105 protein-coding genes and 1 riboswitch (2 of these 106 cut by a window edge) are annotated in these 112,201 nt (G+C 71.9%); of the genes, 47 read left to right on the forward strand and 58 right to left on the reverse strand.

The features are described from left to right. Positions 1–1,443, forward strand: the 3' portion of a protein-coding gene (locus ACWCQS_RS18850; RefSeq protein WP_451005441.1) for a class I adenylate-forming enzyme family protein. Its footprint begins 63 nt before the window's first position; 1,443 of the gene's 1,506 nt are visible here — the last part of the coding sequence; its start codon lies off the left edge, out of view; it ends in the stop codon at positions 1,441–1,443. A gap of 14 nt (positions 1,444–1,457) precedes the next feature. On the opposite strand, the gene ACWCQS_RS18855 is transcribed toward ACWCQS_RS18850, so the two are convergent. The 3 genes from ACWCQS_RS18855 to ACWCQS_RS18865 all read right to left on the reverse strand — a co-directional run bounded on the left by ACWCQS_RS18855 (position 1,458) and on the right by ACWCQS_RS18865 (position 3,048). After that, entirely contained in the window at positions 1,458–1,934 is a 477-nt protein-coding gene (locus ACWCQS_RS18855; RefSeq protein ID WP_451005442.1) for a hypothetical protein, read from the reverse strand. Between the two features lie 40 nt (positions 1,935–1,974). Continuing rightward, positions 1,975–2,487, reverse strand: a complete 513-nt coding sequence (locus ACWCQS_RS18860) for an EF-hand domain-containing protein (RefSeq protein WP_451005443.1) — start codon at positions 2,485–2,487, stop codon at positions 1,975–1,977. A 186-nt stretch (positions 2,488–2,673) separates the two neighbouring features. After that, on the reverse strand, positions 2,674–3,048 hold the full coding sequence (locus tag ACWCQS_RS18865) for an STAS domain-containing protein (protein WP_388630460.1): 375 nt from the start codon (positions 3,046–3,048) through the stop codon (positions 2,674–2,676). Positions 3,049–3,390: 342 nt separating this feature from the next. On the opposite strand from ACWCQS_RS18865, the gene ACWCQS_RS18870 reads away from it, so the two are divergent. Together ACWCQS_RS18870 and ACWCQS_RS18875 are read left to right on the forward strand one after the other, a co-directional pair. Continuing rightward, positions 3,391–3,963, forward strand: a complete 573-nt coding sequence (locus tag ACWCQS_RS18870; RefSeq protein ID WP_451005444.1) for a sigma-70 family RNA polymerase sigma factor — start codon at positions 3,391–3,393, stop codon at positions 3,961–3,963. Further along, entirely contained in the window at positions 3,960–5,372 is a 1,413-nt protein-coding gene (locus ACWCQS_RS18875) for an MDMPI N domain containing protein (RefSeq protein ID WP_451005445.1), read from the forward strand. The genes ACWCQS_RS18870 and ACWCQS_RS18875 overlap by 4 nt, the downstream gene beginning before the upstream one ends. A gap of 45 nt (positions 5,373–5,417) precedes the next feature. On the opposite strand, the gene purU is transcribed toward ACWCQS_RS18875, so the two are convergent. Both purU and ACWCQS_RS18885 read right to left on the reverse strand, forming a co-directional pair. Then, positions 5,418–6,299, reverse strand: coding sequence for a formyltetrahydrofolate deformylase (purU, locus tag ACWCQS_RS18880; protein ID WP_451005446.1), 882 nt, complete (start codon positions 6,297–6,299; stop codon positions 5,418–5,420). A gap of 60 nt (positions 6,300–6,359) precedes the next feature. Continuing rightward, complete coding sequence (locus ACWCQS_RS18885) at positions 6,360–6,860, reverse strand: SCO4402 family protein (RefSeq protein ID WP_451005447.1); 501 nt, start codon at positions 6,858–6,860, stop codon at positions 6,360–6,362. Between the two features lie 117 nt (positions 6,861–6,977). Between ACWCQS_RS18885 and ACWCQS_RS18890 the strand changes: the two genes are divergently transcribed. Beyond that, on the forward strand, positions 6,978–8,303 hold the full coding sequence (locus ACWCQS_RS18890) for an ABC transporter substrate-binding protein (protein WP_451005448.1): 1,326 nt from the start codon (positions 6,978–6,980) through the stop codon (positions 8,301–8,303). A 29-nt stretch (positions 8,304–8,332) separates the two neighbouring features. Here the strand turns inward: ACWCQS_RS18890 and ACWCQS_RS18895 are convergent, their stop codons facing one another. Then, complete coding sequence (locus tag ACWCQS_RS18895; protein ID WP_451005449.1) at positions 8,333–9,973, reverse strand: hypothetical protein; 1,641 nt, start codon at positions 9,971–9,973, stop codon at positions 8,333–8,335. Positions 9,974–10,170: 197 nt separating this feature from the next. Next, entirely contained in the window at positions 10,171–11,556 is a 1,386-nt protein-coding gene (locus ACWCQS_RS18900; protein ID WP_451005450.1) for a transcriptional regulator, read from the reverse strand. Between the two features lie 289 nt (positions 11,557–11,845). On the opposite strand from ACWCQS_RS18900, the gene ACWCQS_RS18905 reads away from it, so the two are divergent. The 3 genes from ACWCQS_RS18905 (at position 11,846) to ACWCQS_RS18915 (ending at position 14,933) form a co-directional block, all read left to right on the forward strand. Then, entirely contained in the window at positions 11,846–12,511 is a 666-nt protein-coding gene (locus ACWCQS_RS18905) for a bifunctional DNA primase/polymerase (RefSeq protein WP_451005451.1), read from the forward strand. 62 nt (positions 12,512–12,573) lie between these two features. Further along, the gene (locus tag ACWCQS_RS18910) at positions 12,574–13,350 is read left to right on the forward strand and encodes an ABC transporter ATP-binding protein (protein WP_451005452.1); all 777 of its coding nucleotides are present in this window, start codon (positions 12,574–12,576) and stop codon (positions 13,348–13,350) included. After that, the gene (locus ACWCQS_RS18915) at positions 13,347–14,933 is read left to right on the forward strand and encodes a transporter (RefSeq protein WP_451005453.1); all 1,587 of its coding nucleotides are present in this window, start codon (positions 13,347–13,349) and stop codon (positions 14,931–14,933) included. The genes ACWCQS_RS18910 and ACWCQS_RS18915 overlap by 4 nt, the downstream gene beginning before the upstream one ends. A gap of 6 nt (positions 14,934–14,939) precedes the next feature. Here the strand turns inward: ACWCQS_RS18915 and ACWCQS_RS18920 are convergent, their stop codons facing one another. Both ACWCQS_RS18920 and ACWCQS_RS18925 read right to left on the reverse strand, forming a co-directional pair. After that, positions 14,940–15,839: an alpha/beta fold hydrolase gene (locus ACWCQS_RS18920; protein ID WP_451005454.1), complete on the reverse strand. Its 900-nt coding sequence runs from the start codon at positions 15,837–15,839 to the stop codon at positions 14,940–14,942. 367 nt (positions 15,840–16,206) lie between these two features. Then, on the reverse strand, positions 16,207–16,899 hold the full coding sequence (locus tag ACWCQS_RS18925; protein WP_383025050.1) for a metal-dependent transcriptional regulator: 693 nt from the start codon (positions 16,897–16,899) through the stop codon (positions 16,207–16,209). 258 nt (positions 16,900–17,157) lie between these two features. Between ACWCQS_RS18925 and ACWCQS_RS18930 the strand changes: the two genes are divergently transcribed. Next, positions 17,158–18,597, forward strand: a complete 1,440-nt coding sequence (locus ACWCQS_RS18930; protein WP_451005455.1) for a PAS domain-containing protein — start codon at positions 17,158–17,160, stop codon at positions 18,595–18,597. A 12-nt stretch (positions 18,598–18,609) separates the two neighbouring features. Here ACWCQS_RS18930 and ACWCQS_RS18935 read toward each other — a convergent pair whose 3' ends face one another. After that, the gene (locus tag ACWCQS_RS18935) at positions 18,610–19,365 is read right to left on the reverse strand and encodes an SIS domain-containing protein (protein WP_451005456.1); all 756 of its coding nucleotides are present in this window, start codon (positions 19,363–19,365) and stop codon (positions 18,610–18,612) included. A gap of 384 nt (positions 19,366–19,749) precedes the next feature. Further along, complete coding sequence (gene pdxH, locus ACWCQS_RS18940; RefSeq protein ID WP_451005457.1) at positions 19,750–20,436, reverse strand: pyridoxamine 5'-phosphate oxidase; 687 nt, start codon at positions 20,434–20,436, stop codon at positions 19,750–19,752. Between the two features lie 165 nt (positions 20,437–20,601). Here pdxH and ACWCQS_RS18945 point away from each other — a divergent pair, with 165 nt between their 5' ends. Further along, entirely contained in the window at positions 20,602–21,702 is a 1,101-nt protein-coding gene (locus tag ACWCQS_RS18945) for a citrate synthase 2 (protein WP_451005458.1), read from the forward strand. Between the two features lie 52 nt (positions 21,703–21,754). Here the strand turns inward: ACWCQS_RS18945 and ACWCQS_RS18950 are convergent, their stop codons facing one another. The 9 genes from ACWCQS_RS18950 to ACWCQS_RS18990 form a co-directional block, all read right to left on the reverse strand. Continuing rightward, complete coding sequence (locus ACWCQS_RS18950; protein WP_451005459.1) at positions 21,755–22,801, reverse strand: isopenicillin N synthase family dioxygenase; 1,047 nt, start codon at positions 22,799–22,801, stop codon at positions 21,755–21,757. Between the two features lie 695 nt (positions 22,802–23,496). Beyond that, positions 23,497–24,117 (reverse strand): TetR/AcrR family transcriptional regulator, encoded by a 621-nt coding sequence (locus ACWCQS_RS18955; RefSeq protein WP_451005460.1) that lies wholly within the window; start codon positions 24,115–24,117, stop codon positions 23,497–23,499. Between the two features lie 4 nt (positions 24,118–24,121). Continuing rightward, positions 24,122–24,856 (reverse strand): enoyl-CoA hydratase family protein, encoded by a 735-nt coding sequence (locus ACWCQS_RS18960; protein WP_451005461.1) that lies wholly within the window; start codon positions 24,854–24,856, stop codon positions 24,122–24,124. After that, positions 24,853–26,424, reverse strand: coding sequence for a 4-coumarate--CoA ligase family protein (locus tag ACWCQS_RS18965; protein WP_451005462.1), 1,572 nt, complete (start codon positions 26,422–26,424; stop codon positions 24,853–24,855). The genes ACWCQS_RS18960 and ACWCQS_RS18965 overlap by 4 nt, the downstream gene beginning before the upstream one ends. Before the next feature lie 29 nt (positions 26,425–26,453). Continuing rightward, on the reverse strand, positions 26,454–27,614 hold the full coding sequence (locus ACWCQS_RS18970) for an acyl-CoA dehydrogenase family protein (protein WP_451005463.1): 1,161 nt from the start codon (positions 27,612–27,614) through the stop codon (positions 26,454–26,456). 7 nt (positions 27,615–27,621) lie between these two features. Further along, on the reverse strand, positions 27,622–29,475 hold the full coding sequence (locus ACWCQS_RS18975) for an acetyl/propionyl/methylcrotonyl-CoA carboxylase subunit alpha (RefSeq protein WP_451005464.1): 1,854 nt from the start codon (positions 29,473–29,475) through the stop codon (positions 27,622–27,624). Between the two features lie 8 nt (positions 29,476–29,483). Next, a complete protein-coding gene (locus ACWCQS_RS18980; RefSeq protein WP_451005465.1) occupies positions 29,484–31,082 on the reverse strand; it encodes an acyl-CoA carboxylase subunit beta in 1,599 nt (532 codons plus the stop codon). Further along, a complete protein-coding gene (locus ACWCQS_RS18985) occupies positions 31,079–32,755 on the reverse strand; it encodes an acyclic terpene utilization AtuA family protein (RefSeq protein WP_451005466.1) in 1,677 nt (558 codons plus the stop codon). The genes ACWCQS_RS18980 and ACWCQS_RS18985 overlap by 4 nt, the downstream gene beginning before the upstream one ends. Then, positions 32,752–33,546, reverse strand: a complete 795-nt coding sequence (locus ACWCQS_RS18990; protein WP_451005467.1) for a TIGR03084 family metal-binding protein — start codon at positions 33,544–33,546, stop codon at positions 32,752–32,754. Before ACWCQS_RS18990 ends, ACWCQS_RS18985 begins: the two co-directional genes overlap by 4 nt. Positions 33,547–33,664: 118 nt before the next feature. Between ACWCQS_RS18990 and ACWCQS_RS18995 the strand changes: the two genes are divergently transcribed. Together ACWCQS_RS18995 and ACWCQS_RS19000 are read left to right on the forward strand one after the other, a co-directional pair. Then, positions 33,665–34,540, forward strand: coding sequence for a helix-turn-helix domain-containing protein (locus ACWCQS_RS18995; RefSeq protein ID WP_451005468.1), 876 nt, complete (start codon positions 33,665–33,667; stop codon positions 34,538–34,540). After that, a complete protein-coding gene (locus ACWCQS_RS19000; protein WP_451005469.1) occupies positions 34,470–34,664 on the forward strand; it encodes a DUF397 domain-containing protein in 195 nt (64 codons plus the stop codon). Before ACWCQS_RS18995 ends, ACWCQS_RS19000 begins: the two co-directional genes overlap by 71 nt. Positions 34,665–34,972: 308 nt before the next feature. Here ACWCQS_RS19000 and ACWCQS_RS19005 read toward each other — a convergent pair whose 3' ends face one another. The 4 genes from ACWCQS_RS19005 to ACWCQS_RS19020 all read right to left on the reverse strand — a co-directional run bounded on the left by ACWCQS_RS19005 (position 34,973) and on the right by ACWCQS_RS19020 (position 40,965). Further along, positions 34,973–35,902, reverse strand: a complete 930-nt coding sequence (locus ACWCQS_RS19005; protein WP_451005470.1) for an EamA family transporter — start codon at positions 35,900–35,902, stop codon at positions 34,973–34,975. 183 nt (positions 35,903–36,085) lie between these two features. After that, on the reverse strand, positions 36,086–37,207 hold the full coding sequence (locus ACWCQS_RS19010; protein ID WP_451005471.1) for a lipid II:glycine glycyltransferase FemX: 1,122 nt from the start codon (positions 37,205–37,207) through the stop codon (positions 36,086–36,088). A 33-nt stretch (positions 37,208–37,240) separates the two neighbouring features. Continuing rightward, positions 37,241–38,008, reverse strand: a complete 768-nt coding sequence (locus ACWCQS_RS19015) for a metallophosphoesterase family protein (RefSeq protein ID WP_451005472.1) — start codon at positions 38,006–38,008, stop codon at positions 37,241–37,243. A 32-nt stretch (positions 38,009–38,040) separates the two neighbouring features. Beyond that, positions 38,041–40,965, reverse strand: a complete 2,925-nt coding sequence (locus tag ACWCQS_RS19020; protein ID WP_451005473.1) for an FAD-binding and (Fe-S)-binding domain-containing protein — start codon at positions 40,963–40,965, stop codon at positions 38,041–38,043. Positions 40,966–41,121: 156 nt separating this feature from the next. On the opposite strand from ACWCQS_RS19020, the gene serC reads away from it, so the two are divergent. Next, complete coding sequence (gene serC, locus ACWCQS_RS19025) at positions 41,122–42,240, forward strand: phosphoserine transaminase (protein ID WP_451005474.1); 1,119 nt, start codon at positions 41,122–41,124, stop codon at positions 42,238–42,240. A 101-nt stretch (positions 42,241–42,341) separates the two neighbouring features. Here the strand turns inward: serC and ACWCQS_RS19030 are convergent, their stop codons facing one another. Beyond that, a complete protein-coding gene (locus ACWCQS_RS19030; RefSeq protein WP_451005475.1) occupies positions 42,342–43,319 on the reverse strand; it encodes a WD40 repeat domain-containing protein in 978 nt (325 codons plus the stop codon). A gap of 112 nt (positions 43,320–43,431) precedes the next feature. On the opposite strand from ACWCQS_RS19030, the gene ACWCQS_RS19035 reads away from it, so the two are divergent. The 3 genes from ACWCQS_RS19035 (at position 43,432) to ACWCQS_RS19045 (ending at position 45,841) form a co-directional block, all read left to right on the forward strand. After that, positions 43,432–44,115 carry a GDSL-type esterase/lipase family protein gene (locus ACWCQS_RS19035; protein ID WP_451005476.1) on the forward strand — a complete coding sequence of 228 codons (684 nt, stop codon included), beginning with the start codon at positions 43,432–43,434 and terminating at the stop codon, positions 44,113–44,115. 88 nt (positions 44,116–44,203) lie between these two features. Further along, a complete protein-coding gene (locus tag ACWCQS_RS19040; protein WP_451005477.1) occupies positions 44,204–44,788 on the forward strand; it encodes a Uma2 family endonuclease in 585 nt (194 codons plus the stop codon). A 57-nt stretch (positions 44,789–44,845) separates the two neighbouring features. Next, on the forward strand, positions 44,846–45,841 hold the full coding sequence (locus tag ACWCQS_RS19045; protein WP_451005478.1) for an aldo/keto reductase: 996 nt from the start codon (positions 44,846–44,848) through the stop codon (positions 45,839–45,841). A 234-nt stretch (positions 45,842–46,075) separates the two neighbouring features. Here the strand turns inward: ACWCQS_RS19045 and thpR are convergent, their stop codons facing one another. Further along, positions 46,076–46,648: an RNA 2',3'-cyclic phosphodiesterase gene (gene thpR / locus ACWCQS_RS19050; protein ID WP_451005479.1), complete on the reverse strand. Its 573-nt coding sequence runs from the start codon at positions 46,646–46,648 to the stop codon at positions 46,076–46,078. 39 nt (positions 46,649–46,687) lie between these two features. Here thpR and ACWCQS_RS19055 point away from each other — a divergent pair, with 39 nt between their 5' ends. Further along, positions 46,688–47,209: a GNAT family N-acetyltransferase gene (locus tag ACWCQS_RS19055; protein WP_451005480.1), complete on the forward strand. Its 522-nt coding sequence runs from the start codon at positions 46,688–46,690 to the stop codon at positions 47,207–47,209. 32 nt (positions 47,210–47,241) lie between these two features. Here the strand turns inward: ACWCQS_RS19055 and ACWCQS_RS19060 are convergent, their stop codons facing one another. The 3 genes from ACWCQS_RS19060 to ACWCQS_RS19070 all read right to left on the reverse strand — a co-directional run bounded on the left by ACWCQS_RS19060 (position 47,242) and on the right by ACWCQS_RS19070 (position 50,358). Next, on the reverse strand, positions 47,242–48,420 hold the full coding sequence (locus tag ACWCQS_RS19060; protein WP_451005481.1) for a TIGR03118 family protein: 1,179 nt from the start codon (positions 48,418–48,420) through the stop codon (positions 47,242–47,244). Positions 48,421–48,549: 129 nt separating this feature from the next. Further along, on the reverse strand, positions 48,550–49,896 hold the full coding sequence (locus tag ACWCQS_RS19065; RefSeq protein ID WP_451005482.1) for an MFS transporter: 1,347 nt from the start codon (positions 49,894–49,896) through the stop codon (positions 48,550–48,552). 24 nt (positions 49,897–49,920) lie between these two features. Beyond that, the gene (locus ACWCQS_RS19070) at positions 49,921–50,358 is read right to left on the reverse strand and encodes a MarR family winged helix-turn-helix transcriptional regulator (RefSeq protein WP_451005483.1); all 438 of its coding nucleotides are present in this window, start codon (positions 50,356–50,358) and stop codon (positions 49,921–49,923) included. Positions 50,359–50,512: 154 nt separating this feature from the next. Here ACWCQS_RS19070 and ACWCQS_RS19075 point away from each other — a divergent pair, with 154 nt between their 5' ends. Then, positions 50,513–50,695 (forward strand): ribbon-helix-helix protein, CopG family, encoded by a 183-nt coding sequence (locus ACWCQS_RS19075; protein ID WP_451005484.1) that lies wholly within the window; start codon positions 50,513–50,515, stop codon positions 50,693–50,695. A gap of 37 nt (positions 50,696–50,732) precedes the next feature. Here the strand turns inward: ACWCQS_RS19075 and ACWCQS_RS19080 are convergent, their stop codons facing one another. Then, a complete protein-coding gene (locus tag ACWCQS_RS19080; protein WP_451005485.1) occupies positions 50,733–52,184 on the reverse strand; it encodes an NCS2 family permease in 1,452 nt (483 codons plus the stop codon). 150 nt (positions 52,185–52,334) lie between these two features. Between ACWCQS_RS19080 and ACWCQS_RS19085 the strand changes: the two genes are divergently transcribed. Next, positions 52,335–52,601 carry a DUF2530 domain-containing protein gene (locus ACWCQS_RS19085; RefSeq protein WP_451005486.1) on the forward strand — a complete coding sequence of 89 codons (267 nt, stop codon included), beginning with the start codon at positions 52,335–52,337 and terminating at the stop codon, positions 52,599–52,601. A gap of 46 nt (positions 52,602–52,647) precedes the next feature. Then, positions 52,648–55,044, forward strand: a complete 2,397-nt coding sequence (locus ACWCQS_RS19090) for an HAD-IC family P-type ATPase (RefSeq protein WP_451005487.1) — start codon at positions 52,648–52,650, stop codon at positions 55,042–55,044. Between the two features lie 7 nt (positions 55,045–55,051). On the opposite strand, the gene ACWCQS_RS19095 is transcribed toward ACWCQS_RS19090, so the two are convergent. The 5 genes from ACWCQS_RS19095 to ACWCQS_RS19115 form a co-directional block, all read right to left on the reverse strand. Then, positions 55,052–55,882 carry a hypothetical protein gene (locus ACWCQS_RS19095; protein WP_451005488.1) on the reverse strand — a complete coding sequence of 277 codons (831 nt, stop codon included), beginning with the start codon at positions 55,880–55,882 and terminating at the stop codon, positions 55,052–55,054. Positions 55,883–56,012: 130 nt separating this feature from the next. Further along, positions 56,013–56,879, reverse strand: coding sequence for a hypothetical protein (locus ACWCQS_RS19100; protein WP_451005489.1), 867 nt, complete (start codon positions 56,877–56,879; stop codon positions 56,013–56,015). Positions 56,880–57,013: 134 nt separating this feature from the next. Beyond that, positions 57,014–57,634, reverse strand: coding sequence for a calcium-binding protein (locus tag ACWCQS_RS19105; protein WP_451005490.1), 621 nt, complete (start codon positions 57,632–57,634; stop codon positions 57,014–57,016). Between the two features lie 132 nt (positions 57,635–57,766). Then, a complete protein-coding gene (locus ACWCQS_RS19110; protein ID WP_451005491.1) occupies positions 57,767–60,907 on the reverse strand; it encodes a sacsin N-terminal ATP-binding-like domain-containing protein in 3,141 nt (1,046 codons plus the stop codon). A gap of 265 nt (positions 60,908–61,172) precedes the next feature. Then, positions 61,173–62,099 (reverse strand): DUF3027 domain-containing protein, encoded by a 927-nt coding sequence (locus ACWCQS_RS19115; protein WP_451005492.1) that lies wholly within the window; start codon positions 62,097–62,099, stop codon positions 61,173–61,175. A 288-nt stretch (positions 62,100–62,387) separates the two neighbouring features. Here ACWCQS_RS19115 and ACWCQS_RS19120 point away from each other — a divergent pair, with 288 nt between their 5' ends. From ACWCQS_RS19120 to ACWCQS_RS19135, 4 genes are all read left to right on the forward strand, one after another. Continuing rightward, positions 62,388–63,794: an MFS transporter gene (locus ACWCQS_RS19120; protein ID WP_451005493.1), complete on the forward strand. Its 1,407-nt coding sequence runs from the start codon at positions 62,388–62,390 to the stop codon at positions 63,792–63,794. Between the two features lie 557 nt (positions 63,795–64,351). Further along, a complete protein-coding gene (locus tag ACWCQS_RS19125) occupies positions 64,352–64,825 on the forward strand; it encodes a DUF2771 domain-containing protein (RefSeq protein WP_451005494.1) in 474 nt (157 codons plus the stop codon). 11 nt (positions 64,826–64,836) lie between these two features. Continuing rightward, positions 64,837–65,544 carry a futalosine hydrolase gene (locus tag ACWCQS_RS19130; protein WP_451005495.1) on the forward strand — a complete coding sequence of 236 codons (708 nt, stop codon included), beginning with the start codon at positions 64,837–64,839 and terminating at the stop codon, positions 65,542–65,544. Beyond that, the gene (locus tag ACWCQS_RS19135) at positions 65,534–66,382 is read left to right on the forward strand and encodes a 1,4-dihydroxy-6-naphthoate synthase (RefSeq protein ID WP_451005496.1); all 849 of its coding nucleotides are present in this window, start codon (positions 65,534–65,536) and stop codon (positions 66,380–66,382) included. The genes ACWCQS_RS19130 and ACWCQS_RS19135 overlap by 11 nt, the downstream gene beginning before the upstream one ends. Before the next feature lie 7 nt (positions 66,383–66,389). On the opposite strand, the gene ACWCQS_RS19140 is transcribed toward ACWCQS_RS19135, so the two are convergent. Then, positions 66,390–66,773, reverse strand: a complete 384-nt coding sequence (locus tag ACWCQS_RS19140) for a cold-shock protein (protein WP_451005497.1) — start codon at positions 66,771–66,773, stop codon at positions 66,390–66,392. 154 nt (positions 66,774–66,927) lie between these two features. Between ACWCQS_RS19140 and ACWCQS_RS19145 the strand changes: the two genes are divergently transcribed. Next, a complete protein-coding gene (locus ACWCQS_RS19145) occupies positions 66,928–67,179 on the forward strand; it encodes a hypothetical protein (protein WP_356303861.1) in 252 nt (83 codons plus the stop codon). Here the strand turns inward: ACWCQS_RS19145 and ACWCQS_RS19150 are convergent. After that, complete coding sequence (locus ACWCQS_RS19150; RefSeq protein ID WP_451005498.1) at positions 67,155–67,781, reverse strand: HAD family hydrolase; 627 nt, start codon at positions 67,779–67,781, stop codon at positions 67,155–67,157. The genes ACWCQS_RS19145 and ACWCQS_RS19150 overlap by 25 nt on opposite strands. Positions 67,782–67,906: 125 nt before the next feature. Then, the gene (locus ACWCQS_RS19155; protein WP_451005499.1) at positions 67,907–68,950 is read right to left on the reverse strand and encodes a hypothetical protein; all 1,044 of its coding nucleotides are present in this window, start codon (positions 68,948–68,950) and stop codon (positions 67,907–67,909) included. Between the two features lie 133 nt (positions 68,951–69,083). Between ACWCQS_RS19155 and ACWCQS_RS19160 the strand changes: the two genes are divergently transcribed. Then, positions 69,084–71,738: a helicase-associated domain-containing protein gene (locus ACWCQS_RS19160; RefSeq protein WP_451005500.1), complete on the forward strand. Its 2,655-nt coding sequence runs from the start codon at positions 69,084–69,086 to the stop codon at positions 71,736–71,738. A 65-nt stretch (positions 71,739–71,803) separates the two neighbouring features. Then, positions 71,804–73,456: a DNA repair helicase XPB gene (locus tag ACWCQS_RS19165; protein ID WP_451005501.1), complete on the forward strand. Its 1,653-nt coding sequence runs from the start codon at positions 71,804–71,806 to the stop codon at positions 73,454–73,456. A 224-nt stretch (positions 73,457–73,680) separates the two neighbouring features. Here the strand turns inward: ACWCQS_RS19165 and ACWCQS_RS19170 are convergent, their stop codons facing one another. Further along, positions 73,681–73,863 carry a hypothetical protein gene (locus ACWCQS_RS19170; RefSeq protein WP_451005502.1) on the reverse strand — a complete coding sequence of 61 codons (183 nt, stop codon included), beginning with the start codon at positions 73,861–73,863 and terminating at the stop codon, positions 73,681–73,683. Between the two features lie 379 nt (positions 73,864–74,242). Between ACWCQS_RS19170 and ACWCQS_RS19175 the strand changes: the two genes are divergently transcribed. Both ACWCQS_RS19175 and ACWCQS_RS19180 read left to right on the forward strand, forming a co-directional pair. Then, positions 74,243–76,207: a HelD family protein gene (locus ACWCQS_RS19175; protein WP_451005650.1), complete on the forward strand. Its 1,965-nt coding sequence runs from the start codon at positions 74,243–74,245 to the stop codon at positions 76,205–76,207. A gap of 56 nt (positions 76,208–76,263) precedes the next feature. After that, positions 76,264–76,926: an LppU/SCO3897 family protein gene (locus tag ACWCQS_RS19180; RefSeq protein ID WP_451005503.1), complete on the forward strand. Its 663-nt coding sequence runs from the start codon at positions 76,264–76,266 to the stop codon at positions 76,924–76,926. Between the two features lie 93 nt (positions 76,927–77,019). On the opposite strand, the gene ACWCQS_RS19185 is transcribed toward ACWCQS_RS19180, so the two are convergent. Next, a complete protein-coding gene (locus tag ACWCQS_RS19185) occupies positions 77,020–77,712 on the reverse strand; it encodes a copper homeostasis protein CutC (RefSeq protein ID WP_451005504.1) in 693 nt (230 codons plus the stop codon). 142 nt (positions 77,713–77,854) lie between these two features. On the opposite strand from ACWCQS_RS19185, the gene ACWCQS_RS19190 reads away from it, so the two are divergent. Further along, positions 77,855–78,499 (forward strand): HD domain-containing protein, encoded by a 645-nt coding sequence (locus ACWCQS_RS19190; RefSeq protein ID WP_451005505.1) that lies wholly within the window; start codon positions 77,855–77,857, stop codon positions 78,497–78,499. 27 nt (positions 78,500–78,526) lie between these two features. Further along, positions 78,527–79,594 carry a GNAT family N-acetyltransferase gene (locus tag ACWCQS_RS19195; protein WP_451005506.1) on the forward strand — a complete coding sequence of 356 codons (1,068 nt, stop codon included), beginning with the start codon at positions 78,527–78,529 and terminating at the stop codon, positions 79,592–79,594. Here the strand turns inward: ACWCQS_RS19195 and ACWCQS_RS19200 are convergent. Together ACWCQS_RS19200 and ACWCQS_RS19205 are read right to left on the reverse strand one after the other, a co-directional pair. Next, a complete protein-coding gene (locus ACWCQS_RS19200; RefSeq protein WP_451005507.1) occupies positions 79,576–79,854 on the reverse strand; it encodes a DUF4031 domain-containing protein in 279 nt (92 codons plus the stop codon). The two genes, ACWCQS_RS19195 and ACWCQS_RS19200, sit on opposite strands and share 19 nt — an antisense overlap. Beyond that, positions 79,851–80,234, reverse strand: coding sequence for a hypothetical protein (locus ACWCQS_RS19205; RefSeq protein ID WP_388630637.1), 384 nt, complete (start codon positions 80,232–80,234; stop codon positions 79,851–79,853). Before ACWCQS_RS19205 ends, ACWCQS_RS19200 begins: the two co-directional genes overlap by 4 nt. Before the next feature lie 56 nt (positions 80,235–80,290). Here ACWCQS_RS19205 and ACWCQS_RS19210 point away from each other — a divergent pair, with 56 nt between their 5' ends. From ACWCQS_RS19210 to ACWCQS_RS19220, 3 genes are all read left to right on the forward strand, one after another. Beyond that, positions 80,291–81,196, forward strand: coding sequence for a MurR/RpiR family transcriptional regulator (locus ACWCQS_RS19210; RefSeq protein ID WP_451005508.1), 906 nt, complete (start codon positions 80,291–80,293; stop codon positions 81,194–81,196). An 87-nt stretch (positions 81,197–81,283) separates the two neighbouring features. Further along, a complete protein-coding gene (gene murQ, locus ACWCQS_RS19215) occupies positions 81,284–82,207 on the forward strand; it encodes an N-acetylmuramic acid 6-phosphate etherase (protein ID WP_451005509.1) in 924 nt (307 codons plus the stop codon). A gap of 16 nt (positions 82,208–82,223) precedes the next feature. Then, positions 82,224–82,436: a PTS glucose/sucrose transporter subunit IIB gene (locus tag ACWCQS_RS19220; RefSeq protein ID WP_451005510.1), complete on the forward strand. Its 213-nt coding sequence runs from the start codon at positions 82,224–82,226 to the stop codon at positions 82,434–82,436. Positions 82,437–82,529: 93 nt separating this feature from the next. Here ACWCQS_RS19220 and ACWCQS_RS19225 read toward each other — a convergent pair whose 3' ends face one another. Next, the gene (locus ACWCQS_RS19225; protein ID WP_451005511.1) at positions 82,530–83,189 is read right to left on the reverse strand and encodes a class I SAM-dependent methyltransferase; all 660 of its coding nucleotides are present in this window, start codon (positions 83,187–83,189) and stop codon (positions 82,530–82,532) included. A 71-nt stretch (positions 83,190–83,260) separates the two neighbouring features. Here ACWCQS_RS19225 and ACWCQS_RS19230 point away from each other — a divergent pair, with 71 nt between their 5' ends. Continuing rightward, positions 83,261–83,830 (forward strand): hypothetical protein, encoded by a 570-nt coding sequence (locus ACWCQS_RS19230; protein WP_451005512.1) that lies wholly within the window; start codon positions 83,261–83,263, stop codon positions 83,828–83,830. A gap of 12 nt (positions 83,831–83,842) precedes the next feature. Here the strand turns inward: ACWCQS_RS19230 and ACWCQS_RS19235 are convergent, their stop codons facing one another. From ACWCQS_RS19235 to ACWCQS_RS19245, 3 genes are all read right to left on the reverse strand, one after another. Next, positions 83,843–84,967: an NADH:flavin oxidoreductase gene (locus ACWCQS_RS19235; RefSeq protein WP_388630652.1), complete on the reverse strand. Its 1,125-nt coding sequence runs from the start codon at positions 84,965–84,967 to the stop codon at positions 83,843–83,845. A 190-nt stretch (positions 84,968–85,157) separates the two neighbouring features. Beyond that, positions 85,158–86,819, reverse strand: a complete 1,662-nt coding sequence (locus tag ACWCQS_RS19240; protein WP_451005513.1) for a transglycosylase domain-containing protein — start codon at positions 86,817–86,819, stop codon at positions 85,158–85,160. Next, a complete protein-coding gene (locus tag ACWCQS_RS19245) occupies positions 86,816–87,943 on the reverse strand; it encodes a sigma factor-like helix-turn-helix DNA-binding protein (RefSeq protein ID WP_451005514.1) in 1,128 nt (375 codons plus the stop codon). The genes ACWCQS_RS19240 and ACWCQS_RS19245 overlap by 4 nt, the downstream gene beginning before the upstream one ends. A 157-nt stretch (positions 87,944–88,100) precedes the next feature. On the opposite strand from ACWCQS_RS19245, the gene ACWCQS_RS19250 reads away from it, so the two are divergent. Beyond that, a complete protein-coding gene (locus ACWCQS_RS19250; protein ID WP_451005515.1) occupies positions 88,101–88,616 on the forward strand; it encodes a SigE family RNA polymerase sigma factor in 516 nt (171 codons plus the stop codon). Next, on the forward strand, positions 88,606–89,250 hold the full coding sequence (locus ACWCQS_RS19255; protein ID WP_451005516.1) for a hypothetical protein: 645 nt from the start codon (positions 88,606–88,608) through the stop codon (positions 89,248–89,250). The genes ACWCQS_RS19250 and ACWCQS_RS19255 overlap by 11 nt, the downstream gene beginning before the upstream one ends. Positions 89,251–89,332: 82 nt before the next feature. Here ACWCQS_RS19255 and groL read toward each other — a convergent pair whose 3' ends face one another. From groL to thrC, 4 genes are all read right to left on the reverse strand, one after another. Next, entirely contained in the window at positions 89,333–90,955 is a 1,623-nt protein-coding gene (groL, locus tag ACWCQS_RS19260) for a chaperonin GroEL (RefSeq protein WP_451005517.1), read from the reverse strand. A gap of 382 nt (positions 90,956–91,337) precedes the next feature. Continuing rightward, positions 91,338–91,544 carry a cold-shock protein gene (locus ACWCQS_RS19265; RefSeq protein WP_019057200.1) on the reverse strand — a complete coding sequence of 69 codons (207 nt, stop codon included), beginning with the start codon at positions 91,542–91,544 and terminating at the stop codon, positions 91,338–91,340. A 432-nt stretch (positions 91,545–91,976) separates the two neighbouring features. After that, on the reverse strand, positions 91,977–92,252 hold the full coding sequence (locus tag ACWCQS_RS19270) for a MoaD/ThiS family protein (RefSeq protein ID WP_076087077.1): 276 nt from the start codon (positions 92,250–92,252) through the stop codon (positions 91,977–91,979). Beyond that, positions 92,249–93,532, reverse strand: a complete 1,284-nt coding sequence (thrC, locus tag ACWCQS_RS19275) for a threonine synthase (RefSeq protein ID WP_451005518.1) — start codon at positions 93,530–93,532, stop codon at positions 92,249–92,251. The genes ACWCQS_RS19270 and thrC overlap by 4 nt, the downstream gene beginning before the upstream one ends. 17 nt (positions 93,533–93,549) lie before the next feature. Further along, a riboswitch (SAM riboswitch) is annotated at positions 93,550–93,690 on the reverse strand. A 132-nt stretch (positions 93,691–93,822) separates the two neighbouring features. On the opposite strand from thrC, the gene ACWCQS_RS19280 reads away from it, so the two are divergent. Together ACWCQS_RS19280 and ACWCQS_RS19285 are read left to right on the forward strand one after the other, a co-directional pair. Beyond that, positions 93,823–94,767, forward strand: coding sequence for a glucosyl-3-phosphoglycerate synthase (locus tag ACWCQS_RS19280; protein WP_451005519.1), 945 nt, complete (start codon positions 93,823–93,825; stop codon positions 94,765–94,767). Positions 94,768–94,839: 72 nt separating this feature from the next. Next, positions 94,840–96,279, forward strand: coding sequence for an alpha,alpha-trehalose-phosphate synthase (UDP-forming) (locus tag ACWCQS_RS19285; RefSeq protein ID WP_451005520.1), 1,440 nt, complete (start codon positions 94,840–94,842; stop codon positions 96,277–96,279). On the opposite strand, the gene otsB is transcribed toward ACWCQS_RS19285, so the two are convergent. The 3 genes from otsB to ACWCQS_RS19300 all read right to left on the reverse strand — a co-directional run bounded on the left by otsB (position 96,267) and on the right by ACWCQS_RS19300 (position 98,742). Then, positions 96,267–97,100, reverse strand: coding sequence for a trehalose-phosphatase (otsB, locus tag ACWCQS_RS19290; RefSeq protein WP_451005521.1), 834 nt, complete (start codon positions 97,098–97,100; stop codon positions 96,267–96,269). The genes ACWCQS_RS19285 and otsB overlap by 13 nt on opposite strands. Positions 97,101–97,179: 79 nt before the next feature. Further along, positions 97,180–97,404: a DUF3263 domain-containing protein gene (locus ACWCQS_RS19295; RefSeq protein ID WP_450983069.1), complete on the reverse strand. Its 225-nt coding sequence runs from the start codon at positions 97,402–97,404 to the stop codon at positions 97,180–97,182. A 36-nt stretch (positions 97,405–97,440) separates the two neighbouring features. Beyond that, positions 97,441–98,742 carry an ABC transporter substrate-binding protein gene (locus ACWCQS_RS19300; RefSeq protein WP_451005651.1) on the reverse strand — a complete coding sequence of 434 codons (1,302 nt, stop codon included), beginning with the start codon at positions 98,740–98,742 and terminating at the stop codon, positions 97,441–97,443. 112 nt (positions 98,743–98,854) lie between these two features. Between ACWCQS_RS19300 and ACWCQS_RS19305 the strand changes: the two genes are divergently transcribed. The 3 genes from ACWCQS_RS19305 (at position 98,855) to ACWCQS_RS19315 (ending at position 102,001) form a co-directional block, all read left to right on the forward strand. After that, on the forward strand, positions 98,855–99,805 hold the full coding sequence (locus ACWCQS_RS19305) for an ROK family protein (RefSeq protein ID WP_451005652.1): 951 nt from the start codon (positions 98,855–98,857) through the stop codon (positions 99,803–99,805). Continuing rightward, positions 99,805–100,950: an N-acetylglucosamine-6-phosphate deacetylase gene (nagA, locus tag ACWCQS_RS19310; RefSeq protein ID WP_451005522.1), complete on the forward strand. Its 1,146-nt coding sequence runs from the start codon at positions 99,805–99,807 to the stop codon at positions 100,948–100,950. The genes ACWCQS_RS19305 and nagA overlap by 1 nt, the downstream gene beginning before the upstream one ends. Positions 100,951–101,071: 121 nt before the next feature. After that, positions 101,072–102,001 (forward strand): 1-phosphofructokinase family hexose kinase, encoded by a 930-nt coding sequence (locus tag ACWCQS_RS19315; protein ID WP_451005523.1) that lies wholly within the window; start codon positions 101,072–101,074, stop codon positions 101,999–102,001. A 213-nt stretch (positions 102,002–102,214) separates the two neighbouring features. On the opposite strand, the gene ACWCQS_RS19320 is transcribed toward ACWCQS_RS19315, so the two are convergent. Next, positions 102,215–103,147 carry a carbohydrate-binding protein gene (locus ACWCQS_RS19320; protein ID WP_451005524.1) on the reverse strand — a complete coding sequence of 311 codons (933 nt, stop codon included), beginning with the start codon at positions 103,145–103,147 and terminating at the stop codon, positions 102,215–102,217. A 116-nt stretch (positions 103,148–103,263) separates the two neighbouring features. Then, positions 103,264–104,919, reverse strand: a complete 1,656-nt coding sequence (gene cdgB / locus ACWCQS_RS19325; protein ID WP_451005525.1) for a diguanylate cyclase CdgB — start codon at positions 104,917–104,919, stop codon at positions 103,264–103,266. 336 nt (positions 104,920–105,255) lie between these two features. Between cdgB and ACWCQS_RS19330 the strand changes: the two genes are divergently transcribed. Continuing rightward, entirely contained in the window at positions 105,256–105,828 is a 573-nt protein-coding gene (locus tag ACWCQS_RS19330) for a flavin reductase family protein (protein WP_451005526.1), read from the forward strand. 49 nt (positions 105,829–105,877) lie between these two features. Then, positions 105,878–106,336, forward strand: coding sequence for a GNAT family N-acetyltransferase (locus ACWCQS_RS19335; protein ID WP_451005527.1), 459 nt, complete (start codon positions 105,878–105,880; stop codon positions 106,334–106,336). A 17-nt stretch (positions 106,337–106,353) separates the two neighbouring features. Here the strand turns inward: ACWCQS_RS19335 and ACWCQS_RS19340 are convergent, their stop codons facing one another. Together ACWCQS_RS19340 and arfB are read right to left on the reverse strand one after the other, a co-directional pair. Continuing rightward, entirely contained in the window at positions 106,354–107,214 is an 861-nt protein-coding gene (locus ACWCQS_RS19340) for a sigma-70 family RNA polymerase sigma factor (protein ID WP_451005528.1), read from the reverse strand. A 137-nt stretch (positions 107,215–107,351) separates the two neighbouring features. Further along, the gene (arfB, locus tag ACWCQS_RS19345) at positions 107,352–107,789 is read right to left on the reverse strand and encodes an alternative ribosome rescue aminoacyl-tRNA hydrolase ArfB (protein ID WP_451005529.1); all 438 of its coding nucleotides are present in this window, start codon (positions 107,787–107,789) and stop codon (positions 107,352–107,354) included. Between the two features lie 163 nt (positions 107,790–107,952). Here arfB and ACWCQS_RS19350 point away from each other — a divergent pair, with 163 nt between their 5' ends. The 3 genes from ACWCQS_RS19350 (at position 107,953) to ACWCQS_RS19360 (ending at position 110,228) form a co-directional block, all read left to right on the forward strand. Then, a complete protein-coding gene (locus ACWCQS_RS19350) occupies positions 107,953–108,528 on the forward strand; it encodes a TerD family protein (RefSeq protein WP_451005530.1) in 576 nt (191 codons plus the stop codon). Positions 108,529–108,787: 259 nt separating this feature from the next. Next, a complete protein-coding gene (locus ACWCQS_RS19355; RefSeq protein ID WP_451005531.1) occupies positions 108,788–109,744 on the forward strand; it encodes a GNAT family N-acetyltransferase in 957 nt (318 codons plus the stop codon). A gap of 7 nt (positions 109,745–109,751) precedes the next feature. Continuing rightward, positions 109,752–110,228 (forward strand): hypothetical protein, encoded by a 477-nt coding sequence (locus ACWCQS_RS19360; RefSeq protein WP_451005532.1) that lies wholly within the window; start codon positions 109,752–109,754, stop codon positions 110,226–110,228. 41 nt (positions 110,229–110,269) lie between these two features. Here the strand turns inward: ACWCQS_RS19360 and ACWCQS_RS19365 are convergent, their stop codons facing one another. Continuing rightward, positions 110,270–111,661: a M1 family metallopeptidase gene (locus tag ACWCQS_RS19365; protein WP_451005533.1), complete on the reverse strand. Its 1,392-nt coding sequence runs from the start codon at positions 111,659–111,661 to the stop codon at positions 110,270–110,272. A 77-nt stretch (positions 111,662–111,738) separates the two neighbouring features. Between ACWCQS_RS19365 and ACWCQS_RS19370 the strand changes: the two genes are divergently transcribed. Beyond that, positions 111,739–112,201 carry the 5' portion of a hypothetical protein gene (locus ACWCQS_RS19370; protein ID WP_450983080.1) on the forward strand. The gene runs 38 nt beyond the window's last position, so only the first 463 of its 501 coding nucleotides appear in the window; its start codon is at positions 111,739–111,741; its stop codon lies off the right edge, out of view.

Genomic DNA, 112,201 nt, shown 5'->3' on the forward strand with positions numbered 1-112,201 from the left:
GCGGCCCTCACCCCCGACCGCCCGGTCCTCCTTCAGCAGGACCGCACGCTCACCTTCGGCGCACTGCGAGCGCGTGCCGAGCGGGTGGCGGCGGGCCTGTACGGCATGGGCGTACGGCCCGGCACGGTGGTGGCCTGGCAGCTGCCCACCCGCATCGAGACCGTCGTGCTGTCCTTCGCGCTGGCCCGCCTGGGCGCCGTACAGTCCCCGGTGATCCCCTTCTACCGGGACCGGGAGGTCGGCTTCGCCCTGCGCGAGTCGAAGGCGGAGTTCTTCGCGGTCCCGGGGGTGTGGCGGGGTCACGACCACCTGGAGATGGCCCGCCGCCTCGGTGCGAAGGGCATCTTCGAGGCGTACGACACCCTCCCCGACGGCGATCCGTCCGCGCTCCCCGCCCCGCCCGCCGAGGGCACCTCGGTCCGCTGGATCTACTGGACCTCCGGCACCACCTCCGACCCCAAGGGCGTGCTGCACACCGACCGCTCCCTGCTCGCCGGCGGCTCCTGCCTCGCCCACGCCCTGCGCCTGACCCCGGACGACGTCGGCTCGATCGCCTTCCCGTACGCCCACATAGGCGGCCCCGACTACCTGGTGATGCTGCTCCTCTACGGCTTCCCGGCCGTGCTGTTCGAGCACTTCGCGCTGCCGGACGCGCTGGCGGAGTACCGGCGGCACGGGGTGACGGTGGCCGGCGGCTCCACGGCCTTCTACTCGATGTTCCTGGCCGAACAGCGCAAACAGCCGGGTGACAGGCTGATCCCGACCCTGCGCCTGCTGGCGGGCGGCGGCGCGCCGAAACCCCCCGAGGTCCACCACTGCGTGGTCCGCGAACTGGGCGTCCAGCTCGCCCATGGCTACGGCATGACCGAGGTCCCGATGATCACCATGGGCGACCCCCGGGACACCCCGGAGAACCTGGCGACGACCGAGGGCCGCCCGCCGGCCGGCATGGAGATCCGCATCGTCGACGGCGAGATACGGCTGCGCGGCGAGGCCGTCTGCCAGGGCTATCTGGACCCCGTCCAGACCGCCGCCGCCTTCGACCCCGACGGCTTCCTGCGCACCGGAGACCTGGGCCATGTCACCGGCTCCGGCCATCTCGTCCTCACCGGCCGGCTGAAGGACGTGATCATCCGCAAGGGCGAGAACATCTCGGCCAAGGAGATCGAGGACCTCCTCGCCGCGCACCCGTCGGTCGCGGACGCGGCGGTGATCGGCCTGCCGGACGCGGAACGGGGGGAACTGGTCTGCGCGGTCGTCGAACAGCCTCCGGGCGCCGCCGAGTTGACCTTGCCGGAACTCGTCTCGTACCTGCGCGCCTCGGGCCTGTCCGTGCACAAGCTGCCGGAGCGGCTGGAGGTGGTGGAGGCGCTGCCCCGGAACGACACGCTGCGGAAGGTGCTGAAGTACAGGCTCCGGGAGCGGTTCGCCGGTCGGCCGTGACACCCCGAGCAGCCTCAGCCGACCGTCTGCCAGGCGTCCTTGCCGATGCCCAGGTCCTCTCGGGCCCGCTCGTGGTACCTGTTCAGGAGGTCGGAGAGCCGGCGCACTGTCGCCGACGGTTCATGCGCGCGCGCCTTTGCCAGGATCTCCCACAGGGCCACGTTGACGTCATGGGCCGCCTCGACAGCTTTCGGATCCGCCAGCAGCACCAGCGATTCGAAGAGGGCCGAGCGTCTGCGCTCGCCTTCTTCCATCGTGGCCATGAACTCCCTGTGGAGTTCTGAGCCCTCCTCCGCCAGCCAGGAGCGTTTCGCGACGTCGGCCACCTCCTTCACACACACGGCGTACTCGATGTACGTGTCAAGCTTTCGCTGGTCCCAGCGCGTTGCCATGGTGCGCCGGTGCTTGGCGCGTTCCGCCAGGGTGACGGACAGATACGAGGTCAGGGCTCCCACGAGGACGCCGACCAGCGTCACTATCTGACTGATCATGACTGTGACGGTAATGGCCGGGCACCGCCCGGTACGCGCGTTACTCCGCGACCGTGAAGTACTGGGCGAACGCCGGGACGACGTCCGGTTCGGTGATGGTGCCGTCGGAGTCGGTGTCGAGGGCGCGGGCGACGGTGTCGGCGAGGTCGGCCGGGACATGGAGGACGCGCAGGACGCGGGCGGTGTCGGCGACCGTGAGGCGGCCGTCGGCGTCCGTGTCGGCCACCGCGAGCGCCGCGTGCAGGAAGGGGCGGGCGATCTCGGCGAAGCGTTCGGGGTTGTCGCGCAGGCGCTTGACCGCGCCGGTGACGAACTCCTCACGGGTGATGCGCTGGTCGCCGTCCCGGTCGGCGATCCCGGCCATGCCCTGCCAGAACGCCTCCGCGCCGGCGTACAGCGCCTGGCCCTTGTCGGAGCGTGCGGTCACGTCGAACTCGGCGAGGAGCGCCTTGGCCGCCGCGCTGAAGTCCTCGCGGTCGATCCAGCCGTTGCCGTCCTGGTCGAAGGTGGCGAACCGGGCTGCGATCCTGCGCTCGTACTCGGTGCTGACCATGTCTTTCCGTCCGCCTTACGTGTGCGTCGTCCGGTCGTCCCACGGGTGCGTGGGTGACCTGGCAGCGAGCGTATGACGTGGGTGGCCGCCGGATGGCGGAAATCCACCGCCTGTGCCAAGACCGGGGGAATTCTGCGACAACAGTGTGGCCGTGTCGCGACGGAGCCGGGCCGCGCGGGCGGCGCGTCAGGCCGAGAGCGGGCCCGCCTCGTCCGTCGTCGCGGACTCGATGTCGGGCCGGACGTCGAAGAGCCGGCGCACGCCGAGCGCGCCGAGGACCCGGTTGACGTGCGAGCCGTCGTCGGCGCCCCGGTCGGGCAGGATGAGCCGGAGCCTGCCCTGGCAGGAGCGGATCAGCCTGCGGGCGGCGACGAGGACACCGACCCCGCTGGAGTCGCAGAAGAAGACGTCCGAGAGGTCCACGACAAGACTGTGGTGACCCTCTGCGACGACGTCGTGCACACGTTGGCGCAGAACCGGTGAGGTGATCAGGTCCAGTTCCCCGGACACCCGGAGCACGGCCCACTCACCCTGTTCGACGCTGGTCACCTTGAATGCCACGCCCCTGCCCCTCCGCTCGCCGGAACTCCCGGAACCGCCCGGAAACGGAAGCAGTTCCTACGCTTGCTTCCGCGCGGCTGCCCAGCGGCCGTTCCCTGAAACGTCGGGCCACAAACCAGACGTGATCGACAAGGGGCTTGTTTCAGTCACTATCGATCCTGTTCGATCAGAGATGCGCGCGACTTGTGTGAAGTTTGTGTGAAGAGGGCACTATCACCTGCAGCCCTTCCAGGGGCGCGCATTGACACAAAGGGGCGTGCGCCGTCAGGCGTGCCGACTACATTCGAGACGACGGTGCAGACAGGCTGGACGGGCCGGACACGGGCGAGGGGAGGGGACCGCATGGCCATGAAGGACGTACCGCCCCGCTGGGACCGCAAGATGCAGCAGCGGCTCGCCCGCGGTGAGGCGGCCGCCCTGGGCGAGCTGTACGACCGCTTCGCCTCGCTGGTGCACGGCCTCGCCCACCGCGTCCTCGGCGACGAGAAGGCCGCCGACACCCTCACCCGCGAGGTCTTCGCCCACCTCTGGCAGCACCCCGAGACCTACGACCCCAAGAAGGGCCCGTTGCGCACCTGGGTCGCCGGAGTCACCCACCGGCTCGCCGTGCAGCGGCTGCGCGACAGCGAGGCCGCCGCACTGCCGCGGGACGGCGGCGGCTCCCTGGCGGAACTGGAGCGCAGGGTGCGCCGTGCCTCGGTCGCCGCCCGCGCCGACTACATCGTCCACTCCATGCCCGCCCCGCTGCGCGCCGCCCTCGACCTGGCCTACTTCCAGCGCCGCGACTACCGCCAGACCGCCGTCGACCTCGGCGTCACCGAGGACGAGGCCCGCCGCCGGCTCCGCCTCGGCCTGCAGCTGCTGTCCACCGCCCATGACGCCGGGACACCACCGGAACACGGGGGTGCGGTGTGAACGGAGCGGAAGGGTTCGGGGCACACGACGAGCACGAGGGCCCGGGAGACGAGGAGCGGCGCGAAGGACAGCGCGAGGGGCAGTCGTACGAGCGGGACGGCGGCCGGGGTGAGAACGGCCACACCTGTCAGGGCGCGGGCGGCGGCTCGGGGCAGGACCCCCGTGACACCGGTGCGCCCGAGGCGGACCGGCCGACCCGCATACCGACGCCCCGCGCCTCCGTCGAGGACGGCGAGCGCCCGCTGCCCGACCTCATCGATCCGGGAGACCTCGCGCCCGTGCCGCTCGACCTGCCGCACGACGTCCTGAAGTCGCTTCTCGGCGCCTGGGCGCTGGCCGCCTGCTCGGCGGCGGAGACGGCCGCCGTCGAGGACCACCTGGGCTTCTGCGGAGGCTGCGCCGACGAGGCCCGCCGGCTGCGCGAGGCGGTCGGCCTGCTGCACCAGCCGGAGAGCCTCGACCTGGACCCCGGACTGCGCACCCGCGTCCTGCAGAGCTGCCTGGAACGCCGGCCGCCACGCATCCCGGTCCCCGGGTGGGCCGCGCCCTACGACGCCGAGACCGCGCGCCTGGACGCCCTGCTGCAGGACTTCGGGGACGCGGAGTGGCATGCGCCGGTGCGGCTGCGGTGGTTCGAGGCCGACTCGGCGAAGAGCCGCCGTACGACCGTGGCGGGGGTGATCGCGCACCTGCTGTCCGTGGACGGGCTCGTCGCGCTCGCGCTCGGCCTGGCGGACCCGCTGGCCGACGTCGTCGGCGCGGCCGCGCAGGACGCGGTGGGCCCGGCCGAGCGCACCGAGGCGTTCTGGCGGACCTCCCACTTCCCGCCGACCCGCTCGGTGCGGGGGCCCTGGCGGGAGCAGAGCCACGGCCTGGTGCGGACGGTGTCCTTCACCGGTGGGAACGCGGGCGGACTGGCGGTGTCGTACGGCGACTTCGAGCTGCCGCTGCACGACGCGATGCTGGACCGGGCCTTCGAGTGCTGGGTGCACGCCGAGGACATCGCGGAGGCGGTGGACTACCCGTACCAGCCGCCCGCGCCGCGCCACCTGAACAAGGTGATCGACCTCGCGGTCCGGATGCTGCCCGCCGCGCTGGCCCGGCGCCGGCAGACCGGGCTGGCGTCCCCGGCCCGCGGCCGCCACCTCGGCCTCGCCGGTGAGCCCGGCCGCAGCCTGCGGCTGGAGATCGAGGGCGCGGCGGGCGGCGAGTGGCTGATCCCGCTGGACTCACCGGCGGCGCTGGCCTCCGCGGACCTGGAGGTGGCCCATGTGGCGCTGGACGGCGTGGAGTTCTGCCGCCTGGCCGCCGGCCGGGTGTCGCCGGAGGAGGCCGCGGTGGGGCAGGTCGGCGACCGGGAGGCAATCAGGGATGTGCTGTTCGCGACGGCGGGGCTGAGCCGGCTGTAGGGGCGGGTCGCGGTCTCGCGGGCGGCCGAACCCCCCCCCGGACTGCTAGGCGAACACCACCGTACGGCGCCCGTTGAGCAGAATCCTCCGCTCCGCATGCCACTTCACCGCCCGCGCCAGCGCCTGGCACTCCACGTCCCGGCCGATCGCGACCAGCTGATCCGGGGTCACGTCATGCCCCACCCGCTCGACCTCCTGCTCGATGATCGGCCCCTCGTCAAGGTCGGCGGTCACATAGTGCGCGGTCGCCCCGATGAGCTTGACCCCCCTGGCGTGCGCCTGGTGATACGGCTTCGCGCCCTTGAAGCTCGGCAGGAAGGAGTGGTGGATGTTGATGATCCGGCCGCTGAGCTGCTTGCACAGGTCGTCCGAGAGGACCTGCATATAGCGGGCGAGGACGACCAGCTCGACGTCCTGCTCGCGCACGATGTCCAGCAGCTTCGCCTCGGCCTGCGACTTCGTGTCCTTGGTGACCTGGATGTGGTGGAAGGGAATGTTGTAGGAGCCCACCAGCTCCTCGAACTCGGTGTGGTTCGAAACCACGCCCACGATCTCCACCGGCAGCGCACCGATCCGGGCCCGGAACAGCAGGTCGTTCAGGCAGTGCCCGAACTTGCTGACCATGAGCAGGATCCGCATCTTCTCGTCGGCCCGGTTGATCTGCCAGTCCATGTGGAAGGAGTCACCGATCGCCGCGAAGCTCGCCCGCAGCTTGTCCACCGTCACCGGCGCCTCGGCCGAGAAGTGGACACGCATGAAGAACAGACCCGTGTCGTGGTCGCCGAACTGCTGGCTGTCCTCGATGTTGCAGCCGGTCATGAAGAGGTAGCTCGACACGGCGTGCACGATCCCCTGCTTGTCCGGGCAGGAGAGCGTGAGGACGTACTGGTCGGCCGGTGCGGCGGAGGGCGCGGGCTGCTCGTTCATGCACTACAGGTTCTCACGACGACCGCCCGCCGTGGGTGATCGTCCCGCAGGGCGGACGGGCTACGCGGTCCTCGTCATGATGCGCAGCACTTCCAGGGTCCGCGGGGGCGTGTCGGGATCGTCGCCGTCGCTCACCGCGAGGCGTACGTGCGCGTCCCGCGCCGCCCGCACCGCCTCCGGCCACCCCTCGTGGTCGAGATACGCGGCGACCGGCGCGTCCGGGCCGACCTGGTGCATGATCCGCAGCACCCGCAGCACGGCGGTGTCCACGAGCGCCGCTTCCTGCGAGTCCCGGAATATCGTGCCGACGTATTTCTCCGCGGACCAGTTGTCCAGCCAGGTGTCCTCCACCAGCCGGTAGACGGCGTCCGTGACGTCGCCGTACCCGTCCACGCCGGCCAGCCAGACGTCCCGCTGGAACACCGGGTCGGAGAGCATGTGCAGCGCCGAGCGCACATTGCTGCGCCAGCGCCACCACGGCATGTCGCTTAGGGGCATGCCGCCCATGGTGGAGGAGCGACGGCCACGACGGGAAGAGTTCTCCGAACCTTGCACGGTCATCGATCGTACGTTCCTCGTCACACCAGCCTCACCGGCCCCTCTAATTCACCTCGATGTCACTCTTCGTTGACTCGGGGTCACTCGACGGTTAGTCGTGTGAGGGAATCGTGCGTGCACATGACCGGCAGGCGACGCGCTATTAGTACATTCCTCCATTCGACCCTCCGCCCCGGCAGAGCCTCCGCCCTGACCGCGGGCGCCGTGGCCCTCTGCGCGTCGCTCACCGCCGGATGCGGGGTCATCCCCGGTGCCACGGGGGGCTCCGGGGATGACCCGATCAAGGTGATGACCTGGGCGCCGCAGGACACCAGTGGCACCAACAAGCCCGGCATGCCCGCGATGGCCCTCGCCTACGCCAAGTGGATCAACGCCAACGGCGGCATCAACGGCCGCAAGCTGAAGGTCCTGACCTGCAACGACCACAACGACAGCGTGGGCGCCGCCAAGTGCGCCCGGTACGCGGCCGACGAGAACGTGGTCGCGGTCGTCGGCTCCTACAGCCAGTTCACGGACTCCTACTCCGCCCCGCTGGAAGGCGCCGGCATCCCCTACATAGGCGGCTACGGCGTCACCAACGACGAGTTCACCGGCCAGATGTCCTACCCGGTCAACGGCGGACAGCCCGCCCTGCTCGCCGGTCTCGGCAGGGCCCTCGGGGCCTCCTGCGGCAATGTCTCCCTGGTCCGCCCCGACAGCATCGCCGGGGACGAGCTGCCGGTGCTGCTCGACTCCGGGCTGAAGGCGGGCGGGCACGCGAAGGCGGGCGACCAGCTCGCCGCGGAGGACGCCACCGAGTACGGCGACCAGGCCGACCGGGCGCTGCAGTACGCCAGCAGCGACCCCGTGAGGAAGGGCTGCGTGGTCCCGGCGCTCGGGGACCGCACCGACACCTTCATGGACTCCTTCCGGCGGGACCGCGGGGGCTTCCCCCCGGTACGGCTCGCGACCGTGCTCGGCAGCGTCGACCAGACCGTGATCAACGCCACCGGCGGCGCGTCCGGGCCGTACGAGGGGGCGTACATCACCGGCTGGTACCCGCCGGCCTCGGACTCGCGCTGGGACCCGATGAAGAAGGTGATCAACGAGGAGGCCTTCGGCGACACCCGCATCGACCCCGCGGACGCCGGAGTGCAGACCACCTGGATCGCCTACACCGTGCTGAAGGCCGTGCTCGACAAGATCGGCGACGGCGAGGTCACCGCCGACTCCGTCCGGCGCACCCTCGACGACGGCCTGCAGGTCCCCACCGGCGGTCTCACCCCGACCCTGCACTGGACCTACTCCAGCGAGCTCGCCGCGGTCGGCTTCCCGCGGATGGTCAACGCCGACGTCACCCTGCAGGTGGTCCAGGACGGCAAGCTGGTGGCCGCCCGCAAGGGCGTCGGCGGATTCGACGGCACCACCGACATGACGCGGACGCTGGAGGCCGCCGACGTGCAGTGACGCCCGCCGGCGCGCCCCTCAGGCCTGCCTCACAGCTGGGTGGGCCGGCGCTGGGTCAGGCCGTACTTCTGCGCGATCGCGTTCCACAGCGCCGCCGCCTTCACCTTCTGCGCGCTGGCGGTGCCGCTCGCCCGGTTGCCGGCCTGGGTCTCGCCCGTGACACGGGCGTGGCCCTTGCGGCAGACCTTGCGGTCCTTGGCCTGGTCGGCCCAGGCCGCGTAGTGGTTGTCGGCCGCGGCGGACGCCTGCCAGGCCTGGGTCAGCGCGGCGGTGAGCTCGCCGTTGTTCGGCAGCTTGTCCACGGACAGCTGGCCGAGCCGGGTGACCAGGTCGCCCCGCTGCTTGGCGGCGTCGCGCAGATCGGAACCGGCCGTGTCGAGGTTGTCGCAGTTCTTGACGTCGGCCACCGACTTGATCACCGTGGCGCGGCTGCTGCCGCTGTCGGCGAGCAGCTTGTCCAGCGCGACCGCCTGCTGCCGGGCCGGATCGGCGGCCCCCGAGGAACCCTGGCCGGGGGCCGCGGAGGTGGCCGCGACCGTCTTGCCGTCGGCGCCCTGGTCCGTGCCGCCCCCGCCGCTCAGCAGAGCGCCGGCGCCCACACCGATGACGACGATGCCGACGCCGATCGCGGCGATCAGCGGCACCCGCGACCGGCCGCGCGGCCGGTCGTCGTCGTGCGCGGGGGCGTACGACGGCTGCTGCGCGCCGTACGAGGGCTGCTGAGCGCCGTACGGCGCCGGGCCGCCGGGGTAGCCGCCCGGCTGCTGGACGCGCGGCATCTGCTGGGTGGCCCCGGCCGGGCCGTCATCGCCCGCCGGGCCGCCGCGGAAGAGGTGGTCGAAACCGTCCGACGGCTGCCGGTCCACGCCCTGTGACTGGTTCTGCGCCTGCGTCTGCGCGGCGTACGGCGGGATGTACTGGGTGGCCTCCGCGTCGGGCGACGCAGGCGCAGGCGCCTGCTGCTGGACGCGGCCGAGGTAGCGCGTCTCCTCGCCGCCCGCCTCGGGCGGCAGCGCGCCGGCCGCGACCGGCGGTATGTACTGGGTCGCGCCCTCGTCGGCGGGTGCGGCCGGCACCGGGGGCAGATACTGCGTGGCGCCCTCGGCGGCCGCCGCCTGCACCGGCGGTATGTACTGCGTCGCGCCCTCGTCCGCGGCGGGCAGCGGGGCACCGGCGGCCGGGTAGGCGTCCGGCAGCGGCGGGGCACCGGCCGACGGCTGCTGGTAGGGCTGCGGCAGGGACTGCTGGTGCATCTGGTGCTGCGGCTGCTGCTGGTACGGATCGGGTGCCGCGCCGTACCCGGGCTGCTGACCGGCGCCGTAGCCACCGCCCTGCGCGCCGGGGTGGTCGTACGACGACGGGCCGTACGACGGCGCCGGGGCGCCCTCCGGGGGCAGCGGGCCGGGGTCCGCGGCGGGCGGCTGCCCGGGGGCGTCCGGGGTGTGCCACTGCTGGGCCGGCGCGGGGGGCCAGCCCTGGCCCGGCTGGGGCGGCTGCTGCTCGGGCCCCCAGGAGCCACCCCAGGCCTGCCCGCCCGTCGGGGCGGCGGGGGCGGGGGCGGGCGCGCCCGCCATGCCCGGCAGCAAGGGCTCGCCTCCGTCGGAGGGCAGCACGATGCCTTCGTGCGCGGGCCGCGCCGAGGGCTCCTCGCCCCGTCCACTCTGCGTCACCGGGACTCCTACTAATGGGGGACCTTGTGAATCGGGCTCACGCTACCGGGTCCCCCGAGCCGGGTGCCATGCAGCTCAGGGCGCGATCTTCTTACCTGTGACGGCGGTAACAGGACCGCCCCGCGGTGCGCCGTTCGCGGCACCTCGCCCGTCCGGGTGCCGTTGGCCGTGCGTTCACGCAGCCGCGGGGCCGGTGTTCACGCGGCCTGCTGGAGTTCGAGGCGCGCCCCGAACTCCCGTACCACCGCCTCCTCCCGGAAGGGTTCCAGGCGCTGCTGGAGATCTTCCAGGTACTCGGCGCCCCGGTTGGAGCGGAGCGTCTCCAGCAGTTCCACCGCCTTCAGGCCGGTGCTGCAGGCCTGTTCGACCTCCCGCTGCTGCACCTGGGCCGTGGCGAGCAGCACATAGCCGATGGCGCGCCGCCGGGCCCGGGACTCCGGGTGCCCGGCCAGTGACTGCTCGGCGTACCGGGCCGCCTGCTCGCTCTGACCGAGATCGCGGTGGCAGTGCGCCAGTTCGTCGGCCAGATACGCCTCGTCGAAGTGGCGGATCCACACCGGGTCGGCGTCGGAAGAACCGTCCGCCCGCTCCATCGCGGTCACCGCGCGCCCGATGGACGCCTGCGCCGCGCGCGTGTCGCCGAGCAGGGCGTGCCCGCGCGCCTCGGCCGCGTGGAACATCGCCTCCACGCGCGGGGTCACATGGCCGCGCGCCCCCTCCTGCGCCGCCCGCGCCAACTGGGCGATCTCCCGCGGGTTTCCGAGCTGGGCGGCGAGGTGGCTCATGGACGCGGCGAGGACGTAACCGCCGTACCCGCGGTCCCCGGCGGCCTGCGCGAGCCGCAGCGACTGGATGTAGTACCGCTGGGCCAGCCCCGGTTGCCCGGTGTCGACGGCCATGTACCCGGCGAGCTCGGTCAACCGGGCGACCGCCGCGAACAGCTCCCGCCCGACCGTCTCCCGGTACGAGCCGGCGAGCAGCCCGGAGACGACGCTGTTGAGGTAGTGCACGACGACCGGGCGCACATGCCCGCTGCCGAACTGGTGGTCCAGGTCGGTCAGCGCCTGCGTCATGGACCGCACGGCCGCCACGTCGGCCTGCCCCACCCGCGGGCCCGCCTGCCGGGCCACCTGGGCGTCCGGCGCCGAGATCAGCCAGTCCCGGCTGGGCTCGACCAGCGCGGAGGCGGCGACGGAGGAGCCGGACAGGAAGTCCCGGCGCCCCACGTCGCTGCGCCACAGCTCGCAGACCTGCTCGATGGCCCCCAGTACCGTCGGCGAGAACTGGAGACCGACCCCCGAGGCGAGGTTCTTGCCGTTGGCCATGCCGATCTCGTCGATCGTGACCGTACGGCCGAGCTTGCGGCCGAGCGCCTCCGCGATGATCGCCGGGGCGCGGCCCCGGGGCTGCTGCCCGCGCAGCCAGCGGGCCACGGACGTCTTGTCGTAGCGCAGGTCGAGGCCGTGCTCGGCGCCGCACATGTTGACCCGCCGGGCCAGCCCGGCGTTCGAGCACCCCGCTTCCTGGATGAGTGCCTGCAGCCGTTCGTTCGGCTGCCTCGCCACGAGAGGCCTTGCGGCCATGGACTACCCCCTGCGTTGCCAGCCCCCGGAGCGTGAAGTTCCGGCCGAGTGATCGGTGACGATCCGTACGGGAAGATCACTGCCCAGTTGACATACCGTCAATGCGCGACATGTGCGGTTTGCCGGGGTAAAGGTGCTTGCCACCCCACCCCTGGCTACCCAGGTCACGCCCCGCTTCCTCCTGCGCGCCCCCGCCCGTGCACCCATGCGCCCCGGCTGCCGAATCGATGCTCCACCCCCGCGCGCGCTACGGCCGTAACTCCAGGTGGGTGCGGGAGTTGAGAGGGGCGTGGAAGAGACGATCGCGGGCGCCGAAAACATTCAGATTGCCGGTCAGATTCCGCAGCAGCGCGGAGAATCGCTGCTGGAGACCGCCGTACGCTACGCCGAGGAACGCCACTGGGACGTGTTCCCGGGCACCTGGCTGGAAGCGGTCGACGGAATCCAGCGCTGCTCGTGCGGCGACGCCTCCTGCCCTGCGCCGGGTGCGCACCCCGCGCGCCCCGACTGGGCGACGCAGGCGACCGGCAGCGCGACCGTCGCCCGCCGGACGTGGCAGAAGCAGCCGACGGCTTCGATTCTGCTGCCGACGGGGCGGACGTTCGACGCGTTGTCCGTCCCGGAGAGTGCGGGGTTTCTGGCGCTCGCCCGCATGGAGCGGATGGAGTTGACGCTCGGGCCGGTCACTCTGGCTCCTGACCGGCGAATGCACTTCTTCGTGCTGCCGGGCGGGTCGGTGAAGGTGCCGGAACTGGTGCGGAAGCTGGGCTGGACGCTTTCGTCGCTGGACCTGGTGGCGCTGGGCGAGGGGGCGTATGTGGCCGCTCCTCCCACGCGGTTCGGGTCCCGGGGGGCCGTGCAGTGGGCTCGTCGGCCCACGCCGGCGAATCGGTGGCTGCCGGATGCGGAGGAGCTGATCTCGCCGCTCGCCTACGCGTGCGGGCGGGATCGGTAGCCGTCTCGTCCGCGTGGCCTCCCCGCCCCCTCAGGCCGGCGTCCGCGCCGTAGCCTTCATCCATGACCGATGTGGCAGTGCGGGTGCGAGGGCTCTGGAAGCAGTTCGGGCAGCAGGTCGCCGTCGGGGGGATCGATCTGGATCTGCCCGCCGGGAAGTTCATCGGGCTGGTCGGGCCCAACGGGGCCGGGAAGACCACCACCCTGTCCATGGTGACCGGGCTGCTGCGGCCGGACGGCGGGTCCGTCGAGGTCGTCGGTCATGACGTGTGGCGGGATCCCGTGGCCGTCAAAGCGAGCATCGGCGTCCTTCCCGAAGGGCTGCGGCTGTTCGAGCGGCTCTCGGGGCGGGAGCTGCTCGGCTACTCGGGGCGGCTGCGCGGACTGCCGGGGGCCGAGGTCGACAAACGGGCCACCCAACTGCTGGACGTCCTCGACCTGGCCGGCGCCCAGCACAAACTCGTCGTCGACTACTCGACCGGCATGCGGAAGAAGATCGGGCTCGCGGCCGCGCTCCTGCACAATCCCGAGGTGCTCTTCCTGGACGAGCCGTTCGAGGGCGTCGACCCCGTGTCCGCGCAGATCATCCGCGGCGTCCTGGAGCGGTACACCGCCTCCGGTGCCACGGTCGTCTTCTCCTCCCACGTCATGGAGCTGGTCGAGTCGCTGTGCGACTGGGTCGCGGTGATGGCGGCCGGCCGGATCCGCGCGACCGGGCCACTGGCGGAGGTGCGCGGCACGCATCCCACGCTCCAGGGGGCGTTCCTGGAGCTGGTCGGGGCGAGCGGCCGGGACGCCGGGTCCGATCTGGACTGGCTGGGCGGAGGGGCGGCCCGATGACGAACCTCACCTCCACCGTCGTACGCCTGAAACTGTCACTGCTGCGGAACGGGCTGCGGCAGTCCGGGGGCCGGCGGGCCGCGTTCGTCGTCTCGGCGGTCATCGCGGTCCTGTTCGCCCTGCTGCAACTGCTGGGGCTGCTCGCGCTGCACGGGCACGCGCACGCCGACGCCGTCGCCGTGCCGGGTACGGCCGTGCTGGCGCTGGGCTGGGCGGTGCTGCCGCTGTTCTTCCCGACCGGCGACGAGACGCTGGACCCGACCCGGCTCGTCATGCTCCCGCTGCGCCCCCGCCCGCTGGTCCGGGCGCTGCTCGCGGCCTCCCTGGTCGGCATCGGCCCGCTGTTCACCCTGCTGGTGCTGGTGGGCTGCGCGCTGTCGCTGGCTCAGGGCGCGGCCGCGTACGTCGTCTCCGCCGTCGCCGTGGCCCTCGCGCTGCTGGTCTGCGTGGCGCTGGCGCGGGCCGTCGCCACGGCCAACGTACGGCTGCTGACCAGCCGGAAGGGCCGCGATCTGGCCGTGCTGAGCGGACTGGTGATCGCCATCGGGGCCCAGCTGGTCAACTTCGGGGCGCGGCAGCTGGGTTCGGCGGGGATCGGCCAGTTGCAGCCGGTCGCGGACGTACTGTCCTGGGTGCCGCCGGCGTCGGCGGTGGCGGCGGTGCACGCGGCGGGCCAGGGCTCGTACGGCATCGCGATCGCCCAACTCGCCGTGACGGCCGCCGGGTTGGCGGGGCTGATCGCGGTCTGGGCGCGGAGCCTGACCCGGCTGATGACCGCGCCCGACGCCTCCACGCTGCAGCCGGTCGATGCCGCGGTCCGCAGCCGCTCGGCCACCGGACTCGGCCGGCTGCTGCCGCAGGACCGCACGGGTACGGTCATGGAACGCAGCCTGCGCTACATCTGGCGGGACCCGAAGACCAAGGCCGCCTGGGTGACCTCGCTGGCGATCGGGCTGATCGTGCCGGTGTTCAACGCGGCACAGGGCACCGGATCGGTCTACTTCGCGTGCTTCGCCGCCGGGATGCTCGGCATCCAGATGTACAACCAGTTCGGGCAGGACACCTCCGCCTTCTGGATGGTGGCCATGACCATCTCCTCACCCCGGGACGCCTACGCCGAGCTGCGCGGCCGCGCCCTGGCGCTGCTGCTGATCACCCTGCCGTACGCGGCACTCGTGACGGTGGTGACGACGGCCCTGCTGGGCGCCTGGACCCGGCTGCCGGAGGTGCTCGGGCTGTCCTTCGCCCTGCTCGGGGCGATGCTCGCGACCGGCGCCTGGACCTCGGCCCGCTTCCCCTACTCCATCCCCCAGGAAGGCCACAAGAACGTCGTTCCCGGCCAGGCGGGCCTCGCCTGGATCTCCATCTTCGGCGGCATGATCTCGGCGGCCCTGCTCTGCTCCCCGGTCATCGCCCTCACCATCTGGCTGCACGTGAGCGCGGGCGGGGCGGACTGGCGGTGGCTGCTGCTGCCCGTGGGGGCGGCGTACGGCGCGGGGCTGACCCTGGGCGGCCTGCGCCTGGCGGCGCCGCGGACGGCAGCGCGGTTGCCGGAGATCCTGACGGCTGTGAGCAAGGGGTAGGTCGGTTCAGTCCCCGAGCACCCGATCGAGAAACGGCGAGACAGCCCCCCGCCAAGCCGACGGCAGCTCATAGTGCGCAAGATGCCCGGCATCGGAAACCTCCGCGTACTCCCCAGCTGGAAGCACCCGCACCATCTCCTGCGCCTCCGCCCGTCCCAGCTCCCCGTCCACCCCGCGCACCACCAGCGTCGGGCACCGCACCTGGGCCAGCTCCTCCCAGTGCGCGTCGTACACCCAGGTCTCACGGGAGCGGAGCATCTGCTCCGGCTCGAACACCGGCCGCCAGCCGTCGGCGGCCTCGTGCATCACCTCGGCGTAGAACTCCCCGCGCGCGGCATTCGGCCGCTCCACCCAGGGATCGTCCTCACCGAACCACTTGCGTACGTCGGCCAGCGTGGCGAAGGGAACGGGCCAGGCCCTGAACCAGTCGGCCCACTCCCGCTGCGAGGCGGCGCCCAGCGCGGAGGCCCGCATGTCGCAGATGATCAGGCCCCGGACCAGTTCGGGACGCTTCGCGGCGAGCTGCCAGGCGGTCAGCGCGCCCATGGCGTGGCCGATGAGGAGCGCCGGGCCGAGGCCGAGCTGTTCGAGGGCGGCCTCGGCGTCCTCGACGTACGCCTCGCGGGTGTAGGCGGCCTGTGAGGGCTTCTCGCTCTGGCCGTGTCCGCGCTGGTCGAGGGCGACGGCGCGGTGGCGTGCGGCGAGCCAGCGGGCGGTGGAGGCCCAGTGGGAGGCGCGGCCCATCAGGCCGTGAAGTAACAGCACGCCCGGCGCACCGGGCGGCGCATCCGCCCCGCGCTCGCCCTGGTCGTCCACCGGATCGAGTGCCGGCTTGGGAGGGTCGGCGAACTCCCAGGCGGCGAGGCGCACCCCACCCGCTCCCGTCACGTCGATACGCCGTGCCATCGGCCTGGCACCCCCCAGCTCCGCCTGCCTCGTACCGGTGTACTTCCGTACTCGCTCGTACTCGCTGCTGTCGCTGTCGTGCTCGTCGTCGCGCCTGTCGTGCTGTCTCGCGCTGTCGTCGCGCTCGTCCTGCCGCCGCAGACTATCGAATACCTATTCGAAAAATGCGCTTCTGCGGGACAACACCCCTCCTTCGAGTGACACCCCTGAAGGCATGATCGCCGCCACCGAGGGGATCTTTTCTGGCGAGAGGCGGACCGCTCGGGGAAAAACGGTCCGCGGGGGATGACCCTGAGAGCTCGGGGCTCCGGGTCAGCACAGGGGAGGACAGGCCCCGGCGCCACCAGGCGCCGGGGCCCTCTCCCGCTCAGCGCTTGGCGACGAACACATGGGAGGCGACATCCGCCTCCAGCTCGGCCGCCTCGCCGCCGCTGCCCACCAGGACACCGCCGGCCGACTCTGTCACACTCACCACGGAACCGGGCTGCACACCCGCGCGCCGCAGCGTGTACATCAGCTGCGCGTCCGTCTGGATCGGCTCGCCGATACGGCGGACGACGACCGTCTTGCCGTCCGTGCCCGCGTCCAGGTCCGCCAGCGAGACCATGCCCTCGTCCAGGAACGGGTCGGCGCCGTCCTTCTCGCCCAGCTCCTCCAGCCCCGGGATCGGATTGCCGTACGGCGACTCGGTCGGATGCCGCAGCAGCTCCAGCACGCGCCGCTCGACGGCCTCGCTCATCACGTGCTCCCAGCGGCAGGCCTCCGCGTGCACCTGCTCCCACTCCAGGCCGATCACATCGACGAGGAGACACTCGGCCAGCCGGTGCTTGCGCATCACGCGCGTGGCCAGCCTGCGGCCCTCTTCGGTCAGCTCCAGGTGACGGTCGCTGGCGACGGACACGAGCCCGTCGCGCTCCATGCGCGCCACCGTCTGGCTCACCGTCGGCCCGCTCTGGTCGAGCCGCTCCGCGATGCGGGCGCGCATGGGGACGACGCCTTCCTCTTCGAGTTCGAGGATGGTGCGGAGATACATCTCCGTGGTGTCGATCAGTCCGGACATACGTGCCCCTCGATTACCTCTGCCGGCAGCCCGGCGCGTGCGCTGGCCCTAGCACCAATTCTGCCGGATCCGACTGACAAGCGGGGGCCTCCGGCGGAACGGGCCGATACGGGAGACCGCCGCGGGGACCCGTGTCTCAATCTTGCGGGGCCAATCTTGAGGGAACAGGATGTGGGCTGGGTCACGTTCCAGTTGAATGATGGGCACTGAGCGAACCGTGCGCCGCATGTGCGCCGACGCAGTCTCCAGGGGGTCCAGGTGAGTGCTTCCCGGCGGAGTGGGACCACCGACGAGCTGGGGCCCGACGAGCCCGGTGAGTCAGGGGGATCCGATCTGCTCGCCGCGCTGCTCGACGGCATGGACGCGGCACTGTGCGCCTTCGACGCCGACGGGGTCGTCACGCACTGGAACCGGGAGGCCGAGCGCATCCTCGGCTGGACGGCCGCCGAGGCGGTGGGACGGCACGGGTTCGCCGGATGGGCGGTGCGCAGCGCCGACGCCGAGGAGGTGCAGGCCCGGCTGATGTCGGCGATGCACGCGCCCGGGCGGCAGGTGCACGAGTTCGCGCTGGTCACCAAGGACGGCGGGCGGGTCCTCGTACGGACCCAGTCCGCCGCCGTACGCGGACCCGACGGAGAACCCGCCGGGCTGTACTGCGCGTTCAGCGAGGTCCACGCCCAGATCGACCTGGAGCGGTCGATCGCGCTGAGCGAGGCGCTGTTCGAGGACGCGGCCTGGGGAGTCGTCCTCATCGACGCCGATCTGCGGCCCGCCGTCGTCAACGCGCACGCGGCCCGCGCGCTCGGCATCGGCCGTACCTCCGCACTCGGCCGGCCGCTCGGCGAACTGCTCGCACAGGGCGTGGAGGAACTGGAGGCCGCGCTCACCCATGTGCTGGCCGAGGGCGCGCCGCCCGCGCCCGCCGAGATGTGGGTGACCGTGCGCACCCGGGAGAGCGAGAAGCGGCGCTGCTGGCGCAGCGGCTTCGTACGGCTGGCCTCGCCGCTCGCGGAGGAACCCGTACCGCTCGGCGTCGGCTGGCTGTTCCAGGACGTCACCGAGGCCAAGCAGGGCGAACAGGAGGCGGCCCTGCTGCGGTTCCGCAGCAACCAGCTGCACCGGGCCGCGCGCGCCGCCGCCGAGTGCGAGGACCCGGCCGAGGCGGCCACCGTCCACCTGGACTTCGCCCTCGCCGGCTTCGCCGACCACGCGCTGATCGACCGGGCGGTGCCTGCACCGCGCTCGGAGGGTTCGCGGGGTTCGGAGGCTGCGCAGGGTTCGCAGGGCGAGGAGGCGGCGGCCGTACGACTGGTGCGGCTCGCCGCGACGCCCGCCGGAGCGCCGGGACCGAGCCTGCTCACCGGCGCGGCCGGGCTGCCCGTGCGCTACGAGCCGGGCCATCCGGCGCTGCAGTGCGTCGAGCGGGCCGGGGTCGTGCGCGCGGACGCCGGGTCCGTCCCGGAACAGCGGGCGCGGGAGTGGGCGCTGGCCCGGCAGTGGCCCGGCGACGCGGTGCACGCCCTGTGCGCGGTGCTGCGCAGCCGGGGGCGGACGCTGGGCGTGGTGACCTTCCTGCGCGGCTCCGGCCGCAGCCGCTTCGAACGGTCCGACACGGCCTACGCCGAGGACGTGGCGGTCCGCATCGCGGCGGCGCTGGACCTGGCGGACGCGGTACGGGAGAAGCGGGCCCCCCGGTAGCTCGCCGGGGGTTCAGCGCCGGTAGAAGATCCGGTCGCCGTACTCCCGCATCACCCGGCCGTTCCACTCGTGGCCGCCGTCGACGTTGCCGGAGCGCAGGAGCGGGGGTTCGATGCCCCGGTCGGCGAGGGCGGCGGCGGTGGTCGCCATGACGGCCTGCATCAGGGCGGTGGTGACGACCGTGGAGGCGGGGGCGAAGGGCGCCGGGATGGTGTCCAGGGTGAGCTCCGCGTCACCGACGGCGATCTTCGAGTCCAGGACGATGTCGCAGTGGTCCTTCAGGAAGGTGCCGGAGGAGTGCCGCGACTTGGTCTGCGCGGCGTACGCGACCGAGGTGACGCCGATGACCTTCAGGCCGAGGGCGCGGGCGTTCAGGGCCATCTCCACGGGCAGGGCGTTGCGGCCGGACAGGGAGATGATCACCAGGGCGTCGCCGGCGCGGACCGGTGAGGTGTCGAGGACGGCGCTCGCGAGGCCGTCGACGCGTTCGAGGGCGGAGCCGAGGGTGGCCGGGGTGACGTCGACACCGACGACACCGGGCACGGCGAGCAGGTTCATCAGCGCGAGTCCGCCGGCCCGGTAGACGACGTCCTGGGCGGCCAGCGAGGAGTGCCCGGCGCCGAAGGCGAACAGTCGGCCGCCGGCGGCGACGGTGTCCGCGAGCAGGGTGCCGGCCGCGGCGATCGACTCGGCCTCCTCCTCACGGACCCGTTGCAGCAGGCCGATCGCGGCGTCGAAGAACAGGTCGGCAGGCGTGCCGTCGCTCATGCGGTGCCCCTTCGCAACGTCTGTGTCGCGGATCACCGTGCGGTCTGGACCAGCGCGGTGTCAATACGGGCGCGGGCCTGTCGGACGCATCCGGCAGGGACTCAGAAAAAAATCACTTGAGCGCCTTCACCCACCTTCCTAAGGTGTGGGGTACACGAGAAGGGAGGTGGTTCGGCAGATGTATGAAAACCGGACGCGTGAGGTGGCTGCGGGCTAGCGGTCCGCCACCACATCCAGTGCGGTGCCGGACCAGCACGTGACAGACGCGTGCAGCCGGCCCAATTCCCAAGCAGTCACCCGACCCGCGGGCTGCCGGTACGTCCGGCCGGCTCCTCCTCGAGGAACCCAGCCCGCGGGTCGTCTGCGTTTTCGGGCCCCGTTCTTTCAGGGGGCGAGGCGCTCGACCTTCCAGGTGCCGCCCGGCTGGGCGACGTAGCGCAGGCGGTCGTGGAGGCGGTTCACGCGGCCCTGCCAGAACTCGACGGTCTCCGGGGTGATGCGGAAGCCGCCCCAGTGCGGTGGGACCGGGACCTGCTCGTCCTCGGGGTAGCGGGCCTGCAGGTCGGCGTAGGCGGTGTCCAGTTCGGTGCGGGAGGCGATCACCGTGGACTGGGCGCTGGCCCAGGCGCCGAGCTGGGAGCCGTGGGGGCGGGTGCGGAAGTAGGCGGCGGTCTCGTCGCGGCCGGTGCGGTGGGCGGTGCCGGTGACGATGACCTGGCGGGCCAGCGGGTGCCACGGGAAGAGCAGCGCGATGTGCGGGTTCTCCGCGAGGTCGCGGGCCTTGCGGGAGTCGTAGTTCGTGTAGAAGACGAAGCCCTCGGTGTCGAACTGCTTCATCAGGACCGTGCGCGAGCTGGGGCGGCCTGCTGCGTCCGCCGTCGAGACGACCATCGCGTTGGGCTCGTAGACGGTGCCGTGCAGCGCTGCCCGGGCGGCGTCCTCGAACCAGCGGGCGAACTGGTCCATGGGGTGCGCGGCGAGGTCCTGTTCGGCGAGGCCTTCCGCCCGGTACTGCTTGCGCATGGCGGCGGGGTCGAGGGCGGGGTCCAGGAGCGGGTCGCGGTCGGTCACGCGGTCATCTTGCCGTATCGAACGCCACTGGCACTCAGTGTCGTACGGACTCCCCAAGTCTGGCACCGGGGGTTATGGTGCTGGTTCCCTTGCGGTTGGGTGACCACCGGTCGAACGGGGCATCACCGGGGTGACCGCCGCCGAACCATCTCAAGGAGCCGCCTGATGTCCGATTTCGTACCCGGGCTCGAGGGAGTCGTCGCGTTCGAGACGGAGATCGCCGAGCCGGACAAGGAGGGTGGCGCCCTGCGGTACCGGGGCGTCGACATCGAGGATCTGGTCGGTCATGTCTCGTTCGGGAACGTGTGGGGGCTGCTGGTCGACGGGGCGTTCAATCCCGGTCTGCCGCCCGCCGAGCCGTTCCCGATCCCGGTGCACTCCGGTGACATCCGGGTGGACGTGCAGTCGGCGCTCGCCATGCTGGCGCCGGTGTGGGGGCTGAAGCCGCTGCTCGACATCGACGAGGGACAGGCGCGGGAGGATCTGGCGCGGGCCGCCGTGATGGCGCTGTCGTACGTCGCCCAGTCGGCGCGCGGGCAGACGCTGCCGATGGTGCCGCAGCGGGAGATCGACAAGGCCAGGTCGGTGGTGGAGCGGTTCATGATCCGGTGGCGGGGTGAGCCGGATCCGAAACATGTCGCCGCGGTGGATGCCTATTGGACGTCCGCGGCCGAGCACGGGATGAACGCCTCGACCTTCACCGCGCGGGTCATCGCCTCCACCGGGGCGGATGTCGCCGCCGCGCTGTCGGGGGCGGTCGGGGCGATGTCCGGGCCGCTGCACGGGGGTGCGCCCTCGCGGGTGCTCGGGATGATCGAGGAGATCGAGCGGACGGGGGATGCGGAGGCGTACGTCAGGCAGGCCCTGGACCGGGGTGAGCGGCTGATGGGGTTCGGGCACCGGGTGTACCGGGCGGAGGATCCGCGGGCGCGGGTGCTGCGGCGTACGGCGCGGGAGCTGGGCGCGCCGCGGTTCGAGGTCGCCGAGGCGTTGGAGAAGGCCGCGCTGGAGGAGTTGCACAACCGCCGGCCGGATCGGGTGCTCGCCACCAACGTGGAGTTCTGGGCCGCGATCGTGCTGGACTTCGCCGAGGTGCCGGCGCACATGTTCACGTCGATGTTCACGTGCGCGCGGACTGCCGGGTGGTCGGCGCACATTCTCGAGCAGAAGCGGACGGGACGGCTGGTGCGGCCCTCGGCCCGGTATGTGGGGCCGGGGCCGCGCCGGCCGGAGGACGTCGAGGGGTACGGGCAGATCGCCCACTGAGAGGGACTGAGCCCCCCGCGCCCCTGAAAATCGGGCCCTTCGGGCCCGATTTTCATGCTGCCGCAAGCAGACCCGCATGGTGCCTGTCCGCGACCAGCGGATGTGCCCTCAGCTTGCCCTTGAGTTCGTTGTAGCCGTACTCGGCGTACAGGGGGTTCGCCGGGTCGGTGGTGATGCCGGGGGCCTCGGAGGCGTGCGGGAAGGGCAGGGGCTCGACCCTGGCGTCCAGGCGCGGGTTGTAGAAGAACGGGACGGAGAAGCGTTCCGTGGCGCCGGGCGGGCTGACCACGCGGTGGTTGGTGGCGACGAGGTAGCCGTTGGTGGCGACTTCCAGGAGTTCGCCGAGGTTGACGACGAAGGCGCCCTCGATGGGCGGGACGTCGTGGAAGAGGCCGTCCTCGCGCTGGACCTGGAGGCCGCCGACGGTGTCCTGGAGGAGCAGGGTCAGGAAGCCGTAGTCCTTGTGGGCGCCGACGCCCTGGTCGGTGCCGTCGCCGGCGCTGCCGGGGTAGCGGACGAGCTTGAGGTGCGGGTGGGCGTGGGCGCCGAAGACCGGGTCGTAGAAGTCGGCGGGGGCGCCGATGGCGGCGAGGAGCTCGTGCAGGAGGCGGTCGGCCACTGTGCTGAGCCTGTCGATCCAGGCGAGGGCGGCGGTGCGGAGTTCGGGGAGGGCGGTGGGCCACTGGTTGGGGCCCTGGAGCCACCAGTACGGGGGTTCGCCGGGGGCCGGGACGCGGGCGGGGCGTTCGGCGCCTATGTCGAGCTGGTCGCGCCAGTCGCGGGCGCCGGCGGTGCGTTCGTCGCCGGTGCGGGTGTAGCCGCGGAAGTGCGGGGAGTTCACGTTGTCGAGGGCGAGCCGGTCGGCTTCGGGGAGGGCGAAGAAGGCGCGCATGGCGGTGAGCAGCGCGTCCGTCTCGGCCTGGGTCACGCCGTGTCCGACGAGCTGGAAGAAGCCGACGTCGTGGGCGGCGCTGTGCAGCTGGGCGTGGAGCAGGGCGCGGGCCTGGGTGCCGCGGTCGGCGGCCGACAGGTCGATGATGGGGAGCTGGTCGTACGACGGGGTCGTCGTGGGGTGCGTCGAGGCGGTGTGCGTCGTCATGGTGCGTCCACGGGGTGTGTGGGCCACGGGCAAGCCACCGAGGGTGTGGGCGGCGTCGCCCCGGGTGCCGTAAGAAGATGCCGTAAGAAGGCGGGAGAAAAGAGGCTGAATCAGGCCGAAAGCCGACAGCCCATGCTCGTGACGCGCACGTAGTCCACGTGGCGGCGGCGAACGAGCATCGGAAGCATGCGGCAAGGGTACTGCTCGGTGCCGGATACCGGTGTGGCCTGCTTCACTGGGTCAGAACTTGCCCAAGCCCAGGTGGGCGAATGCGAAGTGGTCGTGGGCCCAGGTCCGGTCCGGGAGCGGGACCGGCGTGGCGCAGGCAGGGGCAGGTGACGTCGGCCGCTCCGGTCGTGTGCCAGCGGTCCATGGCCGTGCCGTACGGCTCCCAGGCCGCGTCATCCGGTCGTACTCGTCGGTGTAGAGGCGGGTGGTGATCGTGCAGCGGGGGCGGCGGACCCACTCGGGCTCGCCGTGGCCGCCGTAAAAGATCGTGCGCCCGGTGTGGACGGTCGGGCCGTCGGACGGTTTCGAGTCGAAGTTGCCGGGTCGACGGCCCGGTCCCAGTACGGGCGGGGCAGGTGGTGGCCGAAGGATCGGTCGGTGCGCTCGACGAGCCGCGGCGCACCGGCGGTGGCTCCACGTCGACGATCGTCCGAACGTGGTCCCCCGCCGCCGCCACTGACAGCGGCTCAGTCCAGGGCCTGTTCCAGCAGGTCGGCCCATTGGGCGACGACTCGGGCGCGGCGGGCGGTGTCGTCGGTGAGGAGGTTGGCGAGGCCGAGGCCGCGGGCCATGTCGAGGAGGCCCTGGACGGTTTCGCGGACGCCGGGGCGGGTCTCGTCGGCGCCGAGGAGGTCGACGGCGATGCGGTGGGTCTCGCGGCCGACGCGGGCCTCCAGTTCGGTCACGCGGGTGCGCAGCTGGTCCTCGTTGGAGGCGGCGACCCACAGGTGGAGGGCGGCGCGGAAGAGGGGTCCGGTGTAGAGGTCGACGAGGGCGGCGACGACGGCATGGCGGTTGGCGGGGCCGGACGGGAAGAGTTCCCGGAGGGCGGTGGAGCGTTCTTCGGCGACGTATTCGACGGCGGCCGTGAAGAGGTCCTCGCGGGTCGGGAAGTGGTGCTGGGCGGCGCCGCGGGAGACTCCGGCGCGTTCGGCGACGACGGCGACGGTGGAGCCCGCCCAGCCGTGTTCGGCCAGGCAGGCCACGGCGGCCTCCAGGAGCCGCTGCCGGGTGGCCCGGCTGCGGTCCTGCTTGGGCGCCCGGTCGCGTTCCCTGGACAGGCGGTCGTGTTCCGCTGTCGTGCTCATGTGGTCACACCACCCATGCCGCGTCCCGTCTTTCCAGGAAGGCCGTCATCCCCTCCTTGGCCTGGTCGGAGGCGAACAGCCGGGCCGAGAGGGCGGTCAGGTCCGCCGCGTCCCGGTCGAATGTTTCCAGCACCCTAGCCGTGAGCAGCCGTTTCGTCTCGGCCAGGGCCTGGGGTGAGGACTGGCGCAGTCCGTCGAGGATCGGGGCGAGGGCGTCGTCGACGTCGTCGCCGGTGACGGTGACGAGTCCGGCGCGTACGGCCTCGCGCGGGTCGAAGCGTTCCCCGGTGAGGTAGTAGCGGGCCAGGGTGCGCTGGTCGGCGCGGGGGATCACCGGTAGGGAGATCACCGCGGGTGCGACGCCGATGCGGACTTCGGTGAAGGCGAAGGTGGCCGTGGTGGAGGCGGCGGCGATGTCGCAGGCGGCGAGCAGGCCGAGGCCGCCCGCGCGGACGTGTCCGGTGATGCGGGCGACGACCGGTTTGGGCAGTTCGACGATCTGCCGGAGCAGGGCCACCAGGGCCTCGGGGTCGGGCGGGTCGCGCAGGTCGGCGCCGGCGCAGAAGGTGTTGCCGGTGTGGGTGAGGACGACGGCGCGTACGTCGGGGTCCTTGCCGCACTCGGTGAGGGCCTCGGCGAGGCCGGAGACCAGGGCCGCGGAGAGGGCGTTGCGGGTGTCGGTGGAGTCGAGGCTGAGGGTTTCGACGGCACGCGCGCGTGTACGGCTGATCGGCGTCACGGCAGCTCCCTCAGTTCCCGGCGCAGGATCTTGCCGGAGGCGGCGCGGGGGACGGTGTCGATGAAGGTGACCTGGCGGACCCGTTTGTAGGGTGCCACCCGTTCGGCGACGTACAGCATGATCTCGTTCTCCGTCAGTTCCTCGGCGGCGTCCGCCCGGCGGACGACGAAGGCGTGCGGGACCTCGTTGCCGTCGTCGTTGTAGCTGCCGATGACGGCGGCGTCGGCGATGCCGGGATGGGTGAGCAGCAGGGCCTCCAGTTCAGCGGGGGCCACCTGGAAGCCCTTGTACTTGATGAGTTCCTTGACCCGGTCCACGACGAAGAGCCAGCCGTCCTCGTCGACGTGTCCCACGTCCCCGGTGTGCAGCCAGCCGTCGGCGTCGATCAGCGCGGCGGTGGCGTCGGGGCGGCCGAGGTAGCCCTTCATCACCTGGGGGCCGCGGATCAGGATCTCGCCGCGCTCGCCGGTGCCGAGGTCCTTGTCGGGGTCGTCCAGGGAGACGATCCGCATCTCGGTGCCGGCGATGAGCCTGCCGACGGTGCCGGCGGGGGCGTCGTGCAGCCGGTCGAGGGGGACGACGTGGGTGCCGGGGGACAGTTCGGTCATGCCGTAGGCCTGGCCTATCGGGGGCAGGCCGAGCCGCTGTGCGCAGGCGCGGGCGAGGTGGGCGTCCAGCGGGGCGGCGGCACTGAGGACGTACTTCAGGGAGGAGAGGTCGTAGCGGGCGACCGCCGGGTGCTTGGCGAGGGCGAGGACGATCGGCGGGGCGACGTACAGGCCGGTGATGCGGTGGGTCTCGATGGCCGCGAGGAAGGTCTCCAGGTCGAAGCGGGGCAGGACGACGACCGTGGCGCCCTTGCGCAGGGGGGCGTTCATGAGGGCGGTGAGGCCGTAGATGTGGAAGAAGGGCAGGACGGCGAGGATGCGGTCGCCGGGGGTGGCCGGGACGGCGGGTTCCAGTTGGGCGAGGTTGGTGGCGATCTGCCGGTGGGTGAGCATCACGCCCTTGGGGATGCCGGTGGTGCCGGAGGAGTACGGCAGCGCGGCGATGTCCTCGGCGGGGTCGAAGGCGTGCTGCGGCTCGGGTGCGGTCGTGGCGAGCATGTCGATGAGCGACCGGTGCCCGGGCGCGCTGTCGCACACGAAGATCTCCCGTACGCCGCCGGAGAGTTCGGCGGCGCGGCGGGCCGTCTCCAGCAGGGGTGAGACGGTGACGATCCAGTGGGCGCCGCTGTCGCCGAGCTGCCCCGCGAACTCCTCGGGCGTGGCGAGCGGGTGCACCGTGGTGACGGAGGCGCCCGCGCGTGTGGCCGCGTAGAAGGCGGTCGGGAAGGCGATGGTGTTGGGGCTGTGCAGGGCGAGGACGTCGCCCTTGCGGACGCCCGCGTCGGCGAGACCGGCGGCGACGCGCCGGTGGAACCGGTCCAGCTGCTCGTACGTGAGCGTGGTGCCGTCCGTGCCGTCGATGAGGGCGGGGCGTTCGCCGAACTCGGCGGCGCGGCCCAGGACGGCCTCGTGGATGGGGAGTGCTACGGGCGGGACGTCTGCGTACTCGCTGCGGAACACGGTTCCTCCAGGGCGGTCGGCGCGGTCGCCTAGTACGACTTGGGCAGGCCCAGCGTCTGATGGGAGACGTAGTTGAGAATCATCTCGCGGCTCACCGGGGCAATACGAGCCACGCGTGCGGCCGTTATCAGCGAGGCGAGCCCGAACTCGCGCGTGAGCCCGTTGCCGCCGAGGGTGTGCACGGCCTGGTCGACGGCCTTCACGCAGGCCTCCCCGGCCGCGTACTTGGCCATGTTGGCGGCCTCGCCCGCGCCGATGTCGTCACCGGAGTCGTAGAGGTGGGCCGCCTTCTGCATCATCAGCCGGGCCAGCTCCAGGTCGATGTGGGCCTGCGCCAGGGGGTGGGCGATGGCCTGGTGGGCGCCGATCGGGGACTTCCAGACGGTACGGTCACGGGCGTACTCGATCGCCTTGGCGAGCGCGTACCGGCCCATCCCGATGGCGAACGCGGCGGTCATGATCCGCTCGGGGTTGAGTCCGGCGAACAGTTGCAGCAGACCGGCGTCCTCGTCGCCGACGAGCGCGTCGGCGGGCAGCCGCACGTCGTCCAGGACCAGCTCGAACTGCTTCTCGGCGGCGGCCAGTTCCATGTCGATCGGCCGTTTCTGGAAGCCCTCGGCGTCGGTCGGGACGATGAACAGGCAGGGCTTGAGGCGTCCGGTGCGGGCGTCCTCGGTACGGCCGACGATCAGGACGGCGTCGGCCATGTCGACACCGGAGATGAAGACCTTGCGGCCGGTGAGCAGCCAGTCGGTGCCGTCGCGGCGGGCGGTGGTGGTGATGCGGTGGCTGTTGGAGCCGGCGTCGGGTTCGGTGATGCCGAAGGCCATGAGACGGGTGCCGTCGGCGATTCCGGGGAGCCAGGTCTGTTTCTGGGCCTCTGTGCCGAAGCGGGAGATGACCGTTCCGCAGATGGCCGGGGACACGACGAGCATGAGCAGGGGTGCGCCCGCGGCACCCAACTCTTCCAGGACTACCGAGAGTTCGGCGATGCCACCGCCTCCGCCGCCGTAGGCCTCCGGCAGGTTGACGCCGAGGTAGCCGAGCTTTCCGGCCTCGGACCAGAGTTCGGTCGGGGCTTTGCCTGCGGCGACCGTCTGGACGAGGTATTCGCGTCCGTAGCGCTTGCCGAGGGCGGCTACCGCTGAGCGGAGGGCTTTGTGCTCTTCGGTTTCGATGACGGGAGACATGAGGCTCCTAAGAAGAGGTTTCCTGCACTACGGCGAGCAGCGTTCCGGGTTCCACCTGCTGGCCGGTCCTGGCATGCAGCGCGGTCAGGGTTCCGGTGACCGGCGCCGAGATCTGGTGCTGCATCTTCATCGCCTCCAGCCAGATGAGGCCCTGACCGGCCTGAACCGCTGCCCCCTCCGCCAGGCCATCGGCGACGCGGACGACCGTGCCCGGCATCGGCGCGAGCAGGGAACCGGGGGCGAGCTGGGCGGTGGGGTCGGGGAAGCGGGGCAGGGCGGTGAGGCGGGTGGTGCCCACGTAGACCTCGTCGCCATAGCGGCTGATCACGAACTTCCGTTCCACACCGTCCACTTCGAGGACGACCACGCGCTCGTCGGCGTGCACGACCCGTACCCCGTCCGCCGCCAGGCCCTCTCTCGTGTGCCGGTAGCGGACCTCCTGCTCCTCCCCCGCCACCGCGTACCGCTTCACCTGCGGCTGTGAGGGCAGGTTGCGCCAGCCGCCGAAGCGGGAGCGGCCGTGGGCGTCGGCGAGGGCGGCGGCGAGAGGGGCGTACGGGTCGGGGACGGGCTCGGTCAGTGCGGAGAGGTGGCGGTCGTAGAAGCCGGTGTCCATGCCGCCGCCGGTGAACTCCTCGTGGCGCAGGGAGCGGACCAGAAGGTCGCGGTTGGTGACCGGGCCGTGGATCTCCGCGCGCTCCAGTGCGCCGGCGAGCCTGCGGATCGCCTCCGCGCGGGTGGCTGCGTGGGCGACGACCTTGGCGAGCATCGGGTCGTAGTGGACGCCGATGGTGTCGCCGTCGGTGTAGCCGGTGTCCAGGCGGACGCCGGACGGTACGGCGAGGTGGTGCAGGGTGCCGGTCTGCGGGGACCAGTCGTGGGCGGGGTCCTCGGCGTACAGGCGGGCCTCGATCGCGTGACCACGCGCGCGTGGCGGGTCCTTTTCCAGGGCCCCGCCCTCCGCGATCCGGATCTGTTCGGCGACCAGGTCGATGCCGAACGCCTCCTCCGTCACGGGGTGTTCGACCTGGAGGCGGGTGTTCATCTCCAGGAAGTGCGCGCGGCCGTCGGAGACCAGGAACTCGACGGTGCCGGCGCCGACGTAGGCGACGGCGCACGCGGCCTGCACGGCCAGCGCGTACAGATCCTCTGTGACCCCCTCGGAGAGGCCGGGCGCCGGGGCCTCCTCGATGACCTTCTGGTGGCGGCGCTGGAGGGAGCAGTCGCGGGTGCCGAGGGGCCAGATCGTGCCGTGGGTGTCGGCGAGGATCTGCACCTCGACATGGCGGCCGTGCTCCAGGTAGGGCTCGATGAACACCTCGCCGTCACCGAAGGCGCTTGCGGCCTCGGCGCGCGCGCTCTCCAGTGCGGCGCTCAACTCCTCCAGACGGCGCACGATCCGCATCCCGCGCCCCCCACCGCCGGCGGCCGCCTTCACCAGCACCGGCAGATCGGCCTCCGTGACCTCCGCCGCGTCGAGGGGCGTGAGACCCATCAGGTCCTTCGCGCGGGTCTTGGACGCCATCGCCTCGATGGCCTCCGGCGGCGGGCCGATCCAGGTCAGGCCGGCATCGAGCACGGCGCGGGCGAAGTCGGGGTTCTCGGAGAGGAAGCCGTAGCCGGGGTGCACGGCGTCCGCGCCGGCGGCGAGGGCCGCCTTCACGATCAGATCGCCGCGCAGATACGTCTCGGCGGGCGCCGCGCCCGGCAGCCGTACCGCCGTGTCGGCCACGCGCGCGTGGAGCGCGTTCTCGTCCGCGTCCGAGTGCACGGCGACCGTCCGGATTCCCAACTCACGGCAGGTGCGGAAGATCCGGCAGGCGATCTCGCCCCGGTTGGCGACGAGCAGAGTCGAAATCACGTGATCCCTCACATCCGGAAGACGCCGAAGCCGCCGCGCGCGCCCTCGTAGGGCGCGGTGTGGAGGGCGGACAGGCACAGGCCGAGGACGGTGCGGGTGTCGCGCGGGTCGATGACCCCGTCGTCGTACAGCCGCCCGGACAGGAACATCGGCAGCGACTCGGACTCGATCTGCTGCTCCACCATGGCGCGCAGGGCGGCGTCCGCGTCCTCGTCGTACGGCTGCCCCTTCGCCGCCGCCGACTGGCGGGCGACGATCGACAGCACGCCCGCGAGCTGCTGCGGCCCCATCACGGCGGACTTGGCGCTCGGCCAGGCGAACAGGAACCGGGGGTCGTACGCGCGCCCGCACATGCCGTAGTGCCCGGCGCCGTACGACGCCCCCATCAGCACGGACAGGTGCGGGACCCTGCTGTTGCTGACCGCGTTGATCATCATCGAGCCGTGCTTGATGATCCCGCCCTGCTCGTACTCCTTGCCCACCATGTAGCCGGTGGTGTTGTGCAGGAAGAGCAGCGGTATGTCGCGCTGGTTGGCGAGCTGGATGAACTGGGCGGCCTTCTGCGACTCCGCGCTGAAGAGCACGCCCTGCGCGTTGGCCAGGATGCCGACCGGATATCCGTGCAGGGCGGCCCAACCGGTGACCAGACTGGTCCCGTACAGCGGCTTGAACTCGTCGAAGTCGGAGGCGTCGACGATCCGGGCGATGACCTCGCGTGGGTCGAAGGGGATCTTCAGATCGCCGGGGACGATGCCCAGCAGTTCCTCCGGGTCGTACTTGGGCGGCTCGGCGGGGCCGGGATCCGGGTACGCCTTGCGGTGGCCCAGCCGGGCCACCACCCGGCGGGCCTGGCGCAGGGCATCCGGCTCGTCGACGGCGAAGTAGTCGGCGAGGCCCGACACACGCGCGTGCATCTCGGCGCCGCCCAGGGACTCGTCGTCGCTCTCCTCGCCGGTGGCCATCTTCACCAGCGGGGGCCCGCCGAGGAAGACCTTCGCCCGCTCCTTGACCATGATCACGTGGTCGGACATGCCGGGGATGTAGGCGCCGCCGGCGGTCGAGTTGCCGAAGACGACGGCGACGGTCGGGATACCGGCGGCGGAGAGGCGGGTGAGGTCACGGAAGATGGCGCCGCCCGGGATGAAGATCTCCTTCTGGGACGGCAGGTCGGCCCCTCCCGACTCCACCAGGCTGATGCAGGGCAGCCGGTTGGCGAGCGCGATGTCGTTCGCCCGCAGGGCCTTCTTCAGGCTCCACGGGTTGCTCGCGCCGCCGCGCACGGTCGGGTCGTTGGCGGTGATCAGGCACTCCACGCCCTCGACCACGCCGATGCCGGTGACGATCGAGGCGCCGACCGTGTAGTCACTCCCCCAGGCGGCCAGCGGGGACAGCTCCAGGAAGGGCGTGTCCGGGTCGAGGAGCAGCTCGATCCGCTCCCGTGCGAGCAACTTGCCGCGCTTCCGGTGCCGTTGGACGTACTTCTCGCCGCCGCCCGCGAGCGCCTTGGCGTGCTCGGCGTCCAGTTCGGCGAGCCTGGCGAGCATGGCCTCGCGATTGGCCCGGTAGTCGGGGCCGGCCGGGTCCAGGGCCGAGGTCAGGGTGGTCACAGGAGGGCCTCCGGGATGTCCAGGTGGCGGGAGCGCAGCCATTCGCCGAGGGCCTTGGCCTGCGGGTCGAAGCGGGCCTGCGCGGCGACGCCCGCGCCGAGGATGCCCTCGACGACGAAGTTGACCGCGCGGAGGTTCGGCAGCAGATGCCGGACGACGGGCAGGTCCCGGCTCTCGGGGATCAGTTGCCGGAACCTTTCGGCGGTCAGCTCGTGCGCGAGCCACCGCCAGGCTTCGTCACTGCGCGCCCAGACGCCGACATTGGCGTTCCCGCCCTTGTCCCCGCTGCGGGCCCCGGCGACCAGGCCGAGGGGTGCGCGGCGGGTCGGCCCGGGCGGAAGGGGATCGGGGAGGGCGGGTTCCGGTACGGCGTCCAGGGACCGGGTCTCCTGGGGCGGTGCCACGGGGACACGCCGTCCGTCGTGGAGGACGGCTATATGGTCGACGGCGCCATGGGGGACGTACACATCCTCGAAGACCCCATAAGGCGAGCCCTTCCCTGGTGGGGAGAGCACATGGAAGCCCGGGTAGCTGGCCAGCGCCAGTTCCACGGCGGCGCCGCTCAGCGCCCGCCCGACGACCCGCTCGTCCGCGTCCCGTACGACGAGCCGCAGCAGGGCGCTCGCCGTCTCCTCGGTGTCGGCGTCGGCCCGGTCGGTGCGCACGAGTTCCCAGCGGACCTCGGCGGGCGGCGACTTGGCGAGCGCGTCGGAGAGCTGCGCCCGCACCAGCCCGGCCTTCGCCTCGATGTCGAGTCCGGTGAGGACGAAGGCGACCTCGTTGCGGAAGCCGGCGAGCCGGTTGAGGCCGACTTTCAGGGCCGGCGGCGGTGCCTCGCCGCGCACGCCCTCGATCCGCACCCGGTCCGGCCCGTCCTGGCTCAGCCGTACGGTGTCCAGCCGGGCGGTGACATCGGGGCCGGCGTACCGGCCGCCACCGGTCTCGTACAGCAGCTGCGCGGTGACCGTGCCGACGTCGACCAGGCCGCCGGTACCGGGGTGCTTGGTGATGACACTGCTGCCGTCGGCGTGGATCTCGGCGAGCGGGAAGCCGGGCCGGCGTACGTCCCCCTCCCGGAAGAACGCGTAGTTCCCGCCGGTGGCCTGCGTCCCGCACTCCAGCACATGCCCGGCGACGACAGCCCCCGCGAGCCGGTCGTGGTCCGCTCGCGCCCACCCGAAGTGGGCGGCGGCGGGCCCGGTGACCAGGGCCGCGTCGGTCACGCGCCCGGTGACGACGATGTCCGCACCGGCCCGCAGACACTCGGCGATACCGAAGCCGCCGAGGTAGGCGTGGGCGGCGAGGGCGCCGGGGTGGGAGGCGGTGAGGTCGTCGCCCTCGACGTGCGCGACACGGGCCGGGATGCCGAGACGGCCGGCCAACTCCCGTACGGCGTCGGCGAGTCCGGCCGGATTGAGCCCGCCCGCGTTGGTGACGATCTTCACCCCGCGCTCGTGGGCGAGGCCGAGGCAGCCCTCCAGCTGGCGCGGGAAGGTGCGGGCGTAACCGGCGCCGGGGTCCTTCAGCCGGTCGCGGGCGAGGATCAGCATGGTGAGTTCGGCGAGGTAGTCGCCGGTGAGGACGTCGACCTCGCCGCCGGTCAGCATCTCGCGCAGGGCGCTCGTGCGGTCGCCGTAGAAGCCGGAGAAGTTGCCGATGCGCAGGCCGGTCACGCCGGGTCCTCCTTCGGCGGGCGGCCGCCGCCGGGCGGGCCCGCGAAGGCCTGGGCGATGTCCAGCCAGCGGTCGGCGTCCGGGCCGACGGCGGTCAGGGCGAGGTCGGCGCGGTGGGCGCGCTGGGTGACGAGGAGGCAGAAGTCGAGAGCGGGGCCGGTGACGCGTTGCGGGGCGTTCTCGGGGCCGTATGCCCACGTCTCCCCCGTCGGTGCGGTGAGTTCGACGCGGAACTCTTCGGCGGGAGGGGTGAGCTGGTGGACGGTGTAGGCGAAGTCGCGTGTCCGCACCCCGAGTCGGGCCACATGCCTGAGCCGGTCGGTGGGTGGGCGCACCACATCCAGGGCGTCGGCGATGTCCAGGCCGTGGGCCCAGGTCTCCATGAGGCGGGCGGTGGCCATGGAGGCGGCCGACATCGGCGGGCCGTACCAGGGGAAACGGGCGCCGGGCGGTGCGGCGCGCAGGGCCTGGTCGAGGGCGGTGCGCCCCTCACGCCAGGCCGACAGCAGCTCGCCGGGCACGAGCCGGGCGCCCTCCTCCGCGCCCTCGTCCACGAAGGAGTCGGGGGCGGCGAGCGCCTTCTCCACCAGCGCCTGGAAGGCGTCCGCGTCGGTGACGGCGAGCAGGGCCGAGCGGTCGGTCCAGGCGAGATGGGCGATCTGGTGGGCGAGGGTCCAGCCGGGGGCGGGGGTGGGCAGTGCCCACTGCTCGGGGCTCAACTCGGCCACAAGCAGGTCGAGTTCCTCGCTCTCGGCACGCAGGTCGTCGATGACGGGCGTCGGGTCGGCCATGGGGGGAGCATGGCAGTGAGGGCAGAAACAATCAAGCACGCTTGCATGAATTTGTTTTCCACAGGCCGACTCCTGTGCGCGCGCAACTCGCTACGCTCGGTGACGGGAGGTGGTGACGGTGAACATCCGCAAACTCGACCCCAGTGCATCACCGTTGGACTACTACGGCTATGAGCTGCGTAGGGCACGGGAAGCGGCCGGCCTGACGTTGGCCCAACTGGGGTCGATCGTGTTCTGCACGGGGTCGTTCATCGGCATGATCGAGACGGCCGCGCGAGTGCCGCAGCGGGAGTTCTCCGAGCGGGTGGATGCGGCGCTGGGGACGGACGGGTTGTTCTCGCGGCTGGTCGGGCTGGTGTTACGGAGCCAGTTGCCCAGTTGGTTTCAGCCGTATGCGGAGATGGAGGCGAAGGCGGCTTACATCTCCGCATACCAGTGCCAGCTGGTATACGGGCTTCTCCAGACGGAGTCCTACGCACGCGCAGTACTCGGCGTCGAACAGACCGAGCGGCTTGACGAGATGGTGGCCGCGCGGATGGAGCGCCAGCGGATTCTTGCGCGGGAGCAGCCGCCGGTGCTGTGGGGGGTTCTGGACGAGTCGGTGCTGTACCGGCAAGTCGGAAGCCGGGAGGTCATGCGTGGACAACTGGGTCACCTTCTGGGGCTCTTCGGCAAACCCTGGATGGAGCTACAGGTGCTGCCGTTCTCTGCGGGCCAGCACACAGGACTGATGGGCTCTTTCAACCTCTTGCGCTTCGACGGCCACCCCGACCTGTACTACAGCGAGAACTACGACTCGGGCCACTTGACGGCCAACCCGCAGGTCATCAAGGAGCGTTCGGTCGGATACGCTCGCCTGCAGGCCGACGCCCTCTCCCCGAGAGAGTCGGCGGCCGTGATCGCTCGGGTGATGGAGGAACGCTATGGAGACGAGCCGGAACCTGACAGGAACGATATGGCGGAAGTCGTCCTACAGCGGCAGCAACGGCGGTGACTGCGTCGAGGTCGCCGATCTCACCCCCGCCATAGCCGTCCGTGACTCCAAGCACCAGCAGGGGCCCGCCCTCCTCTTCCCCACCCGCGCCTGGTCGGCCTTCGTGCAGTCGGTCAAGGGCTGAAGCGACTGATCAGCCCGCGGGCGGGGCTGGGATGCGCTGCGTGGACGATCGCCGCCGTCGGCGAATTCACTCTGCGCCGACCACCACCGGCGGACATCTCCCAGCACACGGGAGGGGTCGTCGGCGACGCGTCCCACCGCCAGTTCCCCTTCCGACTCCGTGATCAGCCAGTTCGCGCCGGCGCGGGTCAGAAAGGCGTCGTACCACCCGAACCGCTGGGCGAACCCGGGAATGTCCTCCTCGGCCAGGAGCTCAGCGGCGAGGCGAGTGGGCATATCTGCGTACCTCTGTTTCTCGTTGCCGGGACGTCAGGCCTCCGGCGCCGCCACCTGAGCCGTACCCCGCCCCACCTGAGTCCGGACCGCGCCGATGCTCGCCGCGATGACCAGGGCGATGGCGGCGGCCTCCGCGGCGGACAGGGACTGGCCGAGGATCAGGAAGCCGGCCGTGGCCGCTATCGCCGGCTCCAGGCTCATCAGGATTGCGAACGTGGACGCGGGAAGGCGGCGCAGGGCCAGGAGTTCGAGGGTGTAGGGCAGGACGGAGGAGAGCAGGGCCACCGCCGAGCCGAGGGCGACGGTGGTGGGGTTCAGGAGGCGGGTGCCCGCCGCGGTGATGCCAATGGGGAGGAAGAGGAGGGCCGCCACCGCCATGGCCAGGGCCAGGCCGTCCGCCTGAGGGAAGCGGCGGCCCGTACGGGCGCTGAAGAGGATATAGATCGCCCACATGGCGCCGGCGCCCAGGGCGAATCCGACACCTGTGGGGTCCAGACTGCTGAAGCCTCCGCCGCTCAGCAGGAAGACGCCGAGCAGGGCGAGGCCCGCCCACAGCGCGTTGATCGCGCGGCGGGAGGTCAGGACGGACAGGGACAGCGGGCCGAGGACCTCCAGGGTGACCGCCGGGCCGAGCGGGATACGGGCGACGGCCTCGTAGAACAGGCCGTTCATCGCGCCCATCGCGATGCCGAACGCGATCACCGTGCCCCAGTCGGCGCGCGAGTGGCCGCGCAGACGGGGGCGGCAGACCAGGAGGAGGACCACCGCGGCCGCGAGGAGGCGCAGGGTGACGACGCCCGGTGCGCCCGCGCGCGGCATCAGGGTCACCGCGAGGGCGCCGCCGAACTGGACCGAGATGCCGCCGGCCAGCACCAGGCCGACCGGGCCGAGCGAGCCGAAGCGGCGCGGTCCTCGGGCAGGGGTGACCGGGGTCGGCGTGGCGGTGCTGGAGGTGGCGGTCACGGGCGGTCCTGTGCTTGATCGGGTTCGTTCATCTCGATGTACTACCAGGTCCAGGGTAATGGACCCTGACAGGTGCGTGAACCCTTTAAGCAGCTGTCCCGGATGCTGGAATCAGATACCCGGCCACGCCTCCTCGCCACGGAAGGCGTAGGGGGCGTAACCGTACTGCTGCTGAGAACGGCCTCAGCGCAGGGTCAGATAGACGTCAAGTGCCTTGTGCAGCAGGCGGTTCAGCGGGAAGCCCCACTCGCCCAGGTACTCCACGGCCTCGCCACCCGCGCCCACCTTGAAGCGGAGCAGGCCGAGCAGCTGGTCGGACTCCTCCAGGGTGTCGGTGATGCCCCGGAAGTCGTAGACATCCGCCCCGAGTTCGTGGGCGTCGCACATCATGCGCCACTGCATCGCGTTGCTGGGCTGCACCTCGCGTCTGCGGGCGGTGGAGGCGCCGTAGGAGTACCAGACGTGCCCGCCGACGATCAGCATCGTGGCCGCGGCGAGCACGTCGCCGTCGTGGTGCGCGAGATACAGCCGCATCCGGTCGGGGTCCTCGGCGGTGAGCGCGGTCCACATGCGTTGGAAGTACGGCAGCGGGCGCGGGATGAACCGGTCGCGCCGGGCCGTCTCGGCGTACAGACCGTAGAAGGCCGGCAGGTCCTCGTAGCCGCCCCGGACGACCTTCACGCCCGCCTTCTCGGCCTTCTTGATGTTGCGCCGCCACTGCTGGTTGAGGCCCCGGTGGATGTCGTCCAGCGACCGTCCGGCGAACGGCACCTGGCACACATACCGGGGCTGGCCGGCGGCGAATCCCTCCTCGCCGCCGGGCTCGGCCTGCCGCCAGCCCATCCGGCGCAGCCGGCCGGCCAGGTCCGCGGCGCCCTGTTCGGACGAGGTCGGCGGCACGTCCCGCAACCGGTGCGCGTCCGGGTCGGCGATCGCGGCCTTGACCGCCTCGGTACTCCAGCGCCGGGCCACCACGGGCGGGCCCATCTTCACCGAGAACGCGCCCAGCTCCTTGAGATGGGCGAGCATCGGCTCCAGCCAGCGCTCCAGGTCGGGCGAGTCCCAGTCGATGACCGGGCCCTCGGGCAGATAGGCCAGATACCGTCTGATCTTCGGCAGTGGCCTGAGCAGGACCAGCCCGGCCCCGGCGAGCCGCCCGTCCGGCTGGAACCAGCCGAGGCTCTCCGCCTTCCAGTCCGCCTTCACATCCCCCCATGACGGCACCTGCATATGGCTGACGGAGGGGCGGCCCGCCACGAAGGCGAGGTGCTCGGCACGGGTGATGGTCCGGAGGGTGAGGGTCATGCGCGCTCCTTGGAGATCGCCGGTCAGGTCGTCCTATGAACCATCCCTCCCGTCCTTCGGTCCCCATGCCGCCAGCACCTGAGTGTCCGTCGCCCGGGCGTACAGGTAGTGGTCGGCCCACTCGGCGATCTCCGGGTAGGCGCACTCCGCGGTGAGCCGGGCGACGGCCGCCGGGATGTCGTACGGCGTCACGCGCAGGTCGGTGCCGGGGCCCAGGAGGCACCAGTGGGCGCCGGGGCGGCCGTAGGGCATGCCGACGCTGCCGGGATTGACCACCAGACGGCCGTGCGCCAGACGGGCGTAGGGCATGTGGGTGTGGCCGCAGACGACCGTGCCGATGCCGGGGTCGAGGCCGGTGAAGACCTCCGCCCAGCGGTCGGGGCGGGAGTCCACCAGTACCAGCTCCTCGTCGTCGCGCGGGGTGGCATGGCAGAACAGGACCGTGCCGAGGCCGCGGACGCGCAGGGTGAGCGTCCGGGGCAGGCCCGCGAGGAAGTCGATCTGCTCCTCGCTGAGGGCCCGGGCCGCGTGCGGGCCGATGGGGTCGGGAATGTCGGTGCGCTCGCCGCGCCGGTACTCCACCAGCTCCCGGTCGGCGTTTCCCGCGAGCCACAGCACGCGCTCGCCCTGCTCCCGCAGCAGGTCCAGCACCTCGGCCGGCTGCGGACCCGCCGCGATGTCGCCGGTCAGGACGATACGGTCGGCTGCCGCCACCTCGGGTTCCGCCAGCACCGCCGCCAGGGCGGGCAGCACACCGTGGATGTCGGACAGCACGGCCAACCTGCTGTATTCCTCGGTCACTTCAAGCCCCTCGTCACTTCGCTCCCCCTCGGTCACTTCACGTCTCCCGCCGGCTGGTCCAGCGCCTCCGCCAGCACCTCCGCCAGGTGCCGCCCCCGCACCCCGGCCAGCTGTGCCAGCTGGGTGCGGCAGGAGAAGCCGTCGGCCAGGATCACGGTCTGCTCGGGTGCTTCGCGGACCGCGGGCAGGAGCTGTTCCTCCGCGCAGGCCCTGGACACCTCGAAGTGGCCTTTCTCGAAGCCGAAGTTGCCGGCGAGGCCGCAGCAGCCGCCGCTCAGCTCACCGGTGAGGCCCACGGCCGCGCGCAGTCGGCGGTCGGGGGCGTCGCCGAGCACCGCGTGCTGGTGGCAGTGGGTCTGACCGGCGACCGGGCGGTCCACGGCGGGTGGGGTCCAGTGCGGGGCGTGCCACTGAAGGGCCTCGGCGAAGGTGACGACGGCCGCGGAGAGGTGGGCGGCGCGCGGGTCGTCGTGCAGGAGTTCCGGCAGGTCGGTGCGGAGGGCCGCGGCGCAGCTCGGTTCCAGGACGACGACCGGGACCTCGGCCCGCAGCACCGGCTCCATCAGGTCCAGCGTGCGCCGCAGGACGGCACGGGCGCGGTCGAGCTGGCCGGTGGAGACATAGGTGAGGCCGCAGCAGACCCGGGCCCGGCGGGCGGTGAGCAGCGCGGTGGCCGACCTGCTCCGGCCGTCACCGGTTCCGCCGATCCTTCCCCCGCGCAGCAGCAGCGTCGGCGGCAGGGCCACCCGTAGCCCGGCGGCCTCCAGCACCCGGACGGCGGCCCGGCCGACGGACGGTGACAGATGCTCGGTGAAGGTGTCCGGCCAGAGCACGACCAGGTCCCCCGGGCCCGAGCCGCCCGGCACCGGCCCTCCGGTGCCGCTGGGGGCGGGCTTCCTGGCACGCCACCAGCCGGTGAACGTCCGTGTCGCCAGCCGGGGAATCTCCCGCTCGGGCGCGATCCCGCCCAGGCGTTTGCCGACACCGGCCAACGGCCGCACCGCGGCGAGGGCGTTGAGCAGCGGTGCCGTGCGGGTGACGGCGACCCAGCGCAGCCACTGCGGCAGCCGGCCCATGGAGATGTGCGCGGCGGGACGGCGCCGGCCGGCGTAGTGGTGGTGCAGGAACTCCGCCTTGTAGGTGGCCATGTCGACGCCGACCGGGCAGTCGGAGCGGCAGCCCTTGCAGGACAGGCACAGGTCGAGGGCGTCCCGCACCTCGGTCGAACGCCAGCCGTCGGTGATCAGTTCGCCGGCCAGCATCTCGTGCAGCAGCCGGGCCCGGCCGCGCGTGGAGTGCTCCTCCTCGCCGGTCGCCCGGAAGGACGGGCACATCACGGCCGGGCCGGAGACGGTCGTCGTACGGCACTTGGCGACGCCGACGCAGCGGCGGACGGCGGCGCGGAAGTCGCCGTCGTCGGCCGGATAGCCGAAGGCCACGCCGACCGGGTCGCGGGGCAGGACCGAGAAGCGGAGGTTCTCGTCCAGCCGGGCCGGGCGGACCAGCATGCCCGGGTTCAGCAGGTCGTCCGGGTCCCAGACCGCCTTGGCCCGCTCGAAGAGCCGGACGGTCTCCGCGCCGTACATGCGCGGCAGCAGCTCCGCGCGGGCCTGTCCGTCGCCGTGCTCCCCGGACAGGGAGCCGCCGTGCTCCACCACCAGGTCGGCCAGTTCCTCGGAGAAGCGGCGGAAACGGCCGATGCCGGCCCCGGTGAGCAGGTCGAAGTCGATGCGGACGTGGATGCAGCCGTCGCCGAAGTGGCCGTAGGGCGTGCCGCGCAGGCCGTGCGCCGACAGCAGGGCGCGGAAGTCGCGCAGATAGGCGCCGAGCCGGGCGGGCGGCACCGCGCAGTCCTCCCAGCCGGGCCAGGCCTCGCTGCCGTCCGGCATACGCGTCGCCGTACCGCTCGCGTCCTCGCGGATGCGCCACAGGGTCCGCTGGGCGGCCGGGTCGGTCACCACCAGTGCGTCGAGCACGTCGGCCGCGCGGACGATCGCCTCCGCATGTGCGCGTGCCGCGGCCGCCGACTCCCCGCCGGTCTCCACGAACAGCCAGGCACCCCCCTTCGGCAGCCCGGCCGGCGCGCGCACCAGGTCGGCCGCCATGCCCTCCACCGTCAGCGGGCCGTACGGCAGCAGACTGGCGGCGGCCTCGGCGGCGGCGCTCTCGTCGCCGTACGCCAGGACGGCCAGGGCACGCGCGTGGGGGGCCTGGACGAGCTGGACGACGGCCTCGGTGAGGATGCCGAGGGTGCCCTCGGAACCGCAGAAGGACCGGGCGACATCGGCGCCCTTCTCGGGCAGCAGCGCGTCCAGCGCGTACCCGGAGATGCGGCGGGGCAGCTCGGGGAAGCCGGTGCGCAGCCGCGCCAGTTCCCCCTCGGCCAGCTCGCGCAGGCCGTCCGGCGCGCCCGCCCAGCCCTGCCCGAGCCGCAGCCGACGGCCGCGCGCGGTGACGACGGACAGCTCCCGCACGCTGTCCGCGGTCGTGCCCCAGGCGACCGAGTGCGAGCCGCAGGAGTTGTTGCCGATCATCCCGCCGAGCGTGCACCGGCTGTGGGTGGACGGGTCCGGGCCGAAGCGCAGGGCGTGCGGGGCCGCGGCCTCCTGGAGCCGGTCGAGGACGAGGCCCGGTTGGACGACGGCCGTTCGGGTGCCGGGGTCCAGCTCCAGCAGGCCGTTCATATGCCGGGTAAAGTCCAGCACCACGCCGGTGCCGGTCGCCTGTCCGGCGATCGACGTGCCCCCGCCACGCGCCACCACCGGCACCCCGCGCGCCCGGCAGACCTCCAGGACGGCGGCCACGTCGTCGGCGTCTCTCGGGGCGACGACACCCGCCGGAACGCGCCGGTAGTTGGACGCGTCCATGGTGACCAGCGCCCGGGAGGCGGTGTCGAAACCGACCTCGCCCCGGACGGCGCCGCGCAGCTCCGCTTCGAGACCCGAGTGATCCGTCATGCGTCCAGGATGCATCCGCTCACGGACAGTCACCGAAAGTTTTCCACAGCCCCGCACATATCGTCGTATGAATTTACGAGTCCAGGGTCCGGCGATCTCGTCTCATCGGACGGACACGGTTCCGCCCGGTTTCGCCCACCGGATACCCTCCGACTCGTGGCCGACATCCAGATTCCCGCTGACATCAAGCCCGCCGACGGACGTTTCGGCGCGGGCCCCTCCAAGGTGCGTACCGAGGCGCTCGACGCCCTCGCCGCGACCGGAAGCTCCCTGCTCGGCACCTCCCACCGCCAGGCGCCCGTCAAGAACCTGGTCGGCAAGGTCCGCGAGGGCATCTCCGAGCTGTTCTCCCTGCCCGAGGGCTACGAGGTGGTCCTCGGCAACGGCGGCTCGACCGCCTTCTGGGACATCGCCACCCATGGCCTGATCGAGAGCAAGTCCCAGCACCTGAGCTTCGGCGAGTTCTCCTCCAAGTTCGCCAAGGCCGCCAAGCTCGCCCCGTGGCTGGCCGAGCCCACCGTCATCTCCACCGACCCCGGCACCCACCCCGAGGCGCGGGCCGAGGCCGGCGTCGACGTGTACGCCTTCACCCACAACGAGACCTCGACGGGTGTTGCGATGCCCATCAAGCGTGTCGAAGGCGCGGACTCCGGTTCCCTGGTCCTCGTGGACGCCACCTCCGGCGCCGGCGGCCTCCCGGTCGACGTGTCCGAGACGGACGTCTACTACTTCGCCCCGCAGAAGTCCTTCGCATCCGACGGCGGCCTGTGGATCGGCGTCTTCTCCCCGGCCGCGATCGAGCGCGCCGAGCGCGTCCACGCCTCCGGCCGCCACGTCCCGGAGTTCTTCTCGCTGCCCACGGCGATCGACAACTCCCGCAAGAACCAGACGTACAACACCCCGGCCCTCGCCACCCTGTTCCTGCTGAACCAGCAGCTGGAGTGGCTGAACGGCCAGGGCGGTCTCGCCTGGTCCACGGCCCGCACCAAGGACTCCTCGACCCGCCTGTACTCCTGGGCGGAGGAGTCCAAGTACGCCACCCCGTTCGTCACCGACCCGGCCAAGCGCTCGCAGGTCATCGGCACGATCGACTTCTCCGACGAGATCGACGCGGCCGCCGTCGCCAAGGCCCTGCGCGCCAACGGCATCGTCGACACCGAGCCCTACCGCAAGCTCGGCCGCAACCAGCTCCGCGTCGCCATGTTCCCGGCGATCGACCCGGCGGACGTCGAGGCGCTGACGCACTGCATCGACTACGTGATCGAGAAGCTCTGACCTCTCGGGTACGGCGATCTCAGGCACGATCCCAGGCACGACGACGAAGGGCGCCCGGCGAACACCGGGCGCCCTTCGTCATGTCGCCGTACGACGCGGCCTCATCGGCGCCGCCGCAGCCCGAACAGGGCCGCCAGCCCGACGGCGACGACGACGGCGGCACCCGCCTTCAGACCGTCCCCGCTCACGGGCGCACCCCCGGCTGCGCTCGAACTCGCGCTCGCCGAGGGGGACTTGGCGTCCGGCCGACCGGGCACCGGCTTCGCCACGACCTCGCTGCCCGCGCCCTCGCTGCTGTAGAGCAGCTCGGTCCCGTCGGGGGAGTACGAGACGCCCTCGCCCTGTCCCTGAAGGGGCACGTCGAGCTGGCCCTCCCGCTTGATCCGGCCGCCGTTCCAGTCGTAGTAGATCCCGCCCAGGTAGCCGCGCACGGCGAGCTGTCGCCCGTCCGGTGAGAAGGCCGCGTCCGTGGCCCAGAGGTCAATGGGGGCAATCGGCTTGAAGATGTTCGCGCCGGAGGTGGAGAGGGTCGCCGGGCCCTCGTACAGGTGCCCGCCGTCCTCCTTCTTGTCGATGATGTAGACCCGCCCGGTCTTCGGGTGGACGATCAGCGACTCGGCGTCGCGCGGCCCGTTCGCGTACTTCACGACGTACTGCGTGGCGGTGACCGTCTGGTCCTTCAGTTCCTCGGGCTCGGGCAGCCGGTAGATCCACACGTACGGCCACCTGCCGCCGTAGTTGTCGCCGATGTCGCCCAGGTAGATCTCGTTGTGCGGCCCGATGGAGATGGCCTCGTCGTCACGCGGGGTGCCGATGCCGCGCAGGGTGATCCGGGCGACGGTCTTCCCGGTGCGGCTGTCCACGGCGTAGATGTACGGCCCGTCGCCGCTGTCGTTGTGCGTCCAGTAGATGCCAGGGTGGAGGTGGGAGGCGGCGAGCCCGCTGGACTCGGTGATCCGTGGGTCCTTGAGGGTGAACCCCTGGTCGCCGGCCCCGTCGGCGCTCTCGGCGGCGGAGGCGGGCAGCGTACAGGCGCCGGCGAGCAGCAACCCGGCGAGGAGGGCGGACGATGGACGCATGGGCCAAGACTGCCATTCCCGCCCAGGGGTGACCGGGCATGCTGCCGCCGGTCCCGTCGGACGTGGTGGGCCTCACATCCCATCGGCGCGCGTGATCGTCCATCATGAGCGGATGCTTAGGTTCATGCCCGTAGGTGACTCGATGACGATCGGGAGCGCGGGCGAACACACATGGCGTTACCGGCTGTGGCGGCATCTGTCCGACACGTACGGCGACCCGTTCACCTTCGTCGGCCCGCGCGAGGAGCTGTACGACAAGGCGACCGATGCCCCGACCTCCCACGCCTACGCCGAGCCCGGCTTCCCCCGCCGCCACCTGGCCGGCTGGGGCGAAGGCTGGCTGCACATGGCTCCGCTGATCGGCGAGGCGGTACGGGAGCACCGGGCGGACGTGCTGCTGGTCTCCCTCGGACTGATCGACCTGGGCTTCTACACCAACGCCGAGCAGACGGCTCAGAACGTGCGTGCCTTCGTCGCCGGGGCACGGGCGGCCGATCCGCGCATCCGCATGGTGCTGCTGCCGGTGATCCCGAACATCCGGGCCGCGGCGGACGGTTCCTTCGCCGAGCAGGTCGACCGCTTCAACGTCCTGCTCGCCAAGGCGGTCGCCGACCTGGACGAACCCCGGTCGCCGATCCTGCTGGCCTCGCCGCCGGAGTCGTACGACATCCACGTCGACACCTACGACGGCACCCATCCCAACGCGAGCGGGGAGCACCGGATCGCGGCGGCGTTCGCGGGGGCGATGTGGGAGGCGTGGGGGGTCGGACAGGCGTACGCGGCCGGAACGGATTGACCGATTTCCGGCGTCTCCTCGTCACCGTGCGTATCGTTGAACCGCGCGGCTGCACCGGTGCGTGGGGCAGCCGGGGAGGAGCGCCACGATGACCGTCCTTGAAGACAGGATCGAGATGGCCGAGGAGAGCGGCGAGCTGACCCTGGACGACCTGTTCGAGTCGCTCGAGCGGACCACCCCCGAGGGATACAAGGTCGAGATCGTCGCGGGGGCCATCTTCATGTCGCCGCAGCGGGACACCCATTGGGAGATCATTCTCGACATCGTTGAGCAACTGCGCACCAAGTACCCGCGCAAGCGCGTGAAGTCGGACGTCCGCGTCGACTACCCCGGCCACCTCAACGGCTTCGCATCCGACGTCACCCTCGTGGCCGAAGGCGCCGAGAAGACACCCAAGGGCCTCTGGCGCTGCGACGACGTCGAGTTCGTCGCAGAGGTCATCTCGAAGGGCACGGCGCACAACGACTACGGCCCAAAGAAGACGGCCTACGCCACCGCCGAGGTCCCCGTCTACCTCATCGTGGATCCCTACCAGGGCAAATGCCACCTCTACAGCCAGCCGAAGGACGGTGAGTACGTCAGTGAACTGACCGTCACCTTCGGAGCGGACGTCGACATGACCACCACCGCCCTGGGCCTCACTTTCAAGACCGACGAGTTCCCCCGCGACTGACGTCCCCGGCCGAAAGCCCTTGCATAGAGCGCACTTCAAGCCGTTGGCTGGAGAACCATGAAGTACACGCAGCTTGGACGCACGGGACTCAAGGTCAGCCGACTCGTCCTCGGGACGATGAACTTCGGGCCGCAGACCGACGAGGCCGACAGCCACACCATCATGGACGCGGCGCTGGACGCGGGCATCAACTTCTTCGACACGGCCAATGTGTACGGGTGGGGCGAGAACAAGGGCCGCACCGAGACGATCATCGGCAACTGGTTCGCCCGGGGCGGCGAGCGCCGTGACAAGGTCGTCATCGCCACCAAGGTCTACGGCAACATGGCCCCCGACGGCGAGACCGCCTGGCCCAACCACGACAAGCTCTCCGCGCTGAACATCCGCCGCGCCGTGGACGCCAGCCTGCAGCGGCTGCAGACCGACTACATCGACCTCTACCAGTTCCACCACATCGACCGCAGCACCCCGTTCGAGGAGATCTGGCAGGCCATCGACACCCTGGTCCAGCAGGGGAAGATCCTGTACGCCGGCTCCTCCAACTTCCCCGGCTACAAGATCGCCCAGGCCAACGAGATCGCCGCCCGCCGCGGCGGCACCATCGGCCTGGTCAGCGAGCAGTGCCTGTACAACCTCGCCGAGCGCCGCGCCGAGATGGAGGTCATCCCGGCCGCGCAGGACTACGGCCTCGGGGTCATCCCGTGGTCGCCGCTGCACGGCGGTCTGCTCGGCGGGATCATCAAGAAGGAGGTCCAGGGCGGCCGCCGCGCCACCGGCCGGGCCGCCGACACCCTCAAGGATCCGGCCGCCCGCGCCCAGATCCAGGCGTACGAGGACCTGGTCGACAAGCACGGCCTGGAGCCCGGCGAGGTGGCCCTGGCCTGGCTGCTCACCCGCCCGGGTGTGACCGGTCCCATCGTCGGCCCGCGTACGGCCGAACAGCTGGAGTCCGCGATCAGGGCTTCGGAGCTGGAGCTGACCGAGGAGCTGCTGGTCGGCCTGGACGAGATCTTCCCGGGGCCGGGCCCGTCCCCGGAGGCCTTCGCCTGGTAGTTCCGGGAGGTGCCGGCACCCCGTAAGGAGGGCGGGGCTGCATTCGATATGCGGCTCCGCCACGCGGGCGCGACCAGCCACGACGCACCTGCGCCCGGCAATCGGCCGCAGTTCCCCGCCGCTCCTGCGTCACACCGCTACCTGACGGCCGCCGAGACAGCCACCACCACAAACATCAGCACAAGCACGCCGGCCATGATCCGGTTCCGAGTCTTAGGGTCCACACCGTCGAGCCTAACGGCCGGCGCCCAGTGCCCAGCGGGCGACCGCCTCATAGCGCGGCTGCTCCCCCACCACGCCCGAGCGCGGCAGATTGCTCCGCACCAGCACCAGCTCGTTCACCGTCCAGGTCCGGCTGGTGAACTCGCGGAGCAAATCGACATACGGCCGTACGTCCACCGAGTCCCGGCTCCGCGCCACCGTCAGGTGGGCCTTGTACCGGCGGTGCTCCCCCATCGACACGCCCGCCTTGCGCGCCGCCGACTCCGCCCGGTCGGCCAGCAGCCGCATCGCCTCCACCTCGCCGTAGGCGCCGGTCCACAGGGCCTTGCCGTGCCCGAACTGGCCGCCGCCGGAGAGGGCGAGGTCGAAGGGCGCCGTGCGGCCGGCCGCGCGGGCCAGGCGGTCCGACAGGTCCGGTACGAGGTCGTCGGCGACCTCGCCGTAGAAGGCGAGGGTGAAGTGCCAGCCCGGCCGGTTGGTCCAGCGCAGCCGCTCGGCGCCGGGCAGCCTTTTCAGCTTGGCCACCTCGACGGCGAGTTCATGGACGACATGCTCCGGCGGGAGCACCGCGGCGAAGAGTCTCATACCTTCACCTTCGCAGACCCGCGCGGGCAGGATGGCCCCATGACGATCATCATGCGCGAAGGCGGCCCCGACGACCTGCCGGCGATACTCGGCATGCTCGACAGCAGTGTGCGGTGGCTGGTCTCACACGGGCGCACCGAGCAGTGGGGAAGCGAGCCGCTGTCGCAGAACCCGAGGGTCGCGGAATCGGTCGCCGGGTACATGACGCAGGGCACCACCTACCTCGCCGAGATCGACGGCGTACCGGCCGCCACCCTCACCCTCACGGACGCGCCCGGCGCCTACCTGTCGCATCTGCCGGCGCCGGGCGAGCCCGAGCGGTACATCCACTGGCTCGCCTCCGACCGCCGTTTCAAGGGACGGGGCGCCGGTGCCGCGCTGCTCGCGCACGCGGCCGAGGAGACCCGGCGGGCCGGGGTCTCCCTGTTGCGGGTGGACTGCTACGCGGGGGGCGACCGCAAGCTCGTCGCCTTCTACGAGGCGAACGGTTTCACGCCGACGCAGGCGTACACCACCGGCGAGAACGACTGGCCGGGGCAGGTGCTCGCCCGGCGGGTGTGACCGCGGGCGAGCACCTCACTACGGCCGACGGATCAGCGCTCGGCACGCAGGGTGCCGAGGAGCCCGTCCTTCTCGCCCTTGATGCCCGCGGCGAACCAGACGCTGTCCCTGCCGCCGGACCGGTCGGTGCCCTGCTGCAGGCCCCACAGGCCGTCGATCACGATCGCCCGGCCGTTGCGGTCCCTCAGGGTCCCCTCGAACCGGCCGCTGTTCAGGTCGAAGGCGTGGATGCGCCCGTCCCCGAAGTTGCCGACGAGCAGGTCACCGGCGAACTTCCCGAACCCCTTGGGCGCGACCTCCAGGCCCCAGGGCGAGTTGAGCTTCTGCTTCCTGTCGCTCGCGAAGCGCTTGATCAGCTTGCCCTTGGTGGTGAACACGTCGATGAAGCCGTTGCCCGGACCGGGGACGTCGTCGTGCTTGTCCGCGTCCTGCTTGGCGTAGGTGACGAAGATCCTGCCGCCGATGTCCTTGACGTCGAAGGGCGCGAACCCGTCGGGGATGTTCGGGTCCCGGAACGCGCCGGGCCGGTTCAGCCGGACGAAGCGGGAGTTGAAGACGTCGATGCGTGCGTCACGGAAGTTCGCGACGAGAAGGCGCGGCTCCCGCCGGTCGCATGAGCCGCTCTGGCCGTACCCCGCGCTCTTCTCGTGCTTCCTCTCGCAGTCCACGAGGGTCAGGCCCTTGAAGACGGCGTCGTCCTCCTGGACGACCTTGACCGCGTGCGTCGGATCCACGTTCGCGTTGAAGGCGAAGAGGCCGCCGTTCTCCCCGGCGAAGATGTACCGCGCGGGAGCCGACCTCTGGGAGACGGTGAAGCGGAAGTCGTCGGTGTCGTTGCGCACGATCCCGGTCGGGTCAGCGTCCGGGGGGAGCTGGATGACGGGAGACAGGGCGATGACCGGCCGGTTGTCCCGGGCGCCCGTGTACACCGTGGACGTGTTGGTTCCGTTGTTGGAGACCCTGATCGCACCGCTCGGCGTGCGGACGAGGCCCCACGGGTTGACCAGGTTCTGGTCCCGTAGCTCCGCCCTGCCCGCAATGTCGGAGACGAGGTCGCGCTCGCGGAAGCCGTGGTCGGCGCGGCGCGGCGCGTCCACCGCCCCGGACGGCACGGCGGCGGCGAGCGCGCCGACCGTGCCGAGGGTCAGCGCGACCGCCGCCAGCCGCCGCACGCGGGAGCGCGATCTCGGGGTCGATGCCAGTGATGCCATGTGGATGCTCCTTGTGCCCCTACGGGTGCCAAATGGGACTCATCGGCAGAAGTAATCTCATACAAGGGCAATCACGCCTGCGATCGACACGCAGCCGCACATCCGTACGAGCGCGGGCAGCGGCGGCCCCTACGCCGCCGTCGCCAGCCGCTCCCGCTCGCGCGGGACGAAGCGGACCCGCGGATGGCCGTGGTACCAGCCGACCGCCAGCCGCAGACCGCCGATACGGGCCAGGACCAGGCCGATACCGGCGGCGGCCGCGGCCGAGATCAGGCCGCCGAGGGCGAAGCCGACCCGGGCGCCGTAGGTGTCGGTGATCCAGCCGACGACCGGCGCGCCCAGCGGCGTACCGCCCATGAACACCATCATGAACAGGGACATCACCCGGCCGCGCATGGCCGGGTCGGTGGCCATCTGCACGGCGGTGTTCGCGGTGACGTTGACCGTCAGGCCGAAGACCCCGATCGGGACCATGAGCAGCGCGAACAGCCAGTACGACGGGGCCAGTGCGGCCACCACCTCCAGCGTGCCGAAGGCGAGCGCGGCGGCGATCAGGATGCGCAGCCGGGCCGTGCCGCGCCGGGCGGCCAGCAGGGCGCCGCCCAGGGAGCCGACGGCCATCAGGGTGTTGAAGAGGCTGTAGGAGCCGGCGCCGGAGTGGAAGACGCCGTTCGCGTACGCCGACAGCCACACCGGGAAGTTGAAGCCGAAGGTGCCGATGAAGCCGACGAGCACGATCGGCCAGATCAGCTCGGGGCGCCCCGCCACGTACTGCAGGCCTTCCCGTAGCTGGCCCTTGCCGCGGGGCGCGCGCCGGACCGCGTGCAGTTCACGGGCGCGCATCAGCAGCAGGCCGGTGATGGGCGCGACGAAGGACAGGCCGTTGGCGAGGAACGCCCAGCCGGTGCCCACGCCGGTGATCATCACACCGGCGACCGCGGGGCCGACCAGGCGGGCGGACTGGAAGTTCGCCGAGTTCAGGCTGACCGCGTTCTGCAGCTGCTCGGGGCCGACCATCTCGGAGACGAAGGACTGGCGGGCCGGGTTGTCGAGCACCGTGGCGAGGCCGACGGCGAAGGCGGCGACGTAGACGTGCCAGACCTGGACATGGCCGCTGAGCGTGAGAAAGGCGAGCGCCAGGCCGGTCACGGCCATGGCGGTCTGCGTGACCAGCAGCGTGGGGCGCTTGGGGAGGCGGTCGACCAGGACTCCGCCGTAGAGGCCGAACAGGAGCATCGGCAGGAACTGCAGGGCCGTTGTGATGCCCACGGCGGCGGAGGAGCCGGTGAGGCTGAGGACCAGCCAGTCCTGGGCGATGCGCTGCATCCAGGTGCCGGTGTTGGAGACGACCTGGCCGATGAAGAAGAGGCGGTAGTTCCTGATCCTCAGCGAGCTGAACATCGAGCCCTTGCGGGCGGTGGGGGTAGTAGTGACGGTCGGTGCGGGGGCGGAAGGTGTTCCGGATCCCGTACTCAAAAGCGTTCGCCTCCTAGACAGTGCTCAAAGATGTGCGAGCTTCTCCAGCACGGGGGCGGCGGCGCGCAGTTTGGCCCACTCGTCCTCGTCGAGGCCTTCGACCAGGCCGGCCAGGAACGCGTTGCGCTTGCGGCGGCTCTCCTCGAGCATCGCCTCGGCCTGCTCGGTCTGGGTGACGACCTTCTGGCGCCGGTCCTCGGGGTGCGGCTCCAGCCGGACCAGCCCCTTGGCCTCCAGCAGCGCGACGATGCGGGTCATCGACGGCGGCTGGACGTGCTCCTTGCGGGCGAGCTCGCCCGGGGTGGCCGAGCCACAGCGGGCCAGGGTGCCGAGCACCGACATCTCGGTGGGGCTCAGCGACTCGTCGACCCGCTGGTGCTTGAGCCGACGGGACAGCCGCATCACGGCGGAGCGGAGGGCGTTCACGGCGGCAGCGTCGTCGCCATGGGTGAAGTCCGGCATGTTCTTTAGAGTAACTCATTACTCTCTCTAAAGACCACCGCGACACGCCCAGAAGTCCGTGATGCCCGCCACTGAATCAATCGATCACCCAAACGAGTGAGTCGGTTCCCGAAAGTGACGCATGGGGTGGCCGGATGTGGCGACCCTCTTACGCATGGCGACCAGTGTGCTCAGCCTGCGCATAGACGGAGAGCTGCTCGAAAGACTCCGGCAGCACGCGGCGAAAAGAGGAATGAGCGTGCAGGACTATGTGGTCCGCACGCTCATCCGGGACGACTTCGACGAGCGGTTCCAGGCCGCCGTCGAGGAGACGGAGCGGTTCTACGGCGTCACGTGACGCCGTGGAACCGTGACGCCGTAGAACCGCAGCCGGCTCAGGTCAGGCCCAGGGCCGGCATCAGGTAGTAGAAGGCGAAGACCGCAGAGACCACGTACATCGCGGCCGGGATCTCCCGGAACCGGCCGGCGGCCAGGCGCAGCACCGTGAAGGTGATGAAGCCCATGCCGATGCCGTTGGTGATCGAGTAGGTGAACGGCATCATCAGCATCGTCACGAACGCCGGGATCGCGATGGTGTAGTCGGCCCAGTCGATCTCCTTGATCGAGTTCGACAGGATCAGGAAGCCGACCGCGACCAGCGCCGGGGTCGCCGCCTGGGACGGGACCATCGTGGCGACCGGGGTGAGGAACAGCGCGACGGCGAAGAGGCCGCCCGTGACGACGTTCGCGAGGCCCGTGCGGGCGCCCTCGCCGACGCCGGCCGTGGACTCCACGAACGCGGTGGTGGCCGAGGAGGAGCTGGCGCCGCCCGCCGCGACCGCGAGGCCGTCGATGAACAGGACCTTGTTGATGCCGGGCATGTAGCCCTCGGCGTCGGTCAGCTTGGCCTCGTCGCTGACGCCCATGATCGTGCCCATCGCGTCGAAGAAGCACGACAGCAGGACCGTGAAGACGAAGAGGACGCCGGTCAGCACGCCGACCTTGGAGAAGCCGCCGAACAGGCTGACGTGGCCGACCAGGCCGAAGTCGGGGGTGGCGACCGGGTTGCCCGGCCACTTCGGGACCGTCAGACCCCAGGACGGGATCGTGGTGACCGCGTTGAGGACCAGCGCGAGGACGGTCATGCCGACGATCGAGATCAGGATCGCGCCCGGCACCTTGCGGACGATCAGCGCGAAGGTCAGCAGCGCGCCCAGGATGAAGACCAGCACCGGCCAGCCGTGCAGATGACCGCCGGTGCCGAGCTGGACCGGGACGGTGGTCTGGGCGGCGTCCGGCATCCGGGTGACGAAGCCGGAGTCGACCAGGCCGATCAGCATGATGAACAGGCCGATACCGATCGAGATCGCCTTGCGCAACCCGAACGGCACGGCGTTCATCACGCGCTCGCGCAGCCCCGTGGCGACCAGCAGCATGACCACGAAGCCCGCGAGGACGACCATGCCCATCGCGTCCGGCCAGGACATCCGGGGCGCCAGCTGGAGGGCGACGACCGAGTTCACGCCGAGGCCGGCGGCGAGGGCGATCGGGACGTTGCCGATGACCCCCATGAGGATGGTGGTGAACGCGGCCGTCAGCGCGGTCGCCGTCACCAGCTGGCCATTGTCCAGGTGGTGCCCGTACATGTCCTTCGCGCTGCCGAGGATGATCGGGTTCAGCACGATGATGTACGCCATCGCGAAGAAGGTGGCGAAACCGCCACGGATCTCGCGAGCGACGGAGCTGCCGCGCTCGGAGATCCTGAAGTAGCGGTCAAGGGCGCCCTGGGCGGGCACACCGCCCGGAATCTCGGGGGTGGGGACCTTGGCGGGTGCCGAGGTGGACATGCGGGTCTCCATCACCAACGGGGTTCCCCCGAGCCTCGTTGGAGTTTCATACGAACAGAAGCGGACACAGACAAACGGTTTCAGTATGAACATATGAGTCCGAGATCGCCATCTCCGCGCGTAGAACGACCAGCCGCTTAAGCTGTGCACATGGCCAAGTGGACCCCCAAGCACGAGGCGCCCGAGCCCCTGGAGGGCCCCGTGGTCGCCACCATCACCGGCGGCACGATCGTCTGGTTCGTCCTCTTCCTCGTCCAGCTCCCCTTCTACGGCTGGTTCCACGAGCACGGACATCTGTGGTGGCTGTGGACCTGCCTGGCCGGGGGCGGACTGGGGCTGATCGGCATCTGGTACGTCAGGAAGCGGGACGCGGCGATCAAGCGGGCGGCGGCCCTGCGGTCGACGTCGGCCGAGTAACCCGTAAAGCGGGCGAGGGGGCAAAACCGCACGTACCGTCGGATGCATGACCGACATAGACGCCGGTGCGGAACTCGACCCCGTGCACCCGGTGGCCCTGCCGATGACCAGGTCGGCAGGGCTGACCCGCGCCGAGGTCGCGGAACGCGTCACCCGCGGCCAGGTCAACGACGTACCGGTGCGCAGCAGCCGGTCACTGGGCGAGATCGTCCGGGCCAACGTCTTCACCCGGTTCAACGCGATCATCGGCGTGCTCTGGCTGGTCATGCTGTTCGTCGCGCCGATCCAGGACAGCCTCTTCGGCTTTGTGATCCTCGCCAACACCGGCATCGGCATCATCCAGGAGTGGCGGGCCAAGCAGACCCTCGACTCGCTCGCGGTCATCGGCGAGGCCCGGCCGACGGTACGAAGAGACGGCACGGCCATCGAGGTCGCCGTCCATGAGATCGTCCTCGACGACCTCATACAGATCGGTCCCGGCGACAAGGCCGTGGTGGACGGGGTCTGCGTCGAGGCCGACGGGCTGGAGATCGACGAGTCGCTGCTCACCGGTGAGGCCGACCCCGTCGTCAAACGCCCCGGCGATCCGGTCATGTCCGGCAGCTTCGTCGTCGCGGGCGGCGGCGCCTACCAGGCGACCAAGGTCGGCCGCGAGGCCTACGCCGCCCAGCTCGCCGAGGAGGCCTCCCGCTTCACCCTGGTCCACTCCGAGCTGCGCACCGGCATCTCCACGATCCTCAAGTACGTCACCTGGATGATGGTCCCGGCGGCGATCGGGCTCGTCATCACGCAGCTCGCCGTCAAGAGCAACGGCCTCAAGGACTCTGTCGCCCGTACGGTCGGCGGCATCGTCCCGATGGTCCCGGAGGGGCTCGTCCTGCTCACCTCGGTCGCCTTCGCCATCGGGGTCATCCGGCTCGGCCGGAAACAGTGCCTGGTGCAGGAGCTGCCGGCGATCGAGGGGCTGGCCCGCGTCGACACCGTCTGTCTGGACAAGACCGGCACGCTCACCGAGGGCGGCATGGACGTCACCGAGCTACGGGCGCTCGACGGGGCCGACGAGGGTTACCTACGCAGGGTGCTCGGCGCCCTCGGCGAGTCGGATCCGCGCCCCAACGCCTCCCTCCAGGCCATCATCGACGCCTACCCGGACAGCGAGGAGTGGCGCTGCGTGGAGTCGCTGCCCTTCTCCTCGGCCCGCAAGTACAGCGGGGCGGCGTTCAGCGAGGCCGACGGCGAGACCAGCACATGGCTGCTCGGCGCCCCCGATGTCCTCCTCGCCGACGGCGACCCGGCTCTGGCCGAGACCGAGCGCCTCAACAAGCAGGGCCTGCGGGTGCTGCTGCTGACCCGGACGAGCCGCGACCTGGACGACCCCGAGCCGGCCCATGGCGCCCGCCCCACCGCCCTCGTCGTCCTGGAACAGCGGCTGCGGGCGGATGCCGCCGACACCCTGCGCTACTTCGCGGACCAGGACGTCCGCGCCAAGGTCATCTCCGGCGACAACGCGGTGTCGGTCGGCGCGGTCGCCGCCAAGCTGGGCCTGGAGGGCAGGACGGTGGACGCGCGGCACCTGCCCGCCGACCGGGCGGGCATGGCGGACGCGCTGGACCAGGGGACGATCTTCGGGCGGGTCAGCCCGCAGCAGAAGCGGGACATGGTCGGGGCGCTGCAGTCGCACGGGCACACGGTCGCGATGACCGGCGACGGTGTGAACGACGTGCTCGCGCTGAAGGACGCCGACATCGGGGTCGCCATGGGCTCCGGTTCGGAGGCGACGCGGGCGGTGGCGCAGATCGTGCTGCTGAACAACAGCTTCGCCAGCCTGCCGTCGGTGGTCGGCGAGGGCCGCCGGGTGATCGGCAACATCACGCGCGTGGCGACGCTCTTCCTGGTGAAGACGGTCTATTCGGTGCTGCTGGCCGTCCTGGTGGTGTGCTGGCAGGTGGAGTATCCGTTCCTGCCCCGGCATCTGACCCTGCTGTCCACCCTCACCATCGGCGTCCCGGCGTTCTTCCTGGCCCTGGCACCCAACAAGGAGCGGGCGAAACCGCACTTCGTGCGCAGGGTCATGCGGTACTCGATCCCGGGTGGCGTGGTGGCGGGGGTGGCGACCTTCGTGACGTACCTGGTCGCCCGTGACCACTACACGGGAAACGGCCGGCTGGACGCGCAGACCAGCGCGGCCACCCTCACCCTCTTCCTGGTCTCCATGTGGATCCTGGCGATCATCGCCCGCCCCTACACCTGGTGGCGCCTGGCCCTGGTGGCGGCGATGGGCGTGGCGTTCCTGCTGGTCCTGGCCGTCCCGGCGCTGCAGGGCTTCTTCGCGCTGAAGCTGGTGGGGGTCACGATGCCGTGGACCGCCGTCGGCATCGCGGTGGTGGCGGCGGTCGCCCTGGAGTGGCTGTGGAAGTGGGTCGACCGCCGTTTTCCCGACTAGGGGATGACTACTTCGCGCCCACGTACACACCCGTGGCGCTGACCGCCGGGGTCGTCGAGACGCCGGCGAAGGAGTAGCGCCAGTAGCCGCTGGAGTTCACGGTGGCCGTGGTCTTCACATTGCCGTACGAGTCCGTGGTCACCGTCTTGATCGTGGTGTACGTGTTCGTGCCGGCCTTGCGGAACTGGAGCTTGACGGGCTGGCCGCCGAAGTTGTTGTACGTGTGGTGCTCCCAGTCGGCCCGGGTCAGCTTGCCCGACACCGTGACGCTCTTGCCCTTGTAGACGGACGTCGAGCTCACGGTGGTCGTCAGCTTGGAGTTGCGCTGCACCAGGCTGGTGCCGAGGCCGCTCTGGTCCTTGAAGCCGACCTTGCTCATGTCGGGGTTCTGCTGGTCCTGGCCGTTGAAGGCGACGGCCTCGGCGGCCACGCTCCAGCTGCCGGCCCAGGCGTTCTTCAGGTCGCCGTCGGCCGGGTAGATGTTGATGGAGCCCTTGCAGGTGGCCGTCGTCGACGAGGTGGCGGTGCAGGTCGCCGGGTTGTCGCCGTACAGCTCGGGGGCGGTGTCGCTGTAGGTGCCGTGGTAGAGGAAGGCGTCCGTGTAGAAGTCCTTCGCGGCGATGTTGACGGTGGAGCCGTGCGTCAGCGTGTACGAGTACGCGACGGTGACCTCGTTGGTGGTGCCCACCTTGATCGACTTGGCGATCGAGACGTTGGAGAAGCTTGCGTTCAGCGTGTACGGCGCGCCCGAGTCGGTGACGGCCTGCGCGGCCGGGACTGCGAGGGCGGAGAGGGCCAGGGCGCCGGAGACGGCGGCCACGGTGGCACGTATGCGCATGTGCGATTCCCCTGGAGGGAGAAGTGATCGTGGAGTCGGTTGACTCACGCGATCAGATCCGCGGGAGATTCCGCTGGTTGTACGGCGGTTGCCCCCGCGGACCAGATTCTGTGCCGCGCTTACTGATCCATTACCGCACGTCGACGAAGTCACCCGTGGCGTTGACCGCCGGGGTGGTCGTGGTGCCCGCGAAGGAGAAGCGCCAGTAGCCGTCGACCGACGCGGTGGCCGTGGTCTTCAGGTTGCCCGTGGAGTCCGACTTGATGGTCTTCAGCGTGGTGTAGGTGCTGGAGCCGTACTTGCGGAACTGCAGCTGCACGGACTGGTTGGTGTAGCCGTGGTACAGGTGGTCCTCCCAGTTGGCCCGGGAGAGCTTGCCGGTGATCGTGAGGGTCTTGCCCTTGGCGATCGGCTCGGGACCGGCGTTGACCGTCAGCTTGGAGTAGCGCTGGACCTTGGTGGTGCCCAGGCCGCCCTGCACGGAGCCGTCCCCGGTGCTGTACTGCAGCGCCAGCGCGCCGGCGTTCCAGGTGCCCGCGTCGGAGTTGAGCAGCTCGTCGTCGGCGGGGTAGATGTCGATGAGGCCCTTGCAGTTGGCGGTCGTCGACGAGGTGGCGGTGCAGCTGGCCGGGGCGTCGCCGAGCAGGATGTTGCTCGCGGTGTCGGGCGAGGAACCCTTGTAGATGAACGGGCCGGTGGCGAAGTCGTCCGACGCGATGTCGTAGTTGGCTCCGTGGGTCAGCGTGTAGGTGACCGTGGTGGAGACGTGGTTGGTCGTACCGACCTTGACCGCCGAGGCGATCTTGAGGTTCGAGAACGTCACGCCGAGGTCCGCGCCTTCGGCGGTGCTGAACGCGGACTTGCCGGAGGCGTGGAGCGCCTTCGCGGCCTCCGTCTGGTACGACGGGGCGGAGCCGGCGGCCTGGGCGGCCGGCACGACGAAGGCGGAGAGGGCCAGGGCGCCGGAGACGGCGGCCACGGTGGCACGTATGCGCATGCGTTCCCCTGTATGGAGAAAGTGGACACGAGGTCCAGTGATCAAGGAGTCAGTCGACTCGCGTGATCAGACCCGTGAAGGAATGAGGTGGTTGTACGAGTGATGCTGTGAGTTTCCGGCGGATTCCCGGACGGCTACTGCACGTCGACGAAGTCACCGGCGGCGCTGACCGCGGAGGTGGTCGAGTTGCCCGCGAAGGAGAAGCGGTAGTAGCCGTCGGCGGTCGCCGTGGTGGTGGTCCTCAGATTGCCCGCGGAGTCCGCCGTGATGGTCTTCAGCGTGGTGTAGGTGCTGGTGCCCTTCTTGCGGAACTGCAGCTTGACGGACTGCGAGCCGTGGCCGCCGTACTTCAGCGACTCCCAGTTGGCGCGGGTGAGGGTGCCGGTGACGGTGAGCGTCCTGCCCTTCCTCACCGGCTCCGGGGCGGCGTTGACCGTGAGCTTGGCGGCGCGCTGGAACCAGAAGGAACCGGCCTTCTCCCGCCAGACGAAGTCGCCGTCCTTGGCGTTGACGAACGCGTCGACGTACCAGGTGCCGGCGTTCTTGTTGCTGTAGTAGTCGACCTTCGGGTCGACCGTCACCGAGGCGGTGCAGGTGGAGGTGGTGGAGTTGACGGACACCTTGTTGTCGCCGTTCACGACCACCTTGGTGATCTTGGTGTCGCCGTAGCCGCCGTCGGCCTGCGCGGCCGGGACGGCGAGGGCGGACAGGGCCAGAGCGCCGCCGACGACGGCGACAGAGGCGTGGATACGCATGTGTTCCCCCGCGTGCGCTGCGATCGGTGAGCCGGTTGACTCCGGTGGGTCGGACTCGGCACGCAGGGGAACGGTCGTAGGTAAGTTGAGAATTCCGTAAGAGAATTGTGGAGGCGGACGTCCGGGGTGCCGTCAGTCGAACCAGCGGTCCCTGGCCAGCTCCTCCGTCCGCGAGGGGTCCTCCAGCAGGGCCGCCACCTCGAACCGCCGGGGCCACTGACCGGCCGCCCACGCGAGACCGGCCGCGACCCCCTCCAGGGTGGCCGCGTGCAGCACACCGTCGTCGGTGAGCCGCCAGTCGATCTCCACGCCGTCCACGACCAGTTCCTCGTGCTCGACATAGGTCTCGGGCGTACCCGGCCCGAGCAGCACCCGCACCGACTCCGGTACGTCGTGCTCGGTCCCCTCGGAGTGCACCTCGCCGGTGACGGACTCGCTCAGCCGCCGCACCTGGAACAGCTCCGCCAGCTCGGCCGCGCGGGACGGCCGTACCGGCAGCAGCGCGACCCCGCCGGTGAACGGCAGCAGATCGGGCGAGTCGACCACGACCGCCTCCCCCGCGTCCACGACCTCCACCCGGCCGTCGACCACGGCCCGCAGCTCGTCCGGCAGCGTCACCTGCTCCGGGTCCAGCTCCGCCAACGCCCCGTACAGCCCGTGCAGTTGGGCCGGGGTGACCGGCCGGTCGGGGTCGGCCAGCCGGTCCAGCAGCTCGGCGGCACCGCCGGGCTCGTCCAGCAGGGCCGCGACGGAGGTGCGCACGCCCAGGGCCCGCAGCACCTGCTCGTCCTCGAACCCGGTCGCGTCGGCCTCGTCGTACAGGCCGTGCAGCAGCGGATCGCCGCCCGCCGCGAGCAGACCGGCGGGCCGGCGCCCGTCGAGCACGGGATGACCGCGCAGCCACCACGCCGTGTACGGCCGCACGATGTCGTGCGTGCCGTCGGGCAGCAGGATGCGCACCGGCTGGGTGAGGGCGTCCCGCAGCGGCGGCTGCGCGAGCAGCGCGAGCGCCTGCGGCCAGTGCTCGTCGTCCACCAGGTCCAGATCGCGTACGGCGACCAGCTCGGTGGCGACCGGAGGCACCGGGCTGTCCGGGAAGCGGTCGAGGATGTCCTCGCACCACACGTCGACCGCGTCCAGCAGCCCGGCGTCGTCGGGCTCGGCGAAGTCGCCCTCCCGGGGCTCCAGTTCGTCCGGGTCGAGGACCACGTCGGTGGCGCGGACCAGTGCGAAGTTCGCGAGCACGCCACAGGCGGCCAGCGGCTGCTCGCCCCACTTGTCGGCCAGGTCGTGGTCCACCGCGGCCAGTTCGCCCTCGCGGATCACCCGGGCGAACGGACTGCCGGGGAAGACGAGTTCCCCGGCGGGGGCCAGTTCCCCGTCCTCGTCGGGCAGGGCGAGGGCGCCGAGCCAGGGTTCGTCCCCGGGTTCCAGGTCCGCGTCCCGCACCAGCCCGAGCACGGTCTCGGCCAGTTCCTCCGCGTCCGGAGCGTCCTCCTCCCAGCCCCCGAGCGCGCCCTCCTCGTCCAGCGAGGCGGCGACGGCGGCCCGCACCTGCGGGGTGGTGAGCACCGCGCGCGGGGTCGCGGGCAGCGCGCCGAGCTTCTCCAGCAGGGGGTGCGCGGCGTCCTCGTGGGCCACCTTCAGCCCGAGCCGGCCGAGGACGTCCGCGTCGATCCGGGCGGCGTCCGGGGTGGGCAGGAGGACCTGCCGGGGGCCGATGGTGGTCCGCCCGTCCGCCAGCGGCACCGGCAGCCCGGACAGCCGGTCGGGGTCGACCCCGGCGAGGCTGTCGTAGAGCCGCCACCACCAGTCGGGGTCCTTCTCCAGGCCCGCGAGCCGGTCGACGGCGTCGGCGAGTCGCAGCCGGGCGACCCCGAGGGTGCGCAGCTCCACGCGCCGTTCGAGACCGGCGGGCAGCAGCGTGGGCAGCACCTCGGCGAGCACCCGGACGGTGGCGGCCCCGGCGCCCTCCACGATCTCCGCGTCCCTGGGGCGCAGTGCCTGAGGAAGCTCGTGGTCGTCGTCCGCCTTCGCCGCCACCGCCGGGGGCAGGAAGGCCGTGCGCGGCAGCCGCTCCAGCACGGCCTGCCGCAGCGCCCCGTCCAGCTCGCCCTTGCCGAGCGGTCCCGGCACGAGGTCGATGATCCCGTCCGTCACCGGCCGCCAGTCGGCGAGCAGTTCGGTGTAGACGTCGGCGGCGCGCTGCACCAGGAAGTCGGTGAGCGGACCGGGAGCCGTGTGCCGACGGGTGGTGTCGAGCGGGAAGGAGGCGATGAGCAGGGCGGGAACGCCGAGGGGTTCGTCACTGGGCGTGGGTGCGTGCACCACGGGCGTCGTACGAGGCCGCACCGGACGCCCGCCCTCGTCCTCGGGCACGGCCCAGGTCACCGACCAGTGGGGCCGCAGCCGCTCCTCCACCGGCCGGTCGGCGAGCAGATCGGACGTGAGCGCCCCATGGGCGGACACGGTACGCCACCGGGTGACCCCCTCGCGCGAGTCCTCCACCACGACGGCGGCGCCCTCGGTACGGCGCCGCAGCACCCGCTGCGCCTCGCCCCCGACCTCGATGACGACCTCCTCCAGGCCGGGCAGGGCGAGGAGCAGCGCGTCGTCGACGGAGTTCAGCAGCCGCTCGGCGAGATCGGCGGCGGCCGCGTCCCGCAGGGGCAGGATGACGGCGGTGTCGTACGGGTCCGGGGCGGTGCCCTCGGCGGCGAACGGCAGCCGGAGCAGCGGCACATGCCCGTCCCGGCGCCGGATCTCGTCCCCCAGCCCCGGGCTGTGCCGGGCGGTCTCGGCGGCCCGCTCCCGTGCCTCGCCGAGCGACCACCGCACGCCCCCGTGCCGCCCGACGATCGCGGGTTCGTCGGTCACCGCGAGTACGGCGGCGAAGCCGACGCCGAACCGTCCGACGGCGCCCTGGGTGGCATCGCTGTCCCGCTTGGCCGAGGCGCGCAGCGTGGACAGCGACTCGACTCCGGCCGCGTCCAGCGGGGCACCGGTGTTGGCGGCGACGAGGACCCCGTCGCGCAGGGTGAGCCGCAGCCGCCCCGGCACCCGCGCCCGGGCGGCGGCGTCGGCGGCGTTCTGGGCCAGCTCGACCACGAGCCGGTCCCGGTAGCCGCCGAGGACCAGGTCCTCCTCGGCGTTGGCGTCCTCACGGAACCGGGCGGGGCTGGTGGCCCAGGCGTCGAGGACACCACGGCGCAGCCGGGCCGTCCCGAAGGGATCGGCGCCTTCGGCCGCAGGCCGCACGTACTTGCTGCTCACGCTTACCCATCCTCCCGGCTTCCTGCGAGGAGCCCCTGGCATCGCGCCGGGGTGGAGCGCCTCGCGCCTGCGGATCGTATCCCGTGGCAGCGACACCGGGCGCCGGCCGCCGCCGCCCTCTGCGGGCAGCCGCGAACCCGCCCAAATCATTCAGGGCAACTGTGTTGACGGGCGGTGCGGTTGGACCTGGGCGGGCGGCGGTTACGAACGGTGCGCGTCGGACACGTCGGACATCGGCGCGCGGCCGTACCCGGGCCGCCCGCGGTCAGGAGTGGCCCAGTTCCGCCGTCTCCTCGTCGCCCGCCTCCGGGACCGAGCCCGAGTCACGGGCGGGGCGCAGGGGGAAGGGATCCACCCGGGTCTCGTCGATGACCGGCGGGGCCGGCTGCGGGGGCTTGGGCATGACCGCGGCCTCCGAGTGGCCGCCGCAGCCGTAGGACAGGGAGACCACACGGCCGTCGGCCGGGGAGAACTCGTTGGCGCACACGCCGAAGGCCTGGCCGAGGGAGCCGCCGATGGGGGTGAGGAAACCGCAGGTCATACAGGTGGCCGGGGCCGCCTGCGCCATCGCGGTCTTCGGGCCGTACGACTCCTCCCAGCGGTCCGCGGCGACATGCAGGCCGTAGCGGGACAGGACGCGGGCCCGGCGCATGCCCAGTTCCTCCGCCACCGCGGCGATCGTGCCCCGGGTGGGGACCGTGGGCTGGGTGGCGGGGGCGCCGGGGGTGACGTCGGCGTCCTCGGCCTCCGCCAGTTCCGCCATCTCGTGCGAGACCACCGAGTTCGGCGGCGGCTCCTCCTCGCCCGTGTAGCCGGGCTCCAGGCGCAGGTCGTCCTGGTCGGTGGGGAGCAGGTCGCCGGGGCCGAGGTCGCCGGGGCGCAGCCGCTCGCTCCACGGGACCCACTCCGGGGCGAGCAGGGCGTCGGGGCCGGGGAGGAGGACCACCTCGTCGAGCGTGACGATCTTGGCGCGGGAGGCGCGGGCCACGGTCACCGCCCAGCGCCAGCCGCGGTAGCCCAGCTCCTTGCACTCGAAGAAGTGCGTGACAACGCGGTCGCCCTCGGAGACGAGGCCGGAGTGCTCCCCGACCACACCGGGGGCCGCGGCCTCCTCGGCGGCGGCACGGGCGAGATCGACCGCCTCGGCGCACAGGCGGTCGGGGGTGCGGCTTCGCGTTGTCGCTGCGCTCACAGGTATCGCTTCTCTCCTACGCCGTCTCGTCGAGTGCGGCTGCCTGACGGCGGCTCTGCCGACGGAGCGGACCGGGGGACCGCATCGACGTCTGCATCCGCGCGCTGGACGCACCTCTGCCATCCATTCTGCGTTATGGCTGAGATAGGCACGCTACACCGAACGAGATTCATCGCCGTCACGCGGCAATTTTTCCTGCCCGCACACCCGGCCCGGCACACCGCCTCGCGGTTCGGTTCGGCGCCATGCGCGTCGTATGCGCACTATCCGGCCGCTTCTCGGGGCACTATGAAGCACGTGGCGACCGCGGACAGGCGTGGTGTTCGGGGTGGCGGTGCGAGCCGGGCCGGTGGCGCCGTCCGTTCCGTCGGGCGTGCCCTGCACTTCCCGGTCACCGGGGCCGCGCGCGGGATCCGGAAGGCCACGCATGCGCACGGGGCGGGTGAGTCGGGGCTCGGCAAGCTGATCGAGCTGCACGCGGTGAACGGCGCCGGCGATGTCATGATCACCGTGGCGCTGGCCTCCACGGTGTTCTTCTCCGTGCCGACCGACGAGGCCCGCGGGCGGGTCGCGCTCTATCTCGCCATCACGATGGCGCCCTTCACCGTCCTCGCCCCGGTCATCGGCCCTCTCCTCGACCGGCTGCCGCACGGCCGGCGCGCCGCGATGGCCGGGGCCATGCTGGCCCGTGCCCTGCTCGCGCTGGTGATCTCGGGGGCCGTGGCGAGCGGCAGCCTGGAGCTGTATCCCGCCGCGCTGGGCGTGCTGGTGGCGTCGAAGGCGTACGGGGTGGTCCGCAGTGCGGTCGTGCCCCGGCTGCTGCCGCCCCGGTTCTCGCTGGTGAAGGCCAACTCGCGGGTCACCCTGGCGGGACTGCTGGCCACCGGCGTCGCCGCGCCGGTCGCGGCGGGACTGCACCAGGTCGGCGATCCCTGGCCGCTGTACGGCGCCTTCGTGATCTTCGTCGCGGGGACCTTCCTGTCCTTCTCCCTGCCGCCCAAGGTGGACTCGGCCAAGGGCGAGGACGTGGCGCTGCTCGCGGCCGACGAGCGGCATCTGCACGGGCCGCAGCGCAGGAAGGAGCAGGCGAAGCGGCCGGGGCTGCGGACCGTGGGCCCCGCCGTCACCCACGCGCTCGGCGCCAACGCCGCCCTGCGCTGCCTCTCCGGCTTCCTGATCTTCTTCCTCGCCTTCCTGCTGCGCGAGCACCCGCTGACCGGCGAGAGCGCGGCGGTCTCGCTCGGCATCGTCGGTGTCGCCGCCGGCGTGGGCAACGCGCTGGGTACGGCCGTCGGGGCCTGGCTGAGATCACGCGCCCCGGAGATCATCATCGTCACCGTCGTCGCGGTGGTGCTCGGTACGGCGATCGTGGCGGCCCTGTTCTTCGGGGCGCTGCTGGTGGCCTGTCTCGCGGCGGTCGCCGGGTTCGGGCAGGCGCTGGCCAAGCTGGCCCTGGACGCGCTGATCCAGCGGGACGTGCCGGAGCTGGTGCGCACCTCGGCGTTCGCCCGCTCGGAGACGCTGCTGCAGATGGCGTGGGTGTTCGGCGGCGCCGTCGGCATCGTGCTGCCGCTCAACGGCACCGTCGGCCTGCTGGTCGGCGCGGTGTTCGTGGCGGTCGGCTGGCTGACCACCCTCAAGGGCCTCCTCGCCTCGGCCCGCCACGGCGGCCGCGCCCGACCCCGCGTCGCCTGACGCCCACCTGGCCCCACACCGCCCCGCGCCACCCGACCTCCCGGCCCGGCCCCGCGTCGCCTGACGCGCCCGCCTCGGCCCCCCCACCACCCCACGTCCCGGCCCAACCCCACGCCGCCCCACGCCACCCGCCGTCCTAACCCGGCCCCCCGTCACCTGACGCGCCCACCCCGGCCCCACGCCACCCGACCTCCCAACCCGGCCCCCCCGTCACCTGACGCGCCCACTCCGACCCCGCGTCGCCTGACACCCGCCCTGGCCCCACACCGCCCGACGCCCCAGCCCCACGCCGCCCCACGCCACCCGACCTCCCAACCCCGCCCCGCGTCGCCTGACGCGCCCACCCCAACCCCACGCCACCCCACGTCCCGCCCCAACCCCACGCCGCCCCACGTGCCCGACAGACCTCCACCTCGGCATCGCGCGCGGCACATTCCTGACCTCGGCATAACGAAGCGGACACGGTTTGCCGAACCGCGGGCACGGCTGGCGTAACGAACCGGGCACGCCGCACCCCGCATGGGCGGACGGCTCCGGCCGCCAGATAGCCTTCGGCCATGACCACGCTGCAATCCGTTGTGCGACGCCGCCGCGCCGTCGCCGCCGCCGGCGCCGTTTCCGCCGGACTGCTCCTGCTCTCCGCCTGCGAGAAGCCGACGCCTGTCGCGACGGTCACCGTCGGCGACAGCTCGGTCAACTCCGAGGCCATGTGCTACAACGACGGCAACGCGCTGGACGCCAAGTCGCTGGCGACGTGCGTCAAGAACGTCGGCAAGGCCAAGTCGATCAAGGTCGACCAGGACGAGACGGTCCGCATCGGCGTCGACCCGAAGATCGCGGACGCCGGCTGGGTCCTGCTGGTGAACGGCCAGCAGTTCACCGACGTCAGCAACAAGACCTACCGCACCGTCCCGGGCAGCGCGTTCTTCAACCAGCAGTACGGCACCCAGGGCGACATCAACACGGTCACGATCCGGATGGGCGAGAAGTCCAACCAGGGCATGTGGTCGTTCAAGCTGACGAAGGCCTGATCACGGCTTCCGTGCGCGTCCTTGTGGCCACCGCGGTCCCCGTCGAGCGGGACGCGGTGGCACGGGCGTTTCCCGGAGCCGGGAGCCGGACACGGCTCCCCGGCGCCCTCCTGTGCCGTACCGCGACCGGCTGTGATCTGCTCGCCGCCGGCGTCGGCCCGGCCCTCGCCGCCGCCTCCACCGCCGCCGCGCTGACCGCCGCCGCCCTCGAAGGCACCCCGTACGACCTCGTCGTCTCGGCCGGGATCGGCGGTGGCTTCCAGCCCGAGGCGCCCGTCGGCTCGCTCGTCGTCGCCGACGCGATCACCGTGGCCGATCTGGGCGCCGAGACCGCCGACGGCTTCCTCCCCGTCACCGAACTCGGCTTCGGGACCGTCACCCACCGGCCGCCGACGCCGGTCGTACGCGCCGCGGCCGAGGCGACCGGCGCCCGCACCGGCACGATCCTGACCGTCTCCACCGTCACCGGCACCGCCGCCCGCGCCGCCGAGCTGCGGGCCCGGCATCCGCGGGCGCTCGCCGAGGGCATGGAGGGCTTCGGGGTGGCGGAGGCGGCCGCCGCGCACGACACGCCGGTGCTGGAGATCCGCGCGGTCTCCAACCCGGTCGGCCCGCGCGACCGCGCCGCCTGGCGCATCGGCGACGCCCTCACCGCCCTCACCGAGGCGTTCGGGAAGCTCCTGCCGGTACTGGAGAGTTGGAACCCACATGACCAGTGAGCCCTTGCAGATCGCGTACTCCCCCTGCCCCAACGACACCTTCGTCTTCGACGCCCTCGCCCACGGCCGCGTCCCCGGCGCCCCCGCGCTGGACGTGACCTTCGCCGACATCGACATCACCAACGGCATGGCCGAGCGCGGCGAGTACGACGTGCTGAAGGTGTCGTACGCCGTCCTGCCGTACATCCTCGGCGCGTACGCGCTGCTGCCGTGCGGCGGTGCGCTGGGGCGGGGCTGCGGGCCGCTGGTGCTCACCCGCGAGCCGGGGGACGACCTGACGGGCCGTACGGTCGCGGTGCCCAGCGAGAAGTCGACGGCGTATCTGCTGTTCCGGCTGTGGGCGGCGGACACCCTTCCGGAGGGGGTCGGCGAGATCGTCGTCCTGCCGTTCCACGAGATCATGCCGGCCGTGCGGGACGGCAAGGTGGACGCCGGTCTGGTCATCCACGAGGCCCGGTTCACCTACCAGAACTACGGGCTGCACAAGCTCGCCGACATGGGCGAGCACTGGGAGCGGACCACCGGACTGCCGATCCCGCTCGGCGCGATCGTGGCCAAGCGCTCGCTCGGCGCCGGGACGCTGACGCGGCTCGCCGACTCCATCCGCGCCTCGGTGCGCGCCGCCTGGGACGACCCCGAGGCGTCCCGGCCGTACGTCATGGCACACGCCCAGGAGATGGACCCGGCCGTGGCGGACCAGCACATCGGCCTGTACGTGAACGAGTTCACCGCCGACCTGGGCGAGGACGGCTACGCCGCGATCCGCGGCCTGCTCACACGCGCGGCGGCCGAGGGGCTGGTGCCGCCCCTCGGCCCGGATGCGCTCGCGTTCCCCTGACGGGTGCCTATACGTCCAGCTGGTCGGCGACCGCCCGCAGCAGACCGGCGATCTTCTTGCCGGAGGCCTTCTCCGGGTACCGGCCCTTCTCCAGCTGCGGCGTGATGTTCTCCAGAAGGGTCGTCAGGTCCTGCACGATGGAAGCCAGCTCGTCCGGCTTCTTGCGCTGGGCCGCGGCGACCGACGGCGTCGGCTCCAGCACGGTCACCGACAGCGCCTGGTCACCGCGCTGACCGGCGACGACGCCGAACTCCACACGCTGTCCCGGCTTGAGTGCGTCGACTCCGGCGGGGAGAACAGAGGAATGGACGAAGACGTCACCGCCGTCGTCGCGGGAGAGAAAGCCGAAGCCCTTCTCACTGTTGAACCATTTGACACGCCCGGTCGGCACCGTCTGTCCTCGTCCTCGTACTAGTCGGGAAAAGTGCTCTTGACAGCACTAGAGCGGGTCCACCATGACCCGCCGCCATCAAGGCTAATGGTCTCGGGGCGGGTGACAAGACGTCCCCCGGTTGTTCCCTCGCGCTGGGAACTACCCTGGTCCGGTGCGTGACAAAACCCAAACGAATTCCGCCGCGCCCGGTGACCGGCTGATCCGCGCCGGTGCGATCGTCTTCTTCATCGGGGCCGTGGCCACTCTGGTCACGGTGGCCCCGCTGTTCCTCGGCGCAAAACCCTTTCCGACGTACATGTTCGGTTTGAGCATGCTCATGGCGGTCGGTTTCCTCGTCGCCGGCGCGGGCGTCCTGCGGTCGATCGCCGCCGGCCGGCGTCAGGCGCGGGGCGCCTCGCGGTAGGCGGCCAGCCACGCCGGGAAGACGGACAGGTCCGCCAGGACGACGTCCGCACCGGCGGCGCGCAGCTCGTCGGCGGGGCAGGGTCCGGTCGCCACGGCGACCGACAGCGCCCCCGCCGTACGGGCCCCGCGCACGTCCCCGACGTGATCGCCGACGTACACGCCGGCACGGTACTCGCGCAGCGCCTGCGCCTTCTGCTCGGCCCACAGGTCGCCCACGACCACGTCCGGCTCGATGCCGAGGTGGCTCAGATGCAGCTTGGCGTTGGGCTCGTACTTCGCCGTGACCACCATCGTCCGGCCGCCGGCCGCCCGCACCGCGGCTATCGCCTCCCGGGCGCCGTCCATGGCGGGGGTCGCGACGATGGCGATCGCCGGGTACATCTCCCGGTACAGGTCGGCCATCGCGGGCACCTGCTCCTGCGGGAACCAGTTGATCAGCTCCTCGGCGAGCGGCGGTCCGAGCCGGGTCACCGCCAGATCGGCGTCGATGTAGGTCCCGGTCCGCTCGGACAGCGCCACGTAGCAGGCATGGATACCGGGCCGGGAGTCGATCAGGGTCATGTCGAGGTCGAATCCGACGGTGAATGTCATATGCGGCATTGTGTCAGGACCGGTGCCTCCGGCGGTTCGGCCGGGCGGGCGGGCGCCATAGGGGTCACTGTCGTCTGCCGGGTGCGGTCCGTCTTGGGCTGGTCGCGCAGTTCCCCGCCTCTTCGGGGCGCGCCTCACCTGGTCCTCTGCGACCGCCACACCAGGAACAGCGCCGAAGCCACCGCCGCCCCCCGGACCACCCACGGCCATGTCCCGGCGACCGCGTCGTTCATGTGGCCCTGGGCGATCGGCTGGCCCCAGCGGCCGTTGCCCCTTCCCCACAGCCACACGATCCCCGCCGCGACCGCCGTACCCGGCAGGACCATCACGGCCGTCTTGGTCTCCGCGGGCGTCAGCCGCCGGGAGCCGTAGGCGATGACCCAGCCGAGGAGCAGCGCGAACCAGTTCCCGAGCACCGCACCGGCGACCAGCGCGGCGGCGGCCAGCAGCAGGAGGGGATTGGTCCAGCCGGCCGCGGGACGGGGGAGCAGACGCCGGCGCGCGGCGGAGGGCGCGGGCTCGGCCTCGGTCGCCTCCGGTTCCGGCTCGGCCGGCGCCGGGGCCCGGTCCGCCGGCTCCCGCTCCTTCGGCGGCCGCCTGAGCAGCTCCGGGATCTCCACTCCACCCACGAACCCCGGCACCGAGTCCGTCTCGGCCGCGACACCGAACGAACCGCCACCGACCCGCCACCAGTCGGGCTGTACGGCGCTGTCCCCGAGTTCGTGCGCGGCGGCCAGGTGCGGCGGGGACGGGGCGTCGCGCGGGACGGAGGGCTCGGGCCGGGTCTCGTCGGGGCGGGGGCGGGGGACGACCCGGCGCAGCGCCTTCAGGCCCCGCGGACCGTTCTGCCGTGCCCCGTCCGCCGGATCCGGCGCCTTCGGTTTCCGTTCGCGCGGCGCGGGCTGTACCGGCACGGCGGCGGGCGGCTGTGCGACCCCGCCGGTGCCGGGCGTGCCGCCCGCGGCCGCGACGACCTCGTCCGGGGTGCCCAGGCGGTCCAGGATGCGGCGGACCGCGGCGGGACTGTCGACCGTCGACTTGGCCCGGTGCCGGTCGATCTCGTTGCGCAGCTCCGACACGAGCCGCATCCGGGTGGCCGACGGCAGCTGCCGTTGCTGAGCGATGTCTCCGACACGGCTCAGGTACTCGTAGACGACCTGGTCGCTCTCGATCCCCAACGGAACCCCTCCGGGGCGACGGTGATGAAACCCCGTGAGGACGGTAGCGCAGAGACCTGGCGCCGAACCCGCGCCCCGGGCAGGGACCTCCGGGGACGCCCCCTCGGCGACGGCACCCGCTACCGTGGGTCAGATGAGCCAAGCGGCCCACCCCGCTCCCCGTTCCCTCGCGGAAGCGCTCCGCGCGCGGGACGACGCCTTGCTGGCCGCGCTGCTGCGCAGCCGCCCCGACCTCATCACGCCCGTCCCGACCGACCTCACCCAGCTGGCCACCCGCGCCGGCACCCGTGCCTCGGTGCTGCGCGCGCTGGAGCGGCTGGACCGGTTCGCGCTGCAGACGGCGGAGGCGCTGGCCGTGGCCCCGGACCCGGCGTCCTACGACACGCTGCTCGCGCTGATGGCCGGGGACGCCGGGGACGAGAAGGTCGCCGCCGCGCTGCCGCACGCCCTCGGCACCCTGCGCGAACAGGCGCTGGTGTGGGGCGACGACGAGCGGCTGCGGCTGGTGCGCACGGCCCGCGAACTCCTCGCGCCGTCCCCGCAGCACCCCTCCCCGACCGGGCTCGGGCCCAGCGTGCAGGAGGCCACCTCGGGCATGTCGCCGGGCCGGATCCAGGAGATCGTCACGGCGGCCGGGCTGCCCTCGACGCACGACTCGGTGTCCGCCGTGAGCGCGCTCACCGCGCTGTTCGACGACCGCAAGAAGATGGGCAAGCTGCTGGCCGGCGCCCCGGAGCCCGCCCGCGAGGTGCTGGCGCGGCTGGTGTGGGGGCCGCCGTACGGGCAGGTCACCCCCGAACCGGCGGCGCATCTGCGCTGGCTGCTCGACCGCGGTCTGCTGCTGCCGACCGCGCCCGGCACGGTCGTCCTGCCGCGTGAGGTCGCCCTGCATCTGCGCGAGGGCCGGGCGCACCGCGCACCCGAGCCGCTGCCGCCGGCCGTGGAGGCGGCCGCGACATACGGTCCGCAGGTGGTGGACGCGACGGCGGCCGGGCAGGCGTACACCGCGCTCGCCACGGTCGAGGAGCTGCTGAAGGACTGGGACGAGGGCGGCCCGGCCGTGCTGCGGGCCGGCGGCCTCAGCGTCCGCGATCTGAAGCGGACCGCCGTCGCCCTGGACGTGTCCGAGCCGGTCGCCGCGTTCTGGGTGGAACTGGCGTACGCGGCCGGGCTGATCGCCTCCGACGGCGAGGCCGACGAGCGGTACGCGGCCACGCCCGCCTACGACGAGTGGCTGGAACGGCCCGCCGCCGAGCGCTGGTCCCAGCTGGCGGAGGCCTGGCTGGCGGCCACCCGGACGCCGGGGCTGGTCGGCGGGCGGGACGCCAAGGACCGTACGCTCGCCGCGCTCGGCCCCGGCCTGGACCGCTCGGCCGCGCCCGAGGTACGGCACCGGGTGCTGACCCTGCTGGCCGGGCTGCCGGCGGGAGCCGCACCGGACACCGAGTCGGTGCTGGCCCGGCTGCGCTGGGAACGGCCCCTGCGCGGACCCCAGCAGCGGGACGGCGACGAGGACCTGCGCTCCCGGCTCGCCCGCTGGACCCTGTCCGAGGCGGAGCTGCTGGGCGTCACGGGACGGGGCGCGCTGTCGGCACACGGCCGGGCGCTGCTGGGCGCGCCGGCACCGGGGACGGGAACGGGAACGGGCTCGCGCACGGCGTCGGGCGCCCCCGGCACCCCGGCCGCCTCCGTCGGCTCGCTCGACACCGTCACCACCGCCCCCACCGGCCCCACCGCCCCCACCGGCCCCACTGGCCCCACCGGCCCCGGCGACAAGCTGCCCGTCCACCATCACCACCGTCCCGGCCCCGCCCTCACCCCGCTCTCCCCCGCCGAGCAGGCCGTGGCGACGGCCGCCGCCGCCCGGCTCCTCGCGCCGCTCCTGCCCGAGCCGCTGGACCACGTGCTGCTCCAGGCCGACCTGACGGCGGTGGCACCCGGACCGCTGCAACGCCCCCTCGCCGACCTGCTGGACGTGCTGGCGGACGTCGAGTCCAAGGGCGGCGCGACCGTGTACCGCTTCACCCCGGCTTCCGTACGGCGGGCCCTGGACGCCGGCCGTACCGCCGCCGATCTGCACGCCTTCCTCGCCGAGCACTCCCGCACCCCGGTGCCGCAGCCGCTCGCGTATCTGATCGACGACGTGGCCCGCAAGCACGGGCACCTCCGGGTCGGCGCGGCCTCGGCGTATGTGCGCTGCGACGACGACGCCCTGCTGAACGAGATCCTCGCCGACCGGCGCGCCGCCGCCCTGCGGCTGCGCCGGCTCGCCCCGACCGTGCTGGCCGCCCAGTGCGACCCGGCCACGCTGCTGGAGGGCCTGCGCGCGATGGGCTTCGCGCCGGCCGCCGAGTCCGCCGAGGGTGACGTCCTGATCACCCGCGCCCACGCCCACCGCACCCCGCCGCGCACCGCCCCCGAGCCGGTCCCGGACGGCCCGCCGCCGCCCGACGCCGCGCTGCTCACGGCGGCGATCCGGGCGATCCGGGCCGGCGATCTGGCCGCCACCGCCCCGCGCAAGACCTCCGGGGCCGCGACTCCGCTGCCGGGCGGCGAACTGCCCCGCACCTCCTCCGCCGAGACCCTGGCCACCGTGCAGGCCGCCGTCCTGACCGGCGCGTCCCTCTGGATCGGCTACGTCAACGCCGAGGGCACCGCCAGCCAGCGCGTCATCGCCCCGGTCAAGGTGGAGGGCGGTTTCGTCACGGCGTACGACCACACCGCGGACGAGGTACGCACGTATCCGCTGCACCGGATCACCGGCGTGGCGGAGCTCGCGGAAGACTGACGGTGATCGTCGGCGTTTAGGGCACACTGGACGTTTGGTTGTTGTGGAAAGGGTGTGTGCCGCACGTGAACGGACCGCTGATCGTCCAGTCCGACAAGACCCTGCTCCTGGAGGTCGACCACGAGCGGGCCGACGACTGCCGGCGTGCCATCGCGCCGTTCGCCGAGCTGGAGCGGGCGCCCGAGCACATCCACACCTATCGGGTCACCCCGCTCGGGCTGTGGAACGCGCGGGCCGCGGGGCATGACGCCGAGCAGGTCGTGGACGCGCTGGTGCAGTTCAGCCGGTATCCGGTGCCGCACGCGCTGCTCGTGGACATCGCCGAGACGATGGACCGGTACGGGCGGCTCACGCTCAGCAAGCACCCGGCACACGGGCTCGTGCTGACCACCACCGACCGGCCGGTGCTGGAGGAGGTGCTGAAGTCCAAGCGGATCGCCCCGCTGGTGGGGGCGCGGATCGATGCGGACTCGGTCGTCGTGCACCCGTCCGAGCGCGGGCAGATCAAGCAGGTGCTGCTGAAGCTGGGCTGGCCGGCCGAGGACCTCGCCGGGTACGTCGACGGCGAGGCGCATCCGATCGAGCTGCTGGAGGACGGCTGGGCGCTTCGGCCGTACCAGAAGCAGGCCGTGGAGAACTTCTGGCACGGCGGCAGCGGTGTCGTGGTGCTGCCCTGTGGCGCCGGGAAGACACTGGTCGGCGCCGGGTCCATGGCCCAGGCCAAGTCCACGACCCTGATCCTCGTCACCAACACCGTCTCGGCGCGGCAGTGGAAGCACGAGCTGGTGAAGCGGACCTCGCTGACCGAGGACGAGATCGGCGAGTACAGCGGTACCAGGAAGGAGATCCGCCCGGTCACCATCGCCACCTACCAGGTGCTGACGACCAAGCGGAAGGGTGTCTATCCGCACCTGGAGCTGTTCGACTCCCGGGACTGGGGTCTGATCGTCTACGACGAGGTGCATCTGCTGCCCGCTCCTGTCTTCAAGTTCACCGCCGATCTGCAGGCGCGCCGCCGGCTGGGCCTCACCGCGACCCTCGTCCGCGAGGACGGCCGCGAGTCGGACGTGTTCTCCCTCATCGGGCCGAAGCGGTTCGACGCGCCCTGGAAGGAGATCGAGGCGCAGGGGTACATCGCGCCGGCCGACTGTGTCGAGGTCCGGGTGAATCTGACGGACTCCGAGCGGCTGGCGTACGCGACGGCCGAGACGGACGAGAAGTACCGCTTCTGTGCGACGACGGACACCAAGCGGAAGGTGACGGAGGCGATCGTCCGCCGTTTCGCCGGCCAGCAGATCCTCGTCATCGGCCAGTACATCGACCAACTCGACGAGCTGGGCGAGCACTTGAACGCGCCCGTCATCAAGGGCGAGACCTCCAACGCCCAGCGCGAGAAGCTCTTCGACGCCTTCCGCGAGGGCGAGATCAGCGTGCTGGTGGTGTCGAAGGTCGCGAACTTCTCCATCGACCTGCCGGAGGCGACGGTCGCCATCCAGGTGTCCGGCACCTTCGGCTCCCGCCAGGAGGAGGCCCAGCGCCTCGGCCGGGTCCTGCGCCCGAAGGCCGACGGCCACCAGGCGCACTTCTACTCGGTCGTCGCCCGCGACACCATCGACCAGGACTTCGCCGCCCACCGCCAGCGCTTCCTGGCCGAACAGGGCTACGCCTACCGGATCGTGGACGCGGACGAGATCCTGGCCGAGGACAGCACCGGCTGAGCCGCCCGGAGCGCCGCAGCCGCGATCAGCGCCGGCCCCAGCAGCGGGTACGGCGAGGCCCCGGGCTGTTGGATCGCGAGCAGGAGCGTGTTGCCCGCGGGAAGGGCCGCCTTCGGGGCCGGGACAGGCCGCGCGGAGCCGCCGGCGGGTGACGGTGATGCCGTACAGGTCGGTGCCGTGGACCACGGCCCCGCCTTCCGCCCGGCACGGGCGCCCCTGTGCGGTTACTTGCGGCGTATGCCCGCTTCCTCGCCGTACTCGCCGAGGATGATCACGCCGAAGGCGGCCTCCGCGAACACCTTGATGGCACGCAGGGCGTTGCCGAGCCAGTGGTGGTGCGGGCCGTCCACGGCCGTGGCCCCGGCCGGTGGCCCGTCAGGGGCCGGAGAGATGGTTGCTGCGCTCATGTCTCCATGGTGGATCGCGGGACATAAGAGCCGCATCGGTCTCCGGAGCCAATTCCGGACGGCTCCGCGTAGATCTCCAGGCGGACCCCGGCCCCTACTCAGGGGGCCGCGCGTCCCCTAGGGGGCGGCCAAAAGCCGACGCGCGCACCCGGCAGCCCGGAAATTCATTGGCTTCGCCCCCGCACGCTCCCCTAAAATCTCCGCTCTTGCCCGCCTCCCCTCCGCGGAGTGCCGTCGCCCGGTCGGAAACCGGGCGGCTTCGTCGTAGTCACCCAGCAGGTCCACCGGAGGCACCCCCTTGTCCACGTCCACTCCCGCCGACGACCCACTCGCCCGAGAGCGCTCCCACCTCGCCGACTCCCGCGCCGCCCTGCGTGCCATGCGCGAGGACGTGGAGTCGCTGGACATCCGCGACGTCACCGCCAACTGGGTCAACGCCGAAGTACTGTCCCGCCAGATCGACGAGCGGATCAAGGCGCTGGCCGACCTGAGCGACACCCCGCTGTTCTTCGGCCGGCTGGACTATCTGCACGCGCCGCGCGCGGACGAGGCGGAGGGCGCGGAGGGCGAGCAGTTCTACATCGGGCGGCGGCATGTGCACGACGCCGACGGCGACCCCATGGTCATCGACTGGCGCGCCCCGGTCTCGCAGCCGTTCTACCGGGCGTCCAAGAAGGACCCGATGGACGTCGCGCTGCGCCGCCGCTTCGGCTACACCGGCGGCGACCTGACCGCCTACGAGGACGAGCACCTCTCCGACCCGGCCGAGGCGGCGGCCACCAGCAAGCTGCTCCAGCAGGAGATCGAGCGGCCGCGTGTCGGCCCCATGCGGGACATCGTCGCCACCATCCAGCCCGAGCAGGACGAGATCGTCCGCGCCGGTCTGTCCGGCACCGTCTGCGTCCAGGGCGGCCCCGGCACCGGAAAGACCGCCGTCGGCCTGCACCGGGTCGCCTACCTCCTCTACGCCCACCGGGAGCGGCTCGCCCGCACCGGCACCCTGGTGATCGGCCCGAACAGGTCCTTCCTGCACTACATCGAGCAGGTCCTGCCCGCACTGGGCGAGTTGACCGTCCAGCAGGCGACCGTCGACGACCTGGTCGCCCACGTCGAGGTGCGCGGCACGGACGAGGCGGCCGCCGCCGTGATCAAGGGCGACGCCCGGATGGCCGAGGTGCTGCGCCGGGCCCTGTACTCCCATGTGACCCTGCCGACGGAGCCGGTCGTGGTGGTGCGCGGCTCCCGGCGCTGGCGGGTGCCGGCGTACGAACTGGAGGACATCGTCCGGGAGTTGCTGCAGCGGGACATCCGGTACGGCGCGGCCCGCGAGGCCCTGCCGCAGCGGATCGCGCACGCGGTGCTGGTGCAGATGGAGCGCTCGGGCGAGGCGCCGGACGACCGGGTGCAGGACGCGGTGGCCCGCAACAGCGCGGTGAAGGCGGCCGTGAAGGAGATCTGGCCGGCCGTGGACCCGGCGAAGCTCGTGCTGCGCCTGCTGACGGACGCGGACTTCCTCGCCGAGCACGCCACCGGAGTCCTGGACGAGGACGAGCAGAAGACGATCCTGTGGGCCAAGCCGGTGCGCAGCGTGAAGTCGGCCAAGTGGTCGGCGGCGGACGCGGTGCTGATCGACGAGGCGGCCGATCTGATCCGGCGCACCCACTCGCTGGGCCATGTCGTCCTGGACGAGGCGCAGGACCTGTCCCCCATGCAGTACCGGGCCGTCGGCCGCCGCTGCACGACGGGCAGCGCGACGGTGCTGGGCGACCTGGCGCAGGGCACGACTCCCTGGGCGACCCGCAGCTGGGACGAAGCCCTCGCCCACCTCGGCAAGACGGAGGGCGTCATCGAAGAGCTGACGGCGGGCTTCCGCGTCCCCACGGACGTCATCACCTACGCCTCCCGCCTGCTCCCGCACATCGCGCCGGGCCTCACCCCGGTCGCGTCGGTCCGCGAGAACCCGGGCTTCTTCGAGGTCCGTACGACGACGGAGACATCCGAAGTCGTCGCCGCCTGTGAGGAGTTGCTGCGCAACGAGGGTTCGACGGGCCTGATCGCCGCCGACGCCCGGATCCCGGTCCTGGCCGAGGCCCTGACGGCGGCGGGACTCCCCCACCTCGCCCCCGGCGAGGAGACCACCCGGGAGACCCGCCTCACCCTCGTCCCGGCGTCCCTCGCCAAGGGCCTGGAGTACGACTACGTGGTCCTGGACGAGCCCCAGGCGGTGGTGGACGGCGAGCCGGACGAACGCACCGGCCTGCGACGCCTGTACGTGGCGCTGACGCGTGCGGTGTCGGGCCTGATCGTGACGCACTCGGCACCGCTGCCGGCGCAGCTGGCCTGACGGCGCACGGCTAGGGTGTCGTGCCGTTCCGGCATGTCCCCATGGAAAGGCCTCCGTTGAGCACTCCACCGCCTCCGCACCCCGCGTACCAGCAGTACCCCGGTCCCTACCAGCAGGCACCGGCGGGCTACCCGCAGGCGCCGGGGCCGTATCAGCAGGCCCCCGCGGGCTATCCGCAGGCGCCGGTGGGGCAGCAGCAGCCGCAGCCCGCCGGACCGTACGGGCAGGCACCGGGCGGCTACGGGCAGGCTCCCTACCCGCAGACGCCCGCCGACTTCGGCCAGGCCGGGTATCAGCAGGCCCCCGGCGCGTACCCGGCCGCTCCCGGCGTCGGGTGCGAGGTGTGCGGAGCGGCGCCCGCCGAGCGGGTGACGATCCGCGGCCACCAGGGCATGCTGATCGTGATGCGGAACCTGTGGCGGAAAGGCACCTTCTGCCAGACCTGCGCGCTCGCCGTCTTCCGCAAGATGCAGTCGGACACCATGGCGCAGGGGTGGTGGGGTCCGGCGTCAATGCTCATCACGCCCGTCACGCTGCTGATCAACCTCTTCGCCCTGGCCAAGATCCGTAAGCTTCCCGCACCGGCCGGCGCCCACGGCCCCGGGCTGGACCCGGGCCGCCCGGTGCTGCGGCGCCCGGCCGGAATCCTGGGCCTCTTCCCGCTCACCGGCTTCGCCCTGGTGCTGCTCCTCGTGCTCGTCGGGATGGCGGCCGGGTAACGGCCGGCAGCACCGCGGCTCCGTAAGGGGCACGGGGCTGTGCTGATGTGCGGCCCCGCCGCGACAGGGTGAACGACCCGCGGGCCCGGGGCGCTACCCCGCGTCCAACGCCCTCCGCCACTCCCGCACGGCCCCCTCGGAAACCGGCCCCTCCCACCCGGAGGGCCGGGCCGCGCCGCCGATGTGGAAGGCGTCGATACCGGCGGCCCGCAGCGGGGGCACATGCTCCAGGCGCAGGCCGCCGCCGACCAGGAGGGTCTGGCCGTAACCCGGCTCCCCCCGCCGGCCCGCCTCCGCGGCCAGCGTCGGCAGGCCCTCGTCCACCCCGCCGGCGGCGCCCGCGGTGAGGTAGGTGTCGAGGCCGGGCAGGTCGGCGAGCTGTTTGCGCAGGGCGTCGCGGTCGTCGGCCCGGTCGATCGCCCGGTGGAAGGTCCACGCGCAGCCGTACAGCGCATGGACCACCCGCTCCACCGCCGCCAGGTCGACCGCGCCGTCCGCGTCGAGGAAGCCGAGGACGAACTGGTCGGCGCCGGCCTCGCGCAGGTCGCCGGCCACCCTGACCAGACGGTCCACGTCTCCGGCCGCGAACCCGTCCGCGAGGCGGAGCATCACGCGCAGGTCGATGTCGACGGCGGCCCGGATCCCCGCGACGGTGGCGGGCGCCGGGCTGAGCCCGTCGGCCGCCATGTCGGTGACCAGCTCCAGGCGGTCCGCGCCTCCGGCCTGGGCGGCGACCGCGTCCTCGACGTCGAGCGCGATCACCTCCAGGACTGCACGCTTGCTCATGGCACCCCATTCGTCGTCGGCCACTACAGGTCTAGTCCAATTCCAAGACTACGCCTGTGCGCGGTCACGTGGGGTCCACGCCAGGGCGCCGACGGCACGCGTCACGGCGGAACGACGGCGCACGGCGCGGAAGAATGGGTCCATGGCCGACCTCGATGCCCTGCGTCTCCGTTTCGCCCGTGCGCTGGAAGCCGCCCGTGCCCCAGGCGGCGGGCCCGATCCCGCGCCGTACGCCGACAACCTGCTCGCCCGCTGGCAGGAGCCGCAGCGCCGGTACCACACGCCGGCCCACCTCACCGCGGTGCTCGACCACATCGACGTACTGGAGAAGTACGCCGCCGACGCGGACGTCGTACGCCTGGCCGCCTGGTTCCACGACGCCGTCTACCTTCCGGAACGGTCGGAGAACGAGGAACGCTCGGCCCGCCTCGCCGAGCGCGCGCTCCCCGAGGCCGGGGTCTGTGCGGAGACGACCGCCGAGGTGGCCCGGCTGGTCCGGCTCACCTTCACGCACGACCCGGCCGACGACGACCGCAACGGCGAGGTGCTGTGCGACGCCGACCTCGCGATCCTGGCCGCGCCCCCGTCGGCGTACGCCGTGTACACCGCCGAGGTGCGCGAGGAGTACCACTTCGTGCCGAACGACGCCTTCAAGGAGGGCCGTTCGGCGGTCCTGTGCCAACTCCTCGCCCTTCCCCGGCTGTTCCGCACCCCCTACGGCCAGGAGCACTGGGAGGCCACCGCCCGCTACAACCTCGCCTCCGAGCTGGAAATGCTGTCGACCTGAGGGGTACGGCCCCCTAGGGTTCGCCCCATGCGACCGATAAACGGGGACCATGTGACCGAGGCCGTGGCGGGCTGCACAGCGGCACTGCGCGCGGCGGTGGACCGGGACTGGCGGGCCGTACCGGCCGGGCGGCTGGAGTGGGACTGCCACACCACCGCCGTCCATGTCGCCGACGACCTCATCGCCTACGCCGCCAACCTGGCCGGACGCGCGCAGGACGGCTACCTCCCCTTCGAGCTCACCCTCGACGAGGGCACCGACAACGCGGGCCTGCTGCACGTCATCGAGACGACCGGCGCGCTCCTCACCGCCGCCGTCCGCACCGCCCCGCCCGGCGTCCGCGCCTTCCACCCCTACCCCTTCCGCAGCGCCGACGCCCAGGGCTTCGCCGCGATGGGCATCGCCGAGGTGCTGCTGCACACCCACGACATGGCCGAGGGACTCGGGATCGCCTACGAGCCGCCGGCCGAGCTCGTCGAGTCCCTCCTCGCCTGCCTCTTCCCGCACGTCCAGCCCGGCCCCGCCCCCTGGCCGACCCTGCTGTGGGCCACCGGCCGCGGCGAGCTGCCCGGTCGCGCCCCGGTCACCGAGTGGCGCTGGAACAACAACCTGGTCATCCCGGCCGAGCGCCTCACCCTGGTCGGCGTCCGCCCGGCCGCCGCCCACGGTCTGTGCCTGGGCGGCGACGGCGGCTTCACCTGGCTCGACGGCGGCCCGTACGAGGGCACGCGGGAGGCCGCCTCCTTCCTGCTGAAGGCGTACGAAGCCGGTGTGCACCGGCCGGAGTTCGGGGTCTTCGCCCTCGTCCGGCAGGAGGACGGCCGTGCGATCGGCGGCATCGGCTTCCACGGCGTCCCGGACGAGGACGGCCGGGTGGAGATCGGCTACGACCTGGTCGAGGGCGCCCGCGGTCAGGGGTACGCCACCGAGGCCCTGCGCGCGCTCGCGGACTGGGCGCTGGCCCGCGACGACGTCGGCTCCCTGTTCGCGACCGTCGAGCGGGACAACACCGCCTCGCAGGCGGTGGTCACCCGGGCCGGGTTCACGCAGGTCAGCGACGAGGGTGCCGAGTTCGCCTATGAACTGCGCCGCTGAACAAGCCCCTTGCGCCGGCGCAGGCCCGAGGCGTGCAGCAGCCGCACCACCTCGCGGCTGCCGACCTCCACCGCGCCGGCCGCCACCGCCTCCGCGTACCGGTGCGACGGAAGGTCGTAGTGGTCGCGCTCGAAGGCGCGCCTCGGCACGCCCAGTTGCTCGGCGAACGCGTGGAGTTCGGCGTAGGACACGTCGCTGACCAGGTGCGACCACATGCGGCCGTGTCCCGGCCAGTTCGGCGGGTCGATGTAGAGGGTCACGAAGAGGCCATTCCGCCCGTGGCCGAGCCCAGCGAACCCACCGCCGCGACCTTCACGCCCGCCTTGTGACACACCCAGTGCGGATCGGGGCCCAGTTCGGGCTCCACGTCCAGCGCGTGCGGATCGCCGGAGCCGCACACCGGGCACAGCGGCCAGCGGCCGTACCGGTCCAGCAGCGCGTCCTGTACGTCCTGCGCGACCAGCCCGGCGACATAGGTGGCGCCGTCCGGCCACTGCTCGACCCACCAGCGGCGCTCCGCGACGGAGTCCTCGACGAGCGAGACCACGTCCGCCTCCGCGACCTCGCCGGCGATCAGATCGGCGAGCACGAGGGCTCGGGCGGCATGCAGGGCCTGCTCAAGGGGTGTGATGGGCTCCATGGAACCCATTGTGCGCACTCTTGACCCCGACGCCGAACCGAAAATACCTTTCATACGTGACCAAGGACGTGAAGGAAACTTTCGGCAGCCCGGGCGGTTCCCTTGCCGCCAAGGTGCGCACCCTCGCCCCGTCCATGACCCGCTCCATGCAGCGCGTCGCGGAGGCCGTCGCGAGCGACCCGGCCGGCTGCGCCGCCCTCACGGTCACCGGCCTCGCCGAGCTCACCGGCACCAGCGAGGCCACGGTCGTCCGCACCGCCCGGCTCCTTGGCTACCCCGGCTACCGCGACCTGCGGCTCGCCCTCGCCGGGCTCGCCGCGCAACAGCAGTCGGGCCGGGCGCCCGCGATCACGACCGACATCGCGGTGGACGACCCCATCGCCGACGTCGTCACCAAACTCGCCTACGAGGAGCAGCAGACCCTCGCCGACACGGCCTCCGGGCTCGACACCGTCCAGCTCGGGGCCGCTGTGAGCGCGCTGGCCGGGGCCCGGCGCACCGATGTGTACGGCATAGGGGCCTCGGGGCTCGTCGCCCAGGACCTCACCCAGAAGCTGCTTCGCATAGGCCTCATAGCCCACGCCCACAGCGATCCGCACCTCGCCGTGACCAACGCGGTGCAGCTCCGCTCGGGCGATGTGGCGATCGCGATCACCCACTCGGGCTCGACGGGGGACGTCATCGAGCCGCTGCGGGTCGCCTTCGAGCACGGGGCCACGACCGTGGCCATCACCGGCCGGCCGGACTCGCCGGTCACCCAGTACGCCGACCACGTACTGACCACGTCCACCTCACGGGAGAGCGAGCTGCGACCCGCCGCGATGTCCTCGCGGACGAGTCAACTGCTCGTGGTGGACTGCCTGTTCGTGGGAGTGGCCCAGCGCACGTACGAGACGGCGGCGCCCGCGCTGGCGGCGTCGTACGAGGCGCTCGCTCACCGGCATCGCACCGGCCGCAGGTGACCGACCGAGGTGACCGGCCCCAGGTGACCGACCCCGGGTGGGCAACAGCACGCACAACGGCACCCAGACCTGAGAGAGCCACCCCCCATGACCTCCCATGACCTGCGTCAGCAGTTGGCTTCCCTGACGACCGAAGCCTTCCGGCCCGAGCTCGCCGAGATCGACCGCCTTCCCACCCTCGACATCGCCCGCCTCATGAACGGCGAGGACGCCGGAGTACCCGCCGCCGTCGCCGCCGAGTTGCCCCGGATCGCCGCCGCCATCGACGCCGTCGCCGAGCGCATGGCCCGCGGCGGACGGCTGATCTACGCCGGCGCCGGCACCGCCGGCCGGCTCGGCGTGCTGGACGCCTCCGAGTGCCCGCCCACCTTCAACACCGACCCCGCGCAGGTCGTCGGCGTGATCGCGGGCGGCCCGGAGGCGATGGTGACCTCCGTCGAGGGCGCGGAGGACTCCGGGGAACTGGCCCGCCGCGACCTGGACGCGCTGGGGCTCACCCCCGCCGACACCGTGGTCGGCATCTCCGCCTCCGGCCGTACCCCCTACGCGATCGGCGCCGTCGAGCACGCCCGGGCCCTGGGCGCGCTGACCGTCGGCCTGGCCTGCAACGAGCACAGCGCGCTCGCGGCAGCCGCCGAGCACGGCATCGAGGTCGTGGTCGGCCCCGAACTGATCACCGGCTCCACGCGCCTGAAGGCGGGCACGGCCCAGAAGCTGGTCCTGAACATGCTGTCGACGATCACGATGATCCGGCTCGGCAAGACCTACGGGAACCTGATGGTCGACGTCCGCGCCTCCAACGACAAACTCCGCGCCCGCTCCCGCCGGATCGTCTCCCTGGCCACGGGCGCCTCGGACGAGGAGATCGAGAAGGCCCTCACCGAGTCCGGCGGCGAGGTGAAGCACGCGATCCTCGCCCTCCTCGCCGGTGTCGACGGCCCGACGGCCGCCCGCCTTCTGGAGGAGTCCGGCGGCCATCTGCGTGCCGCGCTGGCGCACGCGGCCCGCTGACCCGCACGCTCGGGGCGTGCGCAACGACCCCGCCTCCACCGCAACCGCCCTCCTCACCCGGGTCGGCGGCCCGGCCAACATCACCGCCGTGGCCCACTGCATGACGCGCCTCCGGCTGACCCTCGCCGACCCGGCGGCGGTGGACGCGGAGGGACTGCGGGCCCTGCCCGGCGTGCTCGGGCTGGTGGTCGGCTTCCCGCGCCGCCGGCGGGTGGCGGCACCGGAGTGACGCCCGGCCCGGGCGGGTCGCCGCCCCGGTATGAAGAAGCCGAAGCTCCTGGCCACGGCTGCCTGATCCATCGGGGCCGCTGAGGTACGGCTGTCAGGGCGCCCGCCAGATCAGCGTGTAACGCCAGAAGAGCCGCCGCCGGAACCGGGCCCCGGGAAGCAGCCGGCGAGCCTCCCGCTCGACCTCGTCGTACGTCATCCCGGGCTCCCGGGTGGGCGCGGTCATGGACACGGGCCGGTGAGTGACCGCCCGCCCGCGATTCTTCACCCACCCGGTCAGCGCGTTGAGCGGTACGGCGACCAGCCCGAGCGCGTGATCGAGGGGCGTGGCGGCCTGCGCACAGCCGACGACGACAAGGGTTCCGCCCGGAGCCAGCCCTTCCTTGAGCCGGTCGAGGGTCTCGGCGAAGGGCAGGTGATGGAGTACGGCCACACAGGTGATGACGTCGAAAGGGCCGGGCGGAAGACCGTGCGGGGCGGAGGCGAGGGTGTAGGTGACGGGAGCGTCGGGGGCCGTGAGCTGCTGCGCCTTCCCGAGAATCTGCGGCTCGGCATCCACCCCGACGACCGACTCCGCCCGCCGGGCCAGCAGCCGAACCAGGTCCCCGCTCCCGCACCCCACGTCCAGGGCGGTGCGGAACCGCCTGGGCAACTGCCGTAGCAGCCAGGGGTGATGGTGCGCGTTGTGGTCCCAGGGGTGGGCGTCATTGAAACGCTGAAGGGCGTCAACCACTCGACTCGGCAACACGGCCACACCCTACGACCCCGTCGCCTTCCCCTCTTCGCCCAGGTGATCGTCGGGCCGCTCTCGTACCCTTGGCTGACATGAACCACGCTCAGCTCGCCGCCCTGGGAAGGGCCCTGCGGCTTCTCGGGGAGCACGGGGAGGCGCTGACCGCCGACACCCCGGACGCCCGGCTGCACGAGATCAAGGCCGACATGCGCAGGGCGCTCGATCTGGTGGAGGAGAGCGTCGGGAGCGGCGCGCCCAGCACCCGCTGCCCCGAGCATCCGCAGGGCCCCGTCGACGAGAGCGCGCCCGATCTGTGCCTGCTCTGTGAGACCCGGCGCCGGGCCGCCCGGCGGTCGGAGTTCCAGGGCGGCCGGACCGGAACCGCGCCCACCGCCACCGCACCCTCCCGCTACGGGGTCCGAGCCGACCGGCCCCAGCCGCAGCAGCGCTGGCTGCCGGAGGCGTGGAACGGGCACGAGTGGCAGTTGTGCGGGACACCGAGGAGGGACCGGCACGAGGCCGAGGCGTACCTCGCCGCTCAGCGGCGCGGATCGCGGCCCGCCATGGCCTACCGGCTCGTGCACGAGTTCACCGACTACGAGGTGCTGCGGGTGTGGGGCACCCCCGTGCACGTCGACATCGGGCCGATGGGCAACCTGTAGGCCTCGGGCGTCTCAGCTGAGCGTCTTCAGCGACGCCGCGTCGTACGGCTTCAGCTCGTCGAGGCGGTCGGAGAGCACCTTGGCCGCCCACTCCGGGTCCTGGAGCAGCGCGCGGCCCACGGCGACCATGTCGAACTCGTCGGCCTCCATGCGGTCGAGGAGGTTGTCGATGCCCTTGACCTCGGAGCCCTGGCCCTGGAAAGCGCCCAGGAACTCGCCGTCGAGGCCCACCGAGCCGACGGTGATGACCTGCTTGCCGGTGAGCTTCTTCGTCCAGCCGGCCAGGTTCAGGTCGGAGCCGTCGAACTCCGGCAGCCAGTAGCGGCGGGTGGAGGCGTGGAAGACGTCGACGCCGGCCGCGGCGAGCGGGGTGAGGATCGCCTCCAGCTCCTCGGGGGTCTCGGCAAGGCGGGCGGTGTAGTCCTGCTGCTTCCACTGCGAGTAGCGGAAGATGACCGGGAACTCCGGGGAGACCGCGGCGCGGACCGCGGCGACGATCTCCGCGGAGAACTTGGTGCGGGCCACCGCGTCGCCGCCGTAGGCGTCAGTACGGCGGTTGGTGCCCTCCCACAGGAACTGGTCGAGGAGGTAGCCGTGGGCGCCGTGGAGCTCCACGCCGTCGAAGCCGATGCGCTCGGCATCCGCGGCGGCCTTGGCGAACGCGGCGATGACGTCGTCCAGGTCCGCCTGCGTCATCGCCTTGCCGGCCGGCTCGGCGTCCGCCGCGACCAGGCCGGACGGGCCCATCGCGGGGGCGTCCGGGAAGGGGGCCTCGCCGTCCTTGCGGACCATGCCGATGTGCCACAGCTGGGGGACGATCGTGCCGCCCGCCGCGTGCACGTCCTCGGCGACCTTCGCCCAGCCCGCGAGCTGCTCCTCCCCGTGGAACCGGGGCACGCGCGCGCTGTTGCCGGCCGACTCATGGCCGACGTACGTGCCCTCGGTGACGATCAGGCCGACTCCGGCCGCGGCCCGGCGGGAGTAGTACGAGCGCACGTCCTCACCCGGGATGCCGCCCGGGGAGAACATGCGGGTCATCGGCGCCATCACGATCCGGTTGGGGACGGTGAGACCGTTGAGCGCGATCGGGCGGGACAGGACCTGGGCCGCGCGGGAGGCGGGCGTCGTGACGGTCACGTGGGGGCTCCTCGTGAGAGACGGGGTTAACCGAGCGGTATGTGAGCACGCATTGTTGCAGCTCCTTAAGTAATCACCTATGCGCTGCCCCACATTCCGAGCCTGCAGAAGCCTTTACGTGACACCGCTCACACTGTCCCGGTTCGGCCGCCGCACGGCGGGCCGCTCGCCCGCCGCCGCCTCCTCCTGTTCACCTCAGGCGCCCCCAGAGCTGAGTCGCCGTCTGCTGCGTGAACTCCGTCGGTGCGGGATCCGTCGGCAGTTGCGCGGGCACCGTCGTGCCCTTCTTCTTGCCCGGCTGGTCGGCGAAGAGGGCGACGGTCAGGGTGAACCGGCTGTCGTAGGCCACGGTCCACACCGTGCGGCGGGTGCTGCCGCCGCCCGCGCCCGCCGTGAACAGGTTCGCCGGAGCGCCGGCGACCGGCGCGCCCACCGGGCGGGCGGCCTTCTCGGGCAGAACCCGGTGGCGGTCGGGATGCGCGGAGTAGACGGTCCGGCCGCCGTGGGTGATGCGGGCGACGGTGTACGGCGCGGCGTACATGCCGTCGGCCGCGACCGCCGCGTACGCCGACGTGAGCTTCAGCGGTGTCGGCGCGGCCGTCTTCGGCAACCCGGTGAGCGGCGCCCCGAACCCCTGGTGCGCCAGCGGCGTCATCGCCGTGCCCGCCTCCACCGCACCGCTCACCGCGTCGTTGAAGGGTTGCCGAGCGTAGTCCGACCCGCCGTACAGCACCCGCACCGCACCGTCGCCGGGCGCGATGCCGACGACCGCGGTGTGCAGCCGTACGCCGCCCTTGGCGGGCTTGAGATCCTTGACCTGTTCCGCCGTGGCGTCCTGCAGGGTGAGGTCGAAGGTGGTGTGCACGGTGTAGCCGCCGCGCGCCAGCTGGTCCTCGGTGATGCCGAGCCGGTCGGCGGCCTCTTTCGCCGCGATGTCGATCAGGTACTGCCGCTGTCCGTCGGTGGCCCCCGGCGGATAGAACCGGAACGCCGGGAAACGGGCCTCGGCCCGCTGCTTCGCCGTGATGTTCCCGCTCGCCGCCATCGCGTCCAGCACCCACGCCCAGCGGCGCTGGAGCGTCGCCGTGACCTTCGGGTCCGAGCCGGCCTTCTCGTAGTAGGAGGGGAGGTTGATGACGGCGGCCAGGGCCGCGCCCTGGGAGACCGTGAGGTCCTTGGTGTCGACGTCGAAGTAGTTGCGCGCGGCCGACTGGATGCCGGCGGCGCCCCGGCCGAAGTACACGGTGTTGAGGTAGCCCGCCAGGATCTCGTCCTTGGAGCGGGTGCGGTCCAGCTTGACCGCGATCAGCGCCTCGCGGGCCTTGCGGGACAGCGACTGCTCGGGGCTGAGCAGCGCGTTCTTGACGTACTGCTGGGTGATGGTGGAACCGCCCTGCCGTTCGCCGCCGGTCAGCGCCGCCCCGACGGCGCGGACGATGGCCTTCGGGGAGACTCCGGAGTCGGTCCGGAAGGAACGGTTCTCGGCGGCGATCACCGCGTCCTGCACATACCGCGGCACCTGCGACAGCGGTACGTCCTGACGGTCGACCGGACCCCGGCGGCCCAGGTAGTCGCCCTTCTCGTCGAGGAAGACGGTGCTCTGGACGACCGTCTCCGGGTGCGGATCGGGAATGACGGTGAGCTGGTACGCGACGACGACCGCGCCGCACAGCAGGAAGAGCAGGATCAGGAAGGCGGCCAGCAGCCGGCGCGCGATACGGCCCCGGTTGCGGCGCAGCCGGACGCGGAGCGGGATACGGCGCGAACTCGCGGGCCTCGGCGTCTCCTTGGGCACCTTCTCGGACGCCTCCCCGGGCTCCTTCTCGTGCGCCTCCTTCAGCTCCGGGGTCATGCCCGCCACCCCCCGTTCCGCAGCTGTGCCACGACGGCGCCCGCGGCGTCGTAGACCGTGACACCAATACCGCCCTCGCCGCCCGCCCTGCCCACGCCGTCCGAACCGCTCTCGGCGCTCCCGACGCCCCGCGGCATCGCCATGCCCTGGACGAAGAGCGCCTTGGTGTCCCGCGCGGACAGCGACGTACTCGCGTACCAGACGCCCCAGCCGGGGCTGCCCGCCAGGGTGAGCACCTTGGCGGCGACCTCGCCGTGGCCGGTGCTCAGCTCGACGCGTCCCGGGTCGCCGGTGACGCCGTAGTACAGGCCGGACAGGAAGTACCGGCCCTTCACCGGCGCCGCCTGCACGGAGACCCCCGGCTTGTGGCTCGGGTAGGCGTCCAGGCCGCGGAACTGGTCGGACTGCTCCGGGGTCGACCAGTGGCTGCCGTCCGCGGTCAGCCACATCTCCACGCCGGGCGCCGCCTGCACCCGCTCCCCCGGCGCCACGATCCGTACGGACCCCGCGTCCCGGCCCGCGGCCGTACCGGACGGCCTTCCGTCGCCGGCCCCACCGACCACACCGATCCCGCCGACGGCGACGAAACCCCCGGCCGCCAGCGCCACCGCACAGCCACCGGCGACCGCCGCGGCCCGGCGCCGCCGCCACACCTGCCCCCGCGCGGTCACCGCGTCCAGCGGAGGCGGGCCGGGAACCACGTCACGAGCCGCGGCGGCGTAGGCCTCGCGCAGCCGCTGTTCGTCACCCCCGGCCGCCTTCGCCCCGCGCCTGGCGAAGTGGCGCACCGCCCCCTTGGAGATGCCGAGCAACTGACCGATCTGCCCGTCCGGCAGACCCTCCCCGTACCGCAGCACCAGCACGGCCCGCTGCCGGTCGGCACGCCGGCCGAGCGGCCACGGCCGCCGCAACCAGCTCCGCACGAGCTGACGCCGTACATGGAAGTCCACGTCGTTGCGCGGAACGCGGCGCCAGCGCGCGTACACCCGTATCAGCGTCCGCCGCGCCAGAGCGTCCGCCTCGGACAGGTCCTCGGTGAGCAACCGCGCGGTGACGAGGAGGCGGGGCCAGCAGGCGCGCGCACAGGCGGCGAAGTCGTCATGGATCCGGGCACCCGTCCGCATCGTCTTCTCCTTGGGTCGCGTGTGTTTCGATGTACGCCGCGTACGCGGCCCACGGGACCTGTACGCACGGGCGGGGCAGGTGGGTTGCACGGGAAACGAAAGACCCAGACAGACGCAGCAAGACCCAGCAAGACGCGGCAAGACTCCGGCGGAGGGCATGACCGAGGACGAGTTCGACGCTTTCTACGCGGCCGCCTTCCCCCGTCTGACCGGGCAGCTGTACGCCTTCACCGGAGACCACGGCGAGGCCCAGGACGTGGTGCAGGAGGCGTTCGTACGGGCCTGGGACCGGCGGAAGTCCTTCCTGGCCGACAGCGCACCCGAGGCCTGGATCCGCACGGTCGCCGTACGGCTGGCGGTCAGCCGCTGGCGGCGCGCCAGGCGCTGGCTGGAACTGGTACGGCGGCACGCCCCGCCCGAGTCGACGCCGGGACCCGGCCCCGAACACGCCGCGCTGGTGGCCGCGTTGCGCCAACTGCCCCAGGCGCAGCGGCTGGCGATCGTCCTGCATCATCTGTGCGACCTGAGTGTGGAGCAGGTAGCCTCCGAGACCGGCGCGCCCGTGGGCACGGTCAAGGCCCGGCTGTCCCGGGGCCGGGCGGCACTGGCCAAGCAGCTGGGCACGGACGAGGCCGATGAGCCGGTACGGAAGGAGGGCGGCCGTGTCGGATGACCTCACCACGGATGAACTGACCGGCGCACTCCGCGAGTTGGCGAAGGCGAACGAGACCCCGCCGTCCGTCGCCGCCCCCGGGATCCGGCGCCGCGCCGTCCGCCGGAGCCGGCGTCGTCGCACTGCTCTCACCGTCGGCACGGGCGCCGCTGCCCTCGCCCTGGCGGCCTTCGCGCTGACACTCGACTCGGGCGACGACGCTCCGGCCCACCGCCAGACCCCGGCCGCCACCGCTCCCCGGCTCCCGTCCCCCTCCTCCTCCGCCACCCCTCTCGCGACCCCGGTCACCGGCATGGTGAACTTCGAGAAGCGGACCCTGACCGTCGACGGCCGGGTCATGCCGATCACCTCGGGCTACCCGACCGGCCCCACCACCGGCCTGCTGACCGTCGCCGCGAAACTCGACCTCACACGGGACACGGTCGACGGACTCGCCAAGTCCGCCTGCAAGGTGGCGGAACCGTACGTGGTCGAACTCCGCGGCACCGACAGGTCCAGCCTCTACGTCGGCTCACTCACCTGCGCCCCCCGAACCGGCACCTGGATCGGCCTCGACACGAAGAACGCCGTATGGCTCTACAACAGGCTGAAGCCGGGCGACACGCTGTCGGTGGCGGTCGCGCCGAGCGCCTAGGCCGGGCAAACGCCCGAGGGCGGCACCCCCAGCCGGAAGCTGGGGATGCCGCCCTCGAAAAGGACAGGTGATCCGGAAAGGATCAGAAGTCCATGTCACCGCCCGGCATGCCGCCGCCGGCCGGCGCGGCGGCCTTCTCCGGCTTGTCGGCGATGACGGCCTCGGTGGTCAGGAACAGCGCGGCGATGGAGGCGGCGTTCTGCAGGGCAGAGCGGGTCACCTTCGCCGGGTCGATGATGCCCTCGGCGACCAGGTCGACGTACTCGCCGGTCGCGGCGTTCAGGCCGTGGCCCGGGGTCAGGTTGCGCACCTTCTCCACCACGACACCGCCCTCGAGGCCGGCGTTGACGGCGATCTGCTTCAGCGGGGCCTCGAGCGCGATGCGCACGGCGTTGGCGCCGGTCGCCTCGTCACCCTCGAGCTCCAGCTTCTCGAAGACCTGGGAGGCCTGCAGCAGGGCCACGCCACCACCGGCGACGATGCCCTCCTCGACGGCCGCCTTCGCGTTGCGGACGGCGTCCTCGATGCGGTGCTTGCGCTCCTTGAGCTCCACCTCGGTGGCGGCACCGGCCTTGATGACCGCGACGCCGCCCGCGAGCTTGGCCAGGCGCTCCTGGAGCTTCTCGCGGTCGTAGTCCGAGTCGCTGTTCTCGATCTCGGCGCGGATCTGGTTCACGCGGCCGTTGACCTGCTCCGAGGAGCCGGCGCCGTCGACGATGGTGGTCTCGTCCTTGGTGATGACGACCTTGCGGGCGCGGCCCAGGAGGTCCAGGGTCGCGTTCTCCAGCTTGAGGCCGACCTCCTCGGAGATGACCTCGCCGCCCGTGAGGATGGCGATGTCGCCGAGCATGGCCTTGCGGCGGTCACCGAAGCCCGGGGCCTTGACGGCGACGGACTTGAAGGTGCCGCGGATCTTGTTGACGACCAGGGTCGACAGGGCCTCGCCCTCGACGTCCTCGGCGATGATCAGCAGCGGCTTGCCCGACTGCATGACCTTCTCCAGGAGCGGGAGCAGGTCCTTGACGGAGGCGATCTTGGAGTTGGCGATGAGGATGTACGGGTCCTCGAGCGACGCCTCCATGCGCTCCATGTCGGTCGCGAAGTAGGCGGAGATGTAGCCCTTGTCGAAGCGCATGCCCTCGGTGAGCTCAAGCTCCAGACCGAAGGTGTTGCTCTCCTCGACGGTGATGACGCCTTCCTTGCCGACCTTGTCCATGGCCTCGGCGATCAGCTCGCCGATCTGGGTGTCGGCGGCGGAGATGGACGCGGTGGAGGCGATCTGCTCCTTGGTCTCGACGTCCTTCGCCTGCTCCAGCAGGGCGGCGGAGACGGCCTCGACGGCCTTCTCGATACCGCGCTTCAGCGCCATCGGGTTGGCACCGGCGGCGACGTTGCGCAGGCCCTCCTTGACCAGGGCCTGGGCGAGCACGGTCGCGGTGGTCGTACCGTCACCGGCGACGTCGTCCGTCTTCTTGGCGACTTCCTTGACCAGCTCGGCGCCGATCTTCTCGTACGGGTCCTCGAGCTCGATCTCCTTGGCGATGGAGACGCCATCGTTGGTGATCGTGGGGGCGCCCCACTTCTTCTCGAGGACGACGTTGCGGCCCTTGGGGCCGAGCGTCACCTTGACGGCGTCCGCGAGCTGGTTCATGCCGCGCTCGAGGCCGCGCCGCGCCTCCTCGTCGAACGCGATGATCTTGGCCATGTGAAGTGGTCCCTCCAGGACTGGGGGTGATTCCTTCGGACCGCGCCCGCGCCCGCGACGGACGGCTCGCCGGCCGCGTGGTTCCTTGCCCCACTTGGCCTGCGGGCCTCACCGACCCGGTCCTTCACTGTCACTCTCACCTTCAGAGTGCTAACGCCAATGATTAGCACTCGGCATGCACGAGTGCAAGGCGCACCCGCGAAGCGGGTTCGTTGAGGGGTGGTGGTCGGGCGACGGGTGGGGCAAGCGCCCTACGGGGTACGGCACCCCGTCAGCCGCCCGCGAACACCGGACCCCGGGCATGACGCAGGGCCCACACCCCGAGCGAGGTGCGGGCCCTGCGAAGATGAACGAAGAACGTCGCTGACAGTCGACGCGTGCTTCAGCTGGTCGCCAGCCGGACCATGTCCGCCTGCGGGCCCTTCTGGCCCTGCGAGATCTCGAAGTCGACCCGCTGCCCCTCTTCCAGGGTGCGGTAACCGTCCATCTGGATCGCGCTGTAGTGGACGAAAACATCCGCACCACCGTCGACCGCGATGAAGCCGTACCCCTTCTCCGCGTTGAACCACTTGACGGTGCCCTGAGCCATGCCTAACTCCCCTATTACTGGCCCTTGCACAGATCCACACTTCGCGGACCCGGGTCAGACCTCACCCCCCATCGGTCGGGGGCGTGCGCCGGAACGCGTCGACCGCGGCTGAATGTATCTGTCCAACTGCCGTCTGCAACAGGTCAATCGGACGAGAATTCTGGACGGGAACGGTCCGGAATGTAGTGTGAATTCACCCGACTTCAGGGCAAGTCGGGCCCCACAAACCACCACAAAAGCCGCATAAAGCCCGCGCACTTTGGCCACTTCTTGTCGGGCGTCCGGCATGAATACAGGGCTCCCGACCGGTCGTGTCGAGAGCGCGTTCCCCAACTCTACCGCGCTCAATCACGCAGAATTGCCCCCTCCGCTTCTCTCACGGAGGGGGCAATTCGATGAACAATGCGTAACTGAAGTTACCCAAGGTAACGATCAGCCGCCGGCGACGGCCGGAATGATGGAGACGCCGGCGCCGTCCGGGGTCGCGGTCTCCAGGCCCTGCTCGAAGCGCACGTCGTCGTCGTTGACGTAGACGTTCACGAACCGGCGGAGCTTGCCCTGGTCGTCCAGCACGCGCGCGGCGATTCCGGTGTGGTTCTTCTCCAGGTCTTCGATGACCTCGGCGAGGGTGGCACCCTCGGCGGCCACTTCGGCCTGCCCGCCGGTGTAGGTGCGCAGGATGGTCGGGATGCGAACGGTCACGCTCATGCGAGGCCAGCCTCTCGGAAGGAGTCCAGGGTCGGTCGGATGGTGGCGGTGAGGCCGGTCCCGGCCACCGCGTCAAGGGTCTTCAGGCCGTCGCCGGTGTTGAGGACCACCGTGGTCTTCGTCGGGTCCAGGACGCCGTCCTTGAGCAGCTTGCGGGTGACGCCCACGGTCACGCCGCCCGCCGTCTCCGCGAAGATGCCCTCCGTGCGGGCCAGCAGCTTGATGGCGTCGACGACTTCCTCGTCCGTCACGTCCTCCACCGCACCGCCGGTGCGGCGCGCGATGTCCAGGACGTACGGCCCGTCGGCCGGGTTGCCGATGGCGAGGGACTTGGCGATGGTGTTCGGCTTCTGGGGCCGTACGACGTCGTGGCCGGCCTTGAAGGCGGTCGACACCGGCGAGCAGCCCTCGGCCTGCGCACCGAAGATCTTGTACGGCCTGTCCTCGACCAGACCCAGCTTGACCAGCTCCTGCAGACCCTTGTCGATCTTGGTGAGCTGGGAGCCGGAGGCGATCGGGACCACGATCTGGTCGGGCAGCCGCCAGCCGAGCTGCTCGCAGATCTCGTACGCGAGGGTCTTGGAGCCCTCCGCGTAGTACGGCCGCAGGTTGACGTTGACGAAGCCCCAGCCCTCGCCGGCCGGGTCGCCGATCAGCTCGGAACAGAAGCGGTTCACGTCGTCGTAGTTGCCCTCGATGCCGACCAGCTCGCCGCCGTAGACCGCGGCCATGACGACCTTGCCCTGCTCCAGGTCGTGCGGGATGAACACACAGGAGCGGAAGCCGGCCCGGGCGGCGGCGGCGCCGACCGCACCGGCGAGGTTGCCGGTGGAGGAGCAGGACAGGGTGGTGAAGCCGAAGGCGCGCGCGGCCTCCAGGGCCTGGGCCACCACGCGGTCCTTGAAGGAGTGGGTCGGGTTGCCGGAGTCGTCCTTGACGAACAGGCCGCCGGTGACGCCGAGTTCGGCCGCGAGATTGTCGGCCTTGACCAGCTTGGTCCAGCCCGGGTTCAGGTTCGGCTTGTCGGCGACGTCGGCCGGGACCGGCAGCAGCGGCGCGTACCGCCAGATGTTCGCGGGGCCGGACTCGATACGGCGGCGCAGCTCTTCGGTCTCGTAGGCGGAGAAGTCGTAGGCGATCTCCAGCGGGCCGAAACACTCCTCGCAGGCGAACACCGGGCCGAGCGGGACGCGGTGACCGCACTCGCGACAGCTCAGGGCCGCGGCGGGGCCGAGGTCGACGGTGGAATCGGCGGAGCTTGCAACTGTCTGCACAGCCATGGAGGCGAGGCCCTTTCTCCTCATCTTCCTCACGACGCACCTCGCCGTGAGACGGATTTGGCACCTTCCCTGGCCGGGAGCCTCGCGTGAACGAGTGCGGCTCAGGGGGGTTGCCGGGGCTTCATCGGGCCGTGTCCCTCTGCCCCTCTGGATGAGCGGTATGCGGTTGTGAGCGCCTGGCTGACCCCCGACATGCGATGGTCACCAGCGTTGTTCAAGACTGTAACCGAAGGCCAAGACAGTTGAGAGAGTCGTCCGAACCGCGAGACAACAGTGAGGAGCCGCCGACCGTGCTGGAAGAAGTCGAGCGCTGGCTGAGCACCCGCTCCTGGTCCGTGACCGATCGCCCGCTGCACAAGATCTTGGCCGCCAAGCAGCGTACGGGCCAGTCGGTGTCCGTCGTGCTGCCCGCGCTCAACGAGGAGGAGACGGTCGGCGACATCGTCGCGATCATCCGCCACGACCTCCTGGAGCGGGTCCCGCTCGTCGACGAGATCGTGGTGGTCGACTCCGGCTCCACCGACCGCACCTCCGAGGTCGCCACCGCCGCGGGCGCCCGGGTCGTTCACCGGGACGAGATCCTGCCCCGCATCCCCGCCGTCCCCGGAAAGGGCGAGGTGCTGTGGCGCTCGCTGCTGGTGACCAGCGGGGACATCGTCTGCTTCGTCGACGCGGACCTGAAGGAGTTCTCCCCCGACTTCGTCACCGGGATCGTCGGCCCGCTGCTCACCGAGCCGGACGTGGACCTGGTCAAGGCGATGTACGACCGTCCGCTCGCCGGGACGGCCGGCCAGGGCGGCCGGGTCACCGAGCTGATGGCCCGCCCGCTGCTGAACATGCACTGGCCGCAGCTGGCCGGATTCGTGCAGCCGCTGGGCGGCGAGTACGCGGCCCGGCGCTCACTGCTGGAACAGCTGCCGTTCCCGGTCGGGTACGGCGTGGAACTGGGCATGCTGGTGGACGCCCTGCACCTGGTGGGTCTCAACGCGCTGGCGCAGGTGGACGTGGGCGTGCGCAAGCACCGCCACCAGGACGGGCAGGCGCTGGGCCGGATGGCCGCGGCGATCTACCGCACGGCCCAGCTGAGGCTGGCCCGGGGCCATCTGATCCGCCCCTCCCTCACCCAGTTCGAGCGGGGCGAGGACGGTTTCGAGCCGCGCACCTACTCGGTGGACACCGAGGAACGGCCGCCGATGGTGGAGATCGCCGAGTACGCCGAGCGCCGGGTGGCCTGAGTTCGTATACGGCGGCGACACCCGGCGTGGCCGTACGTTTGAGCGTTTCCGGGCCGGGCTAGGTTGAGGACCATGGCTTCCACGCAGGGTGCTGCCGAGAAGGCTCAGGTGCTGGTCGCGTCCAACCGCGGCCCGGTTTCGTACACGGTGGACGAGAACGGCTCGCTGTCCGCCAAACGGGGCGGCGGCGGGCTGGTCTCGGGGCTGTCGGCCATCGGATCGGACGCGGGCTCGCTGTGGGTGTGCGCGGCGCTCGGCGACGGGGACCGGGAGGCCGTACGGCGCTCGGGCGGCGGGCTGCTGCCGGACGAGGACACCGGCGGGCAGCGGGTGCGGATGCTGGACATCGACGCGCAGGTCCACTCGGACGCCTACAACGGCATCGCCAACTCGGTGCTGTGGTTCGTGCACCACATGCTGTACCAGACCCCGCTGGAGCCGGTCTTCGACGCGGAGTTCCGGCGGCAGTGGGCGGCGTACGAGGCCTACAACCGGGCGTTCGCCGAGGCGCTGGCCGAGGAGGCGGCCGAGGGTGCGGCGGTGCTGGTGCAGGACTACCACCTGTGCCTGGTGCCGGGGATGCTCCGCGAGCTGCGCCCCGACCTGCGGATCGGCCATTTCTCGCACACCCCGTGGGCGCCGCCGGAGTACTTCCGGCTGCTGCCCGACGACATCGCCGCCGAGCTGCTGCGCGGCATCCTGGGCGCGGACCGGGCGGCGTTCCTGACCAGGCGCTGGGCGGACGCGTTCACGGAGTGCTGTCACGCGGTCCTGGGACCCGGGGCCCCGGCCCTGCGGGTCGGTGTGCACGGGCTCGGCGCGGACGCCGACTTCCTGCGCAAGCGGGCCCACGAGCCCGATGTGGACGAGCGGATGGCCGCGCTGCGCGCGGAGATCGGCGAAGGCCGCAGGACCGTCGTGCGCGTCGACCGCACCGAGCTGTCCAAGAACATCGTGCGCGGTCTGCTGGCGTACCGGCAGTTGCTGGAGGACCGTCCCGAATGGCGGGAGCGGGTGGTGCATCTGGCGTTCGCATATCCGTCGCGGCAGGACCTCGCCGTGTACCGGGACTACACCGCCGAGGTCCAGCGGGTGGCCGAGGAGATCAACTCGACCTACGGCACGCCCGGTTGGACGCCGGTCGTGCTGCACGTCAAGGACGACTTCGCCCGTTCCCTGGCCGCGTACCGGCTCGCCGACGTGGCGCTGGTCAACCCCATCCGGGACGGCATGAACCTGGTCGCCAAGGAGGTGCCGGTCCTCTCCGACGAGGGCTGTGCGCTGGTGCTGTCGCGGGAGGCGGGGGCGTACGAGGAGCTGGGCGCCGACGCCCTCGTGGTGAACCCGTACGACATCGGGGGTACGGCCGACGCGTTGCACTCCGCGTTGAGCATGCCGGCGGACGAGCGGGCGGAGCGGTCGAAGCGGCTGGCCGCGGCCGCCACCGCGTTGCCGCCCGCTCAGTGGTTCCTGGATCAGCTGCGGGCGCTGGAGGAGCTTCAGTCCAGCTGAGCCGCGAGGGTCCGCAGCAGGTGTACGACGCCGGGCGGGCCGTCCACCACCACGTCCGCGCGTTCCGCCAGCTCCGTGACCTCCGTGCTGCCGCTGCAGACCAGGAGGCCGGGGACGCCGTCGGCGCGGAGTTCGTCGACGGCGGCGAAGGCGGGGAGGTCGCCGAGGTCGTCGCCGGCGTAGAGGACGGACTCGGCGCCGGTCCTGCGGACGTGGTCGGCGAGGGCCACCCCCTTGTCCATGCCCGGCGGGCGCAGTTCCAGGACCAGCCGGCCGGGTTCGACGATCAGGCCGTGGCGGGCGGCGAGGTCGGTGAGGGGGCCGCGCAGGGCCTCGAACGCGGCCTGCGGGTCGTCGGCGCGGCGGGTGTGCACCGCGACCGCCCGGCCCTTCTCCTCGATCCAGGTGCCGCGCCAGGCGCCGGCGCGGTCCAGCACGCCCGGCAGCTCGGCGCGGGCCGCCGCGACGCCGGGGTGCGGGGGCGGGGCGGTGACGGTGGCGGTGACCGCGTCCCAGCGTTCGGCGCCGTAGTGGCCGAGGACGGTCAGGTGCTCCAGGCCGGGGACGCCGGCGAAGCCGCCGTAGCGGACCGCGACGCCGGCGGGGCGTCCGGTGATCACGGCGACGGAGGCGACCTTCGGGGCGAGTGCGGCGAGGGCCGGTACGGCCTCGGGGTGGGCGCGGGCCTGTTCGGGGTCGGCGACGATGGGGGCCAGTGTGCCGTCGAAGTCCAGGCCGACGATCGCGGCGGACGGCTTTGCCAGGAGCGCGGCGAGTCCGTCCCGGCCGGGCTGGGTCTGCGGGGTCGGCAGAGGGTCCATACAGCGACACTATCCAGGCTCGCCCGGCCTCACTCCTGGGGCCTTCTCGGTCGGCCGAACGAGCGCCCGCGCGGCCGGTTCAGCGTTCCGTGCGCCGGGTCTCCCGCACCCTCCGCAGGCGGTTCACCGTCACCGGATCCGCTGCCAGGGCCCGCTCGTCGTCCAGGAGCGCGTTCAGGAGCTGGTAGTAGCGGACCGGGGACAGGCCCAGTTCCTCGCGTATCGCTCGCTCCTTCGCGCCGGGGCCGGGGAAGCCGCGGCGCTCCAGGGCGAGGATGGCTTGTTCGCGGGGGGGCAGTTCCATGGAAGTCACCGTAGCGGTGGGGACTGACAGCCGCGCTCAGTTCCTGGCGCTGCTGTCCGCCGCCGTCGCCGTCGCCTGGAGGCGGGTCAGGACGCCGGCGGGGTCGCCGCCGGGGGCGACGGCCTGGCCGATGTTCTGCTTCACGGCCGCGCTGACCGTCGCCCAGGAGGTCTTGCCGGCGGGGTACAGCTCGGAGGTCGGCAGCTGGTCGAGGAAGGGGTGCAGGGGGCTGTCGGTCGGGGCGTCCGACGCGCTCATGGTGTTGGAGGCCGAGCCGGTGACCGGCAGCAGGCCGTACTCGCGGGAGAACGCCAGGACGTTCTTCTCGCTGTAGACGAAGTTGAGGAAGTCGCCGATCCGGTCGCGGTGACCGTTCTGCTTGAAGGCCATCATCCAGTCGGTGACGCCCATGGACGCCCTGGATGTGCCGGTGCGCCCCGGCATCGGCACCATGCCGAACTGCACGCCCTTCTTCTCGGCCTGCTGGATCAGCGTGGGGTGCCCGTTGAGCATGCCGACCTGGCCGTCGGCGAAGGCGGCGAAGGCGTCCGCGCGGTTGAGCCTGCCGGGCGCGACCGGCCCGGTCAGGCCCTTGCCGACCAGCTCGTCCTTGAGCCAGGTGAAGGTCTGGACGTTGGGCGCGGAGTCGATGGTGTAGGTGCCGATGTCGTCGGTGTAGCCGTTGCCGCCGTTGGTGCCGCTGCTGCCGCTGCTGCCGCTGAGCAGCCACTGCATGGTCTCGGCCTGGGCCTCCTCGGGCCCGAGCGGCAGCGCGAAGGGGTACTTCACGCCCTTGTCCTTGAGCGCCCTGGCGTCGGCGGCCAGCTCGTCCCAGGTGGTGGGCGGGGTGATGCCGGCCTTGGCGAACAGGGTCTTGTTGTAGAAGAGCACGCGCGTGGAGGCGGCGAAGGGTATGCCGTACTGCGTGTGGTTCCACTGGCCGGCCTCGGAGAGCTGGGCGAGGAGGTCGGCCTGGGTGGGGATGGAGAGCAGGTCGGAGGCCGGGTAGAGCTTGCCGGCGGCCGCGTAGTCGGCGTAGGCGCCGATCTGGGCCAGGTCCGGGGCGTGGCCGGCGGCGACCATGTCCTCGACCTTGGCGTCGACGTCGTTCCAGGAGTACACGCTGACGTCGATCTTCACACCGGGGTGCTTGGACTCGTACTCCTTGGCCAGGGTGTCCCAGTACTTCTTCGAGCTGTTGGCGGGGGAGTCGCCGTAGTCGGCGGCGACGAGTCTCAGGGTCACGTCGGAGGAGCCCGTACTCCCGCAGCCGCCGAGGACCGCCGCCATGCCCAGTGCGGACACCACCGCGATCGTTCCTGCCGTACGCCGACGCACCCTCAAAACCCCAACCCTGCTGTCTGACCGTTCAACATGTGGACACATAAGGTCTACACCACGTGAGTGGACTAGACCTCTCGCGGGTGGGAGGGCCACACTAGGGCCCGTGGTGAGACATGTCATCGCCCTGGACGTGGGCGGTACCGGGATGAAGGCCGCCCTCGTCGGCGACGACGGCGTGCTGCTCCACCGCGCCCGCCGCGCCACCGGACGCGAGCGCGGACCGGACGCGGTGGTCGGGGCGATCCTCGACTTCGCCGCCGAGCTGCACGCGTACGGCGTCGAGCACTACGGCGTGGCCGCCGCCGCTGCCGGCATCGCGGTCCCCGGCATCGTCGACGAGGAGCAGGGCATCGCCTCCTTCGCCGCCAACCTCGGCTGGCGGGACGTACCGCTGCGCGCCCTGCTCACCGAGCGGCTCGGCATCCCCGTCGCCCTCGGCCACGACGTGCGCACCGGCGGTCTCGCCGAGGGCCGGATCGGCGCGGGCAGGGGCGCCGACCGGTTCCTGTTCGTGCCGCTCGGCACCGGGATCGCGGGCGCCATCGGCATCGACGGCCGGGTGGAGGCGGGCGCGCACGGCTTCGCGGGCGAGATCGGCCATGTGGTCGTACGGCCCGGCGGGATCGCGTGTCCCTGCGGGCAGCACGGCTGCCTGGAGCGGTACGCCTCCGCGTCCGCCGTCAGCGAGGCCTGGGCGGCGGCCTGCGGGGACCCGGACGCGGATGCCGCCGACTGCGCCAAGGCCGTCGCGTCCGGCGACCCGAACGCCGTCCGGGTGTGGCAGCAGGCGGTCGACGCGCTCGCCGACGGCCTGGTCACCGCGCTCACCCTGCTGGACCCGCGCACCCTGATCATCGGTGGCGGGCTCGCCGAGGCGGGGGAAGTGTTGTTCCCACCGCTGCGCGACGCCGTCCGGCGCCGGGTCACCTTCCAGAAGCTCCCGACCATCGTCCCCGCCGCCCTCGGCGACACCGCCGGTTGCCTGGGCGCCGGCCTGCTGGCCCGCGACCTGCTGGCCACGACAACCACTTCTACGACTCCGGAGGTAAGCGCCTGATGGCTCCCAGCTTGGTTCTCACAGGTGCTCGGGTGGTGCTGCCCGGCGGAGTGGTGGACGACGGGCGCGTCTGCGTCGAGGGCACGAAGATCGTGGCGGGGACGGCCGAGAGCGCCGAGACGCTCGACCTCACCGGCCACTGGCTGGTACCGGGCTTCGTCGACATCCACAACCACGGCGGCGGCGGAGCCTCCTTCTCCGGTACCCCGGACGACATCATGAAGGCCATCCGCACCCACCGCCTGCACGGCACCACCACCCTCGTCGCCTCCACCGTCACCGACGAGATGGACCTGCTGGCGACGCAGGCCGGGCTGCTGAGCGAGCTGGCCGAGCAGGGGGAGATCGCGGGCATCCACTTCGAGGGGCCGTTCATCTCGCCGTGCCGCAAGGGCGCGCACTCCGAGGCACTGCTGCGCGACCCGGACCCGGCCGAGGTCCGCAAGCTGATCGACGCAGCGCGCGGCAAGGCGAAGATGGTCACGCTCGCGACCGAGCTGCCGGGCGGCATCGACTCCGTACGGCTGCTCGCCGAGCACGGGGTCATCGCGGCGATCGGGCACACGGACGCCACGTACGAGCAGACGGTCGAGGCCATCGACGCGGGCGCCACGGTCGCCACCCACCTGTTCAACGCCATGCCCGCCCTCGGCCACCGCGCCCCCGGTCCCATCGCCGCCCTGCTGGAGGACGAGCGGGTCACCGTCGAGCTGATCAACGACGGCACGCATCTCCACCCGGCCGCGCTGGAGCTGGCCTTCCACCGCGCGGGCGCGGACCGGGTCGCGTTCATCACAGACGCGATGGACGCGGCCGGGATCGGCGACGGCCGTTACATGCTCGGCCCGCTGGAGGTCGAGGTCAGCGAGGGCGTGGCCCGGCTGGTGGAGGGCGGCTCGATCGCGGGCTCCACGCTGACCCTGGACCGTGCGTTCAAGCGGGCGGTGACCGTCGACCGGCTGTCGGTCGAGGACGCCGTACAGGCCCTGTCGGTCAACCCCGCCCGTCTCCTGGGCCTTTCCGACCGCATCGGCTCGCTGGAGCCGGGCAAGGACGCCGACCTGCTGGTGCTGGACGCGGACTTCGGCCTCAAGGGTGTGATGCGGCGGGGCGAGTGGCTGGTGATCCCGCCCCAACTGGCCTGATCTGCCCGTCTTTTCCCTGGACGGCGGCCGACTCATGACTGGGCCGGCCGCCGTCTGTTTGGCATGATCGTGCCCCCGGAACCGATGACAGGCGCAGGGACTTCGAGGGAGGTCGGCCCGGGTGATCCTCACGGTCACGCTGAACACCGCTCTCGACCTCACCTATCGCGTGCGGTCGCTACGGCCGCACGCCTCGCACCGGGTCTCGGAGGTCATCGAACGGCCCGGCGGCAAGGGCGTGAACGTGGCCCGGGTGCTGGCCGCGCTCGGACACGAGGTGACGGTCACGGGGTTCGCGGGCGGCGGGACCGGCCGGGAGATACGCGACCGGCTCGCCGATGTACCCGGGGTGACGGACGCGCTGGTCCCGGTCGCGGGGGCGACCCGGCGCACGATCGCGGTCGTGGACGAACTCTCGGGTGACACGACCCAGTTGAACGAACCGGGCCCGCAGATCGAGCCGGCCGAGTGGGGCGCGTTCCTGGACCGCTACGAGGAACTGCTGCCCGGCGCCTCCGCGGTGGCTCTGTGCGGCAGCCTGCCGCCGGGCGTGCCGGTGGGGGCGTACGCGAACCTGGTCCGCGCCGCCCGCTCCCACGGCGTTTTTGTGTTGCTGGACACCAGCGGCGAACCCCTGCGCCGCGGAGTGGCGGCCCGCCCCGACCTCATCAAGCCGAACGCCGACGAACTGGCCGAACTGACCGGCTCCCACGAGCCGTTGCGCGCCACCCAGGACGCCCGCCGCCGCGGCGCCCACACGGTCGTCGCCTCCCTCGGCCCACAGGGCCTGCTGGCCGTCACCCCCGAGGGCCGCTGGCGCGCCGGCCCGCCGGGCCGCGTCCCCGGCAACCCGACCGGTGCGGGCGACTCGGCGGTCGCGGGCCTGCTCTCGGGCCTGGTCGAGCACCTGCCCTGGCCGGACCGCCTGACCCGCGCGGTCGCCCTGTCGGCGGCGACGGTACGGGCCCCCGCCGCAGGCGAGTTCGACCCCGCGGTGTACGAGGAGCTGCGGGGGCGAGTGACGGCGACTGGGGTGGTCAGCGCAGCCTAGGTTGGCGCAAAGCCACCCATGCACTACCAGTGATGCCCCCTGCACTCGCGAGAACAACGGCGGCTCGTACACCTGCTGACAGGGTGGGTGGCCGCCGTGTGCGTCGAAGTGGGCCGTATGGGTCAGGCAAAACCTAGTGGCCGCCGGGAATTATCTTCCGGCGGCCACCAATTCAACCGCATGGCCCCGCATTGCGGGTGGAGTCAGCGCGGCTCAGCCCCGCCCGACCTTGCCCTTCTTCAGCGAGAGCTGATCCAGGAGGACGTTGCACTTGTCGCCGGGCTGACAGGAGAGCGAGATCGTGTTCGAGCCCTTCTTCAGCGTGGGGAACGCATAGCTCTCGGTCCATGCCTGCGTCGGGTCGGACAGGTGCGTCCAGTTGGCGAAGTTGAAACCGCTGCCGAACTTCTCGCCGTTGACGGTGAGGGTCATCTTCTGGTCCTCACCGGCGTTGTCGTACCGCGCGAGCAGGGTGTAGGTGCCTTCCTCGGGGATGTTGTCCACGGTCCACGTCACCGAAGCGCCCACCGTGCTCAGGCCACCCACATACTTGCCGCCCACGCCTTGGGCACCCTTGACGTCCGACGCCACGGCGGCGCCTCCGGCCAGCTGTACGGAGCTGCTCGCGGCGTCGACCTTCGGCAGCTCACCGCTTGCCGCCGAGCTGCTGTCCGACGGGCTCGGGCTCTGGCTCTGCGACTGGGTCGGGGTGCCGCCCGCCTGGTTGTTGGACTTGCCGTCGTCCGCGTTGCCGTTGAGCATCGAGATGCCGATGCCGATGACGACCGCGGCGACCACCGCGATCGCGCCGATCAGCAGGCCCTTGGTGTTCGGGCCGCGGCGGCCGGGGGCGGGCGGCGCGGAGCGGGGGCTGTTCGGCGGGGCGCCGCCGGGCAGGGTCTCGGGGGCCTGGTAGTAGGCGTTCGGCTGGCCGTAGGCACCCTGCTGCTGCGGCACTCCCTGGCCGTAGGCGGCCTGCGGCTGGCCGTACTGCCGCTCGCCGACCGCCCGCACCCTGCTGACCGAGTTCGGGTAGCCGTAACCGCCGGACGGCGGCTGGGCCCCTCTGGCCTGGCCGTCGGCGTACAGATAGCCGAACGGGTCGTCGTCCTCGGGCGTGCTCGGGCCGTTTTCGCCGGGCGTCATCCCTAGGTCTCCTCAGCGGGTGCGAGTGGATGCGGTACAGGTCTGAAGGGCGAGCCTACCCGCTCCGACTGTGCCAAACGGATGACTCGAATCGCATCAAGTCCCTGACCTGCGGATCATCCGGCGCGCCGATGTTGTTTGGGACGAGATCGTTTCTCTACGTACATCCGTTCGTCGGCTGACTTCAACACTTCGTCCGCCGTCATGCCGCAGTGCGCCCACCCGATGCCGAAGCTCGCGCCCACCCGGACGGCCCGGCCCTCGGCCCGGATCGGCTGGATGATCTCGTTGCGCAGCCGTACGGCGAGGTCCTGGGCGTCGGCCCGGCCGAGGCCGTCGGCGAGGATCACGAACTCGTCGCCGCCGAGCCGGGCGACCGTGTCCCCGTCCCGGACCCCGCGCGACAGCCTGCGCGCCACCTCGATGAGGACCGCGTCGCCCGCGTTGTGCCCGAAGCGGTCGTTGATCGACTTGAAGCCGTCGAGGTCGCAGAAGAGCACCGCGAGGCCCTTGGTGCCGTCGTCGCGGCCGTCCTCGGGGGCGACGGTGTGGACGTGGTGGTCGAAGGTGTCGTACGCGTCCGCGCCCGGCCGGAAGTCGAAGCCGTGGCTGACGGGGGCGTCGAAGGCGGGGTGGCCGTAGGCCGCGTCCAGGGATTCCAGCTCGTCGGCGTGGGCCGGGCGCCGGCACAGCCGGGCGGACAGGCGGGAGCGCAGCTCGGCGGAGTTCGGCAGGCCGGTGAGCGAGTCATGGGAGGCGCGGTGGGCGAGCTGCAGCTCGCGGCGCTTGCGTTCCTCTATGTCCTCGACGTGGGTGAGGAGGAAGCGGGGGCCGTCGGCGGCGTCCGCGACGACGCTGTTGCGCAGGCTCACCCAGACGTACGTGCCGTCGCGGCGCCCCAGGCGGAGTTCTGCGCGGCCGCCCTCCGCCGAGGTCCGCAGCAGCGTGCCGATGTCCTCGGGGTGGACGAGGTCGGAGAAGGAGTAGCGGCGCATCGCGGAGGCCGGGCGGCCGAGGAGACGGCACAGGGCGTCGTTGGTGCGCAGGATGCGGCCGTGCTGGTCGCCGCCCATCTCGGCGATGGCCATGCCGGAGGGGGCGTACTCGAAGGCCTGCCTGAAGCTTTCCTCACTCGCCCGCAGCGCCTGCTGCTCGCGCTCCAGGCGGACCAGGGCGCGCTGCATGTTGGCGCGCAGCCGGGCGTTGCTGATCGCGATGGCGGCCTGGAAGGCGTACATCTGCAGGGCCTCGCGGCCCCAGGCGCCGGGGTGGCGGCCGTTGCGCGGCCGGTCGACCGAGATGACCCCGAGCAGCTCGCCGCAGGAGCCGCCCGGGACGCCCGGCGTGTACATGGGGGCGAAGAGGCGGTCGGAGGGGTGCCACTCGTCCTCGAAGCGCGGCGCGGGCCCGTCCGTGAACCACTGGGGGACGTCGTCGTCGTCCAGCACCCAGCCCTCGGTGTGCGGTATGAAGACCAGGTCGCCCCAGCGCTCGCCCATGGTCAGCCGGCGGTCCCAGGACTCGCGGGAGCCGACCCGGCCGGTGATCAGGGCCTCGGCAGCGGAGTTCCCGGCGAACGCGGCGACGACGAGATCGCCGTCGGGGCGTACGAGGTTCACGCACGCCATCTCGTACCCGAGGGCTTGTACGGCGCCGTCGGCGACGGTCTGCAGTGTGTCCGCCAGGCTGCGTGCCGTGTTCATGTCGGCCATGACCTGGTGCAACTGCCGCAGGGACGCAAGACGGACATACGGCTCCGACTCGGTCTCCATGCTCGCCCTCCCCCCGAGACCTCGCAGCGAATCAAGGGTTGTCTTCGGCGCTTCCTAAGGGTGCCTCTTACGGTGCGTTTCAGCTTCCCCGCCACTGAATCACAGCGCGCTGCCCACTCGGTACACAGGGTCAACAATTCCTGCCCCTTGTGACTCAAGTCACAGGTGAACATGAACAATTGAGTGGAGTTTCTGCGTTTTCCACGTGCGTTTACTGAGCGCAAGGTTTTGGTAACTGTTCACATGATGCACACAGCGGTCGTCCGTTGGTCCTAGGACCCGGCTCGGGCGAAGGCCTGATGCGGCCTGTGCGGGGCGGAGACTAGCGTTTCGGGTGTGCTGAAGACTCCCTCACCCACCGCCCCCGCCGCTTCCGGGCATGCTGAGGGGGTGAGCAACGACGAGTTCCGGGCCGCGATGTCCCGGCTGGCCGCCGGAGTGGTCCTGGTGACCGCTCAGGAGCCGCCGCTGGACCCCGACGACCCGGGCGCGCCGGCCATGGAGGACGTCGGCATGACCGCCACCGCCTTCATGTCCGTCTCCCTCGACCCGCCGCTGGTCCTGGTCAGCCTGCGGACGGGCGCCCGCATGGACGACCTGCTCGACGAACAGCCCCTGTGGGCGGTGTCGGTCCTCACCGAGAGCCAGCGGCACATCGCGGGCCGCTTCGCCATGAAGGGCCGCATCAGCGACCGGCTGCTCTTCGAGGACATCCCCTACGTCCGCGGCGAGGCCACCGGCGCCCCGCTGGTGGGCGGCGCGCTGGCCACGCTGGAGTGCCGCACCGAGCAGCGGGTCACGGCCGGCGACCACACCCTCGTCATCGGCCGCGTCCTGACCGCACACGTCCCGAGCGCGGAGGGCGGCCCGCTGCTGTACTTCCGGGGCCGGTACCGGCAGTTGGGGTGACCTGGATATTCCGTGGCCCGGCGGCTGTCGACGCGCTTACCGTGCCCGGATGACCCCGCACCTGGAAGACATCACTCCCCGGAACTTCGAGACCGCCGTCGGCATCCGCATCCGCCCGGACCAGGAGCACGCGGTCGAGCCCGTGGTGAAGTCCCTCGCCGAGGCGTACGTCCACCCCACCGGCGTCGCCTGGCCCCGCCTGATCGTCGACGGCGACCGCCCGGTCGGCTTCCTGATGGCCTTCTTCGACATCGACTGGCACGGAGACGGCAGCGTGCACCGCTCCGGGCTGTGGCGGCTGAACATCGCGGCGGAGGAACAGGGCCGGGGCTACGGCCGCTTCGCCGTCGACTCGGTCGCCGCCGAGATCCGCCGCCGCGGCGGCAAGGAGCTGTACGTCACCTGGCACCCCGGCCCGGACGGCCCCGAGGACTTCTACCTCCGTCTGGGCTTCCGCAAGAACGGCGAGACGAGCGGGGGGCAGACGGTGGGTGTGCTGGACCTGTGATGCCCCCGGCCGCCCGGCTACACCGGCTCGATGGTCAGCTCGGACAGGTCCTCCGGGTTCGTCACGATGTCGATGGTCGTGATGCGGTCGGCGACGAAGGTGAACGTCAGGACGCGCTCCACGCGACCGTCGGCGTACACGACCAGCCCCGTCGCCCCGTCGACCAGCGCGGGACGCGCCACGCGGGCCAGATGGGCGAAGCTCTTCGCACCGGAGGCGACCCCCGCCGCACCGGCGGTCACACCCGCCTCGCCGCGCGCCACCACGTCCGGGTCGAGCACCTCCAGCAAGCCGTCGAAGTCCCCCTCCCGCGCCGCCGCCAGGAACGCGTCGACCACCTCCCGCTGCCGCGCCAGGTCGGCCTCCGGCGCGTTCGCGCCCCGCACCCGGCGCCGCGCCCGGCTGGCCAGTTGCCGCGCGGCGGCCGGGTTGCGTCCGAGGATCCCGCCGACCTCCTCGAACGGCACCCCGAACAGATCGTGCAGCACAAACGCCAGCCGCTCGGCCGGCGAGAGCGTCTCGAGGACGACCAGCAGCGCCGCCCCGACCGAGTCCGCGAGCACCGCGTCCTGCGCGGGGTCCGGCTCGGCGGAGGCTCCGGGATGCCAGGTCTCCAGGGGCTCCTCGCCCCGCGAGCGGCGGGAGCGGAGCATGTCGAGGCAGACCCGGCCGACGACGGTCGTCAGCCAGCCCCCGAGGTTGTCCACCGCACGCGTGTCGGTCCGGCTGAGCCGGAACCACGCCTCCTGCACCGCGTCCTCGACCTCCGCGGCCGAGCCCAGCATCCGGTAGGCGACGGCCCGCAGATGCCCCCGGTACGCCTCGAACCGCTCTGCGAGGAACTCGTCGTCGCGGTGCTGCCGCTCGTCGTCGCTCATGGGGGTGCCCGCCTTTCCGTCGCCCTGGTGGTCCGCTGCCTCACGGACTCACTGACGAACGGCGGGCCGCGAATGTGACGGCTCACCGGCGCGACGGCAGCCGTGCGGGTGACGGGCGCCGCCAGCGCCCGCCGGGCTCACGCCCAGTCCCGGCCCGAGCGGCCGCGCTTCGTCTCCGAGCGCTGCTTCTTCTCCCGCAGCCGGCGTTCGTTGATGCCGCGCGGGATCCGGGTCGGCCTGCGCGGTCTGGGCGGGGGCGCGCCGGCCTCCGCGAGAAGAGCGGCGAGGCGCACGGCGGCGGCCTCGCGGTTGCGCCACTGGGAGCGGTGCTCGGAGGCCCGTACGGTCACCACGCCGTCGACGAGCCGGCCCGCGAGCCGCTGCAGCGCCCGCTCCTTCCAGACCGGGGGCAGCGCCTCGGTGCGGGCGAGGTCGAAGCGCAGCTCCACCTGCGAGTCACTGGTGTTGACGTGCTGTCCGCCGGGCCCGGACGACCTGGAGAAACGCCACATCAGCTCGGCCTCGGGAAGGGAGACGGAGCCGCGAATGACGTAAGGACCGGACATGCCCTCCATGTTCCCCGCCGTGCCCCGTCCGCGTCACCTGGATTTCCGGATCCCCCACTCGGTAAAAAAGGTAAAGGGACCCGGAACCACCGGCACCCCCCTCGACGTTCTTCCCGGTGACGGTAGCTTCAACGGCACTGCACCACACATGTCCAAGGAAGGGACTCCCAACATGGCTGTAAGCCTGTCCAAGGGTGGCAACGTCTCGCTCACCAAGGAGGCTCCGGGCCTGACCGCCGTCACCGTGGGCCTCGGCTGGGACGTCCGCACCACCACCGGCACGGACTTCGACCTGGACGCCTCCGCCATCGCGGTCAACGGCCAGGGCAAGGTCTACTCGGACGCGCACTTCGTCTTCTTCAACAACAAGCAGACCCCGGACAACACCATCGTCCACACCGGCGACAACCGCACCGGCGAGGGCGAGGGCGACGACGAGGCGATCAACGTCAACCTGGCCGCGCTCCCGGCCGACATCGACAAGGTCGTCTTCCCGGTCTCCATCTACGACGCCGAGAACCGCGGCCAGAACTTCGGCCAGGTCCGCAACGCCTACATCCGCATCGTCAACCAGGCCGGCGGCGCCGAGATCGCCCGCTACGACCTCTCCGAGGACGCCGCCACCGAGACGGCCATGATCTTCGGCGAGCTGTACCGCAACGGCGCGGAGTGGAAGTTCCGCGCCGTGGGCCAGGGTTACGCCTCGGGCCTGGTCGGCATCGCCCAGGACTTCGGCGTCAACGTCTGACGGACACCGGGCGCTGCGCTGAGCAGGGACCGCTGCTGAAGCGCCCTGCGCGAAGGCGGCGGGCGGAGGCCTCTCTTGCGGCCGACCACGGCGAAAGGCTCCCGCCCGCCTCCTGGCTTCCGCCCCGCCCGCCTGAAGGGGCGCGGGGCTTTGCCGGTGTGCGGCTTCACCGCGTGGGTGCCTCGAACCACGTCCGGCCCTGCGAGCACGCCACGGAAATCCCTCGGCCGCAGGCCCCCCGGAGGGATACCTTGCCGCTGTGATTCTCGAACCTCTGTCCCCAGACCGGGACTTGTCGCCGCCGCTGCTGGCCGAGCTCACCGCGCTCTACGCGTCCAACCGTGAGTTCCACCGGCTCAGCGGCGACTTCCCCGACCCGGACGACATACGTCCCGAGCAGGTCGCGGCCGCCCTGGCCGAGGACCTGGCCGTGCCGGGTACCGAGGTGCTGCTCGCGCGCACCGAGGAGGGACGGCTCGTCGGACTCGCCGGCACGCGCGCCCACCATCCCGACCCCGCCGACCCGGACCCGTGGATCGGGCTGCTCATGGTGGACGCGGCCGAGCACGGAAAGGGCCATGGCAGGGCCCTCGCGGAACTCGTCGAGGACCGGTTCCGCGCACAGGGCCGCCGCAGCGCGGTGCGGCTCGCCGTCCTCGCCAACAATCCCAAGGCCCTGGCCTTCTGGACCGCCCTCGGCTACACGGTGATCGACCACCGCCCCGACCGCGCCCTCGGCCGCCCCTGCGCCGTACTGCGCAAGGTGCTGGGCGAGGCCTCGCGCACACCGAGGCAGGCGGCCCGGATCGCCGTCGTGGACCCGGACGGCGCGGTGTTCCTGTTCCAGTACGACAACGACGAGGTGGGCCTCCACTGGGCCCTGCCCGGCGGCGGCCTGGAACCCGGCGAGTCCCCGCGCGAGGGCGCCCTGCGGGAGCTGGCCGAGGAGACCGGCTGGACCGATCTGGAGCCGGGCCCGCTGCTGTGCACCTGGGAACACGACTTCACGCACGCGGACATCCCCGTCCGCCAGCACGAGCACATCTACGTCGCCCGTGGCCCGCGCCGGGATCCGGTCGGCCACCGACTCGCCGCCGCGCACTCGGCCGAGAGCATCCTCACCTGCCGCTGGTGGACGAGGCGGGAGCTGGCCGAGGCACCCGAGCCCGTGTGGCCGCCGGGGCTCGCGGGACTGCTGGACGCGTGGGAGGACTGACCCGGCGGTGGATTGGACGGCACTGGCCGGGACCGGACTCGGCGCCGTGGTCGGGGTCGGCTCGACGCTGCTCGCCGACCGGGTGCGGTGGCGGCGCGAGACCGGCGAACGGGACCGGCGCGAACGGCGGGAGCTGTATGTCGCCTGCCTGACCAGGTACCGGCTGGCGTACGAGGCCATGCACACGGCCGCCGGCGCCCACCGGGACGGGCCCGCCGACCGGCGGGAGACCGCCGTGCGGGAGGCGTTCCGCGACTCGGGCTGCGACGAGGTCCGGGAGAACCTGCTGATCTGCGCCCCGGAGGAGATGACGGCCGTCGTCGAGGACGTCTACGCCTCCCTGCGGAAGCTGCTGGAGGTGTTCGCGGCAGGCGATCCGGAGCTGGACACACCGGAGTTCCAGGAGCACCGGCTCAAGCAGGCGCAGTCCGTGTGGGCGGCACGGGCGGCGATGCGGGTGGCACTGGAGCGGGGAGCCCGGTAGCCGCGCCCGTCACCGGCGGCCGGGCCTGCCGGTCACGGATGTCACGGGTGGGCCGGTCTGCCGTCGCCGTACAGCCAGTCCTTCCAGATCTCGGTGAAGTCCTCGTGCGGGGCCTTCTTCTCCACGTACGCGGTGAAGTCGGCGGTGCTCGCGCTGCCGTGCCGGTGGGCGGCGGCCCAGCCCTGGATGATGTCGTAGAACGTGTCGTCGCCGACCTTCTGCCGGATCTTCTGCAGGACCATCGCGCCTCGCTGGTAGACCGGGCTGTCGGAGATGTGCGCGGCGCTCGGCGGTTTCGCGGGCGGGTAGGCCCAGATGGCCTTGTCGTCGCCGTTGTAGTAGTCCATGAAGGTCTGCTGGGCGCTCTCGCCGCCGTGGTCCTCCCAGTACAGCCACTCCGCGTACGTCGCGAATCCCTCGTTGAGCCACATGTCCCGCCAGGACTTCGGGGTGACCGAGTCGCCGTACCACTGGTGGGCGAGTTCGTGCACGAGGGTGCCGGTGTCCGGGGCGCCGGGGAAGACGGGCCGGTTCTGGGTCTCCAGGGCGTAGCCGGCGTCGTCGGGGCGGGCGACGATCGCGCCGGTGGAGGAGAAGGGGTACGGCCCGAAGTTGATCTCCTCCCACTTGATGATGTCGGGGAGCTGCGCCAGCACCTGCTCGCTCGCCTTCGCCTGGGTGGGGTCGACGGCGGTGAGGATCGGCAGCCCGTGCGGGCCGGTGCCGCGGGTGAGGTCGAAGTGGCCGACGGCGACGGTGGCGAGGTAGCTCGCCATGGGCTGGGCGGTGTGCCAGTGGTAGGTCGTGCGGCCGGCCTTGGTGGTCTGGTCGGTCAACTCGCCGTTGGAGACGGCCTGGATGCCCTGGGGGACGGTGACGGTGAGGTCGTAGGTGGCCTTGTCGGAGGGGTGGTTGTTGCCGGGGAACCAGGCCATGGAGCCGACGGGTTCGCCCAGGCCGAGGGCGCCGTCGGCGGTGGGCAGCCAGCCCTCCTTGGAGCCGTCGGGGTCGGTGAGGGTGTGCGGGGTCCCCGAGTAGCGGACGGTGGTGCGGAAGGTCTCGCCCCTGCGCAGGTCGTAGTGCGGGCGGACGGTCAGTTCCTGGCCGGCCCGGTAGAAGCTGGCCTTCCTGTCCTCGACGGTGACCGAGTCGACGTGCAGCCCGGCGAGGTCGAGGTCGAAGGCGGACAGGTCCTGGGTGGCGCGGGCGGTGACGACCGCCGTGCCGGTGAGGTGGCGGGTGGCGGGGGTGTAGTCGAGGGTGAGGTCGTAGTGCCCGACGTCGTAGCCGCCGTTGCCGGCCTTCGGAAAGTAGGGGTCGCGTACGCCGGAGCCGCCGGGGGTACCGTGCACACCGCGGTCGCACGCGGTGCCGGTCACAGCGAGGGCGAGCAGGGCCGCGGCGGCCGGCACAAGGCGTACGGATCTGGACATGTCAGCGATCTTAAGTGCCGGGGTACGAGTGATCCGAGTGTCCGGGGCTGCTGCCGGGGCGTGACACCATCTCTCCCGTGCTCGACATCGGCTACGCCCTCTCCAACCGGTTCCCGGACCCCCCGCAGACCGACTACCGCCGCGCGGACGTGCACGCGCTGCGGCACGACCTGTTCTGCGGTGATGTGTATCTCGCGGACACGAAGACGGACCGGGAGCTGTCCACAGCCTGGGGATGGGTGCCGGTGCTGGACTTCGCGTGGGCGCTGTGCGACATCGTGGAGCGGCTGGACCGGGACCCGATGGGCTCCCGCGCGGCCCGGCCGCAGCGGGCGGAGCTGGACTTCACCGAGTCCACCGACCGGATGCTGTTCGAGCGCCGCTTCGGCTGGGTGGACATCACCGCCGACTGGGTGCCGGCCGAGGAGTCCCCGCTGTCCTTCTCCCACGCCGAACTGCGCCGCGAGGCCCGCGACTTCCTGCACGACCTGATCGCCGATCTGACCGACCTCCATGAGGACCTGGCCGAGAACCCGGCGA

This window comes from Streptomyces sp. NPDC002076 (assembly GCF_053593835.1).

Excerpts from the sequence above, each read along its gene's own strand:
- ACWCQS_RS18855 (WP_451005442.1), bottom strand. The coding sequence starts at position 1,934 with ATGATCAGTCAGATAGTGACGCTGGTCGGCGTCCTCGTGGGAGCCCTG.
- ACWCQS_RS18860 (WP_451005443.1), bottom strand. The coding sequence starts at position 2,487 with ATGGTCAGCACCGAGTACGAGCGCAGGATCGCAGCCCGGTTCGCCACC.
- ACWCQS_RS18870 (WP_451005444.1), top strand. The coding sequence starts at position 3,391 with ATGGCCATGAAGGACGTACCGCCCCGCTGGGACCGCAAGATGCAGCAG.
- purU (WP_451005446.1), bottom strand. The coding sequence starts at position 6,299 with ATGAACGAGCAGCCCGCGCCCTCCGCCGCACCGGCCGACCAGTACGTC.
- ACWCQS_RS18885 (WP_451005447.1), bottom strand. The coding sequence starts at position 6,860 with ATGACCGTGCAAGGTTCGGAGAACTCTTCCCGTCGTGGCCGTCGCTCC.
- ACWCQS_RS18890 (WP_451005448.1), top strand. The coding sequence starts at position 6,978 with ATGACCGGCAGGCGACGCGCTATTAGTACATTCCTCCATTCGACCCTC.
- ACWCQS_RS18900 (WP_451005450.1), bottom strand. The coding sequence starts at position 11,556 with ATGGCCGCAAGGCCTCTCGTGGCGAGGCAGCCGAACGAACGGCTGCAG.
- ACWCQS_RS18910 (WP_451005452.1), top strand. The coding sequence starts at position 12,574 with ATGACCGATGTGGCAGTGCGGGTGCGAGGGCTCTGGAAGCAGTTCGGG.
- ACWCQS_RS18915 (WP_451005453.1), top strand. The coding sequence starts at position 13,347 with ATGACGAACCTCACCTCCACCGTCGTACGCCTGAAACTGTCACTGCTG.
- ACWCQS_RS18920 (WP_451005454.1), bottom strand. The coding sequence starts at position 15,839 with ATGGCACGGCGTATCGACGTGACGGGAGCGGGTGGGGTGCGCCTCGCC.
- ACWCQS_RS18925 (WP_383025050.1), bottom strand. The coding sequence starts at position 16,899 with ATGTCCGGACTGATCGACACCACGGAGATGTATCTCCGCACCATCCTC.
- ACWCQS_RS18935 (WP_451005456.1), bottom strand. The coding sequence starts at position 19,365 with ATGAGCGACGGCACGCCTGCCGACCTGTTCTTCGACGCCGCGATCGGC.
- ACWCQS_RS18945 (WP_451005458.1), top strand. The coding sequence starts at position 20,602 with ATGTCCGATTTCGTACCCGGGCTCGAGGGAGTCGTCGCGTTCGAGACG.
- ACWCQS_RS18950 (WP_451005459.1), bottom strand. The coding sequence starts at position 22,801 with ATGACGACGCACACCGCCTCGACGCACCCCACGACGACCCCGTCGTAC.
- ACWCQS_RS18955 (WP_451005460.1), bottom strand. The coding sequence starts at position 24,117 with ATGAGCACGACAGCGGAACACGACCGCCTGTCCAGGGAACGCGACCGG.
- ACWCQS_RS18970 (WP_451005463.1), bottom strand. The coding sequence starts at position 27,614 with ATGTCTCCCGTCATCGAAACCGAAGAGCACAAAGCCCTCCGCTCAGCG.
- ACWCQS_RS18990 (WP_451005467.1), bottom strand. The coding sequence starts at position 33,546 with ATGGCCGACCCGACGCCCGTCATCGACGACCTGCGTGCCGAGAGCGAG.
- ACWCQS_RS19000 (WP_451005469.1), top strand. The coding sequence starts at position 34,470 with ATGGAGACGAGCCGGAACCTGACAGGAACGATATGGCGGAAGTCGTCC.
- ACWCQS_RS19010 (WP_451005471.1), bottom strand. The coding sequence starts at position 37,207 with ATGACCCTCACCCTCCGGACCATCACCCGTGCCGAGCACCTCGCCTTC.
- ACWCQS_RS19020 (WP_451005473.1), bottom strand. The coding sequence starts at position 40,965 with ATGACGGATCACTCGGGTCTCGAAGCGGAGCTGCGCGGCGCCGTCCGG.
- ACWCQS_RS19030 (WP_451005475.1), bottom strand. The coding sequence starts at position 43,319 with ATGCGTCCATCGTCCGCCCTCCTCGCCGGGTTGCTGCTCGCCGGCGCC.
- ACWCQS_RS19035 (WP_451005476.1), top strand. The coding sequence starts at position 43,432 with ATGCTTAGGTTCATGCCCGTAGGTGACTCGATGACGATCGGGAGCGCG.
- ACWCQS_RS19040 (WP_451005477.1), top strand. The coding sequence starts at position 44,204 with ATGACCGTCCTTGAAGACAGGATCGAGATGGCCGAGGAGAGCGGCGAG.
- ACWCQS_RS19045 (WP_451005478.1), top strand. The coding sequence starts at position 44,846 with ATGAAGTACACGCAGCTTGGACGCACGGGACTCAAGGTCAGCCGACTC.
- thpR (WP_451005479.1), bottom strand. The coding sequence starts at position 46,648 with ATGAGACTCTTCGCCGCGGTGCTCCCGCCGGAGCATGTCGTCCATGAA.
- ACWCQS_RS19055 (WP_451005480.1), top strand. The coding sequence starts at position 46,688 with ATGACGATCATCATGCGCGAAGGCGGCCCCGACGACCTGCCGGCGATA.
- ACWCQS_RS19060 (WP_451005481.1), bottom strand. The coding sequence starts at position 48,420 with ATGGCATCACTGGCATCGACCCCGAGATCGCGCTCCCGCGTGCGGCGG.
- ACWCQS_RS19070 (WP_451005483.1), bottom strand. The coding sequence starts at position 50,358 with ATGCCGGACTTCACCCATGGCGACGACGCTGCCGCCGTGAACGCCCTC.
- ACWCQS_RS19075 (WP_451005484.1), top strand. The coding sequence starts at position 50,513 with ATGGCGACCAGTGTGCTCAGCCTGCGCATAGACGGAGAGCTGCTCGAA.
- ACWCQS_RS19080 (WP_451005485.1), bottom strand. The coding sequence starts at position 52,184 with ATGTCCACCTCGGCACCCGCCAAGGTCCCCACCCCCGAGATTCCGGGC.
- ACWCQS_RS19085 (WP_451005486.1), top strand. The coding sequence starts at position 52,335 with ATGGCCAAGTGGACCCCCAAGCACGAGGCGCCCGAGCCCCTGGAGGGC.
- ACWCQS_RS19090 (WP_451005487.1), top strand. The coding sequence starts at position 52,648 with ATGACCGACATAGACGCCGGTGCGGAACTCGACCCCGTGCACCCGGTG.
- ACWCQS_RS19095 (WP_451005488.1), bottom strand. The coding sequence starts at position 55,882 with ATGCGCATACGTGCCACCGTGGCCGCCGTCTCCGGCGCCCTGGCCCTC.
- ACWCQS_RS19100 (WP_451005489.1), bottom strand. The coding sequence starts at position 56,879 with ATGCGCATACGTGCCACCGTGGCCGCCGTCTCCGGCGCCCTGGCCCTC.
- ACWCQS_RS19105 (WP_451005490.1), bottom strand. The coding sequence starts at position 57,634 with ATGCGTATCCACGCCTCTGTCGCCGTCGTCGGCGGCGCTCTGGCCCTG.
- ACWCQS_RS19120 (WP_451005493.1), top strand. The coding sequence starts at position 62,388 with ATGAAGCACGTGGCGACCGCGGACAGGCGTGGTGTTCGGGGTGGCGGT.
- ACWCQS_RS19125 (WP_451005494.1), top strand. The coding sequence starts at position 64,352 with ATGACCACGCTGCAATCCGTTGTGCGACGCCGCCGCGCCGTCGCCGCC.
- ACWCQS_RS19135 (WP_451005496.1), top strand. The coding sequence starts at position 65,534 with ATGACCAGTGAGCCCTTGCAGATCGCGTACTCCCCCTGCCCCAACGAC.
- ACWCQS_RS19150 (WP_451005498.1), bottom strand. The coding sequence starts at position 67,781 with ATGCCGCATATGACATTCACCGTCGGATTCGACCTCGACATGACCCTG.
- ACWCQS_RS19160 (WP_451005500.1), top strand. The coding sequence starts at position 69,084 with ATGAGCCAAGCGGCCCACCCCGCTCCCCGTTCCCTCGCGGAAGCGCTC.
- ACWCQS_RS19170 (WP_451005502.1), bottom strand. The coding sequence starts at position 73,863 with ATGAGCGCAGCAACCATCTCTCCGGCCCCTGACGGGCCACCGGCCGGG.
- ACWCQS_RS19175 (WP_451005650.1), top strand. The coding sequence starts at position 74,243 with ATGCGCGAGGACGTGGAGTCGCTGGACATCCGCGACGTCACCGCCAAC.
- ACWCQS_RS19185 (WP_451005504.1), bottom strand. The coding sequence starts at position 77,712 with ATGAGCAAGCGTGCAGTCCTGGAGGTGATCGCGCTCGACGTCGAGGAC.
- ACWCQS_RS19190 (WP_451005505.1), top strand. The coding sequence starts at position 77,855 with ATGGCCGACCTCGATGCCCTGCGTCTCCGTTTCGCCCGTGCGCTGGAA.
- ACWCQS_RS19195 (WP_451005506.1), top strand. The coding sequence starts at position 78,527 with ATGCGACCGATAAACGGGGACCATGTGACCGAGGCCGTGGCGGGCTGC.
- ACWCQS_RS19205 (WP_388630637.1), bottom strand. The coding sequence starts at position 80,234 with ATGGAGCCCATCACACCCCTTGAGCAGGCCCTGCATGCCGCCCGAGCC.
- murQ (WP_451005509.1), top strand. The coding sequence starts at position 81,284 with ATGACCTCCCATGACCTGCGTCAGCAGTTGGCTTCCCTGACGACCGAA.
- ACWCQS_RS19230 (WP_451005512.1), top strand. The coding sequence starts at position 83,261 with ATGAACCACGCTCAGCTCGCCGCCCTGGGAAGGGCCCTGCGGCTTCTC.
- ACWCQS_RS19240 (WP_451005513.1), bottom strand. The coding sequence starts at position 86,819 with ATGACCCCGGAGCTGAAGGAGGCGCACGAGAAGGAGCCCGGGGAGGCG.
- ACWCQS_RS19245 (WP_451005514.1), bottom strand. The coding sequence starts at position 87,943 with ATGCGGACGGGTGCCCGGATCCATGACGACTTCGCCGCCTGTGCGCGC.
- ACWCQS_RS19250 (WP_451005515.1), top strand. The coding sequence starts at position 88,101 with ATGACCGAGGACGAGTTCGACGCTTTCTACGCGGCCGCCTTCCCCCGT.
- groL (WP_451005517.1), bottom strand. The coding sequence starts at position 90,955 with ATGGCCAAGATCATCGCGTTCGACGAGGAGGCGCGGCGCGGCCTCGAG.
- ACWCQS_RS19265 (WP_019057200.1), bottom strand. The coding sequence starts at position 91,544 with ATGGCTCAGGGCACCGTCAAGTGGTTCAACGCGGAGAAGGGGTACGGC.
- ACWCQS_RS19270 (WP_076087077.1), bottom strand. The coding sequence starts at position 92,252 with ATGAGCGTGACCGTTCGCATCCCGACCATCCTGCGCACCTACACCGGC.
- thrC (WP_451005518.1), bottom strand. The coding sequence starts at position 93,532 with ATGGCTGTGCAGACAGTTGCAAGCTCCGCCGATTCCACCGTCGACCTC.
- ACWCQS_RS19285 (WP_451005520.1), top strand. The coding sequence starts at position 94,840 with ATGGCTTCCACGCAGGGTGCTGCCGAGAAGGCTCAGGTGCTGGTCGCG.
- otsB (WP_451005521.1), bottom strand. The coding sequence starts at position 97,100 with ATGGACCCTCTGCCGACCCCGCAGACCCAGCCCGGCCGGGACGGACTC.
- ACWCQS_RS19295 (WP_450983069.1), bottom strand. The coding sequence starts at position 97,404 with ATGGAACTGCCCCCCCGCGAACAAGCCATCCTCGCCCTGGAGCGCCGC.
- nagA (WP_451005522.1), top strand. The coding sequence starts at position 99,805 with ATGGCTCCCAGCTTGGTTCTCACAGGTGCTCGGGTGGTGCTGCCCGGC.
- ACWCQS_RS19320 (WP_451005524.1), bottom strand. The coding sequence starts at position 103,147 with ATGACGCCCGGCGAAAACGGCCCGAGCACGCCCGAGGACGACGACCCG.
- cdgB (WP_451005525.1), bottom strand. The coding sequence starts at position 104,919 with ATGGAGACCGAGTCGGAGCCGTATGTCCGTCTTGCGTCCCTGCGGCAG.
- ACWCQS_RS19335 (WP_451005527.1), top strand. The coding sequence starts at position 105,878 with ATGACCCCGCACCTGGAAGACATCACTCCCCGGAACTTCGAGACCGCC.
- ACWCQS_RS19340 (WP_451005528.1), bottom strand. The coding sequence starts at position 107,214 with ATGAGCGACGACGAGCGGCAGCACCGCGACGACGAGTTCCTCGCAGAG.
- arfB (WP_451005529.1), bottom strand. The coding sequence starts at position 107,789 with ATGGAGGGCATGTCCGGTCCTTACGTCATTCGCGGCTCCGTCTCCCTT.
- ACWCQS_RS19350 (WP_451005530.1), top strand. The coding sequence starts at position 107,953 with ATGGCTGTAAGCCTGTCCAAGGGTGGCAACGTCTCGCTCACCAAGGAG.
- ACWCQS_RS19365 (WP_451005533.1), bottom strand. The coding sequence starts at position 111,661 with ATGTCCAGATCCGTACGCCTTGTGCCGGCCGCCGCGGCCCTGCTCGCC.